The organism is Streptomyces spinoverrucosus, from assembly GCF_015712165.1.
Taxonomy (GTDB): domain Bacteria; phylum Actinomycetota; class Actinomycetes; order Streptomycetales; family Streptomycetaceae; genus Streptomyces; species Streptomyces spinoverrucosus_A.
Genome location: NZ_JADPZX010000001.1, coordinates 2056920 through 2172262, shown reverse-complemented (window position 1 = coordinate 2172262; position 115343 = coordinate 2056920). Strand labels below are relative to the sequence as shown.

Annotated in this window: 84 protein-coding genes, 1 tRNA gene, 3 rRNA genes and 3 pseudogenes (2 of these 91 cut by a window edge); 53 read left to right on the top strand and 38 right to left on the bottom strand. The window is 69.2% G+C overall.

The features are described from left to right. The 10 genes from I2W78_RS09665 to eccCa form a co-directional block, all read right to left on the bottom strand. Positions 1 to 527 carry the 5' portion of a hypothetical protein gene (locus I2W78_RS09665; protein ID WP_196458710.1) on the bottom strand. 490 nt of this gene lie to the left of the window's left edge, so only the first 527 of its 1017 coding nucleotides appear in the window; it begins with the start codon at positions 525 to 527; its stop codon lies off the left edge, out of view. Position 528: 1 nt separating this feature from the next. After that, a complete protein-coding gene (locus I2W78_RS09660; RefSeq protein ID WP_196458709.1) occupies positions 529 to 2802 on the bottom strand; it encodes a hypothetical protein in 2274 nt (757 codons plus the stop codon). Between the two features lie 54 nt (positions 2803 to 2856). After that, the gene (locus I2W78_RS09655; RefSeq protein WP_196458708.1) at positions 2857 to 3249 is read right to left on the bottom strand and encodes a hypothetical protein; all 393 of its coding nucleotides are present in this window, start codon (positions 3247 to 3249) and stop codon (positions 2857 to 2859) included. Between the two features lie 58 nt (positions 3250 to 3307). Then, a protein-coding gene (locus tag I2W78_RS09650) for an IS3 family transposase (protein WP_196455809.1) occupies positions 3308 to 4500 on the bottom strand; the annotation gives its coding sequence in 2 pieces (ribosomal slippage) (positions 3308 to 4236 and positions 4236 to 4500; 1194 coding nt in all). A gap of 644 nt (positions 4501 to 5144) precedes the next feature. Continuing rightward, positions 5145 to 5360 (bottom strand): hypothetical protein, encoded by a 216-nt coding sequence (locus I2W78_RS09645; protein WP_196458707.1) that lies wholly within the window; start codon positions 5358 to 5360, stop codon positions 5145 to 5147. A gap of 196 nt (positions 5361 to 5556) precedes the next feature. Continuing rightward, positions 5557 to 6099 carry a hypothetical protein gene (locus I2W78_RS09640; protein WP_196458705.1) on the bottom strand — a complete coding sequence of 181 codons (543 nt, stop codon included), beginning with the start codon at positions 6097 to 6099 and terminating at the stop codon, positions 5557 to 5559. 100 nt (positions 6100 to 6199) lie between these two features. Beyond that, positions 6200 to 8503 carry a hypothetical protein gene (locus I2W78_RS09635; protein WP_196458703.1) on the bottom strand — a complete coding sequence of 768 codons (2304 nt, stop codon included), beginning with the start codon at positions 8501 to 8503 and terminating at the stop codon, positions 6200 to 6202. Continuing rightward, a complete protein-coding gene (locus I2W78_RS09630; RefSeq protein WP_196458701.1) occupies positions 8503 to 9018 on the bottom strand; it encodes a hypothetical protein in 516 nt (171 codons plus the stop codon). The genes I2W78_RS09635 and I2W78_RS09630 overlap by 1 nt, the downstream gene beginning before the upstream one ends. Positions 9019 to 9215: 197 nt before the next feature. Next, positions 9216 to 9446 (bottom strand): hypothetical protein, encoded by a 231-nt coding sequence (locus I2W78_RS09625; RefSeq protein WP_196458699.1) that lies wholly within the window; start codon positions 9444 to 9446, stop codon positions 9216 to 9218. Positions 9447 to 9521: 75 nt separating this feature from the next. Continuing rightward, positions 9522 to 13499: a type VII secretion protein EccCa gene (eccCa, locus tag I2W78_RS09620; RefSeq protein WP_196458697.1), complete on the bottom strand. Its 3978-nt coding sequence runs from the start codon at positions 13497 to 13499 to the stop codon at positions 9522 to 9524. A gap of 295 nt (positions 13500 to 13794) precedes the next feature. Here eccCa and eccD point away from each other — a divergent pair, with 295 nt between their 5' ends. Together eccD and I2W78_RS09610 are read left to right on the top strand one after the other, a co-directional pair. Continuing rightward, positions 13795 to 15300: a type VII secretion integral membrane protein EccD gene (eccD, locus tag I2W78_RS09615; protein WP_196458695.1), complete on the top strand. Its 1506-nt coding sequence runs from the start codon at positions 13795 to 13797 to the stop codon at positions 15298 to 15300. Positions 15301 to 15358: 58 nt separating this feature from the next. Beyond that, positions 15359 to 16876, top strand: coding sequence for an outer membrane protein assembly factor BamB family protein (locus I2W78_RS09610; RefSeq protein WP_307783652.1), 1518 nt, complete (start codon positions 15359 to 15361; stop codon positions 16874 to 16876). 44 nt (positions 16877 to 16920) lie between these two features. On the opposite strand, the gene I2W78_RS09605 is transcribed toward I2W78_RS09610, so the two are convergent. Further along, entirely contained in the window at positions 16921 to 17214 is a 294-nt protein-coding gene (locus I2W78_RS09605) for a DUF397 domain-containing protein (RefSeq protein WP_196458693.1), read from the bottom strand. Positions 17215 to 17513: 299 nt separating this feature from the next. On the opposite strand from I2W78_RS09605, the gene rpsO reads away from it, so the two are divergent. The 5 genes from rpsO to I2W78_RS09580 all read left to right on the top strand — a co-directional run bounded on the left by rpsO (position 17514) and on the right by I2W78_RS09580 (position 22972). After that, positions 17514 to 17801, top strand: a complete 288-nt coding sequence (rpsO, locus tag I2W78_RS09600) for a 30S ribosomal protein S15 (RefSeq protein WP_043504552.1) — start codon at positions 17514 to 17516, stop codon at positions 17799 to 17801. Positions 17802 to 18128: 327 nt separating this feature from the next. Continuing rightward, positions 18129 to 20351 carry a polyribonucleotide nucleotidyltransferase gene (locus I2W78_RS09595; RefSeq protein WP_196458691.1) on the top strand — a complete coding sequence of 741 codons (2223 nt, stop codon included), beginning with the start codon at positions 18129 to 18131 and terminating at the stop codon, positions 20349 to 20351. Then, positions 20348 to 21727 (top strand): M16 family metallopeptidase, encoded by a 1380-nt coding sequence (locus I2W78_RS09590; protein ID WP_196458689.1) that lies wholly within the window; start codon positions 20348 to 20350, stop codon positions 21725 to 21727. The genes I2W78_RS09595 and I2W78_RS09590 overlap by 4 nt, the downstream gene beginning before the upstream one ends. A 28-nt stretch (positions 21728 to 21755) precedes the next feature. Continuing rightward, on the top strand, positions 21756 to 22508 hold the full coding sequence (gene dapB / locus I2W78_RS09585; RefSeq protein ID WP_196458687.1) for a 4-hydroxy-tetrahydrodipicolinate reductase: 753 nt from the start codon (positions 21756 to 21758) through the stop codon (positions 22506 to 22508). A gap of 11 nt (positions 22509 to 22519) precedes the next feature. Further along, positions 22520 to 22972 carry a hypothetical protein gene (locus I2W78_RS09580; RefSeq protein ID WP_196458685.1) on the top strand — a complete coding sequence of 151 codons (453 nt, stop codon included), beginning with the start codon at positions 22520 to 22522 and terminating at the stop codon, positions 22970 to 22972. 36 nt (positions 22973 to 23008) lie between these two features. On the opposite strand, the gene I2W78_RS09575 is transcribed toward I2W78_RS09580, so the two are convergent. Beyond that, positions 23009 to 23563: a hypothetical protein gene (locus I2W78_RS09575; protein WP_196464488.1), complete on the bottom strand. Its 555-nt coding sequence runs from the start codon at positions 23561 to 23563 to the stop codon at positions 23009 to 23011. Between the two features lie 101 nt (positions 23564 to 23664). Continuing rightward, positions 23665 to 23904 (bottom strand): hypothetical protein, encoded by a 240-nt coding sequence (locus I2W78_RS09570; protein ID WP_196458683.1) that lies wholly within the window; start codon positions 23902 to 23904, stop codon positions 23665 to 23667. 214 nt (positions 23905 to 24118) lie between these two features. Here I2W78_RS09570 and thyX point away from each other — a divergent pair, with 214 nt between their 5' ends. From thyX to I2W78_RS09530, 8 genes are all read left to right on the top strand, one after another. Continuing rightward, on the top strand, positions 24119 to 24877 hold the full coding sequence (thyX, locus tag I2W78_RS09565) for an FAD-dependent thymidylate synthase (protein ID WP_196458681.1): 759 nt from the start codon (positions 24119 to 24121) through the stop codon (positions 24875 to 24877). A 222-nt stretch (positions 24878 to 25099) separates the two neighbouring features. Then, positions 25100 to 25999 (top strand): 4-hydroxy-tetrahydrodipicolinate synthase, encoded by a 900-nt coding sequence (gene dapA / locus I2W78_RS09560; RefSeq protein ID WP_196458679.1) that lies wholly within the window; start codon positions 25100 to 25102, stop codon positions 25997 to 25999. A gap of 154 nt (positions 26000 to 26153) precedes the next feature. Further along, entirely contained in the window at positions 26154 to 27839 is a 1686-nt protein-coding gene (locus tag I2W78_RS09555; protein ID WP_196458677.1) for a ribonuclease J, read from the top strand. 508 nt (positions 27840 to 28347) lie between these two features. Further along, positions 28348 to 29872, top strand: a 16S ribosomal RNA gene (locus I2W78_RS09550). Between the two features lie 307 nt (positions 29873 to 30179). Beyond that, positions 30180 to 33299, top strand: a 23S ribosomal RNA gene (locus I2W78_RS09545). A 70-nt stretch (positions 33300 to 33369) separates the two neighbouring features. Continuing rightward, positions 33370 to 33486, top strand: a 5S ribosomal RNA gene (gene rrf, locus I2W78_RS09540). Together the 16S, 23S and 5S rRNA genes form the textbook arrangement of a ribosomal RNA operon. A 113-nt stretch (positions 33487 to 33599) precedes the next feature. After that, on the top strand, positions 33600 to 34262 hold the full coding sequence (locus tag I2W78_RS09535) for a DegT/DnrJ/EryC1/StrS family aminotransferase (protein ID WP_196458675.1): 663 nt from the start codon (positions 33600 to 33602) through the stop codon (positions 34260 to 34262). A 96-nt stretch (positions 34263 to 34358) separates the two neighbouring features. Continuing rightward, a tRNA-Thr gene (locus I2W78_RS09530) sits at positions 34359 to 34431 on the top strand. Positions 34432 to 34490: 59 nt separating this feature from the next. Here I2W78_RS09530 and I2W78_RS09525 read toward each other — a convergent pair. Further along, positions 34491 to 37253: a SpoIIE family protein phosphatase gene (locus I2W78_RS09525; protein WP_196458673.1), complete on the bottom strand. Its 2763-nt coding sequence runs from the start codon at positions 37251 to 37253 to the stop codon at positions 34491 to 34493. Positions 37254 to 37656: 403 nt separating this feature from the next. Here I2W78_RS09525 and I2W78_RS09520 point away from each other — a divergent pair, with 403 nt between their 5' ends. The 9 genes from I2W78_RS09520 to I2W78_RS09480 all read left to right on the top strand — a co-directional run bounded on the left by I2W78_RS09520 (position 37657) and on the right by I2W78_RS09480 (position 52288). Continuing rightward, positions 37657 to 43104: a HAMP domain-containing protein gene (locus I2W78_RS09520; RefSeq protein ID WP_196458671.1), complete on the top strand. Its 5448-nt coding sequence runs from the start codon at positions 37657 to 37659 to the stop codon at positions 43102 to 43104. 232 nt (positions 43105 to 43336) lie between these two features. Beyond that, positions 43337 to 44014: a response regulator gene (locus I2W78_RS09515; RefSeq protein ID WP_189702184.1), complete on the top strand. Its 678-nt coding sequence runs from the start codon at positions 43337 to 43339 to the stop codon at positions 44012 to 44014. Positions 44015 to 44202: 188 nt separating this feature from the next. Further along, positions 44203 to 46917, top strand: a complete 2715-nt coding sequence (locus I2W78_RS09510) for an FtsK/SpoIIIE family DNA translocase (protein WP_196458669.1) — start codon at positions 44203 to 44205, stop codon at positions 46915 to 46917. Between the two features lie 274 nt (positions 46918 to 47191). Further along, entirely contained in the window at positions 47192 to 48028 is an 837-nt protein-coding gene (locus tag I2W78_RS09505; RefSeq protein ID WP_196458667.1) for a helix-turn-helix domain-containing protein, read from the top strand. 98 nt (positions 48029 to 48126) lie between these two features. Continuing rightward, the gene (gene rimO, locus I2W78_RS09500) at positions 48127 to 49626 is read left to right on the top strand and encodes a 30S ribosomal protein S12 methylthiotransferase RimO (RefSeq protein WP_196458665.1); all 1500 of its coding nucleotides are present in this window, start codon (positions 48127 to 48129) and stop codon (positions 49624 to 49626) included. After that, positions 49623 to 50531 (top strand): CDP-diacylglycerol--glycerol-3-phosphate 3-phosphatidyltransferase, encoded by a 909-nt coding sequence (gene pgsA / locus I2W78_RS09495; RefSeq protein ID WP_196458663.1) that lies wholly within the window; start codon positions 49623 to 49625, stop codon positions 50529 to 50531. Before rimO ends, pgsA begins: the two co-directional genes overlap by 4 nt. Then, positions 50528 to 51073, top strand: a complete 546-nt coding sequence (locus I2W78_RS09490; RefSeq protein ID WP_196458661.1) for a CinA family protein — start codon at positions 50528 to 50530, stop codon at positions 51071 to 51073. The genes pgsA and I2W78_RS09490 overlap by 4 nt, the downstream gene beginning before the upstream one ends. A 109-nt stretch (positions 51074 to 51182) precedes the next feature. Continuing rightward, complete coding sequence (locus I2W78_RS09485; RefSeq protein ID WP_141315452.1) at positions 51183 to 51563, top strand: helix-turn-helix domain-containing protein; 381 nt, start codon at positions 51183 to 51185, stop codon at positions 51561 to 51563. 254 nt (positions 51564 to 51817) lie between these two features. Continuing rightward, entirely contained in the window at positions 51818 to 52288 is a 471-nt protein-coding gene (locus tag I2W78_RS09480) for a Dps family protein (protein ID WP_196458658.1), read from the top strand. 679 nt (positions 52289 to 52967) lie between these two features. On the opposite strand, the gene I2W78_RS09475 is transcribed toward I2W78_RS09480, so the two are convergent. The 3 genes and pseudogenes from I2W78_RS09475 to I2W78_RS09465 all read right to left on the bottom strand — a co-directional run bounded on the left by I2W78_RS09475 (position 52968) and on the right by I2W78_RS09465 (position 59689). After that, positions 52968 to 53732 carry an SDR family NAD(P)-dependent oxidoreductase gene (locus tag I2W78_RS09475; RefSeq protein ID WP_196458656.1) on the bottom strand — a complete coding sequence of 255 codons (765 nt, stop codon included), beginning with the start codon at positions 53730 to 53732 and terminating at the stop codon, positions 52968 to 52970. 32 nt (positions 53733 to 53764) lie between these two features. Then, complete coding sequence (locus I2W78_RS09470) at positions 53765 to 54607, bottom strand: Fpg/Nei family DNA glycosylase (RefSeq protein WP_196458654.1); 843 nt, start codon at positions 54605 to 54607, stop codon at positions 53765 to 53767. Between the two features lie 120 nt (positions 54608 to 54727). Then, positions 54728 to 59689: pseudogene (locus I2W78_RS09465) on the bottom strand (ATP-dependent helicase). A 406-nt stretch (positions 59690 to 60095) separates the two neighbouring features. Between I2W78_RS09465 and I2W78_RS09460 the strand changes: the two are divergent. The 3 genes and pseudogenes from I2W78_RS09460 to I2W78_RS09450 form a co-directional block, all read left to right on the top strand. Continuing rightward, positions 60096 to 60932 (top strand): annotated as a pseudogene (locus I2W78_RS09460) (AraC family transcriptional regulator); the annotation flags it as partial. A gap of 23 nt (positions 60933 to 60955) precedes the next feature. Then, positions 60956 to 61678, top strand: coding sequence for an AzlC family ABC transporter permease (locus tag I2W78_RS09455; protein WP_196458653.1), 723 nt, complete (start codon positions 60956 to 60958; stop codon positions 61676 to 61678). Then, complete coding sequence (locus I2W78_RS09450; protein ID WP_196458652.1) at positions 61675 to 61983, top strand: AzlD domain-containing protein; 309 nt, start codon at positions 61675 to 61677, stop codon at positions 61981 to 61983. The genes I2W78_RS09455 and I2W78_RS09450 overlap by 4 nt, the downstream gene beginning before the upstream one ends. 9 nt (positions 61984 to 61992) lie before the next feature. Here I2W78_RS09450 and I2W78_RS09445 read toward each other — a convergent pair whose 3' ends face one another. Then, positions 61993 to 62937 (bottom strand): hypothetical protein, encoded by a 945-nt coding sequence (locus I2W78_RS09445; protein ID WP_196458651.1) that lies wholly within the window; start codon positions 62935 to 62937, stop codon positions 61993 to 61995. Positions 62938 to 63017: 80 nt separating this feature from the next. Here I2W78_RS09445 and I2W78_RS09440 point away from each other — a divergent pair, with 80 nt between their 5' ends. Then, positions 63018 to 63212, top strand: a complete 195-nt coding sequence (locus I2W78_RS09440; protein WP_196458650.1) for a DUF3046 domain-containing protein — start codon at positions 63018 to 63020, stop codon at positions 63210 to 63212. A gap of 159 nt (positions 63213 to 63371) precedes the next feature. Continuing rightward, a complete protein-coding gene (locus tag I2W78_RS09435) occupies positions 63372 to 64604 on the top strand; it encodes an AI-2E family transporter (protein ID WP_307783951.1) in 1233 nt (410 codons plus the stop codon). Between the two features lie 69 nt (positions 64605 to 64673). On the opposite strand, the pseudogene I2W78_RS09430 reads toward I2W78_RS09435, so the two are convergent. Then, a pseudogene (locus I2W78_RS09430) lies at positions 64674 to 65441 on the bottom strand (hypothetical protein); the annotation flags it as partial. A 373-nt stretch (positions 65442 to 65814) separates the two neighbouring features. On the opposite strand from I2W78_RS09430, the gene recA reads away from it, so the two are divergent. Together recA and recX are read left to right on the top strand one after the other, a co-directional pair. Then, positions 65815 to 66942 carry a recombinase RecA gene (gene recA / locus I2W78_RS09425; RefSeq protein WP_196458649.1) on the top strand — a complete coding sequence of 376 codons (1128 nt, stop codon included), beginning with the start codon at positions 65815 to 65817 and terminating at the stop codon, positions 66940 to 66942. Positions 66943 to 66945: 3 nt separating this feature from the next. Beyond that, the gene (gene recX / locus I2W78_RS09420; RefSeq protein ID WP_196458648.1) at positions 66946 to 67878 is read left to right on the top strand and encodes a recombination regulator RecX; all 933 of its coding nucleotides are present in this window, start codon (positions 66946 to 66948) and stop codon (positions 67876 to 67878) included. 80 nt (positions 67879 to 67958) lie between these two features. Here the strand turns inward: recX and I2W78_RS09415 are convergent, their stop codons facing one another. From I2W78_RS09415 to I2W78_RS09385, 8 genes are all read right to left on the bottom strand, one after another. Beyond that, entirely contained in the window at positions 67959 to 68366 is a 408-nt protein-coding gene (locus I2W78_RS09415; RefSeq protein ID WP_196458647.1) for a rhodanese-like domain-containing protein, read from the bottom strand. 64 nt (positions 68367 to 68430) lie between these two features. Further along, positions 68431 to 68979, bottom strand: coding sequence for a cysteine dioxygenase (locus I2W78_RS09410; RefSeq protein ID WP_196458645.1), 549 nt, complete (start codon positions 68977 to 68979; stop codon positions 68431 to 68433). An 82-nt stretch (positions 68980 to 69061) separates the two neighbouring features. Further along, entirely contained in the window at positions 69062 to 69133 is a 72-nt protein-coding gene (locus tag I2W78_RS41645; protein WP_309544753.1) for a putative leader peptide, read from the bottom strand. Positions 69134 to 69254: 121 nt separating this feature from the next. Further along, positions 69255 to 71018: an FAD-dependent monooxygenase gene (locus I2W78_RS09405; RefSeq protein WP_196458643.1), complete on the bottom strand. Its 1764-nt coding sequence runs from the start codon at positions 71016 to 71018 to the stop codon at positions 69255 to 69257. 186 nt (positions 71019 to 71204) lie between these two features. Beyond that, positions 71205 to 72101, bottom strand: a complete 897-nt coding sequence (locus I2W78_RS09400; RefSeq protein WP_196458641.1) for an amino acid ABC transporter permease — start codon at positions 72099 to 72101, stop codon at positions 71205 to 71207. Next, positions 72098 to 72775 (bottom strand): amino acid ABC transporter permease, encoded by a 678-nt coding sequence (locus tag I2W78_RS09395; protein ID WP_196464486.1) that lies wholly within the window; start codon positions 72773 to 72775, stop codon positions 72098 to 72100. The genes I2W78_RS09400 and I2W78_RS09395 overlap by 4 nt, the downstream gene beginning before the upstream one ends. 115 nt (positions 72776 to 72890) lie before the next feature. Then, complete coding sequence (locus tag I2W78_RS09390) at positions 72891 to 73727, bottom strand: glutamate ABC transporter substrate-binding protein (protein WP_196458639.1); 837 nt, start codon at positions 73725 to 73727, stop codon at positions 72891 to 72893. A gap of 83 nt (positions 73728 to 73810) precedes the next feature. Then, entirely contained in the window at positions 73811 to 74587 is a 777-nt protein-coding gene (locus tag I2W78_RS09385) for an amino acid ABC transporter ATP-binding protein (protein ID WP_196458637.1), read from the bottom strand. Positions 74588 to 74876: 289 nt separating this feature from the next. Here I2W78_RS09385 and I2W78_RS09380 point away from each other — a divergent pair, with 289 nt between their 5' ends. Together I2W78_RS09380 and I2W78_RS09375 are read left to right on the top strand one after the other, a co-directional pair. Continuing rightward, entirely contained in the window at positions 74877 to 75563 is a 687-nt protein-coding gene (locus tag I2W78_RS09380; RefSeq protein WP_196458635.1) for a response regulator transcription factor, read from the top strand. Positions 75564 to 75572: 9 nt separating this feature from the next. Beyond that, positions 75573 to 76979 (top strand): sensor histidine kinase, encoded by a 1407-nt coding sequence (locus I2W78_RS09375; protein WP_196458633.1) that lies wholly within the window; start codon positions 75573 to 75575, stop codon positions 76977 to 76979. 118 nt (positions 76980 to 77097) lie between these two features. Here the strand turns inward: I2W78_RS09375 and I2W78_RS09370 are convergent, their stop codons facing one another. Continuing rightward, complete coding sequence (locus tag I2W78_RS09370) at positions 77098 to 78093, bottom strand: TAXI family TRAP transporter solute-binding subunit (RefSeq protein WP_196458631.1); 996 nt, start codon at positions 78091 to 78093, stop codon at positions 77098 to 77100. A gap of 85 nt (positions 78094 to 78178) precedes the next feature. On the opposite strand from I2W78_RS09370, the gene I2W78_RS09365 reads away from it, so the two are divergent. Next, positions 78179 to 78583 carry a MazG nucleotide pyrophosphohydrolase domain-containing protein gene (locus I2W78_RS09365; protein WP_196458629.1) on the top strand — a complete coding sequence of 135 codons (405 nt, stop codon included), beginning with the start codon at positions 78179 to 78181 and terminating at the stop codon, positions 78581 to 78583. A gap of 82 nt (positions 78584 to 78665) precedes the next feature. Here I2W78_RS09365 and I2W78_RS09360 read toward each other — a convergent pair whose 3' ends face one another. The 4 genes from I2W78_RS09360 to I2W78_RS09345 form a co-directional block, all read right to left on the bottom strand. Next, the gene (locus I2W78_RS09360) at positions 78666 to 80036 is read right to left on the bottom strand and encodes a hypothetical protein (protein ID WP_196458627.1); all 1371 of its coding nucleotides are present in this window, start codon (positions 80034 to 80036) and stop codon (positions 78666 to 78668) included. 164 nt (positions 80037 to 80200) lie between these two features. Then, a complete protein-coding gene (locus I2W78_RS09355; protein ID WP_196458626.1) occupies positions 80201 to 80986 on the bottom strand; it encodes a hypothetical protein in 786 nt (261 codons plus the stop codon). Positions 80987 to 81204: 218 nt separating this feature from the next. After that, positions 81205 to 82425, bottom strand: coding sequence for a cation:proton antiporter (locus tag I2W78_RS09350; RefSeq protein WP_307783649.1), 1221 nt, complete (start codon positions 82423 to 82425; stop codon positions 81205 to 81207). 4 nt (positions 82426 to 82429) lie between these two features. Further along, positions 82430 to 82915: a cation:proton antiporter regulatory subunit gene (locus tag I2W78_RS09345; protein WP_196458625.1), complete on the bottom strand. Its 486-nt coding sequence runs from the start codon at positions 82913 to 82915 to the stop codon at positions 82430 to 82432. Between the two features lie 178 nt (positions 82916 to 83093). Between I2W78_RS09345 and I2W78_RS09340 the strand changes: the two genes are divergently transcribed. From I2W78_RS09340 to I2W78_RS09325, 4 genes are all read left to right on the top strand, one after another. Further along, the gene (locus I2W78_RS09340) at positions 83094 to 84041 is read left to right on the top strand and encodes a sensor histidine kinase (RefSeq protein WP_307783950.1); all 948 of its coding nucleotides are present in this window, start codon (positions 83094 to 83096) and stop codon (positions 84039 to 84041) included. After that, a complete protein-coding gene (locus I2W78_RS09335; RefSeq protein ID WP_196458623.1) occupies positions 84041 to 84694 on the top strand; it encodes a response regulator in 654 nt (217 codons plus the stop codon). The genes I2W78_RS09340 and I2W78_RS09335 overlap by 1 nt, the downstream gene beginning before the upstream one ends. Before the next feature lie 134 nt (positions 84695 to 84828). After that, on the top strand, positions 84829 to 86349 hold the full coding sequence (gene miaB, locus I2W78_RS09330) for a tRNA (N6-isopentenyl adenosine(37)-C2)-methylthiotransferase MiaB (protein WP_196458622.1): 1521 nt from the start codon (positions 84829 to 84831) through the stop codon (positions 86347 to 86349). Positions 86350 to 86467: 118 nt separating this feature from the next. Then, positions 86468 to 87187: a hypothetical protein gene (locus I2W78_RS09325; RefSeq protein WP_196458621.1), complete on the top strand. Its 720-nt coding sequence runs from the start codon at positions 86468 to 86470 to the stop codon at positions 87185 to 87187. A gap of 177 nt (positions 87188 to 87364) precedes the next feature. Here I2W78_RS09325 and I2W78_RS09320 read toward each other — a convergent pair whose 3' ends face one another. Together I2W78_RS09320 and I2W78_RS09315 are read right to left on the bottom strand one after the other, a co-directional pair. After that, on the bottom strand, positions 87365 to 87634 hold the full coding sequence (locus I2W78_RS09320) for an antitoxin (protein ID WP_196458619.1): 270 nt from the start codon (positions 87632 to 87634) through the stop codon (positions 87365 to 87367). Between the two features lie 24 nt (positions 87635 to 87658). Then, positions 87659 to 87946 (bottom strand): hypothetical protein, encoded by a 288-nt coding sequence (locus I2W78_RS09315; protein WP_196458617.1) that lies wholly within the window; start codon positions 87944 to 87946, stop codon positions 87659 to 87661. 217 nt (positions 87947 to 88163) lie between these two features. Between I2W78_RS09315 and miaA the strand changes: the two genes are divergently transcribed. From miaA to I2W78_RS09280, 7 genes are all read left to right on the top strand, one after another. After that, entirely contained in the window at positions 88164 to 89102 is a 939-nt protein-coding gene (miaA, locus tag I2W78_RS09310; RefSeq protein ID WP_196458614.1) for a tRNA (adenosine(37)-N6)-dimethylallyltransferase MiaA, read from the top strand. 339 nt (positions 89103 to 89441) lie between these two features. Then, complete coding sequence (locus tag I2W78_RS09305; protein ID WP_230886021.1) at positions 89442 to 89909, top strand: hypothetical protein; 468 nt, start codon at positions 89442 to 89444, stop codon at positions 89907 to 89909. A gap of 185 nt (positions 89910 to 90094) precedes the next feature. Further along, entirely contained in the window at positions 90095 to 90964 is an 870-nt protein-coding gene (gene dapF / locus I2W78_RS09300) for a diaminopimelate epimerase (RefSeq protein ID WP_196458612.1), read from the top strand. 344 nt (positions 90965 to 91308) lie between these two features. Next, on the top strand, positions 91309 to 93531 hold the full coding sequence (locus tag I2W78_RS09295; protein WP_196458610.1) for a RelA/SpoT family protein: 2223 nt from the start codon (positions 91309 to 91311) through the stop codon (positions 93529 to 93531). 291 nt (positions 93532 to 93822) lie between these two features. Then, a complete protein-coding gene (locus I2W78_RS09290; protein ID WP_196458608.1) occupies positions 93823 to 95394 on the top strand; it encodes a M1 family metallopeptidase in 1572 nt (523 codons plus the stop codon). Positions 95395 to 95579: 185 nt separating this feature from the next. After that, on the top strand, positions 95580 to 97079 hold the full coding sequence (gene hflX / locus I2W78_RS09285) for a GTPase HflX (protein WP_196458606.1): 1500 nt from the start codon (positions 95580 to 95582) through the stop codon (positions 97077 to 97079). A gap of 106 nt (positions 97080 to 97185) precedes the next feature. Next, complete coding sequence (locus tag I2W78_RS09280; protein WP_230885383.1) at positions 97186 to 98400, top strand: IS30 family transposase; 1215 nt, start codon at positions 97186 to 97188, stop codon at positions 98398 to 98400. Positions 98401 to 98471: 71 nt separating this feature from the next. On the opposite strand, the gene I2W78_RS09275 is transcribed toward I2W78_RS09280, so the two are convergent. Continuing rightward, positions 98472 to 99641 (bottom strand): trypsin-like serine peptidase, encoded by a 1170-nt coding sequence (locus tag I2W78_RS09275; RefSeq protein WP_196458604.1) that lies wholly within the window; start codon positions 99639 to 99641, stop codon positions 98472 to 98474. A gap of 197 nt (positions 99642 to 99838) precedes the next feature. Continuing rightward, complete coding sequence (locus I2W78_RS09270) at positions 99839 to 101062, bottom strand: trypsin-like serine peptidase (protein WP_196458602.1); 1224 nt, start codon at positions 101060 to 101062, stop codon at positions 99839 to 99841. Between the two features lie 586 nt (positions 101063 to 101648). Here I2W78_RS09270 and I2W78_RS09265 point away from each other — a divergent pair. From I2W78_RS09265 to I2W78_RS09250, 4 genes are all read left to right on the top strand, one after another. After that, positions 101649 to 103127 (top strand): aminotransferase class III-fold pyridoxal phosphate-dependent enzyme, encoded by a 1479-nt coding sequence (locus I2W78_RS09265; protein ID WP_307783648.1) that lies wholly within the window; start codon positions 101649 to 101651, stop codon positions 103125 to 103127. A 277-nt stretch (positions 103128 to 103404) separates the two neighbouring features. Beyond that, positions 103405 to 105333 (top strand): IucA/IucC family protein, encoded by a 1929-nt coding sequence (locus I2W78_RS09260; protein WP_196458600.1) that lies wholly within the window; start codon positions 103405 to 103407, stop codon positions 105331 to 105333. Between the two features lie 66 nt (positions 105334 to 105399). Then, complete coding sequence (locus I2W78_RS09255) at positions 105400 to 106197, top strand: GNAT family N-acetyltransferase (RefSeq protein ID WP_196458598.1); 798 nt, start codon at positions 105400 to 105402, stop codon at positions 106195 to 106197. A 340-nt stretch (positions 106198 to 106537) separates the two neighbouring features. Further along, on the top strand, positions 106538 to 108523 hold the full coding sequence (locus I2W78_RS09250; RefSeq protein WP_196458596.1) for an ATP-dependent DNA helicase: 1986 nt from the start codon (positions 106538 to 106540) through the stop codon (positions 108521 to 108523). 163 nt (positions 108524 to 108686) lie between these two features. Here the strand turns inward: I2W78_RS09250 and lexA are convergent, their stop codons facing one another. Continuing rightward, positions 108687 to 109466: a transcriptional repressor LexA gene (gene lexA / locus I2W78_RS09245; RefSeq protein WP_196458595.1), complete on the bottom strand. Its 780-nt coding sequence runs from the start codon at positions 109464 to 109466 to the stop codon at positions 108687 to 108689. A gap of 751 nt (positions 109467 to 110217) precedes the next feature. Between lexA and nrdR the strand changes: the two genes are divergently transcribed. The 4 genes from nrdR to I2W78_RS09225 all read left to right on the top strand — a co-directional run bounded on the left by nrdR (position 110218) and on the right by I2W78_RS09225 (position 114828). Continuing rightward, positions 110218 to 110769, top strand: coding sequence for a transcriptional regulator NrdR (gene nrdR / locus I2W78_RS09240; protein ID WP_196458594.1), 552 nt, complete (start codon positions 110218 to 110220; stop codon positions 110767 to 110769). A gap of 164 nt (positions 110770 to 110933) precedes the next feature. Beyond that, on the top strand, positions 110934 to 113828 hold the full coding sequence (locus I2W78_RS09235) for a vitamin B12-dependent ribonucleotide reductase (RefSeq protein WP_196458593.1): 2895 nt from the start codon (positions 110934 to 110936) through the stop codon (positions 113826 to 113828). Between the two features lie 205 nt (positions 113829 to 114033). Then, positions 114034 to 114618, top strand: a complete 585-nt coding sequence (locus tag I2W78_RS09230) for an ArsR/SmtB family transcription factor (RefSeq protein WP_196458592.1) — start codon at positions 114034 to 114036, stop codon at positions 114616 to 114618. A gap of 21 nt (positions 114619 to 114639) precedes the next feature. Then, entirely contained in the window at positions 114640 to 114828 is a 189-nt protein-coding gene (locus tag I2W78_RS09225) for a hypothetical protein (protein WP_196458591.1), read from the top strand. Positions 114829 to 115049: 221 nt separating this feature from the next. Here the strand turns inward: I2W78_RS09225 and I2W78_RS09220 are convergent, their stop codons facing one another. After that, positions 115050 to 115343, bottom strand: partial view of a TerD family protein gene (locus tag I2W78_RS09220; RefSeq protein ID WP_196458590.1) — the 3' portion only. It continues 240 nt past the right edge of the window; the window shows 294 of its 534 coding nt (coding positions 241-534); the start codon falls outside the window, past its right edge — the gene reads right to left on this strand; the stop codon is at positions 115050 to 115052.

Here is a 115343-nt window from a genome sequence, read left to right as displayed (position 1 = left end):
TTGGCAACCTCGGTCAGGAGGCGAGTGAAATTCACTGGGTCCGAGCCTTCGGGAGCGTATCCCTCTATGATGGCGGGCCCGTCGGCTGTCGTGCAGGCGTCGGGCAGCAGGACCCAGGCGTGGTCCGAGCCAATGGCGCCGGTGGCGCCGCCCGAGAAGAACGACATCGTTACCGGGCTCGGCCAACGGCCGTTGTCGGTGAAAGGGAAGTCGCCGCGCTCGCGGCTCCCCATGATCCTCAAGTACTCGGTATCCGAGCCCGGGAGGAAGGAGGAGAGTTCCACCGTACAAGTGAAAGCGAGCTGGTCGCTTGGACGGTCGTCCAAACCGTCCCGGTCGGAGATGCGGCCAGACGCCGAGAAGACAGCTTCGGCCGAGTCGGTCGTCACCAGCCCCCCGCACACCTCCTTGCGGCCGAGAAGGTTGGTGTTCAACCACACATGCACGCCCACTGCCAGCACGGCGACCGCCACGAGGGTGGCAATGATGTTTCGTCCGAGACTTGCCCGGCCGCTTTCGTTCGTCATGTCACTTCCTCGTACGCAGAGCCGAGTACGCGTCCTCGCGCCCAGTGATGAAGCTCTGCTTGCCCTCGTCCCTGGCGTGCTGGTGAGCCTCTGTGCCGTAGATGCCGTGCTCGCGGCCCCACGCGTCAAGGATCGCGTTTGTGCCGCCGATTCCGGCGGACGTGGCGGAGCTGTCCTCGGACCTGGCCACGTCTTCCGCTGCGGATGTCACATCCTTGGAGTACTCGTAGGTGGCCGCGTCGACCATGCGCTGAACCGGGTCACCAACCACGGGGATCTGAGTGAAGAGGCCACCGACACCGTGGTACGTGTAGCGCATCTGGTCGTTGAGATTGCCAATCTTGGTGTCTCGGTCGTCGAGGATCATGTCGGAACCGATGGCGGTCATCGAGCCGTATACCTCACCGACGTGGCGAGCCTTGTTGTCCCAGTCGCCGACGACATTGGCCTGCTGGGCGGCCGGGGCGCTCCTGGCTGTGTCCAGGTACTCGGCGGAGTAGAGCTTCTGGTTCTCGTAGAGCATGTCGTAGACAAGGACGGGCTCACCATCGGGAGTCGTTCCGTACGCAGCGTCTGACACCCCGCGCATCACCCGGAGCAAGCTGTGCTTGCTGTTGGTGATGCTCGACTCGTCGCCATTCGCATTGATGCTGGACAGCCCCTGCGGGCTGCTCGGCTCGGTGCCGCTGAGGATCGCGTGGGTGTCGACTGTGTAGTCGGCGAGGGCGCGTCCGAGGGGAACCTTCAGGTTCTCCGGGATCGTGTCGCCCTTGCCGTCCTTGTCCAGCTGGGTGACGGTCTCTTGCATCACCCGTGCCTGTGCCTCCGTGTGGTGGTCGAAGGCCGCACCGGCAGAGTTGGGTTCCCGGCCGGTGGTCGCCGCCTCCAGCGCCGCGCCGAGTCCGGTGCGGTTGAGGGGATCGTCCATGGTGACGACCGTCGCACCGGCAACCGTGCTGTGCTGCGGCCACTCGCGCTCGTTGAGCAGGTACTTCATGTGGTCGTTGCCGACGTGATTGGAGCCCGAGCCATTGCCCGCGGGGTCGAAGAAAGCGGTGGCCGCGTCGGGGTTCTTACTCATGACGCCTAGGAGCCCGTCCAGGGCGTCCGCCCGGATTCCGTCGTGACCGGCGCCCCACTCGGTGAAGATGCCGGGTTGCTTCTTCTCGGCCGCTATTAGGTCGTCGCCCAGCTCGTAGAGGAACTGGTCGTCGTACTTCGAGCCACTGTGCTGCATCATGTTGACGAACAACTGATAACCGTAGAGCGGCTGGGTGTTCGTTCCGTAGTTCCTGGGGCCGTACTTGTCGAGGCTCTCGGTCCACTGCCGGTAGAACCTGCCGTCGTCGCTGGCGAGCCAGTCCTTGAACTTCTGCGACCCCGGTGGCGCGTCGGCGACCGAGCCAGGCACCTGGGTGGCCTGGGCGACGGTGTCGGCCAGGCCACCTTGGAGTTCCAGGTACTGGCCCTTGTGCTTCTTGTCGTCGTCGTAGGCGAGTTGGTTCAGCTCGTTGGTCAGCTTTATGGTGCCTTCGGGGCCAAGTCCCGTCAGCAGGGCTTGGCTGAACACCTTGTTGTCGGAGTTGTCGCGAAAGGCGCGGTCCAACTCGGCGAGTTCAGCCGCGGAGACTTTCTTGCCGTCTGCGAGCCGGGTCGCGATGTCCTCGGCGTTCTCGGCCTCGTACTTCTCAATGTCGCCCTGCGCCTTGCCGTTGAAGCCATTGGTCGTGCCGTCGGTGACGTTGGAGTCGATGACCACGGCCTTGAAGGCGATCTCGACACCCTTGTCGGCGTCGGTGACGTCCTTTACGAGCTGGTCGATGCGGTCCTGCCAGAGGTTGACGCTCTTGCGCACGCTGTCCTGGTAGTCAGGGTCGTGGTGGTAGGCGGTGCGGGCGCCTTCGCTGAGGCGCTCGGTGTCGAAGGAGACACGACCTTGGTCCGACACCTTCATGCCGGCTTCGACCGCTTCCTTGCGGGCGGTCTCGAGCTTGCCCCGCAGGTCCACGAACTGGGTGTGCGCGTCTCGGAGGAGTGAGGCGACAGCCTTGGCCTCGATTTGGGCGTTCTGGTATTCCTTGAGCGTGATGTCGAAGCGGCGGTTGGCGGCGTCAGCGCTCAGCCCCAGCCAGGCCTGGCCCATGGATATGCCGTGCACATCGCGGTGGTAGGCCTGCTCCTGTCTGTGGAACCGCTCGGCCATGTCGTCCCAGCCGTCGGCAGCTGCGGTGAGCGTGGCCAGGTCGGTCGTCATGATCTCGTGGTATGTCGGCATGGTCCCCGTTGTGCGCGTTGACGTGTGGGTTCGATGGCAGGAGTGGGCCGCGGCTCAGTAGCCGTCAAGGTTGGACGACTTGCGCACCCCGATTCCGACACCGAGGTCGGTGTTCTGGAAGAGGGTGTTGGTGCTGCGCAGGGCTTCCTTCTCCGACCCCAGACGGTTCATCAGGTTCTGCACCTGCTCACCCCAGGTCTTGTGGGCCTTTTTCAGCGCCGCCGAGGTGACCCACCCGTGGCCGTCCTTCGCCGCGAAAGCCTTGACCGCGGTGTTGGTCTCCTCGTCCGCCCAGTCACCGGCCTTGCGGGTGTCAGGCTCGATGTTCTCCTCGATGGCCCTGGCCGCGGCCTTCTTCTGTGCCGGACTCGATCCGAAATCCTTCTGACCACCCGATGGGGGCCCCGAAGAACCCCCAGAATCGGCCGGATACTGATTCAGTTGCATTTCGGCCGACTGTCCCTCTGAGCTGCCCCGAGTTTCGTAGAGTCCGATCTTGATTGGTTCAGGCGGACTGCGGGGTTTGCTCCTGGCTGCGCCAGAAGGCTTCCTCGTACTCGGCCGGCGGCACGTAGTCGAGCGCGGAGTGAAGACGCTCTTCGTTGTACCAGGTGATCCACTGGAAGATCGCCCGCTCGACCTGGTCGACGTCCTTCCAGGGTCCCTGCATCTCGATCAGCTCGGCCTTGAAGGTGCCGTTCAGCGCCTCGGCCATCGCGTTGTCATACGAGTCCGCGACGGAGCCGACGGAGGCTGAGGCGCCGATGTCGGCGAGCCGGTCGGTATACCGAATTGATACGTATTGCGACCCGCGATCGCTGTGGTGTATCAGTCCGGAGTCCTTCTTGATCCGACGCCGCCAGAGCGCCATCTCCAGGGCGTCCAGAGGGAGTTCGGTCCGCATGTGGTTCGCGACCTGCCAGCCGACGATCATCCGCGAGTACACATCCAGGACGAACGCCACATACGCCCATCCCGACCAGGTGCGGACATACGTCATGTCCGCGACCCACAGCTGATCGGGCCGGGAGGCGGTGAAGTCGCGGTCGACCAGGTCCGGCGGACGCGGCGCCGACGGTTCCGGAATCGTGGTCCGACGCCGCCGGCCACGGATGACGCCCTCCAGGCCCAGCTCGGCCATCAGCCTCTCGACGGTGCAGCGGGCCACCCCGTGGCCCTTGCGCCGAAGCGCGCGGGTGATCCGGCGGGCGCCATAGGTGCCGCCCGACTCCGCGTGGACCTCCTCGATCAGCGGCATGAGCTGCTCGTCCCGGAGCCGGCGGGCCGACTTCGGCCGCTTCTTGCGGGCGAAGTACGTCGACGGCGACAGCTCCAGCACCCGGCAGACGGGATCGACCCCAAGGCCCCTCTCGCGCAGGTGGTCGATCACCTGCTCGGCCTCGTCCGGGGACGGTCGATCTCCTGGGCAAAAAACACCGAGGCGGCTTTCAAGATCTCGTTCGCCCGCCGCAACTCCGCTACCTCTTTCCGGAGTTGCTTCAACTCGTCCAGCTCGGCGGTGGTGAGCCGGTCGTCCCGCTCGCCGCGGTCGGCCTCGGCCTGGCGGACCCAGCCTCGCAGGGCTTCCTTGTGGATGCCGAGGTCCTTCGCGACGTGCGCGATCGGGCGGCCGGTGGTGCGGACCTCGCGAATCGCGCGCTCGCGCAGTTCGTCCGGATATTTACGGGGTGCTGCCATGGTGCTGGTGGATCTCCTTCGCCAGGACCGTAACCCTGGCATCAGGGACTCCACAAATCTCAGTACAGCTCACTCAGGGCCACCGGCCCCGTACTGCCCTCCGACAGATTCCGTCACGATGCATGGCCCCCGTGCGCTCGTTTGGCGTGCACCCGGCAGGCTAACAACTGGCCGACACGCCGTGAGCGACGGGGATCACCTGGCCGCTCATCGACTGAGTGGTCAACCGGCACCAACCCGTCTGCATCAACGGGCTTGCCACGCCGCCTTGAGGTGAAGCCCCCCCCGGCCCCGCGGGCATCGGCCGAGGCCGAAGCCCGCCCAGCACATGGCCCTCTCCAGGATCGTCGAGCGGGGCCTCCCTCTGCAGTGGTCACAGACGGTCCTGAGCGCTGTCACTCGGGCGGTCCTCAAGCTGTGCAGTCGTCTGAGAGCGAGGCCTGGGTGAGGTGAGGTAGAGGCGGTGGAGGCGGAGTCGGTGGCCGGGGCGGGAACAGCGGCGGAGGCGGTGGGGGCTCCGGCGACCGCAGGGGGCGGCGTGGCGGCTGCCGGGGCGGGAGGGACGGGGCCGTAGGTGGTGGCGGCGGAGGAGGCGGCTCGACGGTGGGCAGCACCTGGCCGCCGTCGCGCAGCCGTTCGATGGTCTACTCAGCCCGGCGGCGGGCGTCGGGGGCGTCGTCCCGTTCGTAGAAGCGGGGGAACTCCCGGCGGCCCAAAGTCTCGGTGAACAGCGGCTTGTAGCCGAGTGCGTGGGCAATCGCCATCATGCGGCGACATCGTTCGGCGCTCGTGGTGTAGGGAAAGTTCAGCTGTACACGGCCACGTCCGTCGAAGTGTCCGATGATCTCCTCGTCCGTCATCAGTCGTCCTCATAACGGGGCAGTGCCTTGGGGAAGGTAAGAGAGTCCTGGCATTTCGCCAGTTCGTAGGCATGCTTGGTCATTTCGGAGGCGAAGTCCGTCATCGCTCGGGGCGGTGCCGCTCCGGAGAGCCTGCCCTGCCCGATCACCTCGGACTCGGTGTATCCGTGTCGGCGCGCGTAGAGCGAACCGGCCCTCACCCGGCACACTGCTCTGAAGCACCCACGGCCTCTGCGTACGCTTCGATGAGCTTGAGCATGTCCTCAGCCTTCGCATCGTCGTGCGTCACCCTCACGGAGGCCCACAGTGGCTCGTGGGCAGCCTCGGCCTTGGCGCAGTTGACCTTGCCCACGGCTCCGGTCGGCGAGTAGATGAATCCCCCCTGGTCGCTCTGCTGATCCTGCGGGTCGACGGCGAGCGCGGACTGGGCGACATCTCTCGCCGTCGTGTCGTCCGCCCAGCGCTCCGTGCTGGCCGAAAGGACGGATTGACCGTCGACATGAATGCGGCAACGCTTGGTGCTTCCCGAGGACTCTGGGTGTTCCGTTAGTGTTTCCCCCTTCTGGAGGAGTGGCTCCAGGACGTCTCGCGAGATGTCGATCCCGCATAGCGACTCGGGGATCGTGTACTTCTTGCCGGACGACGAGCACGCGGTGACCGACACCAGCGCAGTTATTGCGGCGACAAATGTGAGAGCGGCGCGGGCCCTCGGTCGCGCGGCATTGTGGATGTTCTTCACGTGGTCCCCTTGCTTGGATGGTGAGACACTCGGCGAGTCAGGCGAAGGAAATGAACGAATCCTGGCGTCCAGTCGGCGTGCACCGGGTTTCAGGCGCCGGTCAGTCAGGGATCTCTGTCTCCAGGTCCCTCGCCATGCGGTGGCCGGCGGTGGACGCATCGTTGAAACCGTCGTTTGTGCCGATGCGCGTCCATTCCTCGACCTGGTCGACAAACGGCGAGTTGCGAGCCTGGGCCGCAGCAAGTGCGGCATTGTGACTCATGGCTATATTGGCGTCCTTGGAATCTTCCCAGCGTTCGGCGATGTCCTCCCCCAGCTCTTTTCGGAACTCGGCCTCAGAGTCTTTGAAGAACTGCTCCAACACCATGCTGGTCACGGTCCCAGTTGCGCCGGCGACGCCAGCGCCGACAGCAGGGCTGGCGATGAAGGACGTACCTACACCCGCGATGGTGCCGATTGTGCCGGAAATGAGGTTCTTCTTCTGATTGACGGCGTTCGCGAAGTCGCCATCCTTCTCCGCTGCTGGCCCCAGCACAGCCTCCTGGCGACCGATCGCGAGGGTGCCGCCGATCTCACCCGATCTGCGTGCGATCTCCTTGACGGTGTCCTCGGTGCTCTGACCGTAACGCCGGTCCTCCGGCAAGTCGGGGTTGAGGTGGTAGTCCATGAGGCTGGCCATGTAGGCCTTCTGGCCGACCTCGATTGCTGCGTAGCCCTCCGGGTTCTGCCCCACCGTGACGAGGAAGCGGCTGACGTCGGCGTGCTCCAAGTTGGCGGCCGTACCGGCGATCGGGAAGAGGCGACTCACACTCGTGTTTCCCTCCGGCGCGTCTGCTGTAGCGCGGTTGATGTCCGGCAGGTACTCGGACGCGATCTGGCCAATACTGTCCGACATGTAGCTGTGATCCCTCAAGCGGGTGGGGTCCTCGGCAATGGAATTGACTAGATCCCTCATCAACCCGGCCTGCTGCGCATTATGAGCCGGCGTATCCGCAGTCGGCATCTCCCCCGCCGGATGGCCCGTTGTAGCCGCCTCCAACGCCAAAGCCAGATTGTTCCGGCCTGCGATGCTTTCTTCGCCCTTGTTGTCCCTGTCCTGCGGCCAGTCACGCTCCTCGAAGAGGTAGTCGAAGTTGGTCAGCGACCGCTTGGCCTCGTTTCCGTCACCGTCGAGATCCTGCGTGAAGTCGTGATCCTCGTCCTTGGTGACGAAGGTGCCGTTGAAGAATTCCGTCGCCGCGTCCGGGCTGTTGGACAAGGCCTTGAGATAGCCGGTCATCGGGTCCCAGCCCGAGTCGGTGCCTGTGCGGTTGAGGAATGGGTCGCCGCCGGTGCGGGTCCATGCGCCGTGGCGGCCGTTGTCCGTGAACTTCTTCTCCGTCTCGATCAGCTTGTCGCCGTAGTCGACGAGGAATCGGTCGTCGTAGTCGCCCCACCGCATTAGGTTGGCCATGACCTGGCCCCCCAGCGGGAAACCGCCGTTGGGGCCTACAGGCTTGTCCGCCAAGTCGAGCATCCCGGACTTCCAGCCGGCCATGTTGGCGCTGTCACTTTGCGACGCGGTGGCGAGGGTGAGGCTGAGGTGCTTCTGCAAGTCGTCGTACTGGTCGACCCGCTTATGTCCCAGTTCCCAGGCACTGTGGGGGGCGTTGATGCCAGTCCAGAAGTTGAGGGTCCCGCTCGCACCGAGAGACGTGGCGAAGCGTTCCGCGAACAGCTCGTCGTCCGCGTACTCCTTGAGCCCCTTGTTGAGGCGGTCGAACTCCTCGACCGTAAGGTCCTCGGGCTTCTTCTTCGCCAGCCTGGCCAGCTCGTCGGCCGTCTTGACGGCCTTGGCCGCGGAGTCCCGGTCCTTGTAGTTGGCGTCGGAGAAGCCGACCGTGCTCTGGTCGGCAATGGCCTTGAGTACAGTGCTGGCTGAGTTGTCGCTTTCCGTCGCCCCGTTGAGGATCTCCTGTACTTCATCGCGAAGCGCGGTGACATCACTCTCATTGTGCTCGGGAACCGTCGTGCCCTTCGCGGCGCGATCGGGGTGGATGTTCATTGTGACAGTGAATCCGCCATCACCGGTGGAAACTACCGTCAGATTCTTCTTCAAGCCCCGGTCGATCGCATCGTTCAGCCTGGTCTGGTACTTCTTGAGCTCGTCCCGCGTGTCCCTGAGAATGTTCCAAATCGACTTGGCTTGCGTATGGGCGTCAGCGAATTCGCCGGCCGTCTTGCCGATGAACTCTTTCGTCACGGTGGCGTTGTAGCCCGCCCAGTTGGCCTTGTCGGCCGCGCCCCGGAGACCCTTCTCTGCCTCGTCCTTCACCGTCTCGAGGTCTTTGACCATGGTCGACCAGTCGTCGATGGCCGTGTCGAGCTGACTGAAGTTGGCGAAACGGAGAGCGTCGAGATCCATCAGTTCTCATCCTTCTTCTCGCCGGAATCGCCGTACACGGAGTTGCTCTTGCCCGGTTCACCGACCCTCTCGTCGAAGCCCGCGTCCAGCAGGTCGATGCTGCTCATCTGGCGCCGGATGTATTGGTCGTCCTCCGAGTGGAGTTTCTTGGTGACGGTCATGTGGTTGGAGATGTGCGCGCATGCATCCATGAGCGAGGACAGCTGCTCTTCCCACCGCGTCGCCACATGCTTGAGAGCGCCTCCCAGTGCGAAGCCGTCCTTGGACAGGGTCCCCGCGGCCGTCTCACTGGTGGGCACAGCCCTGCGCGCCTTGTTCCACAGGTCGTTGTACAGATCGAACGCGTTCTTGCCGATCTTGGCCAGGTCGCCCTGGCTGACCGCCAGGTCGCCGAACTGACTCGGATCCTGCGAGTAGTCCCCGCCGTTACCGGGATCCAGCTGATTCAGCTGCATCTGTGTCGACTGACGCTCCGCTGCCTGCGACTTCAGCCGCTCCCACTCGTCCCACGCCATTGCGCGGACTCCTTCCCCGTGTCCCCGTGAAGCCCCGCCCTCCCGGACGGGACCGTTCCGCCAAGTCACCAACAGGCCGGATCCGCGGGCTCGATGCAACTGGGTTCACGCATCTCACCCTTGTATCCACACTTCACCGCTCCAGGGTTTGACACGGCGGTGTCACGGCGCCGATCTCCGCTCCACCCGCCGCCACCTCACATCTGAGCAGCCAACGAGAACGTCCACACAGCCATGCCCACCATGACCGCCGCACAGACGAACGCCAGGATCCGCTTCGACCGGTACTCCGAGTCCGACGGCTCGTTCGCCGCAGGATTCCGGAATCGCCGTGCCTGGAACCGCCACCACAGGGCTCGCTGGTCGGCTGAACCGAGGCCCACCAGCACCAGAGCCAGCAGGATCATGAAGATCCCCACTCCGACCATCAGTACGTCCCTCCCAACGCCGAGTACGACACCCCGGCAGCCCGGTTCGACAATTCGGCACGCACGTACGACACCTCAGTACGCCCCCTCCGGCACCAGCCCGACCTGAACCAACGGCTTCCCCCGCCTCCGCGACACGAAGACCCCCCGCCCCGCAGGCATCGGCCGCGGCCGGACCCCGCCGAGCACGTCGCCCTCCGACGGGTCACCGGCGAGCACCACACCCTGCGCCCCCAACTCCTTGATCCGCTGCATGAACGCCTCGTACGACGCACGGCTCGCGCCGGCCGTGGAGCGCGCGATGATGAAGCGCACGCCCACGTCCCGGGCGAAGGGGAGCAGTTCGGTGAGGCCGGCCAGCGGGTTGCCGCTGGAGGTCGCCACAAGGTCGTAGTCGTCGACCACGACGTACACCGTCGGCCCCCTCCACCAACTCCGGTCCCGCAACTGCTGCGCGGTCACCTCGGCCGTCGGCGTCCGGCGCTTCATCAGGTCTGCCAGCGCCGCCATGTGGTGGTCCATGGCGTTGGACATGGGAATGTACTCGGCGAGATGCGAGTCCGGGGTAACGCCCAGCAGCGAGCGCCGGTTGTCCACCACGAACAGCTTGCACTCATCGCCCGAGTAGCGTTCCGTCAGCTGTTTGATCAGCAGCCGCAGCAGGTTCGACTTGCCCGACTCGCTCTCGCCGAAGACGAGGAAGAACGGGTCCTGCTCGAAGTCGACGAAGACAGGCTCGAGGTTGTCCTCGTCGAGGGCGAAGGCGACGCCGCGCCCCGGGAAACGGTTGCCCGGAGGCAGCTCGCCGGCCGGGAACTCCCTCGGCAGCAGGCGTACTTCGGGAGCGGGCGGCGCCTGCCAGTGCCGTGAGACCTCGGCGGCCAGCGCGTGCGTGGCGTCGGCGAGGTCCGTGTCCGAGGTGAGCCCGTCGATGCGCGGCACCGCCGCCATGAAGTGCAGCTTCTGCGGCGCCTGACCGCGGCCCGGCACGCCCACCGGCACATTGGCGGCGACCTTGCGGTCCAGCTCGGAGTCCATCGTGTCGCCGAGCCGCAGTTCCAGCCGGTTCATCAGGTGGTCCTTGAGGTTCGCCCGGACCTCCATCGACCGCGACGCCGTCAGGACGACGTGGATGCCGTAGCCGAGGCCACGCGCCGCCATCTCCAGGACGATCGGCTCCAGCGTCTCGTAGTCCGACTTGAAGTTGCCCCAGCCGTCGATGACCAGGAAGACATCGCCCCACGGCTGGTCCGTGACCGAGATCTCGCCCCGGGCGCGGCGGGTCCGGAAGTCCGCCATCGACGAGAGTCCGGCCGTGCGGAAGTACTCCTCGCGGCGGGTCATGACGCCGTACACCTCGGCCACCGTGCGCCGCACCCGCTCCGGGTCCAGGCGCGATGCCACCCCGCCCACGTGCGGCAGTCCGGCCACCGCCGCCATACCACCACCGCCGAAGTCGAGGCCGTAGAACTGGACCTCGTACGGCGTGTGCGTGAGGGCGAACGAGCAGATCAGCGAGCGCAGCAGAGTCGACTTGCCGGACTGCGGGCCGCCGAGGATCTGCATATGGCCGGCCGCGCCGGAGAAGTCCACCCAGAGAGGATCCCGGCGCTGCTCGTACGGTTTGTCCACCAGGCCGACCGGTACGACCAGGCGGCCCGCGCCCTCGTAGCCCGGCTGGGTGAGACCCCGGTCCGGCACCGCCGTGAGCCCGGGCAGCAGCGCGTCCAGCGACGGCGGGCTGTCCAGCGGCGGCAGCCACACCTGGTGGGCCGCCGGACCCTGCGCCTCCAGCCGGCGCACGATCACGTCGAGGACGGTGTCCGCGAGCGCTTCGTCGACCTCCGGCTGGTCCCCAGGGGACCCGGTCCTCTGCTGGGGCACCTGCACGTACCGCACCGGCACCTCGGCCGCCGTGAACAGCACCGGCCGCCGGTCCACCGGCAGCGGACCGCCGGGCAGCGCCGCCCGCTGCCCGCCCGACCGGTAGACCCCGGAGACGTACGCCGCCTTGAACCGCACCATCTCGTCCGTGCCGAACTTCAAAAAGCCCGAGCCGGGGACGTTCGGCAGTTCGTACGCGTCCGGCACACCCAGCGCCGCGCGTGACTCCGCCGCCGAGAACGTGCGCAGACCGATGCGGTACGACAGATACGTCTCCAGGCCGCGCAGCCGGCCCTCCTCCAGGCGCTGCGAGGCCAGCAGCAGATGCACGCCGAGCGAGCGGCCGATGCGGCCGATCTGCACGAACATCTCGATGAAGTCCGGCTTCGCCGTCAGCAGTTCGCTGAACTCGTCGATCACCAGGACCAGGGAGGGGATGGGCTGCAGGGGCGCGCCCGCCGCCCGGGCCTTCTCGTAGTCGTGGATGTTGGCGTAGTTGCCCGCGTCCCGCAGCATCTCCTGGCGGCGGTTGAGCTCGCCGCGGATGGAGTCGCCCATGCGGTCGACCAGGGTCAGGTCGTCCGCCAGGTTCGTGATCACGGCCGCGACGTGCGGCATCTGCGCCATACCGGCGAAGGTCGCACCGCCCTTGAAGTCGGCGAGGACGAAGTTCAGGGTCTCCGAGGAGTGGGTGACCGCCAGACCCAGCACCAGCGTGCGCAGCAGCTCGGACTTGCCGGAACCGGTCGCGCCCACGCACAGGCCGTGCGGGCCCATACCCTCCTGGGCCGCCTCCTTGAGGTCGAGCATCACGGGGCGGCCGTCCTCGCCGACGCCGATCGGCACCCGCAGCCGCTCGGCCAGCGAACGCGGCCGCCAGGTACGCCGGGTGTCCACGGACGCCGCGTCACCGAGGTTCAGCAGGTCGGTGAACTCCAGGTTGGCCAGCAGCGGTTCGTCGTCGTCCCCGCCGGACGCCATCCGCAGCGGCGCCAGCTGCCGCGCGAGGACTTCCGCGGACTCGTACGACAGGACGTCGGGCGTCCCCTCGTAGACGACGCCGTGCGCCGACTCCAGGCGCAGTGCGTCGGGCCGTACGACGATGGAGAGTTCACCGTCCGTTCCGGCCGGCTCGCCGGGGACGACCTCCAGGACCGTCACGCCCTGGAGGCCCTCGGGGTTGGCGAGGAGCGAGTCCGAGGGGAGTGAGACGCCGTCGAGGAGGACGACGATGTGGGGCTCGTCCGGCAGGGGTGCGGCATTCGGGTGGAAGCGGGGACGGCCGCTGAGCCGGGAGGCGATCAGGTTCTCCAACTCGCGTGTGTCACCGCCGATGAGCCGTCGGCTGCCCGCGCCGTCAACGGTGTTCGGCGCCTGGACGTGCGGCAGCCACTTGGTCCACTCCCACTGCTCCAGCTCCTCCCGGCCCGCGGCGACGACGAGGACCAGGTCCTCGGGGGAGTGCAGCGCGGCCAGCGAACCGGCCAGGGCACGCGCGCAGGAGCGTACCGACTGCGGCTCGCCGCTGATCGTCACGTGGTAGAAGGCCCGCAGGGAGACGGCCATCGGAAGGTCGTCGAGGGTGCTGTGGACGGCGAGGAAGCGCCGCAGGGCACCCGCTGTCAGCGGCTCCAGCTGCTCGACGGGCCCGGTCTCGGGAGCGACGAGCGCGGTGGCGAGTGCCTGGGGGCCGAGACCGATGCGGACCTGGGCGAAATCCTCGTCGCCCGGCCGTCGTTCCCACACGCGGCTGCCCTCGGCGACCAGCGCCCACAGCTGGTCGGGGGAGGGGTGGAGGTAGTACTGCGCGTCCCGTTGCGCCCTCGCGGTGGCGAGCGTGGTGCGGCGGGTCTGCGCCAGGTAGCTCAGGTAGTCGCGACGCAGGTCCGCCAACTGCCCCTGCGTGCCGCGCCGGAAGCGGACCACCATCGCGATGGACATCGCGATGGTCGACGCGATCATGATCATGCCCATGATCCTCATGAACGGCTGCCCGCTCGTGAAGAAGAAGACCACCGAGCCGCCCATGCCGAGCGTCGGCAGGAGTTGCATCAGCACGCTCTCCTGATGCCCCCGCGGCAACTCGGGCGGAGGCTGCACGGCGATCTCGCCCGTGGGCACCTCGGACGGCAGCGACCGAGGAGGGCGCTTCACGACGATGTGGCTCACTGCTCACCAATTCCCTTGCCGGCCCCGGTAAGTACCGTCCGCCACCCCGTGTCAGGCGGACGCAGGCCGCCGCGTGATCCTACTGACTTCTGGTGTGACCAGGGGGCGGTAAGGTGCCGGATGTTCGCGTGAGCACATGCGGCGCGGGTCCCGGGAAGTGGGACATTCCGTGCGCTTCGGCGCCCATCGGCGCCAGTTCGGCCGCCCGGCCGGACCCCCGGGTTCGGCAGCACGCGAACCACCGCAGCTTTTTCACACCGCCGACGCGGAACCATCACTCAGGGGGGAGCAGCAGGTGAGCATCACGGCCTCCGGGGCAACCACCGCGGGAGGGCCCGGAACGGGGGGCGCTTCCGGAAGCGGGCTCGGCTTCTGCCGGGTCACGATCGTCGCGCCCGACAGCAGGATCGACGTGGCCCTGCCCGACGACATCCCGGTCGTCGACATCTATCCGGAGATCCTCAGGCTCGCCCGGCAGAGCCCCGCCGAGGGCGCCCCGGTCGGCTACCACCTCGTACGCCGGGACGGCAGAGTCCTGGACGGCTCGCGCTCGTTCGCCGCCCAGCACATCCTCGACGGCGAACTCCTCACGCTGCGCCCCTTCTCCGAGTCGCTGCCTCCGGCCGTCCACGACGACGTGTCGGACGCCGTCGCCTCGGCCGTGACCCGCGAGCACGCCCTGTGGGGCGGCGACCTGACCCGCGTCGCGGGACTCGTCGGCGGTGGCGTCCTTCCCGCTCTGCTCGCCTTCGTGGCCTGGATGGGCGACCCGCGCCACGACATGCACGGCCTGCCCGGTGTCCTCGCCGCCGTCGCCGGCGTCCTGCTGGTCGCACTCGCCTGCGTGCGGGCCCGTGTCTACGACGACCGGTCCTCCGCCATCGCCCTGGGACTGGGCGCACTGCCGAACGTCGCAGTGGCCGGCTCCGGTCTCCTTCCGCTCGCCGACGGCCAGGGCATCGGCAAGCTCCAGTTCCTCCTGGCCTGCGCGGCGGTGCTGCTCGCCGCGGTGTTGCTCACCCTGTGCTCGCCCGGCGGGGACAGTCCGTTCGTCGCCTGTGTCGTCGCGTCCGGCGTGGGCCTGGCCGCCGTGTTCGCGGGCATCCTCGCGCACTGGACGCCGTCGGAGATCGCCGCTCTGAGCGCCCCCGTCGCGGTGGGCGCCCTGGCCTTCCTGCCCGGGCTGTCCATGCGCTTCGCCCGCATCCCGATCGGCTTCGACGCCCAGGCCTCCATGCCGCGCAGCGCGTACGGCACCGATCCGACCCCCCAGGAGCCGGTGGACGTCGAGCGGATCACCGCCCAGGCCCGACGCGGTCATGAACTCCTGGTCGGTCTGGTCGGCGGCTGCGCGCTGATCGCGGTCGGCTCCGCCGCGGTCCTCGGCTTCTCCGACGGTGTCTGGGCCCAGCTCCTCGCTCTCGCCGTGGGCATCGCGCTGCTCATGCGCGCCCAGCTCTTCCGGTACACCGCCCAGGTCGCCCCTCTCCTGGCAGCGGGCCTCGGCTCCCTCGTGCTCCTCGGACTCGGTCTGGCGCTTGATCCGCCCGTCTCGGTGCTCCGGGACGCCCTGACGGGTGACCGCGCCGACCTGGACATCCGTACGATCTGGCTCGTCGCGGCGATCGCGGCGGTGTCCGCCGTCGTCACCGCGATCGGTCTGGTCGCCTCGCGGGGCGGCGTCACCCCCTTCTGGGGGCGCTTCATGGAGATCGCCGAGGGCTTCGTCCTGCTGACGCTGGTGCCGTTGGCGCTGGCTGTCTTCGACGTGTACGCGGCCGCCCGGGCGATGACGAGTTGAACGCGGTGCAGCGAGCCAACGACGAGCTGAACGCACCGCACGGAAAGGAACTTGGAGCGTGAGCTTCGGCCCGCCCCCGTCCATATACACGCAGTCCGCGAGGTCCGCGGAGGAGGCCCGCCTCAAGCGCCGCCGGAACATGCTGATCCGGCCGCTCGTCATCGTGCTCGTCGCGGCACTCTGCACCGGCGGCTGGCTCCTGTGGGGCGGCGACAGCGGTGGCGCCGAAACCAAGACGCGGGCCACCGCTGGTCAGGGCCGTCTCGACGTCCGTGAGACGGTCGAGAAGCAGTCCGCGAGCACGGTCGGGAAGATGGCATTCCGTTTCTCCGCGGACGACCTGACCCCCGGCGAGATGTACGAGATGCCGGGCATGTGGGCCACGGACAAGATCCTCGCCAAGGGGATCAACAAGACCCTGATCGGCCTGCCCCTCGGCACCGACGCCGCACTCGGCGACGAGAAGTGGAAGCTTCCCCTCGACGGCCCGATCTGCGGCTACACCCGCCATGTCACCGGCGACAACCGCACCGCCGTCCTCTTCCGGGACAGCGAAGACGAGGACGCCCTCTGCAACCACGTGGTGTTCTTCGACCTCGACGACGGCCGCAAGATCTGGGACGGCGACTTGTCCGTCTCCGCCTCCGGCGACTATCCAGGGCCCCCGGACAGCGGCGAGTACCAGGACACCCCGAGCGTGACCCTCACCCACGGCACGGTCGTCGTGACCTGGGGCGGCGGCACCGACGCGTACTCGATGGACACCGGTGAGCGACGGTGGCGTACGACGTCCCCCGGTGCCTGCCAGGACATGGGCGCCGCCGGCGGCGGGGCACTGATCGTCCGTCAGCAGTGCTGGGGCGACGACGAGCTCCCGGACGGCCGCACCACCTACAAGGCCCGCGGAGTCGATCCCCGGACGGGCGAGGTCCTGTGGACGTACACCGCCGCCAAGGGCATCCGGGGTCTGAGCATCCCGTCCGCAGACCCCGCCGTCCTCGCCGTGCAGGCCGGCGAGATCGGGATATCCGAGCTGCTCTCCCTCGACGACAAGGGGCGCGGCCGCGCCACTGTCCGCCTTCAGAGCGGTACCTATGTGGGGGAGTGCGCGTTCGACGACTATCTCGTCGTCGACGACTGCCCGACCATCGCCGTCGGGGCCGACCAGGTCTTCCTGCGCAGCAAGGAGTCGGGCGAGGCGGCCAACTCCAACTGGGTCATCGGCTTCGACCTGGCGACCGGAAGGACCACGCAGAAGTTCGACTCCGGCCCGGGCTCGCTGCTCTACCCGGTACGGATGAGCGGCGACCGGCTGCTCGCCGTGCGGGTGAGCGACGACCACATCGCGCCCAACGCACTCGTGAGCCTGGACCCGAGGACCGGCAGGGAGACACCGTACTTCTACTTCGATCTGCCGCACGAGGCCAACCTGATGACGACGACGGAGTCCAACGACATCGTCGTCCAGAACGGACGCCTCTTCTTCGGCGTCAAGCGGACCCAGGGCCCTCCCTCCGGGAAGGCGTGGATCTACCTGGTCCTCGGTATAGGGAGCAGTGCGCAGAAGAACCCGTGACCACTGCCGTGCGGCGGCCGACGTCCACCGGCCGCCGCGAACGACTACTGCGCCGCAAGCCCCCCATTGTGCTCGCTGGGCTCCAGATCGAACTCCCCGTCCCGAGCCCCCAGCACAAACGCCCGCCACTCCGCCTCCGTGTACCGCAGCACGGTGTCGGGGTCGAGCGACGACCGCATGGCCACGGCGCCGCCGGGCAGGTATGCGATCTCGACCCGCTCCTCGTGCTCCTCGGTCCCCGGCGCGCTGTGCCACTCGACGTCCGAGATGTCGAGCGCGTACAGCTCGTCCCGCTCCCGCTCCTTGCGTGCCTTGATCTCCGCTTCCGTCTCCGCCATGTCCGCAGCGACCCCTTCCCGACGTACACGTGGTACACGTACCGATGACGTACACGTACCGATGACGATCCAACCGCTCACCCTAGTGGCCGAGCCGCCGTCACCAGCGCGGTTCCCGGACCGCGGACCGAGCGGTGCTCACCTGCTGGTACCCTGAGTGACGGCCGTATGTGTACGCACCCCCGGAGCCCCGCTCTGGAGGCCGCGCCCAGCGGATCCCCGCCTTCCGAGTCATGGAAGCTCCCCCGAGACGTAGACCGGGGGCACTCGGCGGCAATCACAGACTATGAGGAGTACGCGTGTCGCTCGACGCCGCAGTGAAGAAGCAGATCATCTCCGAGTTCGGTACCAAGGAGGGTGACACCGGCTCCCCCGAGGTCCAGGTCGCTCTGCTGTCCCGTCGGATCTCCGACCTGACGGAGCACCTCAAGACCCACAAGCACGACCACCACTCCCGCCGTGGCCTGCTGATCCTGGTCGGTCAGCGCCGCCGGCTGCTGCAGTACCTCGCCAAGAAGGACATCCAGCGCTTCCGTACGCTGGTCGACCGCCTCGGCATCCGCCGTGGTGCGGCGGGCGCCAAGTAAGACGCCGTGAAGGGAGCGGTTCCCACTTCGAGGGGGCCGCTCCCTTTGCTGTACGTGCGGAGTGTCACTGCCCCTTTGTAGTGTGGTAGCACAACGCAAGACACACGACACAGCGTGATCCGGCCTACCCACCGGGGTATGGCGGCATCACGAGACGAACGAGGAGGAGCGCACCTCGCCGCCGCCGGTCCTCGGTAGTGGCCCCCGGGGGAAAGCGAGCCCCGGGTGCTTCGATCGAAGACCGGCCCGCACCAGACGGAGCGCTTCTCCGCCACCGTCCCCCCGCCACCACGGGTGAGGAGGGACGAAGACGAGGAGAAAACGCTAGTGGAGAACGAGACCCACTACGCCGAGGCCGTCATCGACAACGGCGCCTTCGGCACCCGCACGATCCGCTTCGAGACGGGCCGCCTGGCCAAGCAGGCCGCCGGCTCCGCCGTGGCGTACCTGGACGACGACACCATGGTGCTGTCGGCCACCACCGCCTCCAAGAACCCCAAGGACCAGCTCGACTTCTTCCCGCTGACGGTCGACGTCGAGGAGCGGATGTACGCCGCCGGCAAGATCCCCGGCAGCTTCTTCCGCCGTGAGGGACGGCCCTCCGAGGACGCGATCCTCACCTGCCGCCTCATCGACCGCCCGCTGCGCCCGTCCTTCAAGAAGGGCCTGCGCAACGAGATCCAGGTCGTCGCCACGATCATGGCGCTCAACCCCGACCACCTGTACGACGTCGTGGCGATCAACGCCGCGTCCGCGTCCACGCAGCTGGCCGGTCTGCCCTTCTCCGGCCCGATCGGCGGCGTCCGCGTCGCGCTGATCCGCGGCCAGTGGGTGGCCTTCCCGACGCACACCGAGCTCGAGGACGCCGTCTTCGACATGGTCGTCGCGGGCCGCGTCCTGGAGGACGGCGACATCGCGATCATGATGGTCGAGGCCGAGGCCACCGAGAAGACCATCAAGCTGGTCGAGGGCGGTGGCGAGGCGCCGACCGAGGAGGTCGTCGCCGCCGGTCTGGACGCCGCGAAGCCCTTCATCAAGGTCCTGTGCAAGGCCCAGTCGGACCTCGCCGCCAAGGCCGCCAAGCCGGTCGGCGAGTTCCCGATCTTCCTGGACTACCAGGACGACGTCCTGGAGGCGCTCACCGCCGCCGTCAAGCCGGAGCTCGCCTCCGCGCTGACCATCGCCGGCAAGCAGGAGCGCGAGTCCGAGCTGGACCGCGTGAAGGGCCTCGCCGCCGAGAAGCTCCTGCCGGAGTTCGAGGGCCGCGAGAAGGAGATCTCCGCCGCGTACCGCTCGCTCACCAAGCAGCTGGTCCGCGAGCGCGTGATCAAGGAGAAGAAGCGCATCGACGGCCGCGGTGTCACCGACATCCGCACGCTGGCCGCCGAGGTCGAGGCCATCCCGCGGGTGCACGGCTCCGCGCTGTTCGAGCGTGGCGAGACCCAGATCCTGGGCGTCACCACGCTGAACATGCTCCGCATGGAGCAGCAGCTGGACACCCTGTCGCCGGTGACCCGCAAGCGCTACATGCACAACTACAACTTCCCGCCGTACTCCACCGGCGAGACCGGCCGCGTCGGCTCCCCGAAGCGCCGCGAGATCGGACACGGCGCCCTCGCCGAGCGCGCCCTCATGCCGGTGCTGCCGACGCGCGAGGAGTTCCCGTACGCGATCCGTCAGGTGTCCGAGGCCCTCGGCTCCAACGGCTCGACGTCCATGGGCTCGGTCTGCGCCTCCACCATGTCGCTGCTGAACGCCGGTGTGCCGCTGAAGGCCCCCGTCGCCGGTATCGCCATGGGCCTGATCTCCCAGGAGATCGACGGCGAGACGCACTACGTCACCCTCACCGACATCCTCGGTGCGGAGGACGCCTTCGGTGACATGGACTTCAAGGTCGCCGGCACCAAGGAGTTCGTGACCGCCCTCCAGCTCGACACCAAGCTGGACGGCATCCCGGCCTCCGTGCTCGCCGCCGCCCTGAAGCAGGCCCGCGACGCCCGTCTCCACATCCTCGACGTGATGATGGAGGCCATCGACCGGCCCGACGAGATGTCCCCGAACGCGCCGCGGATCATCACCGTGAAGATCCCGGTCGACAAGATCGGTGAGGTCATCGGCCCCAAGGGCAAGATGATCAACCAGATCCAGGAGGACACGGGCGCCGAGATCACCATCGAGGACGACGGCACGATCTACATCGGTGCCGCCGACGGCCCGTCCGCCGAGGCCGCCCGCTCCACGATCAACGGCATCGCCAACCCGACGATGCCCGAGGTCGGCGAGCGCTACCTGGGCACGGTCGTGAAGACGACCACCTTCGGCGCCTTCGTCTCCCTGCTGCCCGGCAAGGACGGCCTGCTGCACATCTCGCAGATCCGCAAGCTGGCCGGCGGCAAGCGCGTGGAGAACGTCGAGGACGTGCTCGGCGTGGGCCACAAGGTCCAGGTCGAGATCGCCGAGATCGACTCCCGCGGCAAGCTCTCCCTGATCCCCGTGATCGAGGGCGAGGAAGGCTCCGCCGACGAGGCGAAGGACGACACCGACCAGTGACGTCCCGTAGCTCCAAGGTGACGGCCCGCTCCTCTTCGGAGGCGCGGGCCGTCGCCCGTACCCAAACCCTCATCAAGGGCACGGCCGGCATCGGCACCGTCCGCAAGACCACCCTCCCCGGCGGTCTCCGCATCGTCACCGAGACCCTGCCCTCCGTGCGCTCCGCGACCTTCGGCATCTGGGCGCACGTCGGCTCCCGCGACGAGACGCCGTCCCTGAACGGCGCCACGCACTACCTGGAGCACCTGCTCTTCAAGGGCACGCAGACCAGGAGCGCCCTGGACATCTCCGCCGCCCTCGACGCGGTCGGCGGCGAGATGAACGCGTTCACGGCGAAGGAGTACACGTGCTACTACGCACGCGTGCTCGACGCCGACCTCCCGCTCGCCATCGACGTCGTCTGCGACATGCTGACCGGCTCGCTCATCCTCGAAGAGGACGTCAACGTCGAGCGCGGCGCGATCCTCGAAGAGATCGCGATGACGGAGGACGACCCGAGCGACTGTGTGCACGACCTGTTCGCGCACACGATGTTCGGCGACAACCCGCTCGGCCGCCCGGTCCTCGGCACGGTCGACACGGTCAACGCCCTCACCGCCGACCGCATCCGCCGCTTCTACCGCAAGCACTACGACCCGACCCACCTCGTGGTCGCCTGCGCCGGCAACATCGATCACAACAAGGTCGTACGACTGGTCCGCGCCGCCTTCGAGAAGTCCGGCACGCTCAAGGACGCCGCCGCCCAGCCCATCGCCCCGCGCGACGGCCGCCGCGCCATCCGCACCGCCGGCAAGGTCGAGCTGCTCGGCCGCAAGACCGAGCAGGCCCATGTGGTGCTCGGCATGCCGGGCCTGGCCCGCACGGACGACCGCCGCTGGGCCCTCGGCGTGCTGAACACCGCCCTCGGCGGCGGCATGTCGTCACGGCTCTTCCAGGAGGTACGGGAGAAGCGCGGCCTGGCCTACAGCGTCTACTCGTACACCTCCGGCTTCGCCGACTGCGGCCTGTTCGGCGTCTACGCCGGCTGCCGACCGAGCCAGGTGCACGACGTGCTGAAGATCTGCCGCGACGAACTCGACCACATCGCCGAGCACGGCCTGTCCGACGACGAGATCGACCGCGCCATCGGCCAGCTCCGCGGCTCCACGGTCCTCGGCCTGGAGGACACCGGCGCGCTGATGAACCGTATCGGCAAGAGCGAGCTGTGCTGGGGCGAGCAGATGTCCGTCGACGACATGCTGGCCCGGATAGCTGCCGTGACCCCGGACGACGTCCGCGCGGTCGCGCGCGACATCCTGGGACAGCGGCCCTCCCTGTCGGTCATCGGCCCGCTGAAGGACAAGCAGGCGTCGCGACTGCACGACGCCGTCGCCTGACACCCGTATCCGGTAAGGAAGCAACAACATGAGCAAGCTGCGCGTAGCGGTCCTCGGTGCCAAGGGCCGGATCGGTTCGGAGGCGGTACGAGCCGTCGAGGCCGCCGAGGACATGGAGCTGGTCGCCGCCCTCTCCCGGGGCGACAAGCTGGAGACGCTGGCCGAGACTGGCGCCCAGGTCGCCGTCGAACTCACCACCCCCGCCTCGGTGATGGGCAACCTCGACTTCTGCGTACGGCACGGAATCCACGCCGTCGTCGGCACGACGGGCTGGACCGACGAGCGCCTCGCACAGCTGCGCGGCTGGCTGGAGCAGTCCCCGGGGACGGGCGTGCTGATCGCACCCAACTTCTCCATCGGGGCCGTACTCACCATGAAGTTCGCGCAGATCGCCGCGCCGTACTTCGAGTCCGTCGAGGTGGTCGAGCTGCACCACCCCAACAAGGTCGACGCGCCGAGCGGCACGGCGACCCGCACCGCCCAGCTCATCGCGCAGGCCCGCCGCGAGGCGGGTACGGCCCCGGCGCCGGACGCCACGGTCACGGCCCTGGAGGGCGCGCGTGGCGCGGACGTCGACGGCGTCCCGGTCCACGCGGTGCGGCTGCGCGGTCTGCTCGCACACCAGGAGGTCCTGCTGGGCGGTGAGGGCGAGACCCTCACCGTCCGGCACGACTCGCTGCACCACAGCAGCTTCATGCCGGGCATCCTGCTGGGCGCCCGCCGCGTGGTGAGCACTCCGGGCCTCACCTTCGGCCTGGAACACTTCCTGGACCTGGGCTGAGCCGGACCCTCATGCGCGCGAAGCTCTCCTACCTCGTCACGGCCGCCGTCCTGGTCTTCTACTTCGTCCTGGTCGGCAGCCGTGGCGTGCTGCTCATCAAGACCGGCTCGCTCCTCGCCGTGACCTTCGGTGTCGCGGTGCTGATCCTGCCGCTGATCGGCCTGTGGTTCCTGTGGAAGAACACCCGGTTCGTCCGCCGGGCCAACGCCCTCGCCGCCGAACTCGACGCCGAGGGCGGTCTGCCCGTCGACGAGCTCAAGCGGCTGCCCAGCGGCCGTATCGACCGTGACTCGGCCGACGAGGTCTTCGCCCGGCGCAAGGCCGAGACGGAGGCGGCGCCGGACGACTGGCGCACCTGGTTCCGCCTGGCCATCGCCTACCACGACGCCCGCGACACCCCACGCGCCCGCAAGGCGATGCAGCGCGCGATCGCCATCCACGACGGCAGGCCCGTCGAGGCCTGACCCGAACCGGGACGACCGGCCTCGGCGGGAGGCGCCTCAGTCCTGCCGGTACTCCTCGGCCCACGCCTCCACCGAGTCCGCCGCCCGGTCGAACGCCGTCGGCCGGGCCAGGAAGTCGAAGTTGTGCGTGGTCATCAGAGTGGGCACGTCGTCCGCGGGACGGTCGTTGCGTACGAGGATCAGGGCCTGCCCCTGCACGGTGCGCGGCAGCCCAAGCCAGCGCACCGGCTGCTGCACCGTCCGCACGGCACCGACCCACTCCCACGGCAGCGTCCGGGTGTGCAGGAAGCGCACCTGACGCAGCCCGTGCGCGCTCACCCACACGCCCATGCGCAGCAAACGCAGGGCGACGGCGATGATCGCCAGCGCGATGCCGAACACGACCCCGGCGGCGGTCAGCGTGCCGGTCAGCGCGATGAGCACGGCCGCGAACAGCACGTACGAGGCGAGCAGCAGCCAGATCGCGGCCACGCCCACCCGCCAGGGACCGGGGCGGTAGGGCCGCCGCCAGCGGTCGCGGTCGTCGAACGGCAGCGCGACATCGTCCTCGGTGTCGAAGGCGCGGTCGGCCGTCAGGAAGGGCAGGGGCACGGCTGGGTCCTCACTCATCCATGCATGGGCTGTGCCCGGTGAGGTTATCGACCCGTGTGCCCGCCCACCACCCTTGGGGGTCCGTACGAGTCAGGCCCCGCTCAGCGCCCGTCGGACGCCTGGGACTGCTGCGTCGGCGTGGACGAGTGGTCCACCTCCAGCGCCGGCCACCCGATCACCAGGGAGCCCACGAGCGCGGACACGATGGTCAGTCCCATGAGCCACCGCCCGGCTATCTGCCCGACGGTCGCTCGCTCGCGGGGCGGGGGAGTGACATTGCTGCGGAACCGCTCTGCTTCGGCGAGGAAGGCGAAGGGTACGGGCTCACGCCGACGGAACATCGGGGGTCCTGCTCCTCTCTGGACTCGAACGAATCGCTGTCACCAACACAGACGAGCGGGTGTCGCAAAAGGTGCCCGGTTAAGCCGGATTGACAGAACTTTCGCCGAGGTTCGCCGAAGATGTCGCGGCCCGGCACCGAACGCCCCGATGTCAGAGCCGGGCCGTAGAGTGGGCGCCGCCCGAGAGAAGTGGATGGAAGGGACTCTCCAAGCCGTGACCGACACCCCCGCAGACGCAGCCAAGGACGCCCCGGACCTCAAGCCGAGCTTCCGCGGCGACGTCACCGTCGAGCTGGTCAAGCACACCGCCTCGGACGCCGACGTGCTCTTCGCCGCCCGCGTCTCGACCATCGGCGAGCAGTCCCTGGACGAGCTGAACAAGGACCCCGAGCGCTCCAAGGGCCTCATCAACTACCTGATGCGGGACCGGCACGGCAGCCCCTTCGAGCACAACTCGATGACCTTCTTCATCAGCGCCCCGATCTTCGTCTTCCGCGAGTTCATGCGGCACCGCGTGGGCTGGTCGTACAACGAGGAGTCCGGCCGCTACCGCGAGCTCCAGCCGGTCTTCTACGTCCCCGACGAGTCCCGCAAGCTGGTCCAGGAGGGCCGCCCCGGCAAGTACCGCTTCGTCGAGGGCACGCAGGCCCAGCAGGAGCTGGTCGGCCGCGTCATGGAGGACTCGTACCGCGAGTCCTACGAGGCCTACCAGGAGATGCTCGCGGCCGGCGTCGCCCGCGAGGTCGCCCGCGCGGTCCTCCCGGTCGGCCTGTTCTCCTCGATGTACGCCACCTGCAACGCCCGCTCGCTGATGCACTTCCTCGGCCTGCGCACCCAGCACGAGCTCGCCAAGGTGCCGTCCTTCCCGCAGCGGGAGATCGAGATGGTCGGCGAGAAGATGGAGGCCGAGTGGGCCCGGCTCATGCCGCTCACGTACGCCGCCTTCAACGCCAACGGCCGGGTAGCGCCGTAACGCACAGGTGTTTGCCCCGTGGTTCCCCGGCGGGCACGGATGTGCGGACCAGCCGGGCGAAGTGTCCGTATTGCGGCATTTAGAGAAGTTCATCTAGCCTGATCAAACGGACCCGGCACTGCTTGAACCCCCGAGCAGGCAGTGCCGGGCTCCACCTTTGTCCTGACTTATCCCGCACCCCGAGGGCAGACCAGGCCTTGAGCAACGAGTAGCGTGTAACCCATGGCTCCGACCTCCACTCCGCAGACCCCCTTCGGGCGGGTCCTCACCGCCATGGTCACGCCCTTCACGGCGGACGGCGCACTTGACCTCGACGGCGCGCAGCGGCTCGCCACGCACCTGGTGGACGCAGGCAACGACGGCCTGATCATCAACGGCACCACCGGCGAGTCCCCCACCACCGGCGACGCGGAGAAATCGGACCTCGTACGAGCGGTCCTGGAGGCCGTGGGCGACCGCGCCCACATCGTCGCCGGTGTCGGTACGAACGACACCCACCACAGCATCGAGCTGGCCCGCGCCGCCGAACAGACCGGCGCGCACGGCCTCCTCGTCGTCACGCCGTACTACAACAAGCCCCCGCAGGAGGGCCTCTACCGGCACTTCACGGCCGTCGCCGACGCCACCGAGCTGCCGGTCATGCTGTACGACATCCCCGGCCGCAGCGGCGTACCGATCAATACGGAGACCTTGGTCCGCCTCGCCGAGCACCCACGGATCGTCGCCAACAAGGACGCCAAGGGCGACCTCGGCCGCGCCAGCTGGGCCATCGCCCGCTCCGGCCTCGCCTGGTACTCCGGCGACGACATGCTCAACCTGCCGCTGCTCTCCGTGGGCGCCGTCGGCTTCGTCTCCGTCGTCGGCCACGTGGTCACCCCCGAACTGCGCCAGCTGGTCGAGGCGTACACCAGCGGGGACGTCCAGAAGGCCACCGAGATCCACCAGAAGCTGCTCCCGGTCTACACCGGCATGTTCCGCACCCAGGGCGTTATGACGACCAAGGCCGCACTCGCCCTCCAGGGCCTGCCCGGCGGCCCGCTGCGGCCGCCCATGGTCGAGCTCACGCCGCAGGAGATCGAGCAGCTCAAGATCGATCTTGCCGCCGGCGGGGTACAGCTCTGACATCGGACTTCGCCCGACCGGGCGCGCATGGACTTCACAACTGAATACGCGGGCCACCGGTGCTCGCACCCCACAACGACAACTGCTTCTGCACGAACGTCACGCGCGCCACGTGCCCCTACCGGTACGTGGCGCGCGTGGTGAGGAGAGTCTTTTGAGTCATCCGCATCCTGAACTCGGCTCGCCCCCGCCGCTCCCCGAAGGCGGCCTGCGGGTCACCCCGCTCGGCGGCCTCGGTGAAATCGGCCGGAACATGACGGTCTTCGAGTACGGCGGCCGTCTGCTCATCGTCGACTGCGGAGTGCTCTTCCCCGAGGAGGAGCAGCCCGGAATCGACCTGATCCTGCCGGACTTCTCGTCCATCCGGGACCGCCTCGACGACATCGAGGGCATCGTCCTCACCCATGGCCACGAGGACCACATCGGCGGCGTCCCGTTCCTGCTCCGCGAGAAGCCGGACATCCCGCTGATCGGCTCCAAGCTGACCCTCGCCCTGATCGAGGCCAAGCTCCAGGAACACCGCATCCGCCCCTACACGCTCGAGGTCGCCGAGGGCCACCGCGAGCGCATCGGCCCCTTCGACTGCGAGTTCGTCGCGGTCAACCACTCCATCCCGGACGCGCTGGCGGTCGCCATCCGCACCCCCGCCGGCATGGTCGTGCACACCGGCGACTTCAAGATGGACCAGCTCCCGCTGGACAACCGCCTCACCGACCTCCACGCGTTCGCACGGCTGAGCGAGGAAGGCATCGACCTCCTCCTCAGCGACTCCACGAACGCCGAGGTCCCGGGGTTCACCCCGCACGAGCGCGACATCTCCAACGTCCTGCGCCAGGTCTTCGCGTCCGCCCGCCGGCGCATCATCGTGGCGAGCTTCGCCAGCCACGTCCACCGCATCCAGCAGATTCTGGACGCCGCCCACGAGTACGGCCGCCGGGTCGCCTTCGTCGGCCGGTCCATGGTCCGCAACATGGGCATCGCCAGAGACCTCGGCTACCTGAAGGTCCCGCCGGGCCTGGTCGTCGACGTCAAGACACTCGACGACCTCCCCGACGGCGAGGTGGTCCTCGTCTGCACGGGCTCGCAGGGCGAACCGATGGCCGCGCTCTCCCGCATGGCCAACCGGGACCACCAGATCCGCATCGTCGAGGGCGACACGGTGATCCTCGCGTCGTCCCTGATCCCGGGCAACGAGAACGCGGTGTACCGCGTCATCAACGGCCTCACCCGCTGGGGCGCCAACGTCGTCCACAAGGGCAACGCCAAGGTCCACGTCTCCGGCCACGCGTCGGCGGGCGAGCTCCTGTACTTCTACAACATCTGCAGGCCGCGCAACCTGATGCCGGTCCACGGCGAGTGGCGCCACCTGCGCGCCAACGCCGAGCTGGGCGCCCTCACCGGCGTCCCGCACGACCGCATCGTGATCGCCGAGGACGGCGTCGCCGTCGACCTTGTCGAGGGCAAGGCGAAGATCTCCGGCAAGGTCCAGGCGGGCTATGTGTACGTCGACGGCCTCTCGGTAGGCGACGTCGGTGAGCCGGCGCTGAAGGACCGCAAGATCCTCGGCGAGGAGGGCATCATTTCGGTCTTCGTCGTCATGGACTCGTCCACCGGCAAGATCACGGGCGGCCCGCACGTCCAGGCCCGCGGCTCCGGTATCGAGGACGCGGCCTTCGTCGACGTCCTCCCGAAGATCACCGAAGCACTGGAGCGCTCGGCACAGGACGGTGTCGTGGAGCCCCACCAGCTGCAGCAACTGATCCGCCGCACGCTGGGCAAGTGGGTCTCCGACACGTATCGCCGCAGGCCCATGATCCTGCCGGTGGTCGTGGAGGTCTGACCGGCGTACGACCCGTTCGTACGCGCGGACTTGGAGCGGGGCGCCTCGATTTGCATCGAGGCGCCCCGCTCCAGTACGTTTACGGCTCGCTCCCCCGGGAACCCGGCCACTCCGTGCGCCGGAGACAGTCTCCGGAGCGGGGCGGGAATTCCGACTCAGAATCTCTGATAAAGTCGGAAGCGCCGGAAAGGGAAACGCGGAAGCGGGAACCTGGAAAGCACCGAGGGAATCGGATCGAGAAAAGATCTGATAGAGTCGGAAACACCGAAGGGAAGCGCCCGGAGGAAAGCCGCGAGAGAGAATCTCGGGTGAGTACAAAGGAAACGACCGTTCCTTGAGAACTCAACAGCGTGCCAAAAGTCAACGCCAGATATGTTGATACCCCGTCTCCGGTCATCATGACCGAGGCGAGGTTCCTTTGAAAAAACACAGCGAGGACGCTGTGAGCGTCGGGATTATTCCTCCCGGCGTTCCGCTCCCGTGTGTGTCACCGGATTACCGGTAAGCATTCACGGAGAGTTTGATCCTGGCTCAGGACGAACGCTGGCGGCGTGCTTAACACATGCAAGTCGAACGATGAAGCCCTTCGGGGTGGATTAGTGGCGAACGGGTGAGTAACACGTGGGCAATCTGCCCTGCACTCTGGGACAAGCCCTGGAAACGGGGTCTAATACCGGATATGAGAACCTTGGGCATCCTTGGTTCTGTAAAGCTCCGGCGGTGCAGGATGAGCCCGCGGCCTATCAGCTTGTTGGTGAGGTAATGGCTCACCAAGGCGACGACGGGTAGCCGGCCTGAGAGGGCGACCGGCCACACTGGGACTGAGACACGGCCCAGACTCCTACGGGAGGCAGCAGTGGGGAATATTGCACAATGGGCGAAAGCCTGATGCAGCGACGCCGCGTGAGGGATGACGGCCTTCGGGTTGTAAACCTCTTTCAGCAGGGAAGAAGCGAAAGTGACGGTACCTGCAGAAGAAGCGCCGGCTAACTACGTGCCAGCAGCCGCGGTAATACGTAGGGCGCAAGCGTTGTCCGGAATTATTGGGCGTAAAGAGCTCGTAGGCGGCTTGTCGCGTCGGTTGTGAAAGCCCGGGGCTTAACCCCGGGTCTGCAGTCGATACGGGCAGGCTAGAGTTCGGTAGGGGAGATCGGAATTCCTGGTGTAGCGGTGAAATGCGCAGATATCAGGAGGAACACCGGTGGCGAAGGCGGATCTCTGGGCCGATACTGACGCTGAGGAGCGAAAGCGTGGGGAGCGAACAGGATTAGATACCCTGGTAGTCCACGCCGTAAACGGTGGGCACTAGGTGTGGGCAACATTCCACGTTGTCCGTGCCGCAGCTAACGCATTAAGTGCCCCGCCTGGGGAGTACGGCCGCAAGGCTAAAACTCAAAGGAATTGACGGGGGCCCGCACAAGCGGCGGAGCATGTGGCTTAATTCGACGCAACGCGAAGAACCTTACCAAGGCTTGACATACACCGGAAACGGCCGGAGACGGTCGCCCCCTTGTGGTCGGTGTACAGGTGGTGCATGGCTGTCGTCAGCTCGTGTCGTGAGATGTTGGGTTAAGTCCCGCAACGAGCGCAACCCTTGTCCCGTGTTGCCAGCAGGCCCTTGTGGTGCTGGGGACTCACGGGAGACCGCCGGGGTCAACTCGGAGGAAGGTGGGGACGACGTCAAGTCATCATGCCCCTTATGTCTTGGGCTGCACACGTGCTACAATGGCCGGTACAATGAGCTGCGATACCGCGAGGTGGAGCGAATCTCAAAAAGCCGGTCTCAGTTCGGATTGGGGTCTGCAACTCGACCCCATGAAGTCGGAGTCGCTAGTAATCGCAGATCAGCATTGCTGCGGTGAATACGTTCCCGGGCCTTGTACACACCGCCCGTCACGTCACGAAAGTCGGTAACACCCGAAGCCGGTGGCCCAACCCCTTGTGGGAGGGAGCTGTCGAAGGTGGGACTGGCGATTGGGACGAAGTCGTAACAAGGTAGCCGTACCGGAAGGTGCGGCTGGATCACCTCCTTTCTAAGGAGCACTTCTCAGCCGGGCTTGCCCGGTTCAGAGGCCAGTACATCAGCGAACGTCTGATGCTGGTTGCTCATGGGTGGAACGTTGACTACTCGGCCAGGATCTCGGGTCGGAGGCTGCTAGTACTGCTCGCAAGAGCGTGGAACGCACGATCTCCGGACGGGAGCCGGCCGGGCACGCTGTTGGGTGTCTGAGGGAACGAACTTTCCTCAGTTGCCGGTCCCAGTGCACTCGGGTCTGTTGGTCCGGGGTGATGGGTGGCTGGTCGTTGTTTGAGAACTGCACAGTGGACGCGAGCATCTGTGGCCAAGTTTTTAAGGGCGCACGGTGGATGCCTTGGCACCAGGAACCGATGAAGGACGTGGGAGGCCGCGATAGTCCCCGGGGAGTCGTCAACCAGGCTTTGATCCGGGGGTTTCCGAATGGGGAAACCCGGCAGTCGTCATGGGCTGTCACCCTTGCCTGAACACATAGGGCAAGTGGAGGGAACGCGGGGAAGTGAAACATCTCAGTACCCGCAGGAAGAGAAAACAACCGTGATTCCGGGAGTAGTGGCGAGCGAAACTGGATGAGGCCAAACCGTATGCGTGTGAGACCCGGCAGGGGTTGCGTATGCGGGGTTGTGGGATCTCTCTTCCACGGTCTGCCGGCCGTGGGACGAGTCAGAAACCGTTGATGTAGGCGAAGGACATGCGAAAGGTCCGGCGTAGAGGGTAAGACCCCCGTAGTCGAAACGTCAGCGGCTCGTTTGAGAGACACCCAAGTAGCACGGGGCCCGAGAAATCCCGTGTGAATCTGGCGGGACCACCCGCTAAGCCTAAATATTCCCTGGTGACCGATAGCGGATAGTACCGTGAGGGAATGGTGAAAAGTACCCCGGGAGGGGAGTGAAATAGTACCTGAAACCGTGTGCCTACAAGCCGTGGGAGCGTCGGATGCAGCTTGCTGTGTCTCGTGACTGCGTGCCTTTTGAAGAATGAGCCTGCGAGTTTGCGGTGTGTTGCGAGGTTAACCCGGGTGGGGTAGCCGTAGCGAAAGCGAGTCCGAATAGGGCGTTTCAGTAGCGCGCTCAAGACCCGAAGCGGAGTGATCTAGCCATGGGCAGGTTGAAGCGGAGGTAAGACTTCGTGGAGGACCGAACCCACCAGGGTTGAAAACCTGGGGGATGACCTGTGGTTAGGGGTGAAAGGCCAATCAAACTCCGTGATAGCTGGTTCTCCCCGAAATGCATTTAGGTGCAGCGTCGTGTGTTTCTTGCCGGAGGTAGAGCACTGGATAGGCGATGGGCCCTACCGGGTTACTGACCTTAGCCAAACTCCGAATGCCGGTAAGTGAGAGCGCGGCAGTGAGACTGTGGGGGATAAGCTCCATGGTCGAGAGGGAAACAGCCCAGAGCATCGACTAAGGCCCCTAAGCGTACGCTAAGTGGGAAAGGATGTGGAGTCGCACAGACAACCAGGAGGTTGGCTTAGAAGCAGCCACCCTTGAAAGAGTGCGTAATAGCTCACTGGTCAAGTGATTCCGCGCCGACAATGTAGCGGGGCTCAAGCGTACCGCCGAAGTCGTGTCATTGCAGCATAAGGCCTAACGGCTGCTGTGATGGGTAGGGGAGCGTCGTCTGCCGGGTGAAGCAGCCGCGTAAGCGAGTTGTGGACGGTTGACGAGTGAGAATGCAGGCATGAGTAGCGATACAAACGTGAGAAACGTTTGCGCCGATTGACTAAGGGTTCCTGGGTCAAGCTGATCTGCCCAGGGTAAGTCGGGACCTAAGGCGAGGCCGACAGGCGTAGTCGATGGATAACCGGTTGATATTCCGGTACCCGCCGTGAAGCGTCAAACATTGAATCCAGTGATGCTAAGCCCGTGAAGCCGCCCCTGATCTCTTCGGAGTGAGGGGGAGTGGTGGAGCCGGTGACCCGAGCTGGTAGTAGGTGAGTGATGGGGTGACGCAGGAAGGTAGTCCATCCCGGGCGGTGGTTGTCCCGGGGTAAGGGTGTAGGACGTCAGGTAGGTAAATCCGCCTGGCATGTGTCTGAGACCTGATGCCGAGCCGATTGTGGTGAAGTGGATGATCCTATGCTGTCGAGAAAAGCCTCTAGCGAGTTTCATGGCGGCCCGTACCCTAAACCGACTCAGGTGGTCAGGTAGAGAATACCGAGGCGTTCGGGTGAACTATGGTTAAGGAACTCGGCAAAATGCCCCCGTAACTTCGGGAGAAGGGGGGCCACATCCGGTGACGGCACTTGCTGCCGGAGCTGGGGGTGGCCGCAGAGACCAGCGAGAAGCGACTGTTTACTAAAAACACAGGTCCGTGCGAAGCCGTAAGGCGATGTATACGGACTGACGCCTGCCCGGTGCTGGAACGTTAAGGGGACCGGTTAGCTCCATTTCGGTGGGGCGAAGCTGAGAACTTAAGCGCCAGTAAACGGCGGTGGTAACTATAACCATCCTAAGGTAGCGAAATTCCTTGTCGGGTAAGTTCCGACCTGCACGAATGGCGTAACGACTTCTCGACTGTCTCAACCATAGGCCCGGTGAAATTGCACTACGAGTAAAGATGCTCGTTTCGCGCAGCAGGACGGAAAGACCCCGGGACCTTTACTACAGTTTGATATTGGTGTTCGGTTCGGCTTGTGTAGGATAGCTGGGAGACTTTGAAACGCGGACGCCAGTTCGTGTGGAGTCGTCGTTGAAATACCAGTCTGGTCGTGCTGGATGTCTAACCTGGGTCCGTGATCCGGATCAGGGACAGTGTCTGATGGGTAGTTTAACTGGGGCGGTTGCCTCCTAAAGGGTAACGGAGGCGCCCAAAGGTTCCCTCAGCCTGGTTGGCAATCAGGTGTTGAGTGTAAGTGCACAAGGGAGCTTGACTGTGAGACCGACGGGTCGAGCAGGGACGAAAGTCGGGACTAGTGATCCGGCGGTGGCTTGTGGAAGCGCCGTCGCTCAACGGATAAAAGGTACCCCGGGGATAACAGGCTGATCTTCCCCAAGAGTCCATATCGACGGGATGGTTTGGCACCTCGATGTCGGCTCGTCGCATCCTGGGGCTGGAGTCGGTCCCAAGGGTTGGGCTGTTCGCCCATTAAAGCGGTACGCGAGCTGGGTTTAGAACGTCGTGAGACAGTTCGGTCCCTATCCGCTGTGCGCGTAGGAGTCTTGAGAAGGGCTGTCCCTAGTACGAGAGGACCGGGACGGACGAACCTCTGGTGTGCCAGTTGTTCTGCCAAGGGCATGGCTGGTTGGCTACGTTCGGGAGGGATAACCGCTGAAAGCATCTAAGCGGGAAGCCTGCTTCGAGATGAGGACTCCCACCCACTTGATGGGGTAAGGCTCCCAGTAGACGACTGGGTTGATAGGCCGGATATGGAAGCACGGTAACGTGTGGAGTTGACCGGTACTAATAGGCCGAGGGCTTGTCCTCAGTTGCTCGCGTCCACTGTGTTGGTTCTGAAACCACGAACAGCCGTTTCCGGTTGTCAGTTTCATAGTGTTTCGGTGGTCATAGCGTGAGGGAAACGCCCGGTTACATTCCGAACCCGGAAGCTAAGCCTTACAGCGCCGATGGTACTGCAGGGGGGACCCTGTGGGAGAGTAGGACGCCGCCGAACAATTATTAGAGGGTTGGACCCGGAACTTCGGTTCTGGGTCCAACCCTTTTTTGTTCTGCGTCACTTGAAGTTCACGTTGCGCAACCACGATCCGCAGCATGGGTACTGCTGCAATGCTCAGGGCCGCCGGCGTCGGAGTCGGTGACGAGGTCATCGTGCCGGCCTTCGGGAACGTCGAGGTCTCCGAAGCGGTGACCCTGGCGGGGGCGCACCCGGTGTTCGCCGACATAGACCCGGCGTCGTACTGCCTTGACGCGTCCGCGGTAGAGGCGGTCGTGACTCCGCGTACCGTGGCGGTCGTTGCCGTACACCGATTTGGTCGGCCGGCGGATGTCGTGCGGCTGCATGCGGTGGGGCAGCGGCACGGGATTCTGGTGTTGGAGCAGGGGGAGTCCGAGGCGCCGTACGACGAGGTCGCGCAGCGTCGGCAGCGGGCCGCCTATCTGGATGCGAAGTTGAAGGGTGTCTACACGCCGGACGGCGGGGTCGGGCACACCTATCAGCAGTACGTGGTGCGGGTGCCCGGGAATGGGCGGCCGGACCGGGACGCGTTCGCACAGGCTCTGCGCGCCAGAGGAGTTGAGTGTCGCGTGCCGGTGAAGACGCCGGTGCACCGGCTGCCCGCGTTTCGGCAGTGTGTCTCGCTGCCGGAGACCGAGCGGGCTGCCGCGGAGACGCTGGCACTGCCCGTGGATGGTGGTTTGACGAAGCGGGACATGCAGCGGATCGTGTCCGCGTGCAATGCCCTGGGGGGACTGTTGCAGCCCGCCTTCTGATCGTTTCCGGTACCGGGCGATCGTGGTTGGGAGCACGGGTCTGTTCAGGGTATGATCTATTCCGTTGCCGCGGGGGAAACCTCGGCAAGGCGACCGGCCCCTATAGCTCAGTCGGCAGAGCGTCTCCATGGTAAGGAGAAGGTCAACGGTTCGATTCCGTTTGGGGGCTCCGATGCAAAAGGCCTCCGCCCGAAAGGGCGGAGGCCTTTTGGTTGTTCTGCCCTTATTTCAGGCGTTGCTCAGACCGTTGTGGAGACCCGGGACGCGCATCGCCAGGATCGCCATGTCGTCGGAGGGGGCGTCCGAGGCGAAGCGTTCCACGGCGCGCATGATGCGGGCCGCGACAGCGCCCGCCGTGAGACCGGTGCAGGTGGTGAGGACGTCGGCAAGGCCGTCGTCGCCGAGCATGCGGCTGCCCTCACGGCGCTCGGTGACGCCGTCCGTGACGCAGAGGAGGACGTCGCCGGGGTCGAGGGTGACGGTCTGCTCGTAGAGGTCCAGGTCCTCCAGCACACCGAGGAGCGGCTGGGGTTCGGCGGCGGTCTCCACCGTGCCGTCCTGGCGCAGACGCAGGGGGAGCGGGTGGCCGGCGCAGACCACCTTCAGCTCGGCGCTGCCGTCCTCCTGCGGGCGCATCTCGCCGTACAGGAGGGTCAGGAAGCGGCTGCGGGCGCCCTCGTCGAGGATCGCGGAGTTGAGGCGTTGGAGGACCGCGGGGCCGCTGAGGCCCTCGCGGGCGAGCAGGCGCAGGGCGTGCCGGGCGAGGCCGGTGACGGCCGCCGCGTTCGGGCCCGTACCGCAGACGTCGCCGATGGCGAAGCCGTAGGCGCCGTCGCGGATGGGGAAGAGGTCGTAGAAGTCGCCGCCGACCTCGTTGCCCTCGCCGGCCGCGCGGTAGATGACCTCGACCTCGACGCCCTCGACCTGGGGGAGTTCGGGTGGCAGGAGGCTGCGTTGGAGGGACTGGCTGATGGCCGTGCGCTCGGAGTAGAGGCGGGCGTTGTCCAGGGCCAGGGCGGCTCGGCGGGACAGATCCTCGGCCAGTTCCAGGATCTCCTGGCGGAAGTGTTCGTCGGTGGGCTTGCCGAGGGTCAGCATGCCGATGACGCGGTTGCGGGCCACCAGGGGGAGGACGACCGTCTCGCCGCCGACTGCCGAGGCCGTGGCCAGGGTCGTACCGATGCCGCCGCTGACCGTGGCGGGTTCGCCGAGGCCCAGGCTGCGCATGGAGGTGCGCAGGGCGGCCTGGTGGGCGGCTTCCGCCGGGGCCGACCAGACACGGGCGCCGGGGGTGGGTACCGGGTCGGGCGGGGCGATCTTCGACAGCAACGACTTGATGCCGTCGATGAGTTCCTCGTCCTCGTGCAGGACGTACGAGAGATACGGCTCCGAGGCCTGGTCGGCGATCGTGTAGACCGCGCACCAGGTGGCCAGGGTGGGGACCGTCATCTGCGCCATCAGGGCGAGCGTCTGGTCACGGTCCAGGGTGCCGGCGAGGAGATCGGAGGCCTCGACGAGGAAGCTGAGCGAGCCGCGGCGAAGCCGTTCGAGTTCGCCGAGGCGGGCCGACTCGACGGCCAGGGCGATGCGGTCGGCGGCGAACTGCAGGCGCAGCGCCTCCTCGTTGGAGTATCTGCTGGGGGCCTCGGCGGCGACGCCGAGGGAGCCGGTGAGGCGGCCCTCGACCTTGAGCGGGACCGTGACGACCGAGCGCATGCCCGTGCCGTTGAGGAGCGGTACGGCACCGGGGACGGCGGTGAGGTCGTCGTGGACGGCCGGCATGCGGGCCGAGCCGTAGCGGCCGGGGCCGGCCTCGACGGGGACGCGGGCGAAGCGCTGGCGGGCGGAGGGCAGGCCCGTGGAGGCGCGGACCTCCAACTCCGTTTCGTCGTCGGTCGCGAGGAGCAGGAACGCGGAGTCGGCGTCGAGCATGTCGCGAGCGCGTTCGACTGTGCGCTGCAGGAGGCCGTCGAGGTCGTCCGGCGCGGGGGAGCCGATGAACACCTCGAAGGGGTCGGTGCTCTGGCCCTCGGATGAGCTGCTCGTGTCGGACGCCGGGATGCGCAGCGGCGTCTGCAGGACGGCCCGTTCGTGGTCGCGGACGAGGAGGCAGACCGTGGAGGGCTCACCGGCGGTGTCGCGGACGCGGAGGTGGGAGGCGTACACCGGTACGACCCGGCCGGCGGCGTCGCGGATGCCGTAACTGCCCTCCCAGCGCGAGAGTTGCAGTGCCTCGGCGATGCCGGTGCTGGTGCCCGGGGTGTGTGGCCAGGCGGCGAGGTCGGTGAGGGGTTTGCCGGTGACCTGTTCGCCCTGGTAGCCGAAGAGTTCCTCGGCGTCTTCGTTCCAGGCCGTGATGGAGCCGTTGCGGTCGATCTGGATGACGGCGACGCGGACGCGGCCGTCGGCCAGCGGGAGCAGGTCGGCGGGGAGGGACGGGCCGGCGGTGCGGGTGCCCACGGCGCGTGCGGGCAGGTCGAGTTGGAACCAGACCTGTTTGTGCGTGGGTGTGTAGTCCACGCCCCAGCGGCCGGCCAGGGCCGCGCAGAGCTGGAGGCCGCGGCCGCCCTCGCGGTCGGGGCTGCCCATGTTGACGGCGGAGCCCTGGAGGGGGACTTCGCGTTCCGGGTAGTGGTCGGCGACCTCGATGCGTACGCCGTCGTCGAGGCGCAGGCACAGGACGTCGGCGGCGGTGCCGGCGTGCACGACGGCGTTGGTGACGAGTTCGCTGGTGAGTACCACGGCGTCGTCGACGATGTCGGCGTATCCCCAGCCCTGGAGCGTGTCGCGGACGAAGGAGCGCGCGGAGGCGACCGAGCGCCCGACGGGCTCGAAGCTGGCGGCCGCGCGCGCGGTGATCACAGAACTCCTCGACCTGCTTTCGACGTCCTGGGCTGCGGGGCCGACCGGCTCGCGTCGCGTCTGCGACGGCAGGCCGCTCGTCGGCCGGGGTTCCGGGGGCTGTCCCCCCGGGATCAGTCCGGTGGTCATGTGTGCGGCCGCCCCTCCGATGCCCGCTCGTTCTCGTGCCACCGCCCAGGCCGGACGGAACCGGTGCGGCTGGACAGCCGCATGCAAGGTTACTTACCTTCGCGGTTCATGCGGATGCCGGTCTGCAGTGTTTCCGTCCGGAGGGTGTGCGGACGATGTGCGAAGCTGCCGAACTGTTATGGCCTGGTTCGGCCGGGGTGAAACACTGGGCAGGCTCTTGTGGAGGTCCGGACTCGGCGAGTGTGATGCGTGTACGGCGGGCAGCAGCCCCTGGTGTGGTCCGGTACCTCCTGGTGAGATTGACGGCTGGTATCACCGGGTGCGGATACGCAGTAGTAATCGGTACGCCGAGCAGTAGTAGCCGAGCACAGCAGCAATGGTCGACCCCTGCGGGAGGGACACAGTGGAGTCTGGCGCAGCGACGCGGGGCACGAAGCCGCGCGCGAAGGGCGGACAGTCCCCGAGCAATCGGAACGGGACCACTGAGGTGGACACGGCCGCCCTGAACCGGCTGCTGGCGGCTCTGGTCTCGATGCGGGACGGCAACTTCCGCAAGCGGCTCACGGTGTCCGGGGACGGCGTGATGGCGGAGATCGCCGCCGTCTTCAACGAGGTCGCCGACCGCAATATGCACCTTACGGGTGAGTTGTCGCGGGTGCGGCGCGTGGTGGGACGTGAGGGAAAACTCACCGAACGGCTGGAAACGGCGGCTTGTGAGGGGTCCTGGGCGGCCGCGATCGACGCCTCGAACGCGCTGGTCGACGATCTCGTGTGGCCGGTGTCCGAGGTCAGCCGGGTGCTGTCCGCGGTGGCCGAGGGCGATCTGTCGCCGCGCATGGAGCTGCGGACGAACGCGCCCGACGGGAGCGGGCATCCGCTGCGCGGGGAGTTCCTGAAGGTCGGGCGGACCGTCAACAACCTGGTCGACCAGCTGTCGACGTTCACCGACGAGGTCACGCGGGTGGCCAGTGAGGTGGGCACCGAGGGCAAGCTGGGCGGGCAGGCCCAGGTGCGCGGTATGTCCGGTTCATGGAAGGACCTGACGGAGTCCGTCAACACGATGGCCTACCGGCTGACCGCCCAGGTGCGGGACATCGCGCTGGTGACGACGGCGGTCGCGAAGGGCGATCTGTCCCGGAAGGTCACGGTTCATGTGGCCGGCGAGATGCTGGAGCTGAAGGAAACCGTCAACACGATGGTGGATCAGCTCTCCGCGTTCTCCTCGGAGGTGACCCGGGTCGCGCGCGAGGTGGGTACCGAGGGTGAGCTGGGCGGGCAGGCGCAGGTGCCCGGCGTGGCCGGTGTGTGGAAGGAGCTCACGGACTCCGTCAACACCATGGCCGGCAACCTCACCGCCCAGGTGCGTGGGATCGCCGAGGTCACGACGGCGGTCGCGAACGGTGACCTTTCCCGCAAGGTGACCGTGCAGGCGCGCGGTGAGGTCGCGCAGCTCGCCGAGACCATCAACCAGATGACCGAGACGCTGCGGATCTTCGCCGACGAGGTCACGCGCGTGGCCAACGAGGTCGGTGCGGAGGGGCGGCTCGGCGGGCAGGCGAACGTGCCGGGTGCGGCGGGCACCTGGAAGGACCTGACCGACTCCGTCAACACCGTGTTCCGGAACCTCACCACACAGGTGCGGGACATCGCCGCCGTGACGACGGCCGTCGCCAATGGTGACCTCTCGCAGAAGGTCACCGTGGACGTGGCCGGCGAGATGCTGGAGCTGAAGAACACCGTCAACGGCATGGTGGACCAGCTGTCCGCCTTCGGTTCCGAGGTGACGCGAGTCGCCCGGGAGATCGGTCACGAGGGTGAGCTGGGCGGTCAGGCGCAGGTGCCGGGCGCCGCGGGGACCTGGAAGGACCTGACGGACTCCGTCAACACGGCGTTCCGCAACCTCACCGGACAGGTGAGGAACATCGCCCAGGTGACGACGGCGGTCGCCAATGGTGACCTCTCGCAGAAGGTCACGGTGGACGTCTCCGGCGAGATGCTCCAGCTGAAGAACACCGTGAACACGATGGTGGACCAGCTGTCGTCGTTCGCCGACCAGGTCACGACGATGGCCCGGGAGGTGGGCACCGAGGGGCGGCTCGGCGGGCAGGCGCGCGTTGAGGGTGTCTCCGGTACGTGGAAGGAACTCACCGACGCCGTCAACTCCATCACGGGCAATCTGACCGCTCAGGTGCGGCAGATCGCCCAGGTGACGACTGCCGTGGCACGCGGCGACCTGTCGCAGAAGATCACCATGGATGTGCGCGGGGAGATCCTGGAGCTGAAGAACACCGTCAACACGATGGTGGACCAGCTCTCGGCCTTCGCCGACCAGGTGACGCGGGTGGCCCGCGAGGTGGGTACGGAGGGCCGGCTCGGCGGTCAGGCGCAGGTGCCCGGCGTGGCCGGTGTGTGGCGGGATCTGACGGACTCCGTGAACGGCATGGCCGGCAACCTGACGGCTCAGATGCGGCAGATCGCCCAGGTCGCCACAGCGGTGGCGCGAGGAGACCTGTCGCAGAAGATCACGGTGGACGCGCGCGGCGAGATCCTGGAGCTGAAGAACACGCTCAACACGATGGTGGACCAGCTGTCCTCGTTCGCCGAGGAGGTCACCAGGGTGGCCCGCGAGGTGGGCACCGAGGGCAAGCTGGGCGGCCAGGCCGAGGTGCAGGGTGTCTCCGGCACCTGGAAGGACCTCACCCAGTCCGTCAACTTCATGGCGAACAACCTCACCGTCCAGGTGCGCAGCATCGCCCACGTCACCACCGCCGTCGCCAAGGGCGACCTGTCGAAGAAGATCACCGTCGACGCCAAGGGCGAGATCCTCGAACTCGTCACCACCGTCAACACGATGGTCGACCAGCTGTCGTCCTTCGCCGACCAGGTGACCCGGGTCGCGCGCGAGGTGGGTACCGAGGGCATCCTGGGCGGCCAGGCGCATGTGCCGGGCGTCACGGGCATCTGGAAGGACCTCAGCGACAACGTCAACCTGATGGCCAAGAACCTCACCGTTCAGGTGAGGAACATCTCCCAGGTCGCGATGGCCGTCGCCAACGGTGACCTGACGCGCACGGTGACGATCGAGGCGCGCGGTGAGGTGGCTCAGCTCGCCGACACCTTCAACACCATGGTGAAGACGCTCAGTTCGTTCGCGGAGCAGGTCACCAAGGTGGCCCGTGAGGTGGGCACGGACGGCATCCTCGGTGGTCAGGCGCATGTGCCGGGCGTGGCCGGTACGTGGAAGGACCTCACCGAGTCGGTGAACCAGATGGCGTCCAACCTTACCGGTCAGGTGCGCAACATCGCCATGGTGACGACGGCGATCGCCAAGGGTGACCTGACGAAGAAGATCGACATCGACGCGCGCGGGGAGATCCTCGAACTCAAGACGACCATCAACACGATGGTCGACCAGCTGTCCTCGTTCGCCGAGGAGGTCACGCGCGTGGCCCGTGAGGTGGGCACGGAGGGCCAGCTGGGTGGCCAGGCGCGCGTGCGGGACGTCGACGGCACCTGGCGGGATCTGACGGAGTCCGTGAACGAGATGGCCGGGAACCTGACCCGGCAGGTGCGGGCCATCGCGCGCGTGGCGACCGCGGTGACCCGCGGCGACCTGAACCTGAAGATCGACGTGGACGCCTCCGGCGAGATCCAGGAGCTTCAGGACTACATCAACAAGATGATTGCCAACCTGCGCGACACCACGATCGCCAACAAGGAGCAGGACTGGCTCAAGGGCAACCTCGCCCGGATCTCCGCGCTGATGCAGGGCCGCCGGGACCTGGAGGACGTGGCCTCGCTGATCATGAGCGAGCTGACGCCGGTGGTCTCCGCCCAGCACGGGGCGTTCTTCCTGGCGATGCAGCCGGCCGACACAGCGGGCAAGGACGACCAGTACGAACTGCGGATGCTGGGCTCGTACGGCTACTCGATGGGCTCCATGCCGACGTCGTTCCGGCCCGGTGAGGCGCTGGTCGGCACGGCCGCCCAGGAGAAGCGCACGATCCTCGTGGAGAACGCGCCCAGCGGCTATCTGAAGATCTCCTCCGGGCTCGGCGAGGCGCCGCCCGCGCAGGTGATCGTGCTGCCGGTGCTGTTCGAGGGCAAGGTGCTCGGCGTGATCGAACTGGCCTCGTTCACGCCCTTCACGCAGATCCAGAAGGACTTCCTCAACCAGATCGCCGAGATGATCGCGACCAGCGTCAACACCATCTCCGTCAACACCAAGACGGAGGTGCTGCTGAAGCAGTCGCAGGAGCTGACCGAGCAACTGCGCGAGCGCTCCGCCGAGTTGGAGAACCGGCAGAAGGCCCTCCAGGCGTCCAACGCCGAACTGGAGGAGAAGGCCGAGCTGCTGGCCCAGCAGAACCGCGACATCGAGGTGAAGAACACCGAGATCGAGGAGGCGCGGCAGGTCCTGGAGGAGCGCGCCGAGCAGCTCGCGGTGTCGATGCGCTACAAGAGCGAGTTCCTGGCCAACATGTCGCACGAGTTGCGTACGCCGCTGAACTCGCTGCTCATCCTGGCCAAGCTGCTCGCCGACAACGCGGACGGCAATCTCACCCCGAAGCAGGTCGAGTTCGCCGAGACGATCCACGGGGCCGGCTCCGACCTGCTGCAGCTGATCAACGACATCCTGGACCTGTCGAAGGTCGAGGCGGGCAAGATGGACGTCTCACCGACGCGCATCGCGCTCGTCCAGCTCGTCGACTACGTGGAGGCCACATTCCGGCCGTTGACCGCGGAGAAGGGCCTGGACCTGTCCGTACGGGTGTCCCCGGAGCTGCCCGCCACGCTGCACACCGACGAGCAGCGCCTCCTGCAGGTGCTGCGCAACCTGCTCTCGAACGCGGTGAAGTTCACCGACTCGGGCTCGGTGGAGCTGGTCATCCGCCCCGCGCGCGACGACGTGCCGCAGGCGATCCGGGAGCAGCTGCTGGAGGCCGGTTCACTCACCGACGCGGACGCCGAGCTGATCGCGTTCTCGGTGACCGACACCGGGATCGGGATCGCGGGGAGCAAGATGCGGGTGATCTTCGAGGCGTTCAAGCAGGCGGACGGCACGACCAGCCGCAAGTACGGCGGTACGGGCCTCGGCCTGTCCATCTCGCGGGAGATCGCCCAACTGCTCGGCGGCGAGATCCACGCGCAGAGCGAGCCGGGCCGCGGCTCGACGTTCACGCTGTATCTGCCGCTGCACCCGAGCGAACTGCCCCCGCACGGCTACCAGCAGCCCTCGCCTTCGGCCCCGGTGGCCAGGGAACTCGCCGAGTGGCCCGAGCTGTCCGAGGTGACGGTCGAGACGCCGGCCGAGGTGAAGTCGTACCACGAGACCCAGAACGGCGCTGCCGCGCTCTTCCGGCGCCGCCGCAGGAGCACGCCCATGGCCGAGCACCGGGCCCTGCCGCAGGAGTCGTGGCAGGCCGGCGAGACGGAGGCGGAGGCACACCCGCGCGCGGGTGTCCGGTTCGGGGGTGAGAAGGTACTGATCGTCGACGACGACATCCGCAACGTCTTCGCGCTCACCAGCGTCCTTGAGCAGCACGGGCTGTCGGTGCTGTACGCCGAGAACGGCCGTGAGGGCATCGAGGTGCTGGAGCAGCACGACGACGTGGCGGTCGTCCTGATGGACATCATGATGCCCGAGATGGACGGGTATGCCACGACCACTGCGATTCGCCGGATGCCGCAGTTCGCCGGGCTGCCGATCATCGCGCTGACGGCCAAGGCGATGAAGGGCGACCGGGAGAAGGCGATCGAGTCGGGCGCGTCCGACTATGTGACGAAGCCGGTCGACCCCGATCACCTGTTGGCGGTGATGGAGCAGTGGATGCAGGCGAATGAACAGTAGATGTCCATGGGAAGTTGTTGACTCAGAGTGCGCGTAGCCGTGTACAAATGCGGGATTCGGGGAACCTTCTGGTCCCCTGCCGCGTTTCTGCTACGTGCACAGTGACATCGCGGTGACAGGGTGTGGCGACAGGCGGGGTGCGGCTACGATGACCGGCACGAGGATGGGCGGCGCAACGGAGTCGTCCCACGGGGCGGCGCCCGGTGCACTGCCGGGGCGAGGAGGGCGGGCCATGGTGCAGAAGGCCAAGATCCTCCTGGTCGATGACCGGCCGGAGAATCTGCTGGCGCTGGAGGCGATCCTCTCTGCGCTCGATCAGACGCTGGTGCGGGCATCGTCCGGGGAGGAAGCGCTCAAAGCACTACTCACGGACGATTTCGCGGTCATCCTGCTGGATGTCCAGATGCCGGGAATGGACGGTTTCGAAACCGCCGCGCACATCAAACGGCGGGAGCGGACCCGCGACATCCCGATCATCTTCCTCACCGCGATCAACCACGGCCCGCACCACACCTTCCGGGGCTACGCGGCCGGAGCGGTGGACTACATCTCCAAGCCGTTCGACCCGTGGGTGCTGCGCGCGAAGGTCTCCGTTTTCGTCGAGCTGTACATGAAGAACTGCCAGCTGCGCGAGCAGGCCGCGCTGCTGCGGCTCCAGTTGGAGGGCGGCGGCAAGGGCGCGGTCGGCGGCAAGGAGTCCGCCGGGCTGCTCGCCGAGCTGTCGGCGCGCCTCGCGGCCGTCGAAGAGCAGGCCGAAGCGCTCTCCAAGCAACTCGACGACGAGTCCGCGGACGCGGCGGCGGTGGCCACGGCGGCTCACCTGGAGCGCAAACTCACGGGGTTGCGGCGGGCGCTGGACGCGCTGGAGCCGGGCACCGGCGGGGCTCCCTCGGTGCCGTCGCAGAACTGAGCGCGAACCGGGCCGAGTTGCCCGCCCGGAATTTCCCGGTACGTTCACGGATCCGTCGTGTTGCCGGGCTTGCACAAGTCACCTGCTCGTGAACCCGCGTCAGTTCCGTGCCCACACAAGGGCGACACGAACGGGTGAAGCAGTAGGCACACGTGTCCGCTGTCGACTCCACCGGTAATCTCACACCTATGGCCTCACGTCCCTCCGCAGCCAAGAAGCAGCCCGCCAAGAAGGCTGCCGCTTCGGCGAAGGCTCCGACGAAGAAGGCCGCCGCGAAGAAGGCCCCCGCGAAGAAGGCGCCCGCCAAGAGGGCCCCGGCGAAGAAGGCCGCACCCAAGCCGGCGCCGAGCCCGACCGGGGGCATCTACCGACTCGTCCGCGCGATCTGGCTCGGCCTGGCGCACGCCGTCGGTGCCGTCTTCCGGGGCATAGGGCAGGGCGCCAAGAACCTCGACCCGGCCCACCGCAAGGACGGCATCGCGCTGCTGCTGCTCGCCCTCGCGCTGATCGTCGCCGCGGGCACCTGGTCCAACCTGCGAGGTCCCGTCGGCGACCTCGTCGAGATCCTGGTCACCGGCGCCTTCGGCCGACTGGACCTGCTCGTGCCGATCCTGCTCGCGGTGATCGCCGTGCGTTTCATCCGGCACCCCGAGCAGCCCGAGGCCAACGGCCGGATCGTCATCGGCCTGTCCGCGCTCCTCATCGGCGTCCTCGGCCAGGTCCACATCGCCTGCGGCTCGCCCGCCCGCAGCGCCGGCATGCAGGCCATACGGGACGCCGGCGGCCTCATCGGCTGGGGCGCGGCGACCCCGCTGACGTACGCCCTCGGCGAGATGCTCGCCGTACCGCTGCTGGTGCTGCTCACGATCTTCGGGCTGCTGGTCGTCACGGCCACCCCCGTCAACGCCATCCCGCAGCGGCTGCGGCTGCTCGGTGTGAAGCTCGGCATCGTCCGTGACGCCGAGGAGTACGAGGACGAGCTCAGCGAGGACGACGAGCGCTACGACGAACAGTGGCGCGAGGCGCTGCCCGCGCGGCCCCGCAGGCGCGGGCAGGCCCCGCAGGCGTACGACCCCGACAGCGCGGAGCAGGAGGCCCTCTCCCGGCGTCGCGGCCGCCCCGGGCGCTCGTCCGTGCCCCAGCCCGAGAAGGGGCGGCAGAAGGACGCCGTGGACGTCGCCGCGGCCGCCGCTGCCGCGCTCGACGGCGCAGTGCTGCACGGCATGCCGCCGTCGCCGATCGTCGCCGACCTCACCCAGGGCGTCAGCGTGGGCGACCGCGCGGAGACCACCCCGACCCCGACGCCGGTGCCGGCCGCGCGCGCCAAACAGGAGAAGCTCGGGACCGAGGTCCCCGACCTCACCAAGTCACCGCCCGCACAGCCGCGCGACCTGCCGCCGCGCGCCGAGCAGCTCCAGCTGTCCGGCGACATCACCTACGCCCTGCCGTCCCTCGACCTCCTCACGCGCGGGGGGCCGGGCAAGGCGCGCAGCGCCGCCAACGACGCCGTGGTGGCCTCGCTGACGAACGTCTTCACCGAGTTCAAGGTCGATGCCGCGGTCACCGGCTTCACCCGCGGACCGACGGTGACGCGCTACGAGGTCGAGCTCGGGCCCGCCGTGAAGGTCGAGCGGATCACCGCCCTCACCAAGAACATCGCGTACGCCGTCGCCAGCCCCGACGTGCGGATCATCAGCCCCATCCCCGGCAAGTCCGCCGTCGGCATCGAGATCCCGAACACCGACCGCGAGATGGTCAACCTCGGCGACGTGCTGCGGCTGGCCGAGTCCGCCGAGGACGACGACCCGATGCTGGTGGCGTTCGGCAAGGACGTCGAGGGCGGGTACGTCATGCACTCGCTGGCGAAGATGCCGCACATGCTCGTCGCCGGAGCCACCGGTTCCGGTAAGTCGTCGTGCATCAACTGCCTGATCACCTCGGTCATGATGCGGGCGACCCCGGAGGACGTCCGGATGATCCTGGTCGACCCCAAGCGCGTCGAGCTGACCGCCTACGAGGGCATTCCGCACCTGATCACGCCGATCATCACCAACCCGAAACGGGCCGCCGAGGCGCTCCAGTGGGTCGTACGGGAAATGGACCTCCGCTACGACGACCTGGCGGCGTACGGCTACCGGCACATCGACGACTTCAACCGTGCTGTACGCGAGGGCAAGGTCACGGCGCCCGAGGGCAGCGAGCGGGAGCTGCAGCCGTACCCCTACCTGCTGGTGATCGTCGACGAGCTCGCCGACCTGATGATGGTGGCGCCGCGGGACGTCGAGGACGCGATCGTGCGCATCACGCAGCTCGCGCGCGCGGCCGGTATCCACCTGGTGCTGGCCACGCAGCGGCCGTCGGTCGACGTCGTCACCGGTCTGATCAAGGCGAACGTGCCGTCGCGGCTGGCGTTCGCCACGTCGTCGCTGGCGGACTCGCGGGTCATCCTCGACCAGCCCGGTGCCGAGAAGCTGATCGGCAAGGGCGACGGGCTGTTCCTGCCGATGGGTGCGAACAAACCGACGCGTATGCAGGGCGCGTTCGTGACCGAGGAGGAGATCGCCGGCGTCGTCCAGCACTGCAAGGACCAGATGGCGCCGGTCTTCCGGGACGACGTCACCGTCGGCAGCAAGCAGAAGAAGGAGATCGACGAGGACATCGGCGACGACCTCGACCTGCTGTGCCAGGCGGCCGAGCTGGTCGTCTCCACGCAGTTCGGGTCGACGTCCATGCTCCAACGCAAGCTGCGCGTCGGCTTCGCCAAGGCCGGACGGCTGATGGACCTGATGGAGTCGCGCAACATCGTCGGGCCCAGCGAGGGGTCCAAGGCACGTGACGTTCTTGTGAAACCCGATGAGCTGGATGGCGTGCTCGCCGTCATCCGTGGGGAGTCTGAAGGGTAGGCATGCGGGTACGATCGTCGGCTCGCCGCAGGCGGTTGTTCGATCGTGACTCACCCGTAAGGGATCATTGAGCAACCGTTTCCCTGCGACGCACGTCAAGTTGAGGGAAGCGACAACCACTCGCCTCACCATTCGTCAAGCACCACACCCGGTATCGGGACCTCCAACCATTCCGATGGCGTACAAAGTCCCTCCGCCGGGTTGCCCCACCCTTTTGCACCCCCCCTAGACTGAACCTCCAGCACAGGTGGCTACACGCTCGAAAGGCGCCCCCGTGTCCATCGGCAACTCCCCTGAAGACGAGCGTCCGTTCGAAGACGTATCCGAGGAAGCCCTCCCCTCCATCGGCCGTGCCCTGCAGCAGGCGCGTATTGCCGCAGGGCTGACCGTCGATGACGTCAGTACCGCCACCCGCGTCCGCATCGCCATCGTGCACGCCATCGAGGCGGACGACTTCGCGCCCTGCGGCGGCGACGTCTACGCGCGCGGGCACATCAGGACCCTGGCCAAGCACGTCCACCTGGATCCCGCCCCGCTCCTCGCACAGTACGACGCCGAGCGTGGGCGTCCGGCGCCGACGCCGGCGGCGCCGCTGTTCGAGGCCGAGCGCATCCGTCCGGAGCGGCGGGGGCCCAACTGGACCGCGGCCATGGTCGCCGCGATCGTCGCCGTGATCGGTTTCGTCGGCTTCACCCTCTTCAAGGGCGACTCCGAGGACGGCTCCAAGACGCAGGTCGCCGAGGGGGCGAAGCCCTCGACCGGCAAGACCGCCTCGCCGTCCGCCGACGCCCCCAAGCCCACCGACCCCAAACCCGACCCCTCCGAGAGCGCCATCGCGGCCGCGCCCCGTGACAAGGTCACCGTCCAGGTGAGCGCCGTCGACGGCCGCAGCTGGATCTCCGCCAAGGACCACAACGGCCGGCTTCTGTTCGACGGCCTCCTCAAGCAGGGCCAGTCCAAGACCTTCCAGGACAGTTCGAAGATCAACCTGGTGCTGGGTGACGCGGGGGCCATCCAGCTGTACGTGAACGGCAAGAAGATCGAGGACGACTTCCAGCCCGGTGCCGTGGAGCGGCTGACGTACACGAAGGGCGATCCGCAGGTCGGATGAGCGGGCCTTTCGAGGGGCAGGGTTCGGTTACGGGGTTGGCCAAGATCGGCCAACCCCGTTGACTTGGGGTGTCAGCGGGACGAAGTAGTCTTGAGCCCATGCCTGAACGCCGTACCGTCGCACTCGTCACCCTTGGCTGCGCCCGTAACGAGGTGGACTCGGAGGAGCTCGCAGGCCGCTTGGAGGCGGACGGCTGGGAGCTCGTCGAGGAAGCCGGGGACGCGGACGTCGCCGTCGTGAACACGTGCGGCTTCGTCGACGCCGCCAAGAAGGACTCCGTCGACGCCCTCCTGGAGGCCAATGACCTCAAGGGCCATGGCAGAACCCAGGCCGTCGTGGCGGTGGGCTGCATGGCCGAGCGGTACGGCAAGGAACTCGCCGAGGCCCTCCCCGAGGCCGACGGCGTGCTCGGCTTCGACGACTACTCGAACATCTCCGACCGACTGCAGACCATCCTGAACGGCGGCATCCACGCCGCGCACACCCCGCGTGACCGGCGCAAGCTGCTGCCGATCAGCCCCGCCGACCGGCAGGCGGCGTCCGATGTGGCGCTGCCCGGTCATGGTGCGCCTTCCGACCTGCCGGAGGGCGTCGCCCCGGCCTCCGGCCCGCGCGCCCCGCTGCGGCGCCGGCTGGACGGCAACCCCGTCGCCTCGGTGAAGCTGGCCTCCGGCTGCGACCGGCGCTGCTCCTTCTGCGCCATCCCGTCCTTCCGCGGCTCCTTCATCTCACGCCGCCCGAGCGACGTGCTGAACGAGACGCGGTGGCTGGCCGAGCAGGGCGTCAAGGAGATCATGCTGGTCTCCGAGAACAACACCTCCTACGGCAAGGACCTGGGCGACATCCGGCTGCTGGAGTCGCTGCTGCCGGAGCTGGCGGACGTCGACGGCATCGAGCGGGTGCGGGTCAGCTACCTCCAGCCCGCCGAGATGCGGCCGGGCCTGATCGACGTACTGACCTCGACGCCGAAGGTCGCGCCCTACTTCGACCTGTCCTTCCAGCACTCCGCCCCGGACGTGCTGCGCGCGATGCGGCGCTTCGGTGACACCGACCGGTTCCTCGAGCTGCTCGACACCATCAGGAGCAAGGCGCCCGAGGCGGGCGTGCGGTCTAACTTCATCGTGGGCTTCCCCGGGGAGACCGAGGCCGACCTGGCCGAGCTGGAGAGGTTCCTGAACGGGGCGCGGCTGGACGCGATCGGCGTCTTCGGCTACTCCGACGAGGAAGGCACCGAGGCGGCGACGTACGACAACAAGCTCGACGAGGATGTCGTCGCCGAGCGGCTCGCCCACATCTCGCGGCTCGCGGAGGAACTCGTCTCGCAGCGGGCCGAGGAGCGCGTCGGGGAGACCGTGCGCGTGCTGGTGGAATCGGTGGGCGGTGAGGAGGGTACCCACGGGCGTGCGGCGCACCAGGCGCCGGAAACGGACGGTCAGGTGCTGCTCACCGGCGCCGCGGGCGGCGAGGCACTGAGCGTCGGTCGTATGGTCGAGGCGAAGGTGGTCGGTACGGAAGGCGTCGACCTGGTGGCCGAGCCGTTGGCGTTCGTGAGCGTTGGCGCCGAGGGCCGGGCCGGCAGTGAGGAGGCGGGCAGATGACCGGAGTACCGGCGTCCGCCGCGGGTGGCTCCGCCCAGGCGAACGGCGCGGCCTCGGCCTCGAAAGGGGGCTCCTCGAAGAGGGCGTCCCTGAAGAAGGGCTCCTCCAAGGGTGGGGGTGTGTCCGGTGCCGCGGGTGCCGTGGGGGCGGGTGCTACTGGCGTGACGGCGTCCGGGGCCGGTGCCGGTGCCGGTGCCGGTGTCTCCGGGGCGGGTGCTTCGGGGGTCGGTGGTGGTGTCTCCGGGGCGGGTGATTCCGGTGCGCAGATGGGTGTGAAACCGGCGCGTGGCGGGAAGATCGCGGCCGCGGCCGTGAACCAGGCCAGCGTCTGGAACGTCGCCAACCTCCTGACCATGCTCCGGCTGGTCCTGGTCCCCGGCTTCGTCGCCCTGATGCTGGCCGACGGCGGATACGACCCGGCGTGGCGCTCGCTCGCCTGGGCGGCCTTCGCCATCGCCATGATCACGGACCTGTTCGACGGCCATCTGGCGCGCACGTACAACCTCGTCACCGACTTCGGGAAGATCGCCGACCCCATCGCCGACAAGGCGATCATGGGCGCGGCGCTGATCTGTCTGTCGGCGCTGGGCGATCTGCCGTGGTGGGTCACGGCGGTGATCCTCGGGCGGGAACTCGGGATCACACTGCTGCGTTTTCTGGTCATTCGCTACGGCGTCATTCCCGCCAGCCGTGGTGGAAAGCTGAAGACCCTCACCCAAGGCGTGGCCGTCGGCATGTACGTCCTGGCACTCACGGGATGGCTGGCCACCCTGCGGTTCTGGGTGATGGCCGCGGCGGTCGTGCTGACCGTGGCGACCGGACTCGACTATGTGAGACAGGCCATTGTGCTGCGTCGGCAGGGAATTGCCGAGCGCAAGGCCGCGTTGGAGGAGACGGAAGCGTGAGTTCCCCGGCCACCGAGGTGGTGCGACTACTCACGGTGAGAGGCGAGACCGTCGCCGTGGCAGAGTCGCTGACGGGCGGGCTGGTCGCGGCGGAGCTGACCGCGGTTCCGGGGGCGTCCAAGGCCTTCCGGGGATCGGTGACGGCGTACGCGACCGAGCTCAAGCACGAACTGCTCGGCGTCGACGCCACCCTGCTGGCTCAGCGTGGAGCAGTGGATCCGCAGGTCGCGGCCCAGATGGCGGCGGGCGTGCGGAAGGCGCTGGGCGCCGACTGGGGCCTCGCGACGACCGGTGTCGCCGGTCCGGAACCCCAGGACGGACAGCCCGTCGGGACCGTGTTCGTCGCCCTGGACGGGCCGTTCGGACCGGCTTCCGGTTCTGCCGGTGGCGGAAAAGTGGAGACCCTGAGGTTGAACGGCCACCGGGCGGAAATTCGTATGGAGAGTGTACGGAGCGTACTCGCGCTGCTTCTGAGGGAGCTTGCGAGCGAACAGACCGGGAATGAGCGGGCACAGGATACGGAACGGAACGGGGGGTTTTGATGTTTGCAGCCCTGAGTGAACACGACATCGCTCCCCGCACGGCCGCAGCGCAAGGCGGTACGGTGGGGCGTGAAGGATGCGGCTACGCGGTCCGAGGAGGGAGCCACCGATGATTCTGCTCCGTCGCCTGCTGGGTGACGTGCTGCGTCGGCAGCGCCAGCGCCAGGGCCGTACTCTGCGCGAAGTCTCCTCGTCCGCCCGAGTCTCACTCGGCTATCTCTCCGAGGTGGAGCGGGGGCAGAAGGAGGCTTCCTCCGAGCTGCTCTCCGCCATCTGCGACGCGCTGGACGTACGGATGTCCGAGCTCATGCGGGAAGTGAGCGACGAGCTCGCCCTCGCCGAGCTGGCCCAGTCTGCAGCGGCCACCCCCAGTGAGCCTGTGCCCACGCCGGTTCGTCCGATGCTGGGTTCCGTGTCGGTGGCCGGTGTGCCACCGGAACGGGTGACCATCAAGGCGCCCTCCGAGGCGGTGGATGTGGTCGCCGCGTGAGCTGAGTCTCGCGTGTGAGGCACGTGCTGTGTCGCGTGCCTAGTCATGTGCGAGGAAATGTGTGAGGAAATGTGTGAGGCCCCGGCCGGGGCTTCTCCGGGGAGACCCGGGGGAGAGTGGTCGGGGTTTTCGCGTTTCCGGTGTCTCTCTTCAGGCACGTTTGCGTTCCATTTTTGCCGCTTTGGGTGCGTTTGCCGGTCTTGGGTGGCACGGTCATCGTGGAGGGACAGGACGGGCGAGCCAACGGAGGTGCGATGTACGTCGTGAAGAGCCCACTGTCGGACGCCGATCTGAAGACCGTCGCCGAGGCGTTGCAGGGTGCCCTCGTCGACCTGATCGACCTCTCCCTCGTGGCCAAGCAGATCCACTGGAACGTGGTCGGACCCCGCTTCCGTACCGTGCACCTTCAGCTCGACGAGGTCGTGACCAGCGCGCGCACGCACTCCGACACGGTCGCCGAGCGCGCCTCGGCGCTGGGCGTGCCGCCTGACGGGCGTGCCTCGACGGTGGCCGTGGGCAGCGGTATCGCGGCGACGGCCGGCGGCTGGATCAGGGACGCGGAGGCGATCGGGGCGCTCGTGGACGCGCTGGGGGTGGTGATCGGGCGGATGCGTGAGCGTGTGGCGGCGACTGCGGAGGCCGATCCGGTCTCGCAGGACATCCTGATCGGGATCACCGCGGATCTGGAGAAGCATCACTGGATGTTCCAGGCCGAGAACGACTGAGCTGGGGGTTGCCTGGGTGCCTGGGGTTGCCGGAGGGAGGTGGGCGCTGGTGGGTGCGGGGTGCCTCGTGCCTGGGTGGTGAGGTCGCCTCTGCGACCTGCGACCTGCGACCTGCGACCTGCGGGCTCGGGTGAGGGCGTGGTCTTGGGTTGGCCTGGGTGTACGGGTGAGCGCGTGGTCTTGGGCTGGCCTGGGCGCTCGGGGGAGCGGTAGGCCTTGGGTTGACTTCGGTGTTCGGGTGGCCGGGGGTGTCGGAGGCGTGTGGTTGGTTTTGACTGGGCGGGGGTGCCCGGGGCACGGAGTTGCCCCCGATTGAACCGGGTGCCTCGGTTTCCGTCGGCGTCGGTGAGCGGTGCGCCCCCGTGCCGCTGGTGCGCCCTCCCGTGGCGGGAGGGCACGCGACTAGCGTCGTCCCGGACGTGAGGACGGGCTTTCTGGCGTCGAGCTGGAGGTGACGGCCATGGCGGGGCGGATAGTGCGCTGGGGGCCGTACTGGGGCTCGGCGCGGTGTGGTGGTGGGCCGTGTTGCGACTGGCGACGGCGCCCAATGCCGGGGCGCTGGAGGGGGTGGTCGCGGCCGGGGGGTGGGGGCTGAGCCTGTTGCCGGTGCACTGTGTGCCCAGGGGGCGTGCGGCGGGCTCGCTCGGGAAGGCGGCGTGGCGGGCGGTCAGGGGGGCCGCTACCAGGGCATCGCCACGCCGCCGTTCGGGCGGAGGATCTGGCCCGTCGTGAAGGCCGACGCCTCCGAGGCCAGGTACAGGACCGCGTGGGCGACGTCCTCCGGTTCCCCGACCCGGCCCAGCGGGGACATCCGCGCCATCATCGCCTCTGTGTGCGTCTGGGCCGCGCTGTCGTGGCGGGCGGTCATGGGCGTGCGGATCCAGCCCGGCGCTACCGCGTTCACACGGATGCCGTACCGGCCCACCTCGGTCGCCAGCGTCTTCGTCAGCTGCACGACGGCCGCCTTGGCCGCGCCGTAGCACAGCAGGCCGGGACCGCCGGTGTCGACGGCGCCGGACGCCATCGTGATGATGCTGCCCTTCACGTCGTGGGCGAGCATCAGCCGGACGGCCTCCTGGCAGGCGTACAGGACACCCTTGAAGTTGACGTTCAGTACCCGGTCGAGGTCCTCGTCGCGGGTCTCCAGGACCGGGCTGCTGTGCATGATCCCGGCGATCGCGGCCAGCACGTCGAGGCGTTCGCAGGACTCGACGGCCTGTCTGACCTGGGCGCGGTCGGTGACGTCGAGGTGGTGGGTGTGGGCGGTGCCGCCCCGGTCCTTGATGAGCGTGGCCGTCTCGTGCAGGCCGTGGGTGTCGCGGTCCGCGCAGTGCACGATGGCGCCGGCCTGGGCGAGCAGGACCGCCGAGGCGCGGCCGATGCCACCGGCGGCGCCGGTGACGAAGGCGGTGCGTCCGGTGAGGTCGTATGCCTGTACGGCCATGTAGGGACGGTACGAGGATTTCTGACGGGTCGTCAATTAGTTGGGCGGCGTTGGATTTCGCCGGTGTGTGGGGTGCCGGGCGTGGGTGCCGGGCCGGTCTGGCAGCGCGGGCACCAGTAGGTGGGGCGCTCGCGGGAGCCGTCGCCCTGGTCGGCGACGCGGATGGAGGTGTGGCAGCGCAGGCAGGGGCGGGGCGCGCGGCCGTACACGAACAGATCCTGGCCGCGGCGGCCTGTCGTACTGCGGACCGGGCGGTCGCGGTTGGCCTCCAGGAGCCTCTTCGCCAGCGGCGGCAGCTTGGCCGCACGGTCGGCGGGGAGGGCGCCGACCGGGAGCCAGGGGGTGGCGCCGAGCAGGAAACAGAGCTCGCTCTTGTAGACGTTGCCGATGCCGGCGAGATTGCGCTGGTCCAGGAGGGCCTCGCCGAGGGGGCGGGTGGGGTCGCCGAGCAGGTTGGCCAGGGCCTGGTCCGGGTCCCAGTCCGGTCCCAGGAGGTCGGGGCCGAGGTGGCCGACGACTCGCTCCTCGTCGGTGGTGCGGAGGAGGTCGAGGACGGGGAGCCGGTAGCCGACGGCGGTGTGGTCGGGGTTGCCGAGGATGGCGCGGATCTGGTGCGCGGGGCCGCCGGTCCAGCGCGCGCCGGTCGCGTAGACCTTCCAGGAACCGTCCATCATGAGATGCGAGTGGAGGGTCAGGCCGCCTTCTATGCGGGTGAGGATGTGTTTGCCGCGAGGGGTGACGTCAAGGACCGTGCGGCCGGTGAGGTCGGCTGTCGCGTATTTCGGGACGCGGAGGTCGGAGCGGGTCAGGATCCTGCCGGCGAGGGCGGTGTGCAGGCGCCTCGCGGCTTGCCAGACAGTGTCTCCTTCGGGCATGGGTTCAGGGTGGCATGTTCTGGGCGTGGATTCTCAGGGGTGGTCTCTGGGGTCTTTGGGGTCTCTTGGGGCTGGGGCTCTGGGGTGGGCTGGTCGGCTCCGGTCTTCGTGGTTGTGGGCTCACGCCCGAAGGCGCAGGCCTCTGGGTGTTGCGATGAAGCCCGCTGATTCCAGGAGCGTGCCTATGGGGGACGTCAGCGCGGCGGTGCCGTTGATGCGTTCCACGGTGACCGTGCCCAGGGAGCCCGCGCGGGCGGCTGCGGCGAGGGCCTCGGCGGCGGCGTCCAGGCGTGTGTCGTCGGTGGGTGCGGTGTCCGGGGCGCTGGGCCAGGCCAGCAGGGTCTTGCCGCCGCGTTCCATGTAGAGGGTCGGTTCGCCGTCGACCAGGACGACCAGAGAGCCCGCCTTGCGGCCCGGCTTGTGGCTGGCGCCGGTCGGAGGTTCGGGCCAGGGCAGGGCGGCGCCGTACGCGTTCGCCGGGTCGGCGGCGGCGAGAACGACGGCGCGGGAGGCCGGGGTGGGGCGGTTCCGGCGGGCCGGGCTACCCGTGTCGTACGGGGTGCGGCCGCCGTTCTGCCAGGTGGGTGTCTGGGGAGCGTAGTCCTTTGGGGACACGTACTCGCCCGGGGTGGGGTGTGCGAGCGGGGCATCGCCGTCGGCGTCGTTGTACGCCTCGTCGTCCCGGTAGGCGTGGTCGTCGAACGGGCCGAGGGCGTCGGCGGGGGTGAAGAAGCCGTCGGGTGAGCCGGGGGTGCCGTTGCCGAAGGGCCCGCTTGTGGAGGGGGAGCCGGTGCCGTTGCCGAAGTCCGGGTCCGGTAGGCCGTCGCCCCGGTCGCGGGCGTTGGCCACGGCTCGGAGGCGGTCGACGGCACCGTCCATCGCGAACTGGGCGGCGCCCAGACCCTCCACCACATAGCCGCGCCGGGCCTGTCCACTCTCCTCGAAGACGGACAGGATGCGGTACGTCGCCGAGAACCCGCCCTCGACGCCCTCCGCCGCGACCGCTCCCCGGGTCACCACGCCGTGCCGGTCGAGGAGTGTGCGGGCCAGGGCGTGGGCGCGGACGGTGGGGTCGGGCTCGTGGGCGGGGAGCAAGGACCAGCGGCCGGCGACCGTGGGCGGGCCGCTGCGGGACGCCGTACGGGCGGCGGCGGTCAGTGAGCCGTAGCGGCCGCGCGGGATCGTTCGCTTCGCGCGGTGGGCTGTGGAGCCCGCCGTGCGGCCCGAGCCGAGCAGGGAACGCAGCGGGGCGAGGGTGTCGTTGGTCAACCGGCCGGACCAGGCCAGGTCCCAGATGGCGTCGGCCAGTTGGGGGTCGGTGACCTCGGGGTGCGTGGTGGCGCGGACCTGGTCGGCGATCTGGCGGAAGAACAGTCCGTAGCCCCCGGAGAGGGCGGACAGGACGGATTCGTGGAGGGCCGTCAGCTCCAAGGGGTGCGGAGGCGGCAGCAGCAGGGGGGCCGCGTCCGCCATGTACAGGGAAACCCAGCCGTCCTTGCCGGGGAGGGCGCCCGCTCCGGCCCACACCACCTCGCCGGCGGCCGTGAGCTCGTCGAGCATCCCCGGGGTGTAGTTGGTGACGCGGGACGGCAGGACGAGCTTCTCCAGGGCGGAGGCGGGCACCGAGGCGCCCTGCAACTGCTCGATGGCGCGCACCAGTCCGTCGATCCCCCGCAGCGCGTGGCCGCGGCCGATGTGCTGCCACTGCGGGAGGAACTGGGCCAGCGCGGCCGGTGGGACCGGCTCCAGTTCGTGCCGCAGGGCGGCCAGGGAACGGCGGCGCAGCCGGCGCAGGACTGCCGCGTCGCACCACTCCTGGCCGATGCCGGCCGGGTGGAACTCGCCCTGTACGACCCTCCCGGACGCGGCGAGCCGCTGCAGGGCGCCGTCGGTGACCGCGACGCCCAGGCCGAAGCGGGCGGCGGCCGTGGCCGAGGTGAAGGGGCCGTGGGTGCGGGCGTAGCGCGCGAGGAGGTCACCCAGCGGGTCCTTGACCGGTTCCATGAAGGCTTCCGGGACGCCGACCGGCAGGGCCGTGCCGAGCGCGTCGCGCAGACGGCCCGCGTCCTCGATCGCCGCCCAGTGGTCGGCGCCGGCGATACGGACCTTGATCGCGCGCCGTTGCCCGGCCAGCTCTGGGGCCCACTGTGGCTCGGCGCCGCGCTCGGCCAGCTCGGCGGCGGTGAGCGGGCCGAGGAGGCGGAGCAGGTCGGCGACGCCTTCGGCGTCCTTGACCGGACGGTCCTCGGTGAGCCACTGCAGCTCCCGCTCCAGCTCGGTGAGCACCTCCGCGTCGAGCAACTCGCGCAGCTCCGCCTGGCCGAGCAACTCGGCGAGCAGGCGCGAGTCCAGCGACAGGGCGGCGGCGCGGCGCTCGGCGAGCGGCGAGTCTCCCTCGTACAGGAACTGGGCGACGTACCCGAAGAGGAGGGAGCGTGCGAAGGGGGACGGCTCGGGGGTGGTGACCTCGACCAGGCGGACCTTGCGGGACTCCAGGTCGCCCATCAGCTCCACGAGGCCGGGGACGTCGAAGACGTCCTGGAGGCATTCGCGAACCGCCTCCAGGATGATCGGGAACGATCCGAACTCGCCCGCCACCTGGAGCAGTTGGGAGGCGCGCTGGCGCTGCTGCCACAGGGGCGTGCGTTTGCCCGGGTTGCGGCGGGGCAGCAGCAGCGCGCGGGCGGCGCATTCGCGGAAGCGGGACGCGAACAGGGCCGAGCCGCCGACCTGGTCGGTGACGACCTGATCGACCTCGCCCTTGTCGAAGACGACGTCCGTGGCGCCGACGGGGGCCTGCTCGGCGTCGTACTCCGTGCCCAGCTTCATCGGCTCCTGGTCCAGCAGGTCCAGGCTCATGAGGTCGGCGTCGGGCAGGCGCAGCACGATGCCGTCGTCGGCATGCATGACCTGGGCGTCCATGCCGTACCGCTCGGACAGGCGGGCGCCGAGCGCGAGCGCCCAGGGGGCGTGCACCTGGGCGCCGAAGGGGGAGTGGACGACGACGCGCCAATCGCCGAGTTCGTCGCGGAAGCGTTCCACGACGATGGTGCGGTCGTCGGGGACGTGGCCGCACGCCTCGCGTTGTTCGTCGAGGTAGGACAGCACGTTGTCGGCGGCCCAGGCGTCGAGGCCCGCGGCGAGCAGGCGGAGGCGGGCGTCCTCCTTGCCGAGGGAGCCGACCTCGCGCAGGAACGCGCCCACCGCGCGCCCCAGTTCCAGCGGGCGGCCCAGCTGGTCGCCCTTCCAGAAGGGGAGGCGGCCCGGGACTCCCGGGGCGGGGGAGACGAGGACCCGGTCCCGGGTGATGTCCTCGATGCGCCAGGAGCTGGTGCCGAGCGTGAAGACGTCCCCGACGCGGGACTCGTAGACCATCTCCTCGTCGAGCTCGCCGACCCGGCCGCCGCCCTTCTTGGGGTCGGCGCCGGCCAGGAAGACGCCGAACAGGCCGCGGTCGGGGATCGTGCCGCCGGAGGTGACGGCGAGGCGTTGCGCGCCGGGGCGGCCGGTGACCGCGCCGGTGACGCGGTCCCACACAACGCGCGGGCGCAGCTCCGCGAACGCGTCGGACGGGTAGCGGCCGGCGAGCATGTCGAGGACCGCCGTGAAGGCGGATTCGGGGAGGGAGGCGAAGGGGGCGGCTCGGCGGACCGCGGCGAGCAGGTCGTCCACCTGCCAGGTGTCCATCGCCGTCATCGCGACGAGTTGTTGGGCCAGGACGTCCAAGGGGTTGGCGGGGACTTTGAGGGACTCGATGGCGCCGGTGCGCATGCGTTCGGTGACCACCGCCGCCTGGACGAGGTCGCCGCGGTACTTCGGGAAGACCACGCCCGTGGAGACCGCGCCGACCTGGTGGCCCGCGCGGCCGACGCGCTGGAGACCGGAGGCGACGGAGGGTGGGGATTCGACCTGGACGACGAGGTCGACCGCTCCCATGTCAATGCCGAGTTCGAGGCTGGAGGTGGCGACCACGGCGGGGAGGCGGCCGGCTTTGAGATCTTCTTCGACGAGGGCGCGCTGTTCCTTGGAGACCGAGCCGTGGTGGGCGCGGGCGATGACGGGCGGGGCGCCCTGGGCGGCGCCGGAGCCGCCCATGAGCTCGGCCGGGGCGTGGTGTTCGTCAAGGGGCTCGCCGGTCGCTCGTTCGTACGCGATCTCGTTGAGGCGGTTGCAGAGGCGCTCCGCGAGGCGGCGGGAGTTGGCGAAGACGATGGTGGAGCGGTGGGCCTGGACGAGGTCGGCGATGCGCTCCTCGACGTGCGGCCAGATGGACGGGCGGTCGCCGCCGTCGGGGCCGCCGCCGGGGCCGGCGTCGGTGGCCGGGGAGCCGCCCAGTTCGCTCATGTCCTCGACCGGGACCACGACCGAGAGGTCGAACTCCTTGCCCGACTTCGGCTGGACGATCTCCACCTTGCGGCGGGGGAGAGGAAGCGGGCGACCTCGTCGACCGGGCGGACGGTGGCGGAGAGGCCGATGCGGCGGGCCGGCTTCGGCAGGAGCTCGTCGAGGCGCTCCAGGGAGAGGGCGAGGTGGGCGCCGCGCTTGGTGCCGGCGACGGCGTGCACCTCGTCGAGGATGACGGTCTCCACGCCGGTGAGGGCCTCGCGGGTGGCCGACGTCAGCATGAGGAACAGGGACTCGGGGTGGTGATCAGAATGTCCGGGGGGCGGGTGGACAGGGCTCGGCGCTCTGTGGCCGGGGTGTCGCCGGAGCGGATGCCGACCTTGACGTCGGGCTCGGGCAGGCCCAGGCGGACGGATTCCTGGCGGATGCCGGTGAGGGGGCTGCGGAGGTTGCGCTCTACGTCTACGGCGAGGGCCTTGAGGGGGGAGACGTAGAGGACTCGGCAGCGCTTCTTGGGGTCGGCGGGGTGGGGGTGGAGGTGAGCTGGTCCAGGGCGGCGAGGAAGGCGGCCAGGGTTTTGCCCGAGCCGGTGGGGGCGACGACCAGGACGTCCGAGCCCTCGCGGATGGCCTGCCACGCGCCCGCCTGGGCTGCGGTGGGCGCGGAGAAGGCCCCCGTGAACCAGCCGCGGGTCGCGGGGGAGAAGCCGTCCAGGGCTCGGTGTGTGGAGCTCGCCATGGGTCCATCGTGCACCTCGGCACTGACAATGGGGGCTGAGCTGCGGGTTTGGTTGTGCGGGTGCCTGCGGCGGGCTGTGGCTGTGGGGTCGTGGGTGCTGTCGCGCCTGCGGCGGGCTGTGGCTGTGGGGTTGCTGTAGCGCCTGCGGCGGCCTGTGGCCGTGGGTGCGGGGTTGCTGTCGCGCCTGCGGTTCGGTGGGGGTGCGCGTAGCGCCTGCGTACGTGCCTCGTCGGGGCCGTGTCGGGGGTGTCCGTCCTCGGAACGGCGCGGAATCGGTCACTTACCAACGCAGCCGGGTTGACGCGCCAACCGCTGCGGGCGGACACCCCCCGACACGGCCCCTTCCCGCCGTGGGCGGCTGCCCCGCCGTGGGGGCGTCCGGTTCCTGGTGGCGGAGAATGAGGTCATGGGGTCGGGTGAGCGTGCGCGGCACTGGCAGTACTCGGAGCTGCCCGGTGTGGATCTGTTGCGGGCCCGGTATGTCCGGAAGTCGTTTGTGCGGCATACGCACGAGAGTTTTGTGATCGCTGCTATCGCGGACGGGGTGGAGGTCTTTCATCACGGTGGGGGTGATGTGTCTGCGGGGGCCGGGGCGCTGGCGCTCGTCAATCCCGATACTCCGCATACCGGGCGCGCCGGGGTGCCGGAGGGGTGGCGGTATGGGGCTGTTTATCCCTCGCTGGAGGTGGTGACGGAGATCGCTGCCGAGACGTCGGTGATACGTGGGACGCCCGGGTTCGTGCAGCCTGTTTTTGAAGATCCCTACGGGGTTGGATTGGTGCATCGGGTACTGCGTGCTGCGGAGGAGGGAAATGCCCTGGCCGCAGACACGCTGCTGCGTGTTGTGGTGACACGGTTGCTGCGGGTGAACGGTGGGGCTTTGCCGCGGCGTGAAGTGCGGACCGCTGGCACTCGGGTGGCCGCACGGGCACGTGAGGTGCTGGAGGCGCGGATGGTCGAGCCGCCGAGTCTGGAGAGGCTTGCGGGGGAGCTGGGGACCAGTCCGTTCGCGTTGTTGCGTGCTTTCCGGGAGTCGTACGGTATGCCGCCTCATGCCTGGCTGACCGATGCCCGGGTGCGGCGGGCACGGCGGCTGCTGGATGCGGGTACGGCGCCCGCGGAGGCCGCCGCGATGGTGGGGTTCACCGACCAGCCGCATCTGAACCGGCACTTCAGCCGGATCGTGGGGGTGCCGCCGGGGGCGTACCAGCGGGAGCGCAAGAACGTACAAGACCTGGCTCGGTGACCTCGCCTACCGTCCGAGGCGTGGCAGAACAGACAGCTTTCGCAGACATACGGGCCGATGGAAGACCGGATGCCGCCGTCGTACGGGACGCGCTCGGCGTCGGGGTCGCCGTAGGACTGTCGGGGTTCGCCTTCGGGGTGACCTCGGCGGGCAGTGGGCTCAGCTTGTGGCAGACGTGCGCGCTCAGTTTGTTGGTGTTCACCGGGGCGTCCCAGTTCGCGCTGGTGGGGGCGCTCGCCGCAGGCGGGAATCCTTTCACGGCGGCCGCGGGCGCCTTCTTCCTCGGTGTGCGCAACGCCTTCTACGGGCTGCGGCTGTCGCAGCTACTCGCTCTCCCGCGCGCGGTGCGTCCGTTCGCCGCACAGTGGGTGATCGACGAGACGGCGGCGGTCGCGTTGGCGCAGCCCACGCGGCGCAGTGCCCGGATCGGGTTCGTGGTGACCGGGCTCAGTCTGTACGTGCTGTGGAATCTGACCACGTTGCTCGGGGCGCTGGGGGCGGAGGCCATCGGCGATACGGCTGCTTGGGGGCTTGATGCGGCCGGGCCCGCGGTGTTTCTGGCCTTGCTGGCGCCGATGCTGCGGAGTGGGACCGAGCGGGCTGTCGCCGCGCTCGCGGTGATTCTGGGGCTGGGGCTGCTGCCGGTGTTGCCGGCTGGTTTGCCGGTGCTGGTGGCCGCGCTCGCGGCGCCGGTCGTGCTGTGGGTGCGGGGGCGCCGCGAGGGACAGGAGGGGGATCGTTGAACGTTTGGATCGCGATCGGTGTCACAGTCGTCGGCTGTTACGCAGTCAAGCTTGCCGGGCTGCTGGTGCCGGGCGGCGTGCTGGAGCGGCCCCTCGTCAAGCGGCTGGCCGCATTGCTTCCCGTCGCCCTGCTCGCCGCCCTCACCGCCCAGCAGACGTTCGCCGACGGGCGGACGCTGGTGCTGGACGCGCGGGCCGCCGGGGTTGCCGCGGCCGCCGTGGCGTTGTTTCTGCGTGCTCCCTTTCTGCTGGTCGTCGCGGCGGCTGTGGTCGTGACGGCGGGGGTGCGGGCGATGGGCGCGTGAGGTGCGGGGTCAGCCGATGGGTCGGGCGTAGGACCTGAGGGTGTGCAGGGCCGCGATCGTCACCAGGGGGCGTGCCTCCAGGGCGGGGGCCGGCGCCCACTGGCGCCAGCGGATCGGCCAGCCGCCGTCCTCCTGTTGTTCGCTCGCCAGGAAGTCCAGGGAACGTGCCATCTCGTCGTCGGTGAACCACACGCGCGCGAGGGAGTGCGGTGTCCTGGCGTAGTCGTGCGGGAAGTGGTGCTCGTCCGGGGCGTAGCCGGGGGCAACGGGGTAGTCGTCCAGGCGGTCGGGGTCGAGGGCGGCGAGGCGGTGTTCGCGGACGAGGCGGCCCAGGCGGTCGGCGGCCGCCTCCGCGCGCGGGCGGTCGGGTGCGGAGTCCAGGAAGGCCACGGCCGCCTGGATCTCGTAGGGATGGGACTTCTCCAGGGACTCGACCGCCTGCCAGCAGAAATCCGTGGCCCGGAACAGCCAGGCGTGCCACACCTCGTTGCGGTGCAACAGGCCCACCACCGGTCCGGTGGCGAGGAGTTCGCTGGGCGGGTCGTCGACGACCGGGACGAAGGGCGCGGTCGGATAGCCGCGTTGGCTGGGATGGATCGCCGGCAGCGCGCCGTCCGGCGTGGAGACGGATGTCAGATAGCGGCATACGCGCTCCACGCGCTGGCCGCCGCAGCGCCCGATGGAGTCCAACACACGCAGGGCGTGCGCGGTGTGCAGCGGCTGGCTCACCGGACCGCGCAGATCGGGCTCCAGGGCGTGGCCGTATCCGCCGTCCTGGTTGCGGTAGGCGTCCAGTGCCGTCTCCACCGGGTCGGCGTTGCCGTGGAGGAAGTGGTACGCGAAGAGGCGCTGCTCCAGCACGCGCGCGGTGAGCCAGACGAACTGCTCGGCGCGGAACAACGGGGAGTGCGCCGGGGGCGTCGGGGGGAGTGGTGAAGCTCCTGTTTCGGCCATGGCTCAGACCGTAGGACGGAAAGCGGTCTCGGCATGCGCTCCCGGCTCGGGCCCACACTCAGGGGCGGGATACTGGTGTCATGAGGTTGACGGTCTTCTGGGAGCGGATGGCGGAGCACTTCGGTTCGGGTTACGCCGACACCTTCGCGCGCGATCATGTGATGTCGGAGCTCGGCCAACGCACCGTGTACCAGGCGCTCGACGCCGGCTGGGAGGCCAAGGACGTGTGGCGCGTGGTCTGTACGGTCATGAACGTGCCACAGGAAAAGCGCTGACCCACGAAGATCGCAGGACGTCACCCGATTGTCGGTGCCATGGGTGAGACTTGCAGCGTGGCAGACGAGACCGGGCAGGCAGCCCCGCACGCATCCCCCTCCGGCACGACGCCGCCCACCCGGCCTCCCGCCGGTGGCGCCGTCGCGGCCGGCAGGCACATGCCGCGCTGGCTGCCGCGTGCCATGGTGCTGGCGCTGGCCCTGGTCGCCGTGTTCCAGCTGGGCAGTTGGGCCTTCCACCAGCTCACCGGCCTGCTGATCAACATCCTGATCGCGTTCTTCCTGGCCCTCGCCATCGAGCCCGCCGTGAGCTGGATGGCCTCGCGCGGAATGCGCCGGGGGCTGGGCACCGGCCTGGTCTTCCTGGCCGTGATGATCGCGTCCGCGGGTTTCGTCACGCTGCTCGGCTCGATGCTCGCGGGACAGATCATCACGATGGTCGAGGGCTTCCCGGACTACCTCGACTCCGTCATCAACTGGATCAACGCCCACTTCAAGACCGACCTGAGACGCGTGGACATCCAGGAGGGCCTGCTCCGCTCCGACTGGCTGCGCAACTACGTTCAGAACAGCGCCACCGGCGTCCTGGACGTGTCCGCGCAGGTCCTCGGGGGCCTGTTCCAGCTGCTGACGATCACCCTGTTCGCGTTCTACTTCGCCGCCGACGGCCCGAGGCTGCGCCGCGCCCTGTGCTCCGTGCTGCCGCCCGCCCGGCAGGCCGAGGTGCTGCGCGCGTGGGAGATCGCCGTCAACAAGACCGGCGGCTATCTGTACTCGCGCGGACTGATGGCGCTCGTCTCGGGAGTGGCGCACTACATATTGCTGGAAGTCCTGGGTGTGCCGTACGCGCCCGTGCTGGCCGTCTGGGTGGGGCTCGTGTCGCAGTTCATCCCCACCATCGGCACCTATCTCGCCGGTGCCCTGCCCATGCTGATCGCCTTCACGGTCGATCCCTGGTTCGCGCTGTGGGTGCTGATCTTCGTCGTGATCTACCAGCAGTTCGAGAACTACGTGCTGCAGCCCAAGCTGACCGCCAAGACCGTCGACATCCACCCCGCCGTCGCCTTCGGGTCGGTCGTCGCGGGCACGGCCCTGCTCGGAGCGGTCGGCGCGCTGATCGCCATCCCGGCGGTCGCCACGCTCCAGGCGTTCCTCGGGGCATATGTGAAGCGGTACGACGTCACGGACGACCCTCGGGTGCACGGCCATCGGAGACGAGCACCGGGGAGGGGGCTCGTTACCAGCGCGGGGCGAATATGGGGGCGGCTGCGGGCGGCGGAGTCTGGGGAGCAGGGGGAGCACGGGGGATCGGTCGAAGGCTCGGCGAGGCAGCCGGGGCGGCCAGGAGAGTCGGTGGAGTCGGGGCAAGGCTCCGCGGAGGGGCGTTCATAAGGGGCCTGCTCGGGCGTCAGAAGGGGCTTGCTCGCCGCCAGTAAGGGGGCTTGCTGCGGCCGTCAGCCAGTGCGTGAGCACGGCCCACACCGTGGCGCCGGCGACCGCCGCCCCATAGCAGCCGACCGCCACCCCGACGATCCGGCCGCGGACCTGCTCGCTCCACGGGGTGCGGGAGAGCAGCCAGACCAGCGCGGGCAGGACCAGTACCGCGTGCAGACTGACCCCGTGAAGCGGCTTCAGCGGGGCCGTTGAGCGGTACGCCGCCTCTTGGTCGCCGGTCCGGACGAGGATCACGCCGCGCACGATCATCGCCGCGCCCGAGACCAGCGCGACGAGCAGGACGGCGAACCCGGACCGCACGGCGAGGGCCATGCCCACCGGACCCGAAGGCCGGTGCCGGAACGACGCGATCGCGAAGACGGTGAGCAGGACCACCAGGACGCCGCCGCCCACCGCGAGCGTCATCGACACCACAGTGTCGAAGGGCGTCTCCATGTCGAGGTGCGAGGGCACCCGACGCCATGCCTGAAGGGTGATGCCGCCGACCTCCACCACACAGTCGGCGGCGAACAGGACGAGCAGCACGGCACGGACCTTCGGCGCGATCCGCAGATACGACGTGACCCAGGTGACCGCCATCAGCGTCACCCCGAAAGACAGCCCGAAGGTCACCGGCTTGCGCCAGGAGACGGGCCCGACCCACGGGCCGCCGTCGACCGCGAACACCACCAGGTGCGCCAGCCCGGAGGCGATCAGGAGGAGCGCGGTCGCGTGGCAGAGGCGAGAGACGGCGGTTCCCGGAGACGGGGCGCGGCCGGCGGCGTGGGTGGTGATCTGCGTCGGCGGCGTGGGGGGTTCCGTGCCCGGAGCCTGGCGGAGGCGGTCCGGTGCGGTCGTCGTACGGCCGGAGACACCTGTCGTACGACGGGGGAAGCAGGGCGGAGTTCGGGCGGTGGTGCGGGAATCGGGGACTGGTGTCGGTGCGCGGTCGTAGTCTCGGAAGTGCCGTGTGGTGAGCTTGACACCAAAATCGAACATCCATTCTTATGGAGGCTCCGGTGAGGCTCTCGACGGGTTTTCCACAGGGATTTGATGGAGAAGTGCCCGAGTTATCCACAGGCCGGACCGGCGTCGGGGCGCATTGTCAGTGGCAGGCGTTAGCGTCTTTGGCGTGAAGCGATCGACTCAAGCAAACCGGGTGGAACCCATGGCAGGTACCGACCGCGAGAAGGCACTCGACGCCGCCCTCGCGCAGATTGAACGGCAATTCGGCAAGGGCGCGGTCATGCGCATGGGCGAGCGGGCGAAGGAGCCCATCGAGGTCATCCCGACCGGGTCGACCGCGCTCGACGTGGCCCTCGGCGTCGGCGGGCTGCCGCGCGGCCGTGTCGTGGAGATCTACGGCCCGGAGTCCTCCGGTAAGACGACCCTGACCCTGCACGCGGTGGCGAACGCTCAGAAGGCCGGCGGACAGGTCGCCTTCGTGGACGCGGAGCACGCCCTCGACCCCGAGTACGCGAAGAAGCTCGGCGTCGACATCGACAACCTGATCCTGTCCCAGCCGGACAACGGCGAGCAGGCCCTGGAGATCGTGGACATGCTGGTCCGCTCCGGTGCCCTCGACCTCATCGTCATCGACTCCGTCGCCGCGCTCGTCCCGCGCGCTGAGATCGAGGGCGAGATGGGCGACAGCCACGTGGGTCTGCAGGCCCGCCTGATGAGCCAGGCCCTGCGGAAGATCACCAGCGCGCTCAACCAGTCCAAGACCACCGCGATCTTCATCAACCAGCTCCGCGAGAAGATCGGTGTGATGTTCGGCTCTCCAGAGACCACGACCGGTGGCCGGGCGCTGAAGTTCTACGCCTCGGTGCGCATCGACATCCGCCGCATCGAGACCCTGAAGGACGGCACGGAGGCGGTCGGCAACCGCACCCGCTGCAAGGTCGTCAAGAACAAGGTCGCGCCGCCCTTCAAGCAGGCCGAGTTCGACATCCTCTACGGCCAGGGCATCAGCCGCGAGGGCGGCCTGATCGACATGGGCGTGGAGCACGGCTTCGTCCGCAAGGCCGGCGCCTGGTACACGTACGAGGGCGACCAGCTCGGCCAGGGCAAGGAGAACGCGCGCAACTTCCTGAAGGACAACCCCGACCTGGCCAACGAGATCGAGAAGAAGATCAAGGAGAAGCTGGGCGTGGGCGTGCGGCCGGAGGAGCCTGCGGCCGAGCCGGGCACGGACGCCGCGGTCTCCACTCCCGCGGACGACCCGGCCAAGGCGGCCCCGGCCCCGGCGGCGACCAAGACGGCCAAGACCAAGGCCGCGGCTGCCAAGAGCTGACCCGTGACACGGCGAACCGAGTGGGCCGAGTACGCATACCCCGGCATCCCGCGAGAGCCGGATCCGGGGAGCGCGGACGAGGGGGGCTTTGCCGGGGCCGGGCGCGGCGAGGGCTGGCCGGACGGCGGGTCGAGTGCTGGGGTCGGGCACGGTGACGGTTGGCTGCCGGACGGCGTGTCGAGTGCTCGGGCCGGGCACGGTGACGACTGGTTGCCGGACGGCGGGTCGAGTGCTGGGATCGGGCGCGGTGACGGCCGGCCGGACGGCGGCTCGCGCGCCGGTGCGGGTGCGAGCGGTGGTGGTCGGCCTCGCGGGGGGCGCGGCGAGGCCGGCTCACGGCGGGCGCGCGGGCGACGTCGACGTGGCTTCGCCGAGCCGTCCGCCGAGGACGGGGGCACCTCCTCCTTGTCGAGGGCCGAGCAGGAGGAGTCCCCAGGGGACCCGGCTGAGCGGGCACGGGCGATCTGCCTGCGCCTGCTCACCGGGACCCCGCGCACGCGAAAGCAACTCGCGGACGCCCTGCGCAAGCGGGAGATCCCGGACGACGTGGCCGAGGAGGTGCTGTCGCGGTTCGAGGAGGTCGGGCTGATCAACGACAGTGCCTTCGCGGACGCCTGGGTGGAGTCCCGGCACCACGGCCGAGGGCTGGCCCGGCGGGCGCTGGCGCAGGAGCTGCGGACCAAGGGGGTCGACTCCACGCTGATCGACGCGGCCGTCGCCCAGCTCGACTCCGAGCAGGAGGAGACGACCGCGCGCGAACTCGTCGCCCGCAAGCTGCGCTCCACACGCGGCCTCGAGCGCGACAAGCGCCTCCGCCGGCTGGCGGGGATGCTGGCGCGGAAGGGCTATCCCGAGGGGATGGCCTTGCGGGTGGTCAGGCAGGCCCTGGAGGAGGAGGGGGAGGACACGGAATTCCTGGGCGAGGAAGGGTTCTGAGGGGCCTCGCGGGGACAGGGCGTGCCGTCCCGGGACGTTGGTGACACGCACACGCACACGCGCACGCCCCGCGCCCAGCCTCACGAGTTCGCGGTCACCGGAAGCCCCGCACCCCGCCAAGCCTGGAACCCGCCCTCCAGGTCCGTCGCGCGGTGCAGCCCCAGGCGGTGCAGGGACTCCACCGCGAGGCTCGACGCGTAACCCTCGTTGCAGACCACCACAACGCGCAGTTCGTGGCTCGTGGCCTCGGGAAGGCGGTGGCTGCCGTGGGGGTCGAGGCGCCACTCCAGTTCGTTGCGTTCCACGATCAGGGCGCCGGGGATCACGCCGTCCCGCTCCCGCAGGGCCGCGTACCGGATGTCCACGAGGAGCGCCTCGCCGGCCCGGGCGGCCTCGTACGCCTCCTGCGGTTCGATCCGCGCGTACCCCTCGCGCACCCGCTCCAGCAACTCGTCGATGCCCACCGGCATCCCACGTTCATCGCTCATCGCCCCTCCTCAACGTCCCTACCTCGACTGCCGGTTCACCCCGCACTCCGCCACACACACCGCCTCACTGCCAGTCCTCGGGCCGCTCAACCTGCTCCAACCGCAGCACAGTGCCCGCGCGGCTGTAACGCCGAATTCGCGGCAGCGGCGGGTAGTAGGCGTGCACGGAGACGGCGTGTCGGTCGGGGGACTCGTTGAGTACCTCGTGGACGTGGTGGCGGCCGAAGGAGCGGCCGTGGCCCGCCGACAGGCGGCGTTCCCGGTCGACGTCCTCCGTGAGTTCCAGGGTCTTCCAGCCGTCCGTGGGCAGCCGGGCGGCGAGGGAGTGCTCCTTGAGCTCGCCGCGGGCGGTGAGGAAGGCGCCCACCGAGTCGGCGTGGTCGTGCCAGCCGGTGCCCGTGCCGGGCGGCCAGCCGATGAGCCAGGCCTCGCTGCCGCCGGGACCTTGCAGCCGTACCCAGGTACGGCCTTCCGGGTCGAGCGGCAAGGAGTCGATCAACGCGGTGTCGGCGGCCGTACGCCGGGCGAAGTCGAGGAGATCGGCCTGCGTGGGAGCGGCCGCGACAGATCCGGAGGCGGAAGGAGATACAGAGGCAGAGGGGGAGACAGACAACGTGCACCGTCCTGATGAGTGTTCGCGAGAGCGCGCGCGGCGAGGCGTCAGCGGCGCGCGCGGAAGAAGAGGGAAGGCGATATCAGCAGGAGGGACGACACACGCAGCCCGCGTAGCGGACGAGGTCCATATGGACCCTCCGCCACAGGCGCACACAGGTGTCGGTCACGATCCGGAGTACACCATGCCGGTGCGGACCGGTCAACTCACCGTCACCCTGCGGACGGAGACACAGGGTGACGGCGAGGCGGAAGCTCACACAGCGCTTCCAGAGGTCAGCGGGAGCCCGCCGTCGCTTCCGCCGTGGCCTTCGCCGGCCCACCCAGTGCCGCCTCGGCCGCCGCGTACAGGTCGGACGGGCGGACGCCGTTGAGGGCCGTGACCAGATGGCCGTCGGGCCGGATGAGGAGCACGGTGTGGGCGGAGGCGCCCGGGTAGCGCTCGGCAACCAGCAGTTCGGCCGGGTGCGGCAGCGCGGTGACCGCGGCGGCGAGCCGGGGCATGATTCCGGCGGACACCCAGTGCTTGCGCTCCCACACACCGGTGCCCGGTGCGATCAGTACGACGAGCAGCGCCCCGCGCCCGAGCCGGTCGCGCAGTTGTACGAAGGAACCATCCTCCGCCGTGACCCGCACATCCGCCACCGGCGCACCCGGGAGCGTGTCGACGGGGACCTCTGCTTCGATGCGCTGGGGCGCGAGGGGTGAGTCGGCGTACGCGGCCGGCGCGCCCATCGGTCCACGCCCCAGGTGGCCGTCGGTGAGCAGCGCGTCGTGGCCGCGGCCCGCGCCGGGTACGTAGGAGCGCAGGGTCCCACCGCCACGCAGCAGCGGCAGTACCTGGTCGGCGGCGCGCAGCCGGGCGGCGACGACGTCGCGGCGCTCCGCCTGGTAGCTGTCGAGGAGGGTCTCGCGCGGCCCGTGGTGCCAGGCCAGTGCCAGCTTCCAGGCGAGGTTGTCGGCGTCCTTGAGCCCATCCTCCAGTCCCTGGGTGCCGAGCGCGCCGAGCAGATGGGCCGCGTCCCCGGCGAGGAAGACGCGGCCGACGCGCCAGCGGCGGGCGAGGCGGTGGTGGACGGTGTGCACGCCGGTGTCGAGGAGTTCGTACGGGGGTGTGGAGCCGCCGGTCCAGCCCGCGAGGGTCTCCCGGATGCGGGTCACCAGGAGTTCGGGCGTGACCAGGTCCTTGCCGGGCGGCAGCAGCCAGTCCAGCCGCCAGATGCCGTCGGGGAGCGGGCGTGCGGTGATCTCCCCGGCCGAGGGGCCCGACGTCCGCCACGGCGGCATCCGATGGAGCAACGCCCGGCCGGGCCAGGGAAGTTCCGCGCGCAGTGCGGCGACGGCGTACCGTTCCACCGCGGTACGGCCGGGGAAGCGGATGTCCTGGAGCTTGCGCACGGTCGAGCGGGGGCCGTCGCAGCCGACCAGGTAACTGCCGCGCCACCAGGTGCCCTCGGGGCCCCGGGTGTGCGCGGTGACGCCGGAGGTCTCCTGCTCGATGGTGTCGAGTCGGCTCTCCATCGCGATCTCGACGAGGGGTTCGCGGTCGATGGCGGCGCGCAGGGCGCCGGTGAGGACGTGCTGGGCGAGGTGCAGGGGCGGCAGCTCGGGGGCGGCGCCGGTGGTCACGGCGTAATCCGAGCCGAACTGGCGGCCCTTGTCCGGTTGACCGAGGCCGCCCAAGTCGCCGGAGCCGGGGATGGGGGTGAGGCCGGGACCGGGACCCGCGAAACCGGGGCCCCTGAAGCCGCCCGAGCCTTCGACGTCGTCGAAGCCCTCGAACGTGATCTCCCGCACCACCTGCCTGCGCCGCATCGACCGCCATCCGGCCCAGCGGGTCCCGGCCTCGGTGAGCGGCAACCCCGTCAGCCGTTCCATCAGCGCGGCGGTGTCCTCGCGCAGGACGACGGTGCGGGCGAGCCGTGGTTCGTCCGTGCCCGGGCCCTCGTCGAGGACGACGGACGGTACTTCCTGACGCGCGAGCGCCAGGGCGAGCGTGAGCCCGACGGGCCCCGCTCCGACGATGATCACCGGATCCACGCGGCGCTCCCTGTCCGCAGCGGTGCCTCTGGAGACGGATGTGAACAGGAGGTTGGAGCAGGGTGCACGATCACAGAACGTATGCAACCCATTGCCGGTGCTTGCGTCAAGTGACGAGGGGCAGTGGCGATCATGCCACTGCCCCTCGTGTCACTGAAGGCCGATGACTCACCCTCAGATGGTGCCTCAGGTGCCGGTGCCGTGCGTACCCCCGACCTCCGCGGCGTTGAGGTCGTCGACCTTCTCGGCCCCGAGGACCGCGCCGGTGCTCTTCTTGCTCCGCCTCAGCCTGGCCTCCAGCCAGCTCGCGAAGCTGGTGAGGAGGAAGTTCACGACGATGAAGATGATCGCCACGACGATGAAGCTCGGGATGACGTTCGCGTAATTGGCCGCGAGCGTGCCGCGCGCACTGACGAGTTCGCTGTAGTTGAGTAGCGCGCCGCCCAGCGCCGTGTCCTTCACGATCACGACCAGCTGGCTGACGATGGCCGGGAGCATCGCCGTGACGGCCTGCGGCAGCAGAATGGTGGTCATCGTCTGGCTCTTGCGCAGGCCGATGGCGTGGGCGGCCTCCGTCTGTCCCTTCGGCAGGGAGAGGATGCCGGCCCGGACCACCTCGGCGAGGACCGAGGCGTTGTACAGAACCAGGCCGGTGACGACCGCGTACAGGGGTCGGACCTCGCTGCTGATGTCCGTCGAGCGGGCGTAGAACTCATTGGCGAACAGCATCAGCAGCAGCACCGGGATCGCCCGGAAGAACTCCACCACCGCGCCGGCCGGAACGCGCACCCACCGATGGTCGGACAGGCGTGCGATGCCGAATACGGCGCCCAGCGGCAGGGCGATGACCATGGCGAGTGCCGCGGCCTTCAGGGTGTTGGCGAGGCCGGGCAGCAGATAGGTCGTCCAGGCTTCGCCTTCGGTGAACGGCTTCCACAGGGCCCATTGCAGCTGGCCCTTGTCGTCCATGACCTGCCAGACCCACCACACGAGCAGAGCGAGCAGGGCGACGAAGACCGCCGAGAAAATGATGTTGCGCCGCTTGGCCTTGGGGCCGGGGGCGTCGTACAGAACCGAGGTCACCGCTTCACCGCCAGTCGCTTGCTCAGCCAGCCGAGGAACAGGCCGGTGGGCAGAGTCAGTACAACGAAACCGAATGCGAAGATCGCGCCGATGAGCACGGTCTGGGCCTCGTTCTCGATCATTTCCTTCATCAGCAGGGCCGCTTCTGCCACACCGATCGTGGCTGCCACCGTCGTGTTCTTGGTCAACGCGATCAGGACGTTGGCCAACGGGCCGATGACCGAGCGGAAGGCCTGTGGCAGCACGATGAGCCGCAGGACCTGACTGAAGGTCAGCCCGAGAGCCCGGGCCGCCTCGGCCTGCCCGACGGGCACAGTGTTGATGCCGGAGCGCACCGCCTCGCAGACGAAGGCGGCGGTGTAGGCGACGAGGCCAAGAACCGCCAGTCGGAAGCCCTGCAGCTCGAAGTCGTCCGGCGCGCCCATCGTCACCCCGAAGATATCGGCGAGGCCGAGCGACGTGAAGACGATGATGACCGTCAGCGGGATGTTCCGGACAATATTCACATAGGCGGTGCCAAAGCCGCGCATCAGCGGGACTGGGCTGACCCGCATCGCGGCCAGCAGGGTGCCCCAGACCAGCGAGCCGATGCCGGAGAACACGGTGAGCTGCACCGTCACCCAGAAGGCGCCCAACAGGCTCGGGTCGTCATAGTCAGAAAGAAAGTCGAACACGATCTCCCGCGCTTCCGGGTGTGTGACGAACGTGGCTGGCATGGCGCGCCGCCGCCGGGACAGCGGCCGGCGGCGGCGCGCCCGCGAAGCACTCCGCTAGGTGCGAACTCCCGCGTTACTGAACGATCTGGCCGATCTTCGGCGCGGGCTCGTTCTTGTAGTTGGCCGGACCGAAGTTGTCCGCGACGGCCTTCTCCCAGGCCTTCTCGCTGACCATCTTCTCCAGCGCTTCGTTGATCTTGTTCACAGTCTCGGTGTCGCCCTTCTTGACGCCGATGCCGTAGTTCTCGTTGCTCAGCTTCAGGCCCGCGAGCTTGAACTGGCCCTTGTACTGGTCCTGCGAGGCGAAGCCGGCGAGGATCGAGTCGTCGGTGGTCACCGCGTCCACGGCGCCGCTCTGCAGGCCGGCGATGCACTCCGAGTAGGTGCCGTTCTGCTTCAGCTGGGCGTCCGGAGCGATCTCGGCCTTGACGTTCTGTGCAGAGGTGGAGCCGGTCACCGAGCACAGCTTCTTGCCGTTGAGGTCGGTGCCTTCCTTGATGTCGGAGTCCGCCTTGACCAGCAGGTCCTGATGGGCCAGCAGGTACGGGCCGGCGAAGTCGACCTTCTCCTTGCGCTCGTCGGTGATGGAGTAGGTGGCCGCGATGAACTTCACGTCGCCGCGGGAGAGGGCGTTCTCACGGTCGGCGCTCTTGGTCTCGACCCACTCGATCTGGTCGGCTTCGTAGCCCAACTCCTTGGCCACGTAGGTGGCCACGTCCACGTCGAAGCCGGAGAAGGAACCGCCCGGCTCCTTCAGGCCCAGACCCGGCTGGTCGTACTTGATGCCGATCTTGATCTTGTCGCCGCCACCGGAACCGGAGTCCGAGTCGCCGTCGCCGCCACAGGCGGTCGCGGTCAGGGACAGGACAAGTGCGGTGGTCGCCGCGGCGGTGGCCTTGCGGAGCTTCATGGTGAACATCCTTTGCGTGATGAAGTGGAGGGCCGTCGGGTGCGGGAAGCGCGGCTCGTCGCGGGAGAGGCGGCGAGCGACGGTCAGTGGTGGAGGATCTTCGACAGGAAGTCCTTGGCGCGGTCGCTGCGCGGGTTGCTGAAGAACTGGTCCGGCACGGCCTCTTCGACGATGCGGCCGTCTGCCATGAACACCACACGGTTCGCAGCCGATCGGGCGAAGCCCATCTCGTGCGTGACGACGATCATGGTCATGCCGTCGCGGGCGAGCTGCTGCATGACCTCCAGCACCTCGTTGATCATCTCCGGGTCGAGGGCCGAGGTCGGCTCGTCGAAGAGCATCACCTTCGGGTCCATGGCCAGCGCCCGCGCAATCGCGACGCGCTGCTGCTGACCGCCGGAGAGCTGCGCGGGGTACTTGTCCGCCTGCGAGGCCACGCCGACCCGGTCGAGCAGGGCCCGGGCCTTCGCCTCGGCCTGCTTCTTCTCCGCCTTGCGGACCTTGATCTGGCCCAGCATCACGTTTTCGAGCACCGTCTTGTGCGCGAACAGGTTGAACGACTGGAACACCATGCCGACATCGGCGCGCAGCCGGGCCAACGCCTTGCCCTCCGCGGGCAGCGGCTTGCCGTCGATGGTGATCGAGCCGGAGTCGATCGTCTCCAGCCGGTTGATGGTGCGGCACAAGGTGGACTTACCGGACCCGGAGGGCCCGATGACCACGACGACCTCGCCGCGGGCGATCGTCAGATCGATGTCCTGGAGTACGTGCAACGCGCCGAAGTGCTTGTTGACGCTCTTCAGGACGACCAGTTCGCCGGTCGCGGCCACATCTTCCTTGGCCACCGATACTTCGGTCATCGCTCTCAGGCTCCGTCCTCCTCGGTTTCGGAGGACAGTAGCTACCCTACGCGACCTGCGTCATTACATCTGAGGCGAATTTGAGTATCACGATCCGATAGCAGCTGGACACAGGTGGTAGCACGGATGACCGGCCCGCGTATCGGCCGGATAACGGAAGGGCCGCGCAACCGGAACCCTCTTGACGCCGTCCTCATCCATCAGCGTGACTGCCTTGGTGCACGCGCGCGCGTGCATGCGTTTTTCTACCCGCCGAGTCCGTACTGTCGATGAACCGAAGGGGGCCGGGATGAGACTGCTGCTCGTCGAGGACGACAACCACGTCGCCGCCGCTCTGTCCGCGGTCCTCGCACGGCACGGTTTCGACGTCACGCACGCGCGCAGCGGCGAGGAGGCCCTCCAGGCGCTCGTACCGGAGGGCGCCGGCTTCGGCGTCGTCCTGCTCGACCTCGGCCTGCCCGACCAGGACGGCTACGAGGTGTGCAGCAAGATCCGCAAGCGCACCAGCACCCCGGTGATCATGGTCACCGCACGCTCCGACGTCCGCTCTCGTATACACGGCCTCAACCTCGGCGCCGACGACTACGTCGTGAAGCCGTACGACACCGGGGAACTGCTCGCCCGGATTCACGCCGTCAGCCGGCGCACCGCCCACGAGGACCCCGCCTCCGGCGGCGAGACCGCGCTGCTCCTGGGTGCCGTACGCATCGAACTGCCCACCCGCCAGGTCACCGTGGACGGTTCGGTTGTCCAACTGACCCGCAAGGAGTTCGACCTGCTCGCCCTGCTCGCGCAGCGTCCCGGGGTGGTGTTCCGGCGGGAGCAGATCATCAGTGAGGTGTGGCGCACCAGCTGGGAGGGGACCGGACGCACCCTGGAGGTGCACGTCGCGTCCCTGCGCGCCAAGCTGCGCATGCCCGCCCTGATCGAGACCGTGCGCGGCGTCGGCTACCGGCTCGTCGCCCCGGCCGCGTAGCGGGGCAGGGTGCGCACACGTCTTCTGCCGCTGCTGATCGTCCTGATGGCGGCCGTACTGCTGGCGCTCGGCATCCCGCTCGCCGTCAGCGTTGCGGCGGCCCAGCAGCAGAAGGTGGTCGTCGACCGGATCGACGACACGGCGTTCTTCGCGGCCCTCGCCCAGTTCGTCACCGCCTCGCCCAGCGGGTCCCGCCGCACCGAGCCGGACGAGCGGCTGGAGACGCTCCGCCGCGAACTCGACAGCTACCACGACGTCTACGGCATCCGTGTCGGCGTCTTCTACGCCGATGACACCCCCATGGCTCATGCGCCCGCGGAGTGGTTCCTCCCCCGGGAGGGCGAGGTGCGCGAGGCCTTCGACGAGGCGCTGCTCAGCCGCCGCAGCGACGACCCCCGGCAGGTGTGGCCCTGGCAGGACCGGCGGCTCGTCGTGGCCTCGCCGGTCATCCGGGACGGCGATGTCGTCGCCGTCGTCGTCACCGACTCGCCCACCGGGCAGATGCGTTGGCGGATCCTGTACGGCTGGCTGGTCATCGCCGCCGGTGAGACGGCCGCCATGCTGCTGGCCGTCGGCGCCGCGCTGCGGCTGACCGGCTGGGTGCTCAGACCCGTACGCGTCCTGGACGCCACCACGCACGAGATCGCCACCGGACGTCTGAAGTCCCGGGTCGCGGTGGCGAGCGGGCCGCCGGAACTGCGCAGGCTCGCCCGGTCGTTCAACGAGATGGTGGACAACGTCGAGGACGTCCTGGAGCAGCAGCGCGCCTTCGTCGCCGACGCCTCCCACCAGCTGCGCAACCCCCTCGCCGCGCTGTTGCTGCGCATCGAGCTGCTCGCCCTCGAACTGCCCGAGGGCAACGAGGAGATCGCCTCCGTCCAGGCCGAGGGCAAGCGCCTGGCGCGGGTCCTGGACGACCTGCTCGACCTCGCGCTCGCCGAGCACGCCGAGGCCGACCTCCAGCTCGCCGACATCGGCGCGCTGGCCGCCGAGCGGGTCGCCGCCTGGGCCCCGACCGCCCGGGCCAAGGGCGTACGGCTGGCGGGGGACTGCCCGCCGACGACCGCGTGGGCCGACCCGGTGACGCTGTCCAGTGCGCTGGACGCGGTGATCGACAACGCCGTGAAGTTCACCCCCGAGGGGGAGTGCGTCGAGGTCACCGTGGCCTCCAACGGCGGCACCTCGACCATCGTGGTCGCCGACCGCGGGCCCGGTCTGACCGACGAGGAGCTCACCCGTGTGGGTGACCGCTTCTGGCGCAGCGGTCGGCACCAGAACGTGAAGGGCTCCGGGCTCGGCTTGTCCATCACGCGCGCGTTGCTCGCGGCGGCCGGTGGGTCCATCGCGTACGAGCGTCATGAACCGCACGGACTGAAGGTGACGTTGACCGTCCCTCGAAACAGCCCTACGGCTTGACCGAGCCGGACGGCAACAGCCCTTACGGCTTGACCGAGCGGGACGGCAACAGCCCTTATGGCTTGACCGAGCGGGACGGCAACAGCCTTATGGCTTGACCGAGCGGTGCGGTGCAGCCCTACGGCTTGACCGAGCGGTAGTAGCGTCGGGCGCCGTCGTGCAGGGGCAGCGGGTCGGTGTAGATCGCCGTGCGCAGATCGACCAGCTGGGCCGAGTGGACGTGCGCGCCGATGCGGTCGCGGCTCTTGATCACCGTGCGGGTCACCCACTCGGTGAGCTCGGGATCCATGTCCTTGCGGGTGATCAGTACGTTGGACACCGCCATGGTGGGCACGGTGGCGCCGCCCCGGGCCCCGTACGCCGACTCGGGCATGTTGGTCGCGCGGTAGTGGTGGGTGGCCGGGCCCTGCCGGTGCAGCTCGGCGACGAACTCGGCGTCGATCGGCACGAACTTGACCTTGAACTTCCGGGCCATCTGCAGCAGACCGTCCGTGGGCAGCCCGCCGGACCAGAAGAACGCCTCGATCTCGCCCCGCCGGAGCCGCGCCGGCCCGGTGTCGATGCCGTCGGACAGCGGCGTGATGTCCCGCTGCGCGTCGATGCCGGCCGCCTTCAGCACGCGGGTGGCGATCAGCCGCACGCCCGAGTGCGGCAGCCCTATGGCGACCCGCCTGCCGCGCAGGTCTTCGACCGAGTCGATGTCCGAGTCGCGCGGGACGACGAGATGCACATAGTCGTCGTACAGCCGTGCGACCCCGCGCAGCCGGTCGGCGCCGGGTCCCTCGTTCACTTCGTACGTCTCCACCGCGTCGGCCGCGGCGATGGTGAAGTCGGCCTCGCCGGTCGCCACGCGCGCGACGTTCTCCTGCGAGCCGTCACTGGTCACAAGCCGCACCTTGAGGTTCGGCATGTCCTTGGACAGCTCGGTGCGCAGCAGGGTGCCGTACTCCTGGTAGACCCCGCGCGGCGTGCCGGTGCTGAACGTGATCGTCCCGCTCGGCGGCTCCTCGCCCAGCGGCAGCAGCCACCACAGCAGCAGGCCGAGGGCGACAACGCCGGCGGCCGCGCCCTGCAGGGCCCGGCGGGTGCCGATACGGGGGAACGCTCTGGACATGCGCGCGATCCTGCCAGCCCGTCCGGCTGCTGACCAGGGCGGGAATCACAGGGGACTGTCAGTGGGGGCCGATAGTGTTCCGGGCATGAGTTCCTTGCCCGCCGACCTGGTCCGTGAGTTCCACCTGGCCTTCGGCCTCGACGCCCGCAGCGCTCCGACGGAAGTCCCGCCGGACCTGGCCGCGCACCGGGGCGAGCTGCTGGCCGAGGAGGCCGCGGAGGTCGCCGAGGTGTCGGTGACCGGCCCGCTCGACAAGCTGGCGCACGAGCTGGCCGACGTCGTCTACGTGGCGTACGGCACGGCCCTGGTGCACGGCATCGACCTGGACGCGGTCATAGCCGAGATCCACCGCTCCAACATGACCAAGCTGGGCCCCGACGGCCAGGTGATGCGCCGCGCCGACGGCAAGGTCCTCAAGGGGGAGCACTACGAGGCACCGGACGTGTCGGCGGTGCTGCGCCGGCAGGGCTGGCGGCCCGGCGGGGTGTGACGGAGGGTTATGGAAAGCGGTGGCGGTCCGGCTCGTGTCCTCCCGCGTGAGCCGGACCGCCGTAGCACCGGGCCTGCCGCCGCTATGCCATGTCGCTGCCCGCGAGCTTCCACTCCCGGTGCAGGGCGCCCAGCGGGATGCTGTGCTGGAACGCCGGTGTGCCGAAGACGGACAGCTGGATGCGCAGGGTGCCGGTGAGGTCGACGCCGCCGTACAGGCTCCAGACGGCGGGGGTGCCGGCCGTGGCCGTGGCCTCGCCGCGGAGGTACGGGGCCAGGTCGGCGGCGACGCCCACGGTGCCGTAGAGACCGACGGATGCCTGGGCGCCGAGGGTCGCCTTCACGTTTCCGGCGGTGGTCAGCGACGTGCGCACCGGCGTGCTGGTCATCTCGGACTCGCTGACCGGTGTCCATCCCTGGCCGAGGCCGAAGGTGCCGCCCGCCTTGAAGTCGCCCTTGAGGCTCTGCTCGACGTCGACGGTGATCCGGCCGTCGCCGCTGAGCTGGAGATAGCAGGTCAGGTCGAGGTTCACCACGACGGGGACGGGGCCGACCTGGAGCACCGGGTCGGCGTGCAGCTTCGCGAACGGGATGCGCAGCGGCGTGTCGGAGAGGGCGGCACGGCCCTGCAGGGCCCAGCCCGAGGTCCAGTCGCCGGACACACCGAGGTACGCGGAGGCCGGGGTGGCGCCGGTGCCCTGGCCGCCGTACCGGAAGTCGACCTGCGGGGCGAGCTGGACGTGACCGGAGACGGACGCCGCGGCCGATGCCGGCGAGCCCTCGACGGCGGGCAGTTCGGCCCGTACGTCGAGGCGCAGGCTGCCGAGCGGGACCGTGGCGCCCTCGGGGCCGACGTGGACGTCGCCGGCCTTGGACCAGGAGACGTCGACGTCGGGGAGCAGCTTGTCGACGTCGAAGGCGGCGGGGTCGACCGGGACGGAGCCGCGGGCGGTGTCGTCGCCGAGCAGGGCGTTGAGCGTGGCGGGCTCGGTCTGCACCTCGGTGCCCTCGTCGCGCTCGTCGATGACCTTGGTGACCTTGGCGAGGAGTCCGTCCGGGGCGCCGGGCGCGGGGCCGCTGGCGATGACGTCGCCGACGGCGGGGTCGGGGGACGGGGACGGCCCGGAACTCGCCTTCGCCGGCGCGGAGATGACGGCGCGTCGGGTCCGGCTGTCGTAGGAGTCGACGGTGAGGTCGCTCTTCCGGGCCTCCGCCTGCTCTCCGGGCGCGTCCGGGTCGGCGGTGGCGGTCGGGGCGTCGGCGGGGGCGGCCGCCACGGCGAGCGGCTCGCTGTCCCCGGCGGGCTCGGCCTGGTCGGCCCGGGCCTGGCGGGTCCGCTCGACGGTCGCGCGGGTGTCCTCCTGCGGGGGCGAGGAGCAGCCCGCGGCGAGCAGGAGGGCGGCTGCGGTTAAGACGGGCACGAGGGCACGCGTGTGCCGCTTGCGTCTGCGCAAGGTGAGTCCTGGGGTGGTGGGGGGGTGCCATGGGAGGATCCGGCGGGGAGACTTACCCGCCGGTAACCGAGCATGAGCATGCCACGCCGCGCTCATGGGAGTTCCACATTCCGGCCACATCTCCGAGTGACGTGGGCCACTGACTGCCAGTTCTGCGGGGGTTCTCAGCGGAGACGGGGGGTGACCGTGCCCTGCGGCGTGGGGGTGGCGTCGGTGAGGCGGGTCCAGTGCAGGTGGGTTTCCCGGTGCGAGCCGGACGCGGTGGCATCGGACACCGCCGCCGTCTGCTGTGCGTCGCACGGTGTTCCGGAGCGGGTGAGAAGCGCCAGTGGCCACTCCGGGCCCTCGCGGGTGTCCTCGCCGTCGAAGGCGTACCAGTCCCAGGCGCCGTCGAAGCGCCAGGCCCGCCCGGAGGCGTCGGCGACCTCGTCGCCCGGCTGAAGGAATGCGTAGGGCCTGAACAGCAGGTCGAAGGTGAACGGTGTCCCGTCGCCGGGGTGGATCTCGTAACCCGTGCCGTTGACCTCACTGTCCGCTGGGACCTCGCGGCAGGACAGGCCCCGGGGCAACACGGTGACGGCCAGACGAGGGCGGGGCAGCCAGCCCGTCTCCAGCGGGGGATCGAAGTGGTCGACGGCGGTCACGTGGACCACCGTCGGCGGCACCCCCACCCGGCACATGTCACCGGGCTTCAGGTGCTCCGGAGCCGGGTCGGTGCGGAACAACTCCATCTCGTCCCAGCTCCGGGTGCGGGCGTCGGGCCTCAGCGCCTCGGCCCCGAGCGCGACGACCCCGTTCCAGTGGAAGAACCGGCTGTCCGGGTCCGGGCGCCACCACGGCCACTCCAGCGACACGTGATCCCGCTCCACACCTCCTGCCACCCGGGTCGGGGTGAACGGGCAGGCGACAGTCAGCACGTCGCCCACCCGGAAGCCCGTCTCGTCCGTCACGTGGTCAGGTTAGGGCGTGCCTTGGGGGCGCCCGGGTCTCGGTCATGTGGTCGGGTTGGGGTGTGCCTTGGGGTGCCGGGGTCTCGGTCATGTGGTCGGGTTGGGGTGTGCCTTGGGGTGCCGGGGTCTCGGTCATGTGGTCGGGTTGGGGTGTGCCTTGGGGTGCCGGGGTCTCGGTCATGCGGTCGGGTTGGGGTGTGCCCCGCAGCGCCCGGACCTCAGTCCCCCACCGGCGCCTCCGCCCTGGCGTCCTCCTCCCGCCGTACCGGCTCGGGCGTCCCCTTGGAGCGGCGCGTCCAGCGCATCGCGAGGGGCTCGGTGTAGCGGGCGGTGACGGGGCCGAGGATGACCAGGATCAGGACGTACGCGGTGGCCAGGGGGCCCAGGGACGGTTCGATGCCGGCCGTCACCGCCAGGCCCGCGATCACGATCGAGAACTCGCCGCGCGCCACCAGCGCGCCGCCCGTGCGCCAGCGGCCCTTGACGGAGATGCCGGCGCGCCGGGCCGCCCAGTAGCCGGTGGCGATCTTGGTGACGGCGGTGACGACGGCCAGGGCGAGGGCGGGCAGCAGGACCGGCGGGATGCTCGCCGGGTCGGTGTGCAGGCCGAAGAAGACGAAGAAGACCGCGGCGAACAGGTCGCGCAACGGGCTCAGCAGCGTGTGCGCTCCCTCCGCGACCTCCCCGGACAGCGCGATGCCGACCAGGAACGCGCCCACCGCCGCCGACACCTGGAGCTGCTGGGCGATGCCCGCGACCAGGATCGTCAGGCCGAGCACGACCAGCAGCAGCTTCTCCGGGTCGTCGCTGGAGACGAACCGCGAGATGACGCGGCCGTAGCGCACCGCCGCGAAGAGCACCAGCCCTGCCGCGCCCAGCGCGATCGCCAGCGTCACGCTGCCCGCCGCCAGACTTACCCCGGCGACCAGCGCGGTGACGATGGGCAGGTACACGGCCATCGCCAGGTCCTCCAGGACCAGCACGCTGAGGATCACCGGCGTCTCGCGGTTGCCGATCCGGCCGAGTTCGCCGAGCACCTTGGCGATGACACCGGAGGACGAGATCCAGGTGACGCCCGCCAGGACCACGGCGGCCACCGGGCCCCAGCCGAGGAGCAGCGCGGCGGCCGCGCCCGGCAGGGCGTTGAGCGCGAAGTCGACCAGGCCCGCCGGATAGTGCGCCTTGAGGTTGGTGACGAGGTCGCTCGCCGTGTACTCCAGGCCGAGCATCAACAGCAGCAGGATGACGCCGATCTCGGCGCCGATGGCCACGAACTCCTCGCTCGCGCCGAGCGGCAGCAGACCGCCCTCGCCGAAGGCCAGCCCGGCGAGCAGATACAGCGGGATGGGGGAGAAGCCCAGCCGGCCGGCCACCCGGCCGAGCAGGCCGAGGCCGAGCAGAATCGAACCGAACTCGATCAACAGGACCGCGGAGTGCACCGGTTCACTCCCGCCCGAGTATCGCCGCGGCGGCGTCGACGCCCTCGCGGGTCCCGATGACGATCAGCGTGTCACCGCCCGCGAGCCGGAAGTCCGGCGCCGGGGACGGGATCGCGCCCGCCCGCCGCAGCACCGCCACCACGGAAGCGCCGGTCTCGGTGCGCATCCGGGTGTCGCCGAGGACGCGGCCGTTCCAGCGCGAGGTGGCGCCGACCTCGATCCGCTCGGCCACCAGACCGAGGTCCGTGGTGGACAGCAGGCTGTTGCTGTGGTGCGACGGCTGCAGCGCGTCGATCAGCGCACCCGCCTCCGGCGCGGTCAGGTGCAGGGAGTGGGCGCAGGAGTCCGGGTCGTCGGCCCGGTAGACGTTGACCGTCCGAGTTCCGTCGCGGTGGGCCACCACGGACAGATGGCGGTGTTCCCGGGTGACCAGGTCGTACTGGACCCCGATGCCCGGTAGCGGCGTCGCCCTCAGGCGTGGAGCAGACACGTTTCTTCCCCTTGCTGGTCGTCGTGATCGTCTTGCTGATCGTCCTGCCGATTGCCGTCATGCTGTCATCCGCTCTTACGGTGGCGATATGGGTGTCATCACGGATGGACGGGTGGAGGAGCGGCCGGAGAGGCTGGTCAGGGCAGTGCTGTCGGACGGGAGAGGGGCCGGTGGAGGGGTGTCGTTGTTCTGGCGGATCTTCTCCCTGAACGCCCTCGGCCTCGTCGTGGCCGCCGCCCTGCTGCTCGGCCCGGTCACCGTGTCGACCCCGGTGCTGCCGGGCGAGGCGCTGGTCGTCGTCGGCGGCCTCGCGGCGCTGCTCGCGGTCAACGCGGCCGTCCTGCGGGTCGGTCTGGCCCCGCTGGGCCGTCTGGGCCGGGCCATGGCCACCGCCGATCTGCTGCGGCCGGGCGCCCGCGCCGAGGTCGCCGGGCCCGTGGAGACGGCGGCGCTCATCACGACGTACAACACGATGCTGGACCGGCTGGAGACCGAGCGCGCCACCAGTGCGGCCCGTGCGCTGTCCGCGCAGGAGCGAGAACGTCACCGCGTCGCGCGCGAACTCCACGACGAGGTCGGGCAGACCCTCACCGCCGTCCTGCTCCAGCTCAAGCGGGTCGCCGACCGGGCGCCCGAGGAACTGCGCGACGAGGTCGGGCAGGCGCAGGACGCGACCCGTGCCGGTCTCGACGAGATCCGGCGTATCGCGCGCCGGTTGCGGCCGGGGGTGCTGGAAGAGCTGGGGCCGGCCAGTGCGCTGCGGGCGCTGGCCGCAGAGTTCACCGCGCACGGGCTGACGGTGCGGCATGACGTGCACGGTGAGCTGCCTCCGCTCGACGAGGAGACCGAACTGGTGGTGTACCGGGTGGCCCAGGAGGCGCTCACCAATACCGCGCGGCACTCCGGTGCCGACCGTGTCGAACTCCGGTTCGGGCCGGTCGCGGAGGGCGTCGAGCTGCTCGTCCGCGACAACGGCAAGGGACTCGGTACGGCGCCGGAAGGGGCCGGGATCGGCGGGATGCGCGAACGGGCGCTGCTGGTCGGGGCGGTGCTCACGCTGGGGCCGGCGCCGGAGCAGGGCACGGATGTACGGCTGCACATACCCCTTACCGGCGGGGGCCGTTGATGCCGGCCCCGATACGCGTGCTGCTTGCGGACGACCACACGCTCGTACGCCGGGGAGTGCGGCTCATCCTGGACGGTGAGCCCGATCTGACGGTCGTCGCCGAGGCGGGGGACGGCGCGGAGGCGGTCGAGCTCGCCCGGGCGGGCGGGGTGGATCTGGCCGTACTGGATGTGGCGATGCCCCGGACGACCGGGCTGCAGGCGGCTCGCGAGCTGTCCCGGCGGCTGCCGGAGCTGCGGATCCTGATCCTGACGATGTACGACAACGAGCAGTACTTCTTCGAGGCGCTCAGGGCCGGGGCCTGCGGTTACGTGCTGAAGTCCGTCGCCGACCGCGATCTGGTCGAGGCGTGCCGGGCGGCGGTGCGGGACGAGCCGTTCATCTATCCGGGGGCCGAGCGGGCCCTCGTACGGTCCTACCTGGACCGGCTCCACCGGGGGGACGGGCTGCCCGAGCGGGCCATCACCGAGCGTGAGGAGGAGATCCTCAAACTGGTGGCCGAGGGCCACACCTCCAAGGAGATCGGGGAGCTCCTCTTCATCAGTGCGAAGACTGTCGAACGGCATCGCGCGAACCTGCTCCACAAGCTCGGGATGCGGGACCGGTTGGAGCTCACGCGGTACGCGATCAGGGCGGGGCTGATCGAGCCGTGAGTGCCGGCGACAGCGCCTGTGCGTCGCCCGCGCGATCTCGAACACGGCCCCACGCAGGCCCTGGACGCAGCTTGGCGACAGCCGCCGGGCAGACGCCGGAAAGGCGCACTCCCGGGACCGCCTACCCTTATGGCATGAGCAGCATCGACCGGAGCCAGACAGTGGGCGTCACTCGCAGCTATGAGATCCGCACCTACGGGTGCCAGATGAACGTCCACGACTCCGAGCGATTGGCCGGGCTGCTGGAGGACGCCGGGTACGTACGCGCCCCGGAGGGCTCCGACGGCGAGGCCGACGTCGTCGTCTTCAACACCTGCGCGGTCCGGGAGAACGCCGACAACCGGCTGTACGGCAACCTCGGCCACCTCGCGCCGAAGAAGGCCCAGCGGCCCGGCATGCAGATCGCGGTCGGCGGCTGCCTCGCGCAGAAGGACCGCGACACCATCGTCAAGAAGGCGCCCTGGGTGGACGTCGTCTTCGGCACGCACAACATCGGCAAGCTGCCCATCCTGCTGGAACGCGCGCGCGTGCAGGAGGAGGCGCAGGTCGAGATCGCCGAGTCGCTGGAGGCGTTCCCGTCGACGCTGCCGACGCGCCGCGAGAGCGCGTACGCGGCGTGGGTGTCGATCTCCGTCGGCTGCAACAACACCTGCACCTTCTGCATCGTCCCGGCACTGCGCGGCAAGGAGAAGGACCGCCGCCCCGGCGACATCCTCGCCGAGGTCGAGGCCCTGGTCGCCGAGGGCGTCTCCGAGATCACGCTGCTCGGCCAGAACGTCAACGCCTACGGCAGCGACATCGGCGACCGCGAGGCCTTCAGCAAGCTGCTGCGGGCCTGCGGCAGGATCGACGGCCTGGAGCGCGTCCGCTTCACCTCGCCGCACCCGCGCGACTTCACCGACGACGTCATCGCCGCCATGGCCGAGACGCCGAACGTGATGCCGCAGCTGCACATGCCGCTCCAGTCCGGCTCGGACACCGTCCTGAAGGCGATGCGCCGCTCGTACCGCCAGGAGCGCTACCTGGGGATCATCGAGAAGGTCCGCGCCGCCATCCCGCACGCGGCGATCACCACCGACATCATCGTGGGCTTCCCCGGCGAGACCGAGGAGGACTTCGAACAGACGCTGCATGTGGTCCGCGAGGCCCGCTTCGCCCAGGCCTTCACCTTCCAGTACTCCAAGCGGCCCGGCACCCCGGCCGCCGAGATGGACAACCAGATCCCCAAGGAAGTCGTCCAGGCCCGCTACGAGCGTCTCGTCGCCCTCCAGGAGGAGATCTCCTGGGACGAGAACAAGAAGCAGGTCGGCCGCACCCTTGAGCTGATGGTCGCCGAGGGCGAGGGCCGCAAGGACGGCGCCACCCACCGCCTCTCCGGCCGCGCCCCCGACAACCGCCTGGTCCACTTCACCAAGCCGGAGCAGGAGGTCCGCCCCGGCGACGTGGTCACGGTCGAGGCGACGTACGCCGCCCCGCACCACCTCCTCGCCGAGGGCCCCGTCCTCGACGTGCGCCGCACGCGCGCGGGCGACGCCTGGGAGAAGCGCAACGCCGCCGAGGCGGCCAAGCCGGCCGGCGTACTGCTCGGCCTGCCGAAGGTGGGCGTCCCGGAGCCGCTGCCGGTGGCTTCGGGCAGCGGATGCGGCTGCGACTGAGGTCGGGTCGACTTGGGTCGGGCTGATTGAGGTCGGCTGACAGGCGTCGGCTGACCGGGGTCCGGCCGACTGAGGTCGGGTCGCTGACCGATGGGGCTGCGGGGTTACGCTGCCGATCATGCTTGTCGCCGCCGCAGTCTGCCCCTGCCCGCCGCTTCTCGTGCCCGCGGTCGCCGCGGGCGCCGCACCCGAGCTGGACGTTGCCCGTGCCGCGTGCACGGACGCGCTGGGAGTGCTCGCCGCAGCCCGGCCCGACCGGCTGATCGTCGTCGGGCCCACACGGCAGGGCGAGGTCGAGACGTACCCGGAGGGCACGCACGGCTCGTTCCGCGGCTTCGGCGTCGATGTCGACGTACGACTGGGCCGGGACAGGCCTGCCGACGCGGACGCGCGGCGGGCGCTGCCGCCGTCGCTGGCGGTCGCCGCGTGGCTGCTGGACCGCACTGGATGGTCGGATGCCCCGATCGAGGGACTCACCGTGGCGGAACCTCTCCCGCCTGAGCGGTGTATCCAAATCGGTAGGGACATCGCCGCCGGGTCCGAGCGGGTGGCGCTGCTGGTGATGGGCGACGCCAGCGCGTGCCGCACGCTGAAGGCGCCGGGCTATCTCGACGAGCGGGCGGAGCCGTTCGACGCGGCGGTCGGGCGTGCGCTGGGTGCGGCGGACCTCGCGGCCCTGGAGGCGCTGGACGTGGAGCTGGCACGCCTGCTGATGGTGTCGGGACGGGCGCCGTGGCAGGTGCTCGCAGGGGCGGCCGCGGGCGCCGGGCTCGGCGGTGCGCTGCTGTACGAGGACGCGCCGTACGGGGTGGGGTACGTGGTGGCGGCCTGGTCGTAAGGCGGGGCGAGGCGGGGGAGGGGTGGGCAGGGGGGGGAGGGGGAGGGGCCTCGGAACCGGAACCCCAACCGGAAACGGCGGACGGCCGGGAGCCCTGTGCTCCGCGGCCGCCCGTCGTGCCGTATGCCCTGGTCTGTGCTTGCCCTCGGCCCCGCTGTCAGCTCTGCTGTCGGCTGTTCACGAGGTCGGCGGCGGGCCGCTCGGCGGCGTGGTCGCGCCGCCTCCCGTGTCCCGCTCGTCCTTGTGCGCGAGCCGGTCCATGGCGCCCTTGGCCTTGTCGGTGCCCGTGTGGATCTTGTCGCTGTACTTGCCCTTGGTCCGCTCGTCGACCACCTTCGCGGCCCTGTCGATGCCGTGCTGGATCTTGTCCCCGTGCTGCTGCGCGAGGTCGGAGACCTTGCCCTTGGCCGGGGTGAGCTTGGCCTTCAGATTGTTGAAAAGACCCATGGTTCACCTTCCCTCGCGGGGCCTCTACGTCCGGGCGTTCTCGTCGGCCTCACTGTCGGCGGCCTTGCCGGGGGACTGCTGCTGGGGGATGTCGACGGCCTCCGGGGCGTCGCCCTTGTCGCCCTCCTTCGCCGCGGCCGGCTCCGTCCCGGCCCCGGCGTCGGTCTCGCCGGATCCCTTCTCTTCGGAGGCTTTCGCCTCCGCAGCCCCATCCGCCTCGGACACGGCCGACGGCTGGTCGGCCTGAGCCTCGGCGGTCGACGTCTCCTCCTTGGTCTTCGACCTGCGGAAAAGTCGCGCAAAAACGCCCATATCAACTCCATACGTTACTCGTGCGGGCGAAATCCCGCGTCGCCATGGGGGTCCCTTCCCGGGCGAAGCCGAGGAGCTCGGGGAGCGTCCGCTGCGTCACCTGAGTCGCCGCTTCTGAGAACCGGCGGCGTGAACCACGCAACGGGCAACGACTCCGGATCGCCGCCGTCACGTAACTCGTTCGAGAGCCGGGTAGGAGGTTTGCGAGACTGGTGCGGTGAGCAGCGCACTTCCCGCCCCCCGAGTCATCGCCGTCGTCGGACCGACCGCGGCCGGAAAGTCCGATCTGGGTGTTTACCTGGCCCAGCAACTCGGCGGGGAGGTCGTCAACGCCGACTCGATGCAGCTCTACCGGGGGATGGACATCGGCACCGCCAAGCTGACGCCTCAGGAGCGCAGCGGCATCCCGCACCACCTGCTCGACATCTGGGACGTGACGGTCACGGCCTCCGTCGCCGAGTACCAGCGGCTCGCCCGGAAGCGGATCGACGCCCTGCTCGCCGAGGGCCGCTGGCCGATCCTGGTCGGCGGCTCCGGCTTGTACGTCCGTGGGGCCGTCGACAACCTGGAGTTCCCCGGCACCGATCCCGAGGTCAGGGCGCGGCTGGAGGAAGAGCTCACGCTGCGCGGCTCCGGCGCGCTGCACGCCCGCCTCGCCGCCGCCGATCCGGAGGCCGCGCGGGCGATCCTGCCCAGCAACGGCCGCCGTATCGTCCGGGCGCTGGAGGTGATCGAGATCACCGGCATGCCCTTCACCGCCAACCTCCCGGGCCACGACTCGGTCTACGACACCGTGCAGATCGGCGTCGACGTGGCGCGTCCCGAGCTCGACGAGCGCATCGCGCGCCGGGTCGACCGGATGTGGGAGGCCGGGCTCATCGAGGAAGTGCGCGCACTGGAGGCGCAGGGGTTGCGCGAGGGGCGTACGGCGTCGCGCGCGCTCGGCTACCAGCAGGTGCTCGCGGCGCTTGCCGGGAACTGCACCATGGAGGAGGCCCGGGCCGAGACCGTCCGGGCCACCAAACGCTTCGCGCGCCGCCAGGATTCATGGTTCAGGCGCGATCCCCGGGTGCATTGGCTCAGTGGGGCCGCAGCGGACCTCACGGAACTTCCGCGGCATGCCCTGGCGTTGCTCGAACGACCGGTTACAGCCTGATCACGTCATGGCATCGGGACGCTCCGGCCGTCATCCGGGCATCCGACGCCGTGCCATCATCGAGCTTCGATCGACCAAGTGGAGTCCTAGTTGGGAGGGCGCGTGGCGATGGAGGCCGGCCCTCGCGACACTGCACAAGGCGCCGAGCACGCCACCACCGGGGGTGGCGAACCGGAGCGGGACGACGAGGGTCGTCCGGTCACCGGCGGGGATGGTCGTCTGAGTCCCGACGGTGACGTCCGTCTGAGCCGCGACGGTGATGTCCGTCTGAGCCACGACGGTGACGTCCGTCTGAGCCGCGACGGTGAGGTTCGTCTGAGTCCCGACGGTGATGTCCGTCTGAGCCGCGACGGTGATGTCCGTCTGAGTCCCGACGGTGATGTCCGTCTGAGCCCCGACGGGCCCGACGAGGCGCCGGACGGTGTGACCGACGACGGTCCCGAGCCGGACGAGATGTTCGTGAGTGGCCCCGAGGTCGAGGTCGAGCTGCGTCCGCAGCGGCGGCTGCGGCTGTGGCAGCTCGCGCCGATCGTGGGCCTCGCCGCGGTGGGCTCCTTGATGTTCGCGTTCCCGTTGGCCTTCGACTTCGGCGACAGCGGCGCCGTGATCGCCATGCTGGGGCTGCTGATCTGCTCCTGCGCGGCGGGCTGGGGCATGATGGCCGCCCGCAAGGTGGGCTACACCTGGCCCGGGCTGCCGCAGCGGGGGTCCGGGCGGCGCCCGGACTGGCGCGTGGTGCTCGCGTACATGATCGTGGTCGCCGCGGTGGTGGTCCTGGCGGTGTGGCGGGTGGCTCGGCTGCGCTGATGCACGGGGTGGCCGTGGGCAGCCATCTGTTTGACGCCCCGGGTCGGCCGTGGCCAGGTGTCCGTCGGTCGAGGTACGCGGCCGTTTCCGCCGGTGCCCCGGCCCCCGGTGGAGCAAACGCCCGCTGATGCCCGGGCGCGACGATGCGTCGACAAAGTGTCGTAGCCACCCCGTACGATCGAGGAATGAGCATGCGGATCGCCTTCCTCAAGGGTCACGGCACCGAGAACGACTTCGTGATCGTCCCGGACCCCGAGAACGCCATCGACCTGCCCCCGGCCGCCGTCGCCGCCCTGTGCGACCGCCGCGCGGGGATCGGCGGTGACGGCGTGCTGCACGTCGTGCGGTCCGCCGCGCACCCCGAGGCCAAGGAGATGGCGGCCGAGGCGGAGTGGTTCATGGACTACCGCAACGGCGACGGCTCGATCGCGGAGATGTGCGGCAACGGCGTGCGGGTGTTCGCGCGCTACCTCCAGCGCGCCGGTCATGTGGCCGACGGTGACATCGCCGTCGCCACGCGCGGGGGCGTGAAGACCGTGCACCTCGCCAAGAACGGTGACGTCACCGTCGGCATGGGCAGGGCGCGGCTCCCCGAGGGGGACGTCACGGTGAGCGTCGGCGAGCGCAGCTGGCCCGCGCGGAACGTGAACATGGGCAACCCGCACGCCGTGGCTTTCGTGGACGACCTCGCGGACGCCGGCGCCCTGCTCTCCCCGCCGCCGTTCAGCCCGGCCGCGGCCTACCCGGACGGCGTGAACGTGGAGTTCGTCGTCGACCGCGGCCCCCGGCACGTGGCGATGCGTGTGCACGAGCGCGGCTCCGGCGAGACCCGCTCCTGCGGCACGGGCGCGTGCGCCGTCGCCGTGGCCGCGGCCCGCCGCGACGGCGCCGACCCGGCCGTCACCGGGACTCCGGCGACGTACACCGTGGACGTCCCCGGCGGACGTCTGGTGATCACCGAGCGCCTCGACGGCGAGATCGAGATGACGGGTCCGGCGGTGATCGTCGCCGAGGGCGAGATCGACGCGGAGTGGCTTGCAGGTGTGGTCGGCTGACGGGGGATCGGCTTCCTTGGTGTGGTCGCATGACACAACGTAAGGCGGCGGACGTCCACGGCTGACAGTGGCGAGAACCACCGGTCGGGTAGTGCACCAGTCCGGTGGATCACCAACTGGAAATCCGACGCCCTGCCGCTCCAGTTGATGCCCTGTCCGGCCATAAACCTCCAAATCATCGCTCGAATGGGTGATCCGTTTCACGCTGGGCGAGAGGCGGTCAGGAGCGCGCGGTCGGCTCGATAGCATCAAGCACCGGCCCGGACGGGGGAGAAGTCGCCAACCCCTGAGCCGTGTCCGCCATGGGGCACCCCGTTCGCCGGTCCACGCAGCCGGAGGTGCCCATGAGTGCGGAGGCCACGAACCCTGCGACCCCAGGCGCTGTATCGGGCCCGATGACAGGCCCCGCGCCCGCGACGGCGCCGCGCAGAAGGTCGCTCCCGCGGCTCGACCTGCGTCGCCTGGGCCGCGCCGCGCTGCTCGGCTCCGCCACCCGGGACCGGCTGCCGGACGCCATCGGCCACGTCGTCGAGGCGCATCGCGCCCACCACCCCGACGCCGACCTCGAACCCCTGCGCCGCGCCTACGTCCTGGCCGAGTCCTCACACCGCGGTCAGATGCGCAAGAGCGGCGAGCCGTACATCACGCACCCGCTCGCCGTCACCCTGATTCTCGCCGAACTCGGCGCGGAGACCACCACCTTGACGGCCTCTCTGCTCCACGACACCGTCGAGGACACCGACGTGACCCTCGATCAGGTGCGCGAGCAGTTCGGCGAGGAGGTCCGCTACCTCGTCGACGGCGTCACCAAACTGGAGAAGGTCGACTACGGCGCCGCCGCCGAGCCCGAGACCTTCCGCAAGATGCTCGTCGCCACCGGCAACGACGTCCGGGTGATGTCGATCAAACTCGCCGACCGGCTGCACAACATGCGCACCCTCAGCGTGATGCGCCCCGAGAAACAGGCCCGCATCGCCAAGGTCACCCGGGACGTCCTCATCCCGCTCGCCGAACGGCTCGGCGTCCAGGCCCTCAAGACCGAACTGGAGGACCTGGTCTTCGCGATCCTCCACCCCGCGGAGTACGAGCACACCCGGGCGTTGATCGTCGAGAACGCGGCCCGCCCCGACGACCCGCTCGCCGAGATCGCCGACGAGATGCGCGCCGTACTGAACGAGGCCGACATCCCCTCCGAAGTCCTCATCCGCCCCCGGCACTTCGTCTCCCTGCACCGCGTCTCCCGCAAGCGCGGCAGGCTGCGCGGCTGCGACTTCGGCCGACTGCTGGTGCTGGTGAACGAGGACGCGGACTGTTACGGCGTCCTGGGCGAACTGCACACCTGTATGACGCCCGTCGTCTCCGAGTTCAAGGACTTCATCGCCGTACCGAAGTTCAACCTGTACCAGTCGCTGCACACCGCCCTCGCCCGAGCGGACGGTCAGGTCGCCGAGGTCCTCATCCGCACCCACCAGATGCACAAGGCGGCGGAGGCCGGCGTCATCGCGCTCGGCAACCCCTACGCGCCGCCCGCCTCCGACGATCCGGCCGACGGCGAGCGCGCCGACCCCACCCGTCCCGGCTGGCTGTCCCGCCTCCTCGACTGGCAGCAGGCCGCGCCCGATCCCGACACCTTCTGGTCCACCCTGCGGCAGGACCTCGCCCAGGACCGCGAGATCGCCGTCTTCCGCCCCGACGGCGGCACCCTCGGCCTGCCCGAGGGCGCGACCTGCGTGGACGCCGCGTACGCGCAGTACGGCGAGGACGCGCACGCGTGCATCGGCGCCCGCGTCAACGGCCGCCTCGCGACGCTGAGCACGGTCCTGAAGGACGGCGACACCGTCCAGCTCCTCATGGGCCAGGACCCGGCCTCCGAGCCGTCCAGGGAGTGGCTGGAGCACGCCCACACACCGGCCGCCCGGATCGCCATCCAGAGATGGCTGGCGGCGCATCCGACGCCTTCGGGGACCGGTGGGCCGGGGGTGGCGGAGACGAGCCTGACGGGTGTGGGGGAGACGAGCTCCGGAAGTGTCGGTGGTCCCGTCACACGACCCACATCGGCCGCATCGGCCACTTCAACCACTTCAGCCACTCCAACATCCGAAGCCTCCACACCCGCCGATGCCGTGGTGGTCGACCGCCCCGGCACGAGCGTGCGGCTCGCCCGCTGCTGTACACCCGTACCGCCCGACGAGGTCACCGGCTTCGCCGTACGCGGGGGAGTGGTGACCGTCCACCGCGTCGAGTGCGCGGCGGTGGCGCGGATGAAGGGCGCGGGGCGCGCGGAGGTGGGCGTGCGCTGGGGGGAGACCACGGGGTGCCGGGTCACGCTGGTCGCTGAATCGTTCGGTCGCCCCCACCTCCTCGCCGACCTGACCGAGGCCATCGCCCTGGAGGGCGCCGAGATCGTCTCGGCCACCGTCGAACCACCGACCCAGCAGCGTGTACGCCACACCTACACCCTCCAACTGGCGGACGCCGCGCACCTGCCCGCCCTCATGCGTGCCATGCGGAACGTGGCGGGGGTGTACGACGTGAGCCGGGCGCAGCATCACGCGTCGGCCTGGTGAGGGCGGCGTGGCCTGACGTGCGGTCGTCGCGAGAGGCATCCACGCGCGCGTGCGGCGCCCAGGTAGGGCGACTCGAACCGAAGGGACCTGGCCCGCGTCCCCGCTGCGCGTGCGGCGCCGGGTAGGGCGCCCCGAACCGAAGGGACCCGGCCCGCGTCCCCGCGCGCGTGCGGCGCCCCGGGCCAGGCCCTCCCTTTGGCGCCCGCCCCTTGGCCCCTGTCAGCACCCCGTTCGGGTGCGCCCGACGCGCGTCGTCGCTGTCTGGTTCGCGCGCGCTGGTAGCCGTAATCCATGCTGCTCACCTCCCCCCACAAGGCTGCACGGCCCGCCACCACAGCCCCCGGAACCCGCACGATCGCATCGAGGACCACCCGTCGGCTGAAGGCGGTCCTGGTCGCCTCCGCCGCGTCCGTCTGTCTCGTCGCCGCCAGTGTCCCGCCCGCCCCGCTGGGTGTCGGCGACCGCCTCTTCCCGTATCTCGGCAACCCGGGCTACGACGTCGCGGCGTACGACCTCTCCTTCACGTACTCCGGCACCAACAGCAAGCCGCTCCAGGCCGTCACGACGATCGACGCCCTGACGACCGCCCCCCTGTCGCGCGTGAACCTCGACTTCGCCCGCGGCAAGGTTTCCTCGGTCGAGATCGACGGCGAGCCGGCGTCGTTCGCCGCGGCCGATGAGGACCTGGTGGTCACGCCGGACGAACAGCTGCCCCAAGGGAAGCGGGTGCGCATCACCGTGCGGCACACCAGCGACCCGCTGACCGGCGGCGGACGGGAGGGAGGCTGGATCCGCACCGCCGACGGCCTCGCCATGGCCAACCAGGCCGACGCGGCCCACCTGGTCTTTCCGTCCAACGACCATCCCTCCGACAAGGCCCACTTCACCATCCGGATCACCGCTCCCGACGGCTACACGGCCGTCGCCAACGGCCTGCCGGCCGGCGTGCAACGCGTCGGCGCCGCGACCAGATGGACGTACCGCACCCAGCACCCCATGGCCACGGAACTCACCCAGGTCTCCATCGGCCGCTCCACAGTGGTACGCCGCACCGGCCCGCACGCGCTCCCCCTGAGGGACGTCGTCCCGACCCGGCACAGGGCGGCGCTCGAACCGTGGCTCGCCAAGACCCCCGACCAGATCTCCTGGATGGAGGGCAAGGTCGGGCCGTACCCCTTCGAGACGTACGGGATGCTCGTCGCGGACGCCTCCACGGGCTTCGAGCTGGAGACGCAGACGCTCTCTCTCTTTGAGAGAGAGCTCTTCAACGACCCGTCCTTCCCCGAGTGGTACGTCGACTCGATCATGGTCCACGAGCTGGCCCACCAGTGGTTCGGCAACAGCGTCAGCCCCCGCACCTGGTCCGACCTGTGGCTCAACGAGGGACACGCCACCTGGTACGAGGCGCTGTACGCGGAGGAGAAGTCGAACCGGTCCCTTCAGGCGCGGATGCGTGCGGCCTACGGCGCCTCCGACCACTGGCGCGCCGCCGGCGGCCCGCCCGCCGCACCGAAGGTGCCCGAGTCCGGCAGCCGCCTGGGGATCTTCCGGCCGAACGTCTACGACGGAGCGGCCCTGGTCCTCTACGCCCTCCGCCAGGAGATCGGCCGCACGGCCTTCGAGGGCCTGGAGCGGGCCTGGGTGAGCCGCCACAGGGACGGCACGGCGACCACCGCCGACTTCGTGTCCCTGGCCTCCCAGACGGCCGGACGCGATCTGAGCGGCTTCCTGCATGGGTGGCTGTACGGAGAGAAGACCCCGCCGATGCCGGGCCACCCGGACTGGAAGCCGACGGTCCGGCAGTCGGCCCAGGAGGGGGCCTCGCCCAAGGTCATGGAGCCCCGGAAAACGGCGGCGGAATAACACGGTGACGAGACGGGGCGTACCGTGCGACCATCTTCAGGTCGGCGGCGCACGTGACGGGAATCTCCCGGGCCACTCGTGCGTTGTGCAGGGTGGCGGACCAGCTCCGAAAGAGGTCCGAGCACCTTTGCCCGCGCTGCGCCCCGTCACTGCACACACGGAATCCCCAACGACGTAAGGACCCAATGACCTCCTCTTCTTCCCCTTCCCAGGACACCCAGCGCAAGCGCCTTGCGCACGACTACCCCGAGGGTCTTCGGGCCGATGCCCTGATGGAAGAGGACGTCGCCTGGAGCCACGAGGTCGACGGAGAGCGGGACGGCGACCAGTTCGACCGCTCCGAACGCGCGGCTCTGCGCCGCGTTGTGGGCCTCTCCACCGAGCTCGAGGACGTCACCGAGGTCGAGTACCGCCAGCTCCGTCTGGAGCGGGTCGTCCTCGTCGGCGTCTGGACCTCGGGGACCGTGCAGGACGCGGAGAACTCCCTCGCGGAGCTCGCCGCCCTCGCGGAGACAGCGGGTGCGCTCGTGCTCGACGGCGTGATCCAGCGGCGCGACAAGCCCGACGCGGCGACCTACATCGGTTCCGGCAAGGCCGACGAGCTGCGCGACGTCGTGCTCGAGACGGGCGCGGACACCGTCATCTGCGACGGTGAGCTCAGCCCCGGCCAGCTGATCCACCTCGAGGACGTCGTCAAGGTCAAGGTCATCGACCGCACGGCGCTGATCCTGGACATCTTCGCCCAGCATGCCAAGTCCCGAGAGGGCAAGGCGCAGGTCGCGCTCGCGCAGATGCAGTACATGCTGCCGAGGCTGCGAGGCTGGGGTCAGTCGCTGTCCCGGCAGATGGGCGGCGGCAAGGGCGGCGGTCTCGCCACCCGTGGTCCCGGTGAGACCAAGATCGAGACGGACCGGCGCCGGATCCGCGAGAAGATGGCGAAGATGCGCCGGGAGATCGCGGAGATGAAGACCGGCCGGGACATCAAGCGCCAGGAGCGCAAGCGCCACAAGGTGCCCTCGGTCGCCATCGCGGGCTACACCAACGCTGGCAAGTCCTCCCTGCTCAACCGCCTCACCGGCGCCGGCGTCCTGGTCGAGAACGCCCTGTTCGCGACCCTGGATCCGACCGTCCGCCGGGCCGAGACCCCGAGCGGCCGGCTGTACACGCTGGCCGACACCGTCGGCTTCGTCCGGCACCTGCCGCACCACCTGGTCGAGGCGTTCCGCTCCACGATGGAGGAGGTCGGCGAGTCCGACCTGATCCTGCACGTGGTGGACGGTTCGCACCCCAACCCGGAGGAGCAGCTGGCCGCCGTGCGCGAGGTGATCAGGGACGTCGGCGCCACCGACGTACCCGAGATCGTCGTGGTCAACAAGGCCGACGCGGCCGACCCGCTGGTCCTGCAGCGGCTGATGCGGATCGAGAAGCGCTCCATCGCCGTCTCGGCCCGCACGGGCCGGGGTATCGACGAACTGCTCGCGCTCATCGACAACGAGCTGCCCCGCCCGTCCGTCGAGATCGAGGCCCTCGTGCCGTACACCCACGGCAAGCTGGTCGCCCGCGCCCACGACGAGGGCGAGGTGATCTCCGAGGAGCACACCCCGGAGGGCACCCTGCTCAAGGTGCGGGTGCACGAGGAACTGGCGGCCGAGCTCACGCCGTACATGCCGACGCCGGCCGCCTGAGCCGTCATGAGTCTGCTGTAGAGCTGTAGGTAGAGCTGCACAGAGAGGCCCGCCCCTGGTGCTTCAGTTCTAGTGGTCGTTGCAACACCCCAGTTCAGGGGTGGCAATGGACTTCGAGATTCGTGGGGACCGGACGGCTCAGGGGCCTGTGAAGCTGAGCCGGGAGCGGACGGAATACTCCCGGCTCGTGCAACAGGGCTACAGCAACAAGGAAGCCTGCCGGCTGGTCGGTATCGACGAGCGGACCGGCAGAAAGTGGCGTAACGGCCGCAGCGCCGACCGTAGGCAGAAGGCGGCACCACCGATCAACGCGGTGGTGCCGCCTTCTGGTCCGTCCCGGTATCTGTGTGAGGCCGACCGGATCTACATCGCTGACCGGCTGCGGGAGAAGGCCACGCTCCGGGCGATCGCGGCCGAGCTGGGCCGTAGCCCGTCCACCGTCAGCCGCGAGATCCGCCGTAACCGGCATCCGGGCAACGGCCAGTACCGGCCGCACGCCGCCCAGGCCCGCGCCGATGCCCGCCGGCCCCGCCCCAAGCCGGGAAAGATCAGCCGGAACCGTGAGCTGCGGGACTTCATCCAGGACCACCTGCATCTACGGTGGAGTCCGGAGCAGATCTGCCAGGCTCTGCGGGCACAGTTCCCCGAGCGGCCGGAGATGCATGTGGTCCACGAGACGGTTTACCAGGCTCTCTACGTCCAAGGACGCGGAGAGTTGCGCCGTGAGCTGGCCCGCGCCCTGCGGACCGGTCGCGCCCGGCGCAAGCCGCGTCGCCAGGCCCGGCAGCGCCAGCCACGGTTTTCCACCCCCATGGTGATGATCAGCGAACGGCCCGCCGAAGCGGAAGACCGGGCCGTGCCCGGCCACTGGGAAGGCGACCTCATCATCGGCAAGGACGGTAAGTCGGCCATCGGCACCCTGCTCGAGCGCGCCACCCGCTACGTCATGCTCCTGCACCTGCCCGGCGACCACGGCGCCGAGAGCGTCCGGGACGTGCTGGTCACCACGGTCCAGACCCTGCCCTCGCACCTCACACGGTCCCTGACCTGGGACCAGGGAAGCGAGATGGGCGCCCACGGCGCGTTCACCGTCGCCACCGGCATCCCGGTCTACTTCTGCGACCCGGCCAGCCCCTGGCAGCGAGGCTCCAACGAGAACACCAACGGCCTGCTGCGGCAGTACTTCCCCAAGGGCACCGACCTCTCGGTCCACACCCGCAAGCACCTGGACGCCGTGGCCGCCGAACTCAACGGTCGCCCACGCAAAACGCTCGGCTGGGAAACCCCAGCCGAGCGCCTGCATAAACTGCTCGCGGCCTGATCAACACGACCACGTGTTGCGACGACCCCTAGAAAGCACCGTGTGAGGGGCGGGCCTTCGTCATCGACGCGTCACTGACCGCCGTACGTCCTGCTCATGTTCTCGTAGAGCGCCTGCGCGTCCTGTCCCAGCTGCGGCCCCGCCAGCCAGGTGTTGTCGGCCGGGCCGATCGACGTGTTCGAGACCAGCTTGGTCTCGCCGTCCACCACCCGGAACCAGCCGCCGCCCGACGAACCGCCGGTCATGGTGCACCCGATCCGGTACATCGTCGGCAACGCCGGGCTGAGCGAGAACCGCCCCGGCCGGTCGATGCACTTGAACATCTCCAGCCCGTTGTACGGCGCCCCCGCCGGATATCCCCAGGCGCCCATCTCGCCGGCCTCCGTCGCGGACGGCGCCGAGAAGTCCACGTCCAGCGCCGCGCCGACCTTCTCCTCCAGCGACTCGGCGCCCTGCTCCGGCCGCACATGCAGCACGGCGTAGTCGTACGCCGCCCCCGCGCCGCCGGTCGCCGAACCGCCCTCCATCCAACCGTCGGAGGTCGAGGCCCAGTCCGCCCACCAGTTGCCGTACGGAGCGATCTCGCTGCTGCTGGCACTGCCCAGCTCCGCCTCGGACTTTCCGAGGTCGTTGTAGGCCGGGACGAACATGATGTTCCGGTACCAGCCGCCGTTCAGCCCGGCGTGCACACAGTGCCCGGCCGTCCAGATGAGGTTGGACCTGCCGGGATGGTTCACGTCCTTGATGACCGTGCCCGAACAGACCATGGACCCCTCGGGCGAGTCGAAGAAGACCTTGCCGACCGGCGCCGCGTTCTGGTGGTACGGCGTCTTCTCGGCCACGGCCTCGACCGGCGCGGGCTCCGGGTCGCTGACGCCCTGGTCGGCCGGCGCGTCCTTGGTCGAGAGCGTCTTGTCGGCCTCCTGCGCGGAACGCATCCGCTCCGGCTTCCACAGGCCCTCGATCACCGGGTTGACGAAGTCCTTGGCCTCACTGAGCCACTTGTCCTTGTCCCAGTCCTGCCAGCCGCCGTCCTTCCAGGCGTCGACATCAATGCCGTGCTCCGCGAGCCGGTCCGCGATGTCGGCCGGTATCCCGACCTTGCCGTCATCGCCACCGGCCGCCTGCGATGCGGCAGCTCCGGCCTGGTCGGCCGCCTTGTCCGCACTGTCACTGCCGCAGGCGGTGGCAGTGAGCGCGAGTGCGGCGAGTGCGGAGCGAGGTTTGGGTATGGAGCGCATGGTGCTGTGACCCCCCGTTGAAACGTTGTTCGAGTGTGCGATGTCGGTCGCTCGTGCACGGCGCTGACGCACACAAGTGGATCCTGTGGATCACCCCCGTGAGCGGCATCCCACTATGCCCGTGAGCCTGCGGGCGAACGGCGGTGAGGTGGTGAAGGTTTCCGTCACGCCAACCCACCGCCGGTCCTACGGCACCGTCACTGGCCGGCGAACTTACCGCTCACCGCCTCGAAGACACCCTTCGCCTCATCACCCAGCCGCGGCCCCGCCAGCCAGCCCGAAGTCACCGGACCGATCGAGGTGTTGGAGACCAGCGCCGGCTTCCCGTCCGATCCCGCCGCGACCCAGCCACCGCCGGACGAACCGCCGGTCATCGTGCAGCCGATCCGGTACATCGTCGGATCCGACGCGCTGATCGACAGGCGTCCCGGCTTGTCCTCGCACTGGTACAGCGTCTGACCGTCGTACGGCGCCCCCGCGGGATAGCCCGTCGCCGTCAGGCTCTCCATCTCCGGCACGGCCGGAGCGGCGAAGTCCACCGGCAGCGCCGAGCCCACCGTCTCCTCCAGGGACTTGCCCCCGCTGCCGTCCTCCGGCGTCACATGGAGCACGGCGAAGTCGTACGCCGCTCCGTCCCCGCCCGTCGAACTGCCCTGCTCGATCCACTGGTCCGAGGTCTGCACCCAGTCGCCCCACCAGACCCCGTAGGGAGCGACCTCTTCCTTCGTGGCGCCCTGCAACTCCTCCGTCGACATGCCGGCGTCGTTGTACGACGGCACGAACGCGATGTTGCGGTACCAGCCGCCTTCCTTGCCCGCGTGCACACAGTGCCCCGCCGTCCACACCAGGTTCGACTTGCCCGGATTGGCCGGGTCCTTCACGACCGTCGCGGAGCAGACCATCGTGCCCTCGGGGGAGTCGAAGAGCAGCTTGCCCGCCTCGGGAGCGTTGGCGTGGTACGTCGCCGGCACGGCCTCCGCCTCCACCGGCTCCGGCGTCGGGTCGGTCACCCCCTGGTCTCCGGAGAGGCCACCTTCGTCGACGGACTGGTCGGGCTCCTGGGCCTCCCGCATGCGGTCCGGGTCCCACAGGTCCTCGATGATCGGGTTGATGAAGTCCTCGGCCTCGCGCAGCCAGTCGTCCTTGTCCCAGTTCTTCCAGGCGCCGTCCCGCCAGCTGTCCAGGTCGATCCCGTGTTCTTTCAGACGGTCTTTGATGTCGTCCGGGATCTGGATCTTTCCGTCACCCTCGGCAGCCGCCGAGGCCGACGCCTGGGCGTCCGCCGAGGGGTCCCCCGACTCACACGCGGTGACGGTGAGCGCCAGTGCGGAAGCCAGCGCAACGACGGTCGGCACGGGGGAGATTCTGCGACGCGCGCCCCTCTCCCGGCGAGTGGTGAACGACAGCCGTGTGGATCGCATGGTGTAACTCCCCCTGGTGGTGAACGGACTTGGCGCCTGCGGCCGCGATTCCGACCGAACTCACCTGCGGTTCAGGCCGATCCCACGGCTTTCTGGGAATGGCACCCCACACTATGCGGTCGCTGTGGGGGACTTCCGACGGGACGGCAACGGTTCGGTCACGGCAAGGATCTTGAAGCAACCCGTAACCCGGTGGCCGGACCGCGGTTGGTAGCGGTGGGCGTGAGGAGCGGGGCTGGTCGCGTGTACCCGTGCTCTGCCTGCGGTGCCTCGGGAGGTGTGCTGTCGGGAGTGGCTGTTCAGAGGTGTGGCGCGGGCGCGGACCCATGAGCGGGCGTGCGAGCGTGCGAGCCCGTCCGGGATCGGTGGCGTGGCCGACGGGTTGTGAAGTACCGGGCCGCGATGTCGTAGGCGCCGTCGGGCAGGTGGACGCCGACCGGACGCCTGCCATTCGGCCCGTGGACGACGGACGGCCCGGGAAACGGAAGCGGGCGATCGCCAGCCGGATGCGCGGTGCGTGAGACCAGCTCGTCGCCGCATACCGGCGGGAGGCCGCCCCGGAGCGGGAGGACAAGGAGCCGTGGCAGTGACCGAAGGGGTCCCACGTCGCCAGCCGACGCGCGAACCGGCGGCGCGAACCTACCCGCGCGCCCTGCCGATCGTGCCGGTACGCGCCCGTGGCCTCACCGTCGAGGGCGCGGACGGACGCCGCTACCTGGACTGCCTCTCGGGCGCCGGGACCCTCGCCCTCGGCCACAACCACCCCGTCGTACTCGAAGCGATCCGCAAGGTCCTCGACTCCGGCGCCCCACTGAACGTCCCCGACCTGGCCACCCCCGTCGAAGACGCCTTCGTCACGGAACTGAAGCGCACCCTGCCACCCGGACTCGCCGACCACGCACGCGTGCAGTTCTGCGGCCCGTCGGCAACGGAAGCGGTTGAGGCGGCCGTCGCCCTCGTACGCGCCGCGACCGGACGCTCCGGCATCGTCGCCCTCACCGCCGCCGACCACGGGATCGCGCACGAAGAAGCGGGGACTCTCGGCGAGGTCGGCCGGGCACCGGACGCACGCCTGACCTTCCCGCCCGACTACCGCTGCCCCTTCTCCATCGCCGGCGTAGACAGTGCTGAACTGGCCGCCCGCTGGACCGAAGCCGCCCTGTCGTCCTCGTCCCCTGCGACCGGCCCCGCCGGCCTGCTTCTCGAACCCGTCCATGGCGAGTGCGGAGTCGTCCCTGCGCCTGATGCGTGGATGCATGCGACGCGTCAGATCACAGCCTCCCGCTCCATCCCCCTCATCATCGACGAGACGCGGACGGGAGTGGGCAGGACCGGTGTTTTCTGGGCCGTCGAGCACAGCGGGGTGACACCCGATGTGATGATCCTCTCCGAGGCCATCGGCGGCAGCCTCCCGCTGGCCGCCGTGATCCACCGCGACGACCTCGCACTCCGCCGCCCCATCGCCCCGACCGGCCCGTTCCGCGGCAACCAACTCGCCCTCGCCGCAGGCACGGCAACCCTCGCCCACGTCCGCGAACACCGGCTCGCCGAACGAGCGGCCGCCATCGGCTCCGGCATGCTGTCCCAACTCCGCGACCTTGCCAGGGAGTTCCCCTGCATCGGCGCAGTGCACGGGCGGGGACTGATGATCGGCGTCGAGCTGGTGGTGGCGCCGGAGGCGGCGGATTCCCGTGCCGTCCGGCGTGAGACCGGGACACCACCACTCGGCCGTGCGATCAGTCCGACGCCGAGCCCGGGAGGACGCCATCACGGCACGCATCCCGCCGCCTGCGAACTCGCTGCCGCAGTTCAGCGGGAGTGCCTCCGACGGGGCCTGATCGTCGGCCTCGCCCGTCGGCACCCGAGCGTCGTACGGCTGCTCCCACCCCTCACCATCAGCGACGAGCAGGCCTCCGCAGTGCTTGACCGCCTGGCCGACGCCCTCACGGCGGCGGCCCGCGCCCACCCCTATGAGGGCGATCGCCCACCGCGCCACTCGGAACACCAGCCCTACGACCACGCTGACCACACTGATCACGCCGACCGCGCCGAGCGGTCGCGATAGCGGGAGCGCGGATGCAGAGGCAGATGCTCCCTCACACGTCGCGACGCGCACCGTCGTCTGACTGCCACCGCCACGAACGGCTCGGCGCTCCCCGCCAAACCGAATCCCCACCTTCTGAACCACTCCCATCACCCCTCAGTCGAACGCCCCACTTACCCAGCCCCACCACGCCCCGCGCCTCGCGCAGCCCTGCTCGAAAGCACCATCCGGCTGTCCCACACGAGAGCACCACTCGGCTCGCCCCACACGAGCCAGCTCGACCCCACAAGGAACCGTCTTGACCACCACCTCCACACCTGACGGCCGTTTCCGCACCCCCGCGCAACGCTGCTGCGCCACCCAGGCCACGCCCCTACCGACGACCGCAACGGTCCCCGGACAACAGGGCGGTTGGCAGCAGGCACAGCGGCTGTACGGCACCGCAACGGACCTCCTGGACCACCCCGACGCCCACACGGCAGCCCAGGCGGCGGCAGTCGAGAACCTGCTGCGCTGCTGGGTGCGCGAGACCGGTCTCCCCGCACCTGAGCAGGGCACTCTCCGTATCCCGCTCCCCTCCAGCGGCACCGCCCTTCTTGTCCCCGTGCACTACTGGTCCCGCACGGGCTGGTACCGCTTCGGCCTGCCGCATCTGGCCGACGCCCCGGAACCGTCCCAGCCCCTCGACGCGGTCACCCTCGCCGCACTGCTCGCCCGAGAAACGCCCAGGGGCGGGAAGATGCTCGGACGAGGCGAAGGCATCGAACTCGTCGCGCGCGTCGCCGACTCCGTCCGCCGTGTCGCCACCTTCATCAGCGACCGCAGACGGCGCCCCGCGGACGAACCCGACCTCTTCCTGGCAGCCGAGCAGGCACTCCTCCTCGGACATCCGCTGCACCCGACCCCGAAGAGCCGCGAAGGCCTCACCGAAGCCGAAGCGCGCCTCTACTCACCCGAACTGCGCCGCTCCTTCCCCCTGCACTGGATGGCTGTCGCTCCTTCCGTCCTCGCCACCGACTCGACCTGGACCGAACGTGGCCGCGCCGTCCCCGCGGCCCGGCTCACCGCTCACCTGGCCGGAGCCGACCTGCCCCTGCCCGACGGCTACACCGCTCTGCCCCTGCACCCGTGGCAGATGCGCGAGCTCCGGCACCGCAGCGATGTCGCCGCCCTGCTCGACGCCGGACTCCTCCGGGACCTCGGGGCACACGGCTCCGCCTGGCACCCCACCTCCTCCGTTCGAACCGTCTACCGGCCCCACACTCCAGCCATGCTCAAGCTGTCGCTGGGCCTGCACATCACCAACTCCCGTCGTGAGAACCTCCGCAAGGAACTGCATCGCGGCGTCGAGGTCCACCGCTTGTTGCGCACCGGGCTGTCCCAGCAATGGCAGTGCGCCCACCCCGGCTTCGACATCGTCCGCGACCCGGCCTGGCTCGCCGTCGACGGGCTGGACGGCAGTCCCGTGCCCGGACTCGACGTGCTCATCCGGCACAACCCGTTCACGCCCAGGGACGATGTCTCCTGCATCGCCGGACTCACGGCACCCCGCACCCACGCCCAGCCAGACCCGACCGCCGACCGCCCCTGCTCCGACCGGCCGTCGCAACGGTCCCGGCTGGCCGACATCGTCACCAGGCTCGCCGGCCGGACCGGTCGACCGCGCGGAGCCGTCGCGGCCGAGTGGTTCCTGCGCTACCTCGAACAGGTCGTCCGACCCGTGCTGTGGCTGGACGGCGAAGCCGGGATCGCCCTGGAGGCCCACCAGCAGAACACACTGGTCCTGTTGGACCGTGATGGCTGGCCGGCCGGCGGCCGTTACCGCGACAACCAGGGCTACTACTTCCGCGAGTCCTGGCGCGCGGAGCTGAATGCACGCCTGCCGGGCATCGGCGAGCGCAGCGACACCTTCGTCCCCGACGAGGTCACCGACGAGCGCTTCGCCTACTACCTGGCCATCAACAACGTGTTCGGCCTGATCGGTGCGTTCGGCTCACAGCACCTGGCCGACGAACGGCTGCTGCTCGCCGCCTTCCGCCGCTTCCTCGAAAGCGCTGCCTCCGGTCCCGCCCGGCTGCGCACCCCGCTGCCCGCCTGCCTCCTCGACTCACCTGTCCTGCGCTGCAAGGCCAACCTGCTGACCCGGCTGCACGGCCTCGACGAACTCGTCGGCCCGGTGCACACCCAGTCCGTCTACGTCACCATCGCCAACCCCCTCCATTCCTGATCACCGTCAACTCCCCTTCATCCACGCGGAAGACGCCCCGACACCGCCCCCTGAGAGGAGCCCCAAGTGCCTCCGACCGACGCGAGCGCCGACGCTGGTACCGCACCCGTCACTCACAGGAGTCCCGGGCAGGGCGAGAGCAAGGACACGCCCGAGGACACCGACGCCGAAGACACCCTGGACCTGCGTCTGCCCAGTGAGCTCATCGCGTTCCTCGCCGGGGAGGAGCCCGGAGTGGACCGGCAACCGCGTGCCGCTGCCCCACGGCTGGCAGCCGTGCCGCTCGTCCCCGACGACCTGCTCGACCATGTCGGCGACTGGGGCCCGACCGACACACCCGCGGGCGTGTTCCAGCTCGTCCCCGTACGCGTCGAGAGGGACCTGCCGCTCATCGGCCGGTGGATGAACGACCCGGCCGTGGCCGCGTTCTGGCAGCTGGACGGAACCCCCGACCTGACCGAGCAGCATCTGAACGCCCAGCTGGCCGGCGACGGACGCAGCGTCCCTTGTCTCGGCGTACTGGACGGCACCCCGATGAGCTACTGGGAGATCTACCGGGCCGACCTCGACTCACTGGCCCGCTACTATCCCGCCCGGCCTCACGACACCGGTGTCCATATCCTCATCGGCGATATCGCCCAACGCGGCCAAGGGCTGGGCAGCACCCTCCTCCGCTCCGTCGCGGACCTCGTCCTCGACAAACGGCCCGCCTGCGCACGCGTCGTAGCAGAACCCGACATTCGCAACATCCCCTCCGTGGCGGCCTTCCTCAACGCCGGATACCGGTTCGCCGCCGAGGCCGACCTGCCTGCCAAACGGGCCGCCCTCATGATGCGAGACCGGTCCCTGCGTCATCTGTTGTAGCGCTGTGCCACAGCGTCATCACTTTTGGTACACCGGCCACGGCGATCCGGTTCCCACTCGGATTCATCGAGTTCGCGCCAGGTCACACGGAAACCCGGCCAACCGCTCCTCACCGGCCCCACCAGCCCAAGCTGACCCTCAACGGTCCCGTCCCGCCCAAGCCCGATCTTCAACGGTCCCGCCCCATCGAAGCCCGATCCCCAGATCCCATGCCGCACCCAACCCATCGAAAGCGCATCTCGCCCCCACCGTTCACTCCAGAGACTCCTGGCCGTGATCCCATCCCCACCCCCACGGTGATCGCCCGTTTGTCAGTGCCGGGCCGTAGGGTGGTCGAGCTATGACGAAGCCCTCACTCCCCGAACTCCTGCATGCCGCCGTCACAGCCGTCGGCGGTACGGAGCGCCCCGGCCAGGTGACCATGGCCGAAGCCGTCGCGGAGGCGATCGACGACGGCTCCCATCTGCTGGTCCAGGCCGGCACCGGCACCGGCAAGTCGCTGGGCTATCTGGTGCCCGCGCTCGCGCAGGGCGAGCGGGTCGTCGTAGCGACGGCCACCCTGGCGCTGCAGCGTCAGCTGGTGGAGCGCGACCTGCCGCGCACGGTCGAGGCGCTGCACCCGCTGCTGCGCCGCCGCCCGGAGTTCGCGATGCTGAAGGGCAGGTCGAACTACCTCTGCCTGCACCGCCTCCACGAGGGCGTCCCCCAGGACGAGGAGGAGGGCCTCTTCGACCCGTTCGAGGCGGCCGCCCCCACCAGCAAGCTGGGCCAGGACCTGCTGCGGCTGCGGGACTGGTCGGACGAGACCGAGACCGGCGACCGGGACGACCTCACGCCCGGTGTCTCGGACCGCGCCTGGGCCCAGGTGTCGGTCTCGTCGCGGGAGTGCCTGGGCGCCTCGAAGTGCGCGTACGGTGCCGAATGCTTCGCCGAGATGGCCCGGGAACGCGCCAAGCTCTCCGAGGTCGTCGTCACCAACCACGCCCTGCTCGCCATCGACGCCATCGAAGGCGCCCCGGTCCTCCCGCAGCACGAGGTGCTGATCGTGGACGAGGCACACGAACTGGTCTCCCGGGTCACCGGTGTCGCCACCGGCGAGCTGACCCCCGGCCAGGTCAACCGTGCCGTACGCCGCGCCGCGAAGCTCGTCAACGAGAAGGCCGCCGACCAGCTCCAGACCGCCGCCGAGGGCTTCGAGCGGCTGATGGAGCTGGCCCTGCCCGGCCGGCTCGAAGAGATCCCGGAGGATCTCGGCTACGCGCTGACGGCACTGCGCGACGCCTGCCGCACGGTCATCTCCGCGATCGGCGCGACCCGCGACAAGTCCGTCCAGGACGAGGATGCGGTCCGCAAGCAGGCGCTGGCCTCCGTGGAGTCCGTGCACGACGTGGCGGAGCGCATCACGCACGGCTCGGAGTGGGACGTCGTCTGGTACGAGCGCCACGACCGTTTCGGCGCCTCCCTCCGCGTCGCCCCCATGTCCGTCTCGGGTCTGCTGCGGGAGAAGCTCTTCGCGGACCGCTCCGTGGTCCTCACCTCCGCCACCCTGAAGCTGGGCGGCGACTTCAACGGCGTCGGCGCCTCCCTGGGCCTCGCCCCCGAAGGCACCGAGGGAGACGCCCTGCCCAAGTGGAAGGGCGTCGACGTCGGCTCGCCGTTCGACTATCCGAAGCAGGGCATTCTCTACGTAGCCAAGCACCTGTCACGCCCCGCGCGGGACGGCGATCGCGTGGACATGCTCGACGAGCTGACGGAGCTGATCCAGGCGGCGGGCGGGCGCACCCTCGGGCTCTTCTCCTCGATGCGGGCGGCCCAACTGGCCGCAGAGGAGCTGCGCACGCGCATCCCCGAGTTTCCGATCCTTCTCCAGGGCGAGGAGACCCTGGGCGAGTTGATCAAGAACTTCGCGGCCGACCCGAAGACGTGCCTGTTCGGCACGCTGTCGCTCTGGCAGGGGGTGGACGTGCCCGGGCCGAGCTGCCAGCTGGTGGTCATGGACAAGATCCCGTTCCCGCGGCCCGACGACCCGTTGATGAGCGCCCGCCAGAAGGCGGTGGAGGACGCCGGCGGCAACGGCTTCATGGCAGTCGCCGCCACCCACGCGGCTCTGCTCATGGCCCAGGGTGCCGGTCGCCTCGTACGGGCCTCGGGGGACCGCGGTGTGGTGGCCGTACTCGACCAGCGACTGGCCACGGCCCGCTACGGGAGTTATCTGAAGGCGTCACTGCCCGACTTCTGGTACACCACGGACCGTAACCAGGTCCGGAAGTCGCTGGCCGCGATCGACGCGGCGGCCCAGCAGCAGGCAGCGCAGCCGGCCAAGTAGGCGGGGACGGAGAGAGGCGGGTTGGCCGACGCCCGACGCGTCGGCCAACCCGCGTCTCAGAATCCGTCGGCACGGGCCCGCACAGCACAGGACCCCGGAACCGGCGCAGGGGTCCCGGGGCCCGATCAGGGGAGGTCGGCGACAGGGCCGCCCGCAGCGGGCATCACACCCGCCGTAGAACAGCGACCACCTTGCCGAGGATCGTCGCGTCGTCGCCCGGAATCGGCTCGTACGCCGAGTTGTGCGGCAGCAGCCAGACGTGGCCGTCCTCGCGCTTGAAGCGCTTGACGGTGGCTTCGCCGTCGAGCATCGCGGCCACGATGTCACCGTTCTCGGCGACCGGCTGGCGGCGGACGGTGACCCAGTCGCCGTCGCAGATCGCGGCCTCGATCATCGAGTCACCGACGACCTTCAGTACGAACAGCTCACCGTCACCGACGAGCTGCCGGGGGAGCGGGAAGACGTCCTCGACCGACTCCTCGGCGAGGATCGGGCCACCGGCGGCGATGCGGCCGACCAGCGGGACGTACGAAGCGGCGGGCTTGCCCGCGGTGTCCGTGGGCTGCACGGATGCGGCCTGGTCGGAGCCGCGCACCTCGTACGCGCGCGGGCGGTGCGGGTCGCGGCGCAGGAAGCCCTTGCGCTCCAGTGCCATCAGCTGGTGCGCCACGGAGGACGTGCTGGACAGCCCGACCGCCTGGCCGATCTCCCGCATCGACGGCGGGTAGCCGCGCCGCTGCACCGAGTCCCTGATGACCTCGATCACCCTGCGCTGCCGGTCGGTCAGCCCGGAGCTGTCCGCCCGGATGCCTGGAGGTCGGCCCGGCAGAGAGCGCTTGGGCCCCTCTTGATTCGTGGCTTCGTTCATCGCATGCACCGGCTCGAGTCGGCCCTGGGAGCGGTCCTGGGCAGTGATGGTGGCACTGTCTGCGGTGGTGGTCACGTCGGCCCCTCTCGATGGTCTCCCTGCTGGACAACGGTAGTTGCTTTCGAAAGGTTGCGCCAAACGCACGTTCGAGTGAAAAAGTGCGAATCACCGGACGCGATCATGTGTCTGGGTGTATGGCCGACGCGGCGCCCCGTAGGGAAAAGCGCCCATTGTTGTACTGTTCACCGCCGGGGCGAGCCCTCGTGGGGTGCGTGGCCCAGTGTGCCACCCTGTGCCCCGTCAACCGGGTACCGGCCCCCGTCTATGCGGGAGTCCTACGTCTTCTCCCTGTGGCGCCCACGGTATCTCCCCACGTGCCGCCGCGATACGGGCGTGCACCGACGAGTCCGGCGTGCCGTCGCGACACGGCTGCGCGACGACGAGTCCAGCGCGCCGCACGCGCGCATGGAGCACGACTGTGTCTGGACGCGCCGCACGCGCGCATGGAGCACGACTGTGTCCACAGGCGCCGCACGCGCGTGTGGAGCACGGACGTGTCCGACGCGCCGCACGCGCACGCAGAGCACGGATGTGCCCGACGCGCCGCACGCGCGTGTGGAGTGCGCTGATGCGCCCGCCGACACGCGAAGCGCTGCTGATGTGCAGGCCAATCCCCACATGTAGTGGTTGGATGGCTACAGCAGCCCAGAAGTTGTGGTCCCCCCGGTCTTCGGCCGCGCGATCATCGCCTATGCTTGTGGTCGCTTCGAGGGGCCCACGGGTCTGTTGAGGCTATTGAGTCTGCTGTGAGGAGGGTTGGGAGTTCATGCACTGCCCCTTCTGCAGGCACCCCGACAGCCGCGTGGTCGACAGTCGTACGACCGACGACGGCACGTCGATCCGCAGGCGCCGCCAGTGCCCTGACTGCTCCCGTCGTTTCACGACCGTGGAGACGTGCTCGCTCATGGTGGTCAAGCGGTCCGGAGTCACGGAGCCTTTCAGCCGTACCAAGGTCATCAACGGCGTGCGCAAGGCATGCCAGGGACGGCCTGTCACCGAGGACGCACTCGCCCAGCTCGGCCAGCGGGTCGAGGAGGCGGTGCGGGCCACCGGGAGCGCCGAGCTGACCACCCATGACGTGGGGCTGGCCATACTCGGCCCGCTGCAGGAGCTGGACCTCGTCGCCTACCTGCGATTCGCGTCCGTCTACCGGGCGTTCGAGTCGCTGGAGGACTTCGAGGCGGCGATCGCGGAACTCAGGGAAAAGCCGGAACGCCCCGCCGCGGACGACGAAGACGGCGGCACGGGGAGCCAGGAAGACGACTGCGGGTCCGGAGGGGCTGGTCAGCTCCCCGAGCCCGCCCGCGCCGCCGACTGAGCGGCGGGCCGGGTTTGGGGGCGGCATCCGGACCCGGTCGGCTCGGCGGCGATCGAAGACCTGTTGCGGGCGGCAGCGAGAGGAGCCCGCAACGCAAGACAGAACACCGTGCCACGGGAACATCGGGGCACTTCAGGGCGTTTTAGCCCGTACAGGGAGGCGGCATGACAGAGACGGCGAGCGGTCCGGCACGGAGTTCCCGCGCCAAGGGCACCAAGGCGACCAAGGGGCTGCGTATCGAGCGCATCCACACCACCCCCGGCGTGCACCCGTACGACGAGGTGGCCTGGGAGCGCCGTGACGTCGTCATGACCAACTGGCGCGACGGCTCGGTCAATTTCGAGCAGCGTGGCGTCGAGTTCCCCGACTTCTGGTCGGTGAACGCGGTCAACATCGTCACCAGCAAGTACTTCCGCGGTGCCGTCGGCACCCCGCAGCGCGAGGTGAGCCTGAAGCAGCTCATCGACCGCATCGTGAAGACGTACCGGAAGGCCGGCGAGGACCACAAGTACTTCGCCTCGCCCGCCGACGCCGAGATCTTCGAGCACGAGCTGGCGTACGCCCTCCTGCACCAGATCTTCAGCTTCAACAGCCCCGTATGGTTCAACGTCGGCACCAAGCAGCCCCAGCAGGTCTCCGCCTGCTTCATCCTGTCCGTCGACGACTCCATGGAGTCGATCCTCGACTGGTACAAGGAAGAGGGCATGATCTTCAAGGGCGGTTCCGGCGCCGGCCTGAACCTCTCCCGCATCCGCTCCTCCAAGGAGCTGCTGTCCTCCGGCGGCAACGCCTCTGGCCCGGTCTCCTTCATGCGCGGCGCCGACGCCTCCGCAGGAACGATCAAGTCGGGTGGCGCCACCCGCCGCGCCGCCAAGATGGTCATCCTGGACGTCGACCACCCCGACATCGAGGACTTCATCGAGACCAAGGTCAAGGAAGAGGAGAAGATCCGCGCCCTGCGCGACGCGGGCTTCGACATGGACCTGGGCGGCGACGACATCACGTCCGTCCAGTACCAGAACGCCAACAACTCGGTCCGCGTCAACGACGAGTTCATGAAGGCGGTCGAGCAGGGCGGCAAGTTCGGCCTGCGCGCCCGGATGACCGGCGAGGTCATCGAAGAGGTCGACGCCAAGGCCCTGTTCCGCAAGATGGCCGAGGCCGCCTGGGCCTGTGCCGACCCGGGCATCCAGTACGACGACACCATCAACCACTGGCACACGTGCCCGGAGTCCGGCCGTATCAACGGCTCGAACCCCTGCAGCGAGTACATGCACCTGGACAACACGTCCTGCAACCTCGCCTCGCTGAACCTGATGAAGTTCCTGAAGGACGACGGCAAGGGCAACCAGTCCTTCGAGGCCGAGCGCTTCGCCAAGGTCGTCGAGCTCGTCATCACCGCGATGGACATCTCCATCTGCTTCGCGGACTTCCCGACGCAGAAGATCGGTGAGAACACGCGCGCGTTCCGCCAACTCGGCATCGGCTACGCCAACCTCGGCGCCCTGCTGATGGCGACCGGCCACGCGTACGACTCCGACGGCGGCCGCGCCCTCGCCGGTGCCGTCACCTCGCTCATGACCGGTACGGCCTACCGCCGCTCCGCGGAGCTGGCCGCGGTCGTCGGCGCCTACGACGGCTACGCCCGCAACGCGGACGCCCACAACCGCGTCATGAAGCAGCACGCCGACGCCAACGGCAAGGCCGTCCGCATGGACGACCTGGACACGCCGGTGTGGGCCGCCGCCACGGAGGCCTGGCAGGACGTGCTGCGCCTCGGTGAGAAGAACGGTTTCCGTAACTCCCAGGCGTCCGTCATCGCCCCGACCGGCACCATCGGTCTGGCGATGTCCTGCGACACCACCGGCCTCGAACCCGACCTCGCCCTGGTCAAGTTCAAGAAGCTGGTCGGCGGCGGCTCGATGCAAATCGTCAACGGCACCGTCCCGCAGGCCCTGCGCCGTCTGGGCTACCAGGAGGAGCAGATCGAGGCGATCGTCGCCCACATCGCCGAGCACGGCAATGTCGTCGACGCTCCGGGCCTCAAGCACGAGCACTACGAGGTCTTCGACTGCGCGATGGGCGAGCGGTCCATCTCCGCGATGGGCCACGTCCGCATGATGGCCGCGATCCAGCCGTGGATCTCCGGCGCCCTGTCCAAGACGGTCAACATGCCGGAGTCGGCGACCGTCGAGGAGGTCGAGGAGATCTACTTCGAGGCCTGGAAGATGGGCATCAAGGCGCTCGCCATCTACCGCGACAACTGCAAGGTCGGCCAGCCCCTCTCCGCCAAGACCAAGGAGAAGGAGAAGGCCGAGATCACGGAGAAGGCCGAGGCCACCATCCGTGAGACGGTCGAGAAGGTCGTCGAGTACCGCCCGGTCCGCAAGCGCCTCCCCAAGGGCCGTCCCGGCATCACGACGTCGTTCACGGTCGGCGGCGCCGAGGGCTACATGACCGCCAACTCTTACCCGGACGACGGTCTCGGCGAGGTCTTCCTGAAGATGTCCAAGCAGGGCTCGACGCTCGCGGGCATGATGGACGCCTTCTCCATCGCGGTCTCCGTCGGCCTCCAGTACGGCGTGCCGCTGGAGACGTACGTCTCGAAGTTCACCAACATGCGCTTCGAGCCGGCCGGCATGACGGACGACCCGGACGTGCGGATGGCGCAGTCGATCGTCGACTACATCTTCCGTCGCCTGGCGCTCGACTTCCTGCCCTTCGAGACGCGTTCCGCGCTCGGCATCCACTCCGCCGAGGAGCGTCAGCGTCACCTGGAGACGGGTTCGTACGAGCCCAACGAGGATGAGGTCGACGTCGAGGGCCTGGCCCAGTCGGCGCCGCGCGCCCAGGAGCTCAAGGCCGTCGCCACGCCGAAGGCCGACATCGAGGCGGCCAAGCCCGCCCCGAAGCAGGCCCACACCAGCGCCGAGCTGGTGGAGATGCAGCTGGGCATCCAGGCCGACGCCCCGCTGTGCTTCTCCTGCGGTACGAAGATGCAGCGCGCCGGCTCCTGCTACATCTGCGAGGGCTGCGGTTCGACGAGCGGCTGCAGCTGACACGAGCGGTAGCGCGTTGGATGCGACATCCGACATAGCGTCCATGCGTCGCTGATCAGTAGCTGATGAAGGGGATCAACCCATGGGTTGATCCCCTTCATCGCGTCACAGGCCTGGGCTGCGTACCCGATTCTGGGCCTGCCCGAGTCGATGACTTGCAAAGAAAGCGTTGCAACGGACCCTTTGCAAAGCTATCTTTGTAAGCATGAACGAGCCACAGGACCCGCAGGTCCACAGTCTCGACGCCCGCTCGCTGCGCGGACTCGCGCATCCGCTGCGTATGCGGCTGCTGACCGCGCTGCGGCACGGCGGACCGGCTACCGCATCGCAACTGGCCGCGAAACTGGGCGAGTCCAGCGGTGCCACCAGCTACCACCTGCGTCAGCTCGCCGCGCACGGCTTCGTCGAGGACGCGCCGGAGCACGGCAAGGGGCGGGAGCGGTGGTGGAAGGCGGTTCACATGGGCGTGCGCTTCGACGAGGCGCTGCTCAAGGACCGCGACCCTGAGGTCCGCGGGGCCGCCGACCTCTACATGCACGAGGTCGCCAACCAGCACACCCGTGATCTGGCGACGTGGCTCGGCACCCGCGAGGACTGGTCGGAGGCGTGGAACCGCTCTTCGGACATGAGTAACTGGACGCTGAGCCTCACGCCCGAACTCGCCTTCGAACTCATCCACAAGATGCACGACCTCGTGGAGAGCTACCGCCCACTGGCTCCCGAGGACGGCACCCCGGACGCCGAGAAGGTGCGCATCCACACGCACGTCATCCCCATCCACATGGACTGAACGGACTGAGAGGCCGCCCCGATGCATCCCGAGACCCACCTCGCTCTGCACCACGCCCGCGCCACCGAACTCCGTGCCGAAGCCGACGCCCACCGCCTCGCCCTCGCGGACCGGCAGACCCGTGACCTCCGTATCCGTCTCGGTTGGACCCTTGTGGAGGTGGGCCTGCGAATGGTTGCCACCCCCAAGACGGCGACGTCTGTTCCGTAGTCTTCACGTTTAGGGCGCTTCGGCAGAAGATCGCGGACGCCGCAAGAACGTGCGCACCAAGAGGTCTGTGCCGGTACGCCTGACCGGCGGTCCTCGATGGGCGAGGGGTGTCGGCTCTGTGCCGGTGCCCCTCGCCCTGGTATGCGCTCTGCAATCGTCGTAGGCGCAATCGTCGTATGTGCTCGTCGTATGTGTTCAGGCGGCGCCAAATTGACGTGCGGTCACGGCCTCGACGGCCGGCCCATCGTCGTGGTGAAGGTGGTGGGGTCGTCCTCGAAGCCGTGGACGCCGGAGTGGAAGTCCCACGCGCCGGAGTCGCCGCGCACGAACTCCGCGACCTTTGCTGCCGTGGAGCCGAGGACGTTGCCGAAGTCGTCCGTGGCGAGGTCGGTGTAGCCCTCACGAATGCGCAGGGACGGCTTGATCACGCTGACGAAGGTCCGGCGGGCGGGTCGCTGCTGGATGATGACGCCGACCACCACGCGCGCGTAGCGCGGGTCCAGCCGGTCGAGTTC

Excerpts from the sequence above, each read along its gene's own strand:
- I2W78_RS09660 (WP_196458709.1), bottom strand. The coding sequence starts at position 2,802 with ATGCCGACATACCACGAGATCATGACGACCGACCTGGCCACGCTCACC.
- I2W78_RS09655 (WP_196458708.1), bottom strand. The coding sequence starts at position 3,249 with ATGCAACTGAATCAGTATCCGGCCGATTCTGGGGGTTCTTCGGGGCCC.
- I2W78_RS09645 (WP_196458707.1), bottom strand. The coding sequence starts at position 5,360 with ATGACGGACGAGGAGATCATCGGACACTTCGACGGACGTGGCCGTGTA.
- I2W78_RS09635 (WP_196458703.1), bottom strand. The coding sequence starts at position 8,503 with ATGGATCTCGACGCTCTCCGTTTCGCCAACTTCAGTCAGCTCGACACG.
- I2W78_RS09630 (WP_196458701.1), bottom strand. The coding sequence starts at position 9,018 with ATGGCGTGGGACGAGTGGGAGCGGCTGAAGTCGCAGGCAGCGGAGCGT.
- I2W78_RS09625 (WP_196458699.1), bottom strand. The coding sequence starts at position 9,446 with ATGGTCGGAGTGGGGATCTTCATGATCCTGCTGGCTCTGGTGCTGGTG.
- I2W78_RS09605 (WP_196458693.1), bottom strand. The coding sequence starts at position 17,214 with ATGGCGGAGACGGAAGCGGAGATCAAGGCACGCAAGGAGCGGGAGCGG.
- dapB (WP_196458687.1), top strand. The coding sequence starts at position 21,756 with ATGAGCAAGCTGCGCGTAGCGGTCCTCGGTGCCAAGGGCCGGATCGGT.
- I2W78_RS09580 (WP_196458685.1), top strand. The coding sequence starts at position 22,520 with ATGCGCGCGAAGCTCTCCTACCTCGTCACGGCCGCCGTCCTGGTCTTC.
- I2W78_RS09570 (WP_196458683.1), bottom strand. The coding sequence starts at position 23,904 with ATGTTCCGTCGGCGTGAGCCCGTACCCTTCGCCTTCCTCGCCGAAGCA.
- dapA (WP_196458679.1), top strand. The coding sequence starts at position 25,100 with ATGGCTCCGACCTCCACTCCGCAGACCCCCTTCGGGCGGGTCCTCACC.
- I2W78_RS09535 (WP_196458675.1), top strand. The coding sequence starts at position 33,600 with ATGCTCAGGGCCGCCGGCGTCGGAGTCGGTGACGAGGTCATCGTGCCG.
- I2W78_RS09525 (WP_196458673.1), bottom strand. The coding sequence starts at position 37,253 with ATGACCACCGGACTGATCCCGGGGGGACAGCCCCCGGAACCCCGGCCG.
- I2W78_RS09515 (WP_189702184.1), top strand. The coding sequence starts at position 43,337 with ATGGTGCAGAAGGCCAAGATCCTCCTGGTCGATGACCGGCCGGAGAAT.
- I2W78_RS09510 (WP_196458669.1), top strand. The coding sequence starts at position 44,203 with ATGGCCTCACGTCCCTCCGCAGCCAAGAAGCAGCCCGCCAAGAAGGCT.
- rimO (WP_196458665.1), top strand. The coding sequence starts at position 48,127 with ATGCCTGAACGCCGTACCGTCGCACTCGTCACCCTTGGCTGCGCCCGT.
- pgsA (WP_196458663.1), top strand. The coding sequence starts at position 49,623 with ATGACCGGAGTACCGGCGTCCGCCGCGGGTGGCTCCGCCCAGGCGAAC.
- I2W78_RS09485 (WP_141315452.1), top strand. The coding sequence starts at position 51,183 with ATGATTCTGCTCCGTCGCCTGCTGGGTGACGTGCTGCGTCGGCAGCGC.
- I2W78_RS09480 (WP_196458658.1), top strand. The coding sequence starts at position 51,818 with ATGTACGTCGTGAAGAGCCCACTGTCGGACGCCGATCTGAAGACCGTC.
- I2W78_RS09475 (WP_196458656.1), bottom strand. The coding sequence starts at position 53,732 with ATGGCCGTACAGGCATACGACCTCACCGGACGCACCGCCTTCGTCACC.
- I2W78_RS09470 (WP_196458654.1), bottom strand. The coding sequence starts at position 54,607 with ATGCCCGAAGGAGACACTGTCTGGCAAGCCGCGAGGCGCCTGCACACC.
- I2W78_RS09445 (WP_196458651.1), bottom strand. The coding sequence starts at position 62,937 with ATGGCCGAAACAGGAGCTTCACCACTCCCCCCGACGCCCCCGGCGCAC.
- I2W78_RS09440 (WP_196458650.1), top strand. The coding sequence starts at position 63,018 with ATGAGGTTGACGGTCTTCTGGGAGCGGATGGCGGAGCACTTCGGTTCG.
- I2W78_RS09435 (WP_307783951.1), top strand. The coding sequence starts at position 63,372 with ATGCCGCGCTGGCTGCCGCGTGCCATGGTGCTGGCGCTGGCCCTGGTC.
- recA (WP_196458649.1), top strand. The coding sequence starts at position 65,815 with ATGGCAGGTACCGACCGCGAGAAGGCACTCGACGCCGCCCTCGCGCAG.
- I2W78_RS09415 (WP_196458647.1), bottom strand. The coding sequence starts at position 68,366 with ATGAGCGATGAACGTGGGATGCCGGTGGGCATCGACGAGTTGCTGGAG.
- I2W78_RS09390 (WP_196458639.1), bottom strand. The coding sequence starts at position 73,727 with ATGAAGCTCCGCAAGGCCACCGCCGCGGCGACCACCGCACTTGTCCTG.
- I2W78_RS09385 (WP_196458637.1), bottom strand. The coding sequence starts at position 74,587 with ATGACCGAAGTATCGGTGGCCAAGGAAGATGTGGCCGCGACCGGCGAA.
- I2W78_RS09380 (WP_196458635.1), top strand. The coding sequence starts at position 74,877 with ATGAGACTGCTGCTCGTCGAGGACGACAACCACGTCGCCGCCGCTCTG.
- I2W78_RS09370 (WP_196458631.1), bottom strand. The coding sequence starts at position 78,093 with ATGTCCAGAGCGTTCCCCCGTATCGGCACCCGCCGGGCCCTGCAGGGC.
- I2W78_RS09365 (WP_196458629.1), top strand. The coding sequence starts at position 78,179 with ATGAGTTCCTTGCCCGCCGACCTGGTCCGTGAGTTCCACCTGGCCTTC.
- I2W78_RS09335 (WP_196458623.1), top strand. The coding sequence starts at position 84,041 with ATGCCGGCCCCGATACGCGTGCTGCTTGCGGACGACCACACGCTCGTA.
- miaB (WP_196458622.1), top strand. The coding sequence starts at position 84,829 with ATGAGCAGCATCGACCGGAGCCAGACAGTGGGCGTCACTCGCAGCTAT.
- I2W78_RS09325 (WP_196458621.1), top strand. The coding sequence starts at position 86,468 with ATGCTTGTCGCCGCCGCAGTCTGCCCCTGCCCGCCGCTTCTCGTGCCC.
- I2W78_RS09320 (WP_196458619.1), bottom strand. The coding sequence starts at position 87,634 with ATGGGTCTTTTCAACAATCTGAAGGCCAAGCTCACCCCGGCCAAGGGC.
- I2W78_RS09315 (WP_196458617.1), bottom strand. The coding sequence starts at position 87,946 with ATGGGCGTTTTTGCGCGACTTTTCCGCAGGTCGAAGACCAAGGAGGAG.
- dapF (WP_196458612.1), top strand. The coding sequence starts at position 90,095 with ATGAGCATGCGGATCGCCTTCCTCAAGGGTCACGGCACCGAGAACGAC.
- I2W78_RS09295 (WP_196458610.1), top strand. The coding sequence starts at position 91,309 with ATGAGTGCGGAGGCCACGAACCCTGCGACCCCAGGCGCTGTATCGGGC.
- I2W78_RS09290 (WP_196458608.1), top strand. The coding sequence starts at position 93,823 with ATGCTGCTCACCTCCCCCCACAAGGCTGCACGGCCCGCCACCACAGCC.
- hflX (WP_196458606.1), top strand. The coding sequence starts at position 95,580 with ATGACCTCCTCTTCTTCCCCTTCCCAGGACACCCAGCGCAAGCGCCTT.
- I2W78_RS09280 (WP_230885383.1), top strand. The coding sequence starts at position 97,186 with ATGGACTTCGAGATTCGTGGGGACCGGACGGCTCAGGGGCCTGTGAAG.
- I2W78_RS09275 (WP_196458604.1), bottom strand. The coding sequence starts at position 99,641 with ATGCGCTCCATACCCAAACCTCGCTCCGCACTCGCCGCACTCGCGCTC.
- I2W78_RS09270 (WP_196458602.1), bottom strand. The coding sequence starts at position 101,062 with ATGCGATCCACACGGCTGTCGTTCACCACTCGCCGGGAGAGGGGCGCG.
- I2W78_RS09250 (WP_196458596.1), top strand. The coding sequence starts at position 106,538 with ATGACGAAGCCCTCACTCCCCGAACTCCTGCATGCCGCCGTCACAGCC.
- nrdR (WP_196458594.1), top strand. The coding sequence starts at position 110,218 with ATGCACTGCCCCTTCTGCAGGCACCCCGACAGCCGCGTGGTCGACAGT.
- I2W78_RS09235 (WP_196458593.1), top strand. The coding sequence starts at position 110,934 with ATGACAGAGACGGCGAGCGGTCCGGCACGGAGTTCCCGCGCCAAGGGC.
- I2W78_RS09230 (WP_196458592.1), top strand. The coding sequence starts at position 114,034 with ATGAACGAGCCACAGGACCCGCAGGTCCACAGTCTCGACGCCCGCTCG.
- I2W78_RS09225 (WP_196458591.1), top strand. The coding sequence starts at position 114,640 with ATGCATCCCGAGACCCACCTCGCTCTGCACCACGCCCGCGCCACCGAA.